The 105,907-nt window shown below is 48.2% G+C and carries 79 protein-coding genes; 51 read left to right on the plus strand and 28 right to left on the minus strand.

Annotated elements, in window-relative coordinates; translation table 11 throughout:
• Positions 1–176 precede the first annotated feature (176 nt).
• Positions 177–1,841 (plus strand): S41 family peptidase, encoded by a 1,665-nt coding sequence (locus V2I46_07955; GenBank protein ID MEE4177427.1) that lies wholly within the window; start codon positions 177–179, stop codon positions 1,839–1,841.
• Here the strand turns inward: V2I46_07955 and V2I46_07960 are convergent.
• Positions 1,838–2,395 (minus strand): HD domain-containing protein, encoded by a 558-nt coding sequence (locus V2I46_07960; GenBank protein MEE4177428.1) that lies wholly within the window; start codon positions 2,393–2,395, stop codon positions 1,838–1,840. The genes V2I46_07955 and V2I46_07960 overlap by 4 nt on opposite strands.
• A 326-nt stretch (positions 2,396–2,721) precedes the next feature.
• Here V2I46_07960 and V2I46_07965 point away from each other — a divergent pair, with 326 nt between their 5' ends.
• Genes V2I46_07965 through V2I46_07980 form a run of 4 tightly spaced genes read left to right on the plus strand, consistent with a single transcriptional unit; the run spans position 2,722 to position 6,765 of the window.
• On the plus strand, positions 2,722–3,609 hold the full coding sequence (locus tag V2I46_07965) for a prephenate dehydratase (protein MEE4177429.1): 888 nt from the start codon (positions 2,722–2,724) through the stop codon (positions 3,607–3,609).
• Positions 3,590–4,762: an aminotransferase class I/II-fold pyridoxal phosphate-dependent enzyme gene (locus V2I46_07970; GenBank protein ID MEE4177430.1), complete on the plus strand. Its 1,173-nt coding sequence runs from the start codon at positions 3,590–3,592 to the stop codon at positions 4,760–4,762. The genes V2I46_07965 and V2I46_07970 overlap by 20 nt, the downstream gene beginning before the upstream one ends.
• Positions 4,759–5,604 (plus strand): prephenate dehydrogenase, encoded by an 846-nt coding sequence (locus tag V2I46_07975; protein ID MEE4177431.1) that lies wholly within the window; start codon positions 4,759–4,761, stop codon positions 5,602–5,604. The genes V2I46_07970 and V2I46_07975 overlap by 4 nt, the downstream gene beginning before the upstream one ends.
• A gap of 12 nt (positions 5,605–5,616) precedes the next feature.
• Positions 5,617–6,765: a chorismate mutase gene (locus V2I46_07980; protein ID MEE4177432.1), complete on the plus strand. Its 1,149-nt coding sequence runs from the start codon at positions 5,617–5,619 to the stop codon at positions 6,763–6,765.
• Here V2I46_07980 and V2I46_07985 read toward each other — a convergent pair.
• Together V2I46_07985 and V2I46_07990 are read right to left on the minus strand one after the other, a co-directional pair.
• Positions 6,749–8,776, minus strand: a complete 2,028-nt coding sequence (locus V2I46_07985; protein MEE4177433.1) for a thioredoxin domain-containing protein — start codon at positions 8,774–8,776, stop codon at positions 6,749–6,751. The genes V2I46_07980 and V2I46_07985 overlap by 17 nt on opposite strands.
• 13 nt (positions 8,777–8,789) lie before the next feature.
• Positions 8,790–9,617: an SDR family oxidoreductase gene (locus tag V2I46_07990; GenBank protein MEE4177434.1), complete on the minus strand. Its 828-nt coding sequence runs from the start codon at positions 9,615–9,617 to the stop codon at positions 8,790–8,792.
• Between the two features lie 128 nt (positions 9,618–9,745).
• Between V2I46_07990 and V2I46_07995 the strand changes: the two genes are divergently transcribed.
• Positions 9,746–10,909: a metallophosphoesterase gene (locus V2I46_07995; GenBank protein MEE4177435.1), complete on the plus strand. Its 1,164-nt coding sequence runs from the start codon at positions 9,746–9,748 to the stop codon at positions 10,907–10,909.
• A gap of 5 nt (positions 10,910–10,914) precedes the next feature.
• On the opposite strand, the gene V2I46_08000 is transcribed toward V2I46_07995, so the two are convergent.
• From V2I46_08000 to V2I46_08010, 3 genes are read right to left on the minus strand one after another with little or no spacing between them, the layout of a single operon-like run.
• Entirely contained in the window at positions 10,915–11,181 is a 267-nt protein-coding gene (locus V2I46_08000) for a hypothetical protein (protein MEE4177436.1), read from the minus strand.
• 11 nt (positions 11,182–11,192) lie between these two features.
• Positions 11,193–11,564 (minus strand): hypothetical protein, encoded by a 372-nt coding sequence (locus V2I46_08005; protein MEE4177437.1) that lies wholly within the window; start codon positions 11,562–11,564, stop codon positions 11,193–11,195.
• A 27-nt stretch (positions 11,565–11,591) separates the two neighbouring features.
• Positions 11,592–11,846, minus strand: a complete 255-nt coding sequence (locus V2I46_08010) for a YtxH domain-containing protein (protein ID MEE4177438.1) — start codon at positions 11,844–11,846, stop codon at positions 11,592–11,594.
• A 322-nt stretch (positions 11,847–12,168) separates the two neighbouring features.
• On the opposite strand from V2I46_08010, the gene cdd reads away from it, so the two are divergent.
• Positions 12,169–12,669: a cytidine deaminase gene (cdd, locus tag V2I46_08015; protein MEE4177439.1), complete on the plus strand. Its 501-nt coding sequence runs from the start codon at positions 12,169–12,171 to the stop codon at positions 12,667–12,669.
• Positions 12,670–12,746: 77 nt separating this feature from the next.
• A complete protein-coding gene (locus tag V2I46_08020) occupies positions 12,747–13,613 on the plus strand; it encodes a ChaN family lipoprotein (GenBank protein ID MEE4177440.1) in 867 nt (288 codons plus the stop codon).
• Here V2I46_08020 and V2I46_08025 read toward each other — a convergent pair.
• A complete protein-coding gene (locus tag V2I46_08025; protein MEE4177441.1) occupies positions 13,610–14,722 on the minus strand; it encodes a glycosyltransferase in 1,113 nt (370 codons plus the stop codon). The two genes, V2I46_08020 and V2I46_08025, sit on opposite strands and share 4 nt — an antisense overlap.
• 125 nt (positions 14,723–14,847) lie before the next feature.
• Here V2I46_08025 and dprA point away from each other — a divergent pair, with 125 nt between their 5' ends.
• Complete coding sequence (dprA, locus tag V2I46_08030; GenBank protein ID MEE4177442.1) at positions 14,848–15,954, plus strand: DNA-processing protein DprA; 1,107 nt, start codon at positions 14,848–14,850, stop codon at positions 15,952–15,954.
• An 11-nt stretch (positions 15,955–15,965) separates the two neighbouring features.
• Here dprA and V2I46_08035 read toward each other — a convergent pair whose 3' ends face one another.
• Both V2I46_08035 and V2I46_08040 read right to left on the minus strand, forming a co-directional pair.
• Positions 15,966–16,643: an inorganic pyrophosphatase gene (locus tag V2I46_08035; GenBank protein MEE4177443.1), complete on the minus strand. Its 678-nt coding sequence runs from the start codon at positions 16,641–16,643 to the stop codon at positions 15,966–15,968.
• Between the two features lie 81 nt (positions 16,644–16,724).
• Positions 16,725–17,798 (minus strand): YncE family protein, encoded by a 1,074-nt coding sequence (locus V2I46_08040; GenBank protein MEE4177444.1) that lies wholly within the window; start codon positions 17,796–17,798, stop codon positions 16,725–16,727.
• 180 nt (positions 17,799–17,978) lie between these two features.
• Here V2I46_08040 and V2I46_08045 point away from each other — a divergent pair, with 180 nt between their 5' ends.
• From V2I46_08045 to V2I46_08070, 6 genes are all read left to right on the plus strand, one after another.
• Positions 17,979–18,860 (plus strand): permease-like cell division protein FtsX, encoded by an 882-nt coding sequence (locus V2I46_08045; GenBank protein MEE4177445.1) that lies wholly within the window; start codon positions 17,979–17,981, stop codon positions 18,858–18,860.
• A 58-nt stretch (positions 18,861–18,918) separates the two neighbouring features.
• Positions 18,919–19,230 carry a DUF3098 domain-containing protein gene (locus V2I46_08050; GenBank protein MEE4177446.1) on the plus strand — a complete coding sequence of 104 codons (312 nt, stop codon included), beginning with the start codon at positions 18,919–18,921 and terminating at the stop codon, positions 19,228–19,230.
• 18 nt (positions 19,231–19,248) lie between these two features.
• Positions 19,249–20,043, plus strand: coding sequence for an undecaprenyl-diphosphate phosphatase (locus V2I46_08055; protein ID MEE4177447.1), 795 nt, complete (start codon positions 19,249–19,251; stop codon positions 20,041–20,043).
• Positions 20,044–20,053: 10 nt separating this feature from the next.
• Positions 20,054–20,767: a tRNA pseudouridine(55) synthase TruB gene (gene truB / locus V2I46_08060; GenBank protein ID MEE4177448.1), complete on the plus strand. Its 714-nt coding sequence runs from the start codon at positions 20,054–20,056 to the stop codon at positions 20,765–20,767.
• A gap of 494 nt (positions 20,768–21,261) precedes the next feature.
• The gene (gene queA, locus V2I46_08065) at positions 21,262–22,311 is read left to right on the plus strand and encodes a tRNA preQ1(34) S-adenosylmethionine ribosyltransferase-isomerase QueA (protein MEE4177449.1); all 1,050 of its coding nucleotides are present in this window, start codon (positions 21,262–21,264) and stop codon (positions 22,309–22,311) included.
• A gap of 10 nt (positions 22,312–22,321) precedes the next feature.
• Positions 22,322–22,990: a 2-C-methyl-D-erythritol 4-phosphate cytidylyltransferase gene (locus tag V2I46_08070; protein ID MEE4177450.1), complete on the plus strand. Its 669-nt coding sequence runs from the start codon at positions 22,322–22,324 to the stop codon at positions 22,988–22,990.
• Between the two features lie 182 nt (positions 22,991–23,172).
• Here the strand turns inward: V2I46_08070 and miaB are convergent, their stop codons facing one another.
• Positions 23,173–24,516 (minus strand): tRNA (N6-isopentenyl adenosine(37)-C2)-methylthiotransferase MiaB, encoded by a 1,344-nt coding sequence (gene miaB / locus V2I46_08075; protein MEE4177451.1) that lies wholly within the window; start codon positions 24,514–24,516, stop codon positions 23,173–23,175.
• A 324-nt stretch (positions 24,517–24,840) separates the two neighbouring features.
• Between miaB and topA the strand changes: the two genes are divergently transcribed.
• The 7 genes from topA to gldN all read left to right on the plus strand — a co-directional run bounded on the left by topA (position 24,841) and on the right by gldN (position 34,714).
• Entirely contained in the window at positions 24,841–27,183 is a 2,343-nt protein-coding gene (topA, locus tag V2I46_08080) for a type I DNA topoisomerase (protein ID MEE4177452.1), read from the plus strand.
• 19 nt (positions 27,184–27,202) lie between these two features.
• Positions 27,203–28,390: a formimidoylglutamase gene (locus tag V2I46_08085; protein MEE4177453.1), complete on the plus strand. Its 1,188-nt coding sequence runs from the start codon at positions 27,203–27,205 to the stop codon at positions 28,388–28,390.
• 378 nt (positions 28,391–28,768) lie between these two features.
• Complete coding sequence (locus tag V2I46_08090) at positions 28,769–29,722, plus strand: type IX secretion system membrane protein PorP/SprF (GenBank protein MEE4177454.1); 954 nt, start codon at positions 28,769–28,771, stop codon at positions 29,720–29,722.
• Positions 29,723–29,799: 77 nt separating this feature from the next.
• Positions 29,800–31,098 (plus strand): SUMF1/EgtB/PvdO family nonheme iron enzyme, encoded by a 1,299-nt coding sequence (locus V2I46_08095; GenBank protein MEE4177455.1) that lies wholly within the window; start codon positions 29,800–29,802, stop codon positions 31,096–31,098.
• Between the two features lie 63 nt (positions 31,099–31,161).
• The gene (gene gldL / locus V2I46_08100; GenBank protein MEE4177456.1) at positions 31,162–32,196 is read left to right on the plus strand and encodes a gliding motility protein GldL; all 1,035 of its coding nucleotides are present in this window, start codon (positions 31,162–31,164) and stop codon (positions 32,194–32,196) included.
• A 48-nt stretch (positions 32,197–32,244) separates the two neighbouring features.
• The gene (gene gldM / locus V2I46_08105) at positions 32,245–33,837 is read left to right on the plus strand and encodes a gliding motility protein GldM (protein ID MEE4177457.1); all 1,593 of its coding nucleotides are present in this window, start codon (positions 32,245–32,247) and stop codon (positions 33,835–33,837) included.
• A 58-nt stretch (positions 33,838–33,895) separates the two neighbouring features.
• The gene (gldN, locus tag V2I46_08110; GenBank protein ID MEE4177458.1) at positions 33,896–34,714 is read left to right on the plus strand and encodes a gliding motility protein GldN; all 819 of its coding nucleotides are present in this window, start codon (positions 33,896–33,898) and stop codon (positions 34,712–34,714) included.
• Between the two features lie 65 nt (positions 34,715–34,779).
• Here gldN and fumC read toward each other — a convergent pair whose 3' ends face one another.
• Together fumC and V2I46_08120 are read right to left on the minus strand one after the other, a co-directional pair.
• Complete coding sequence (gene fumC / locus V2I46_08115) at positions 34,780–36,159, minus strand: class II fumarate hydratase (protein ID MEE4177459.1); 1,380 nt, start codon at positions 36,157–36,159, stop codon at positions 34,780–34,782.
• 112 nt (positions 36,160–36,271) lie between these two features.
• Entirely contained in the window at positions 36,272–37,888 is a 1,617-nt protein-coding gene (locus V2I46_08120) for a fumarate hydratase (protein ID MEE4177460.1), read from the minus strand.
• Positions 37,889–38,063: 175 nt separating this feature from the next.
• Between V2I46_08120 and V2I46_08125 the strand changes: the two genes are divergently transcribed.
• The 6 genes from V2I46_08125 to V2I46_08150 all read left to right on the plus strand — a co-directional run bounded on the left by V2I46_08125 (position 38,064) and on the right by V2I46_08150 (position 49,680).
• A complete protein-coding gene (locus V2I46_08125; protein MEE4177461.1) occupies positions 38,064–38,399 on the plus strand; it encodes a ribosome-binding factor A in 336 nt (111 codons plus the stop codon).
• 68 nt (positions 38,400–38,467) lie between these two features.
• The gene (locus V2I46_08130) at positions 38,468–39,232 is read left to right on the plus strand and encodes a class I SAM-dependent methyltransferase (GenBank protein ID MEE4177462.1); all 765 of its coding nucleotides are present in this window, start codon (positions 38,468–38,470) and stop codon (positions 39,230–39,232) included.
• Between the two features lie 35 nt (positions 39,233–39,267).
• Entirely contained in the window at positions 39,268–40,458 is a 1,191-nt protein-coding gene (locus V2I46_08135) for an FtsX-like permease family protein (GenBank protein ID MEE4177463.1), read from the plus strand.
• A 247-nt stretch (positions 40,459–40,705) separates the two neighbouring features.
• Positions 40,706–44,782: a C25 family cysteine peptidase gene (locus V2I46_08140; GenBank protein MEE4177464.1), complete on the plus strand. Its 4,077-nt coding sequence runs from the start codon at positions 40,706–40,708 to the stop codon at positions 44,780–44,782.
• Positions 44,783–44,851: 69 nt separating this feature from the next.
• The gene (locus tag V2I46_08145) at positions 44,852–48,847 is read left to right on the plus strand and encodes a C25 family cysteine peptidase (protein MEE4177465.1); all 3,996 of its coding nucleotides are present in this window, start codon (positions 44,852–44,854) and stop codon (positions 48,845–48,847) included.
• A 113-nt stretch (positions 48,848–48,960) separates the two neighbouring features.
• A complete protein-coding gene (locus V2I46_08150) occupies positions 48,961–49,680 on the plus strand; it encodes a hypothetical protein (GenBank protein MEE4177466.1) in 720 nt (239 codons plus the stop codon).
• A gap of 322 nt (positions 49,681–50,002) precedes the next feature.
• On the opposite strand, the gene pheT is transcribed toward V2I46_08150, so the two are convergent.
• The 3 genes from pheT to V2I46_08165 all read right to left on the minus strand — a co-directional run bounded on the left by pheT (position 50,003) and on the right by V2I46_08165 (position 54,608).
• Positions 50,003–52,468 (minus strand): phenylalanine--tRNA ligase subunit beta, encoded by a 2,466-nt coding sequence (pheT, locus tag V2I46_08155; protein ID MEE4177467.1) that lies wholly within the window; start codon positions 52,466–52,468, stop codon positions 50,003–50,005.
• Between the two features lie 199 nt (positions 52,469–52,667).
• Entirely contained in the window at positions 52,668–53,615 is a 948-nt protein-coding gene (locus V2I46_08160) for a hypothetical protein (protein ID MEE4177468.1), read from the minus strand.
• Positions 53,616–53,705: 90 nt separating this feature from the next.
• Positions 53,706–54,608: a hypothetical protein gene (locus tag V2I46_08165; GenBank protein ID MEE4177469.1), complete on the minus strand. Its 903-nt coding sequence runs from the start codon at positions 54,606–54,608 to the stop codon at positions 53,706–53,708.
• 281 nt (positions 54,609–54,889) lie between these two features.
• On the opposite strand from V2I46_08165, the gene V2I46_08170 reads away from it, so the two are divergent.
• Positions 54,890–55,585 carry a phosphoribosyltransferase family protein gene (locus tag V2I46_08170; GenBank protein MEE4177470.1) on the plus strand — a complete coding sequence of 232 codons (696 nt, stop codon included), beginning with the start codon at positions 54,890–54,892 and terminating at the stop codon, positions 55,583–55,585.
• A 77-nt stretch (positions 55,586–55,662) separates the two neighbouring features.
• On the opposite strand, the gene V2I46_08175 is transcribed toward V2I46_08170, so the two are convergent.
• Complete coding sequence (locus tag V2I46_08175; GenBank protein MEE4177471.1) at positions 55,663–58,269, minus strand: lamin tail domain-containing protein; 2,607 nt, start codon at positions 58,267–58,269, stop codon at positions 55,663–55,665.
• 94 nt (positions 58,270–58,363) lie between these two features.
• Between V2I46_08175 and V2I46_08180 the strand changes: the two genes are divergently transcribed.
• The 5 genes from V2I46_08180 to V2I46_08200 all read left to right on the plus strand — a co-directional run bounded on the left by V2I46_08180 (position 58,364) and on the right by V2I46_08200 (position 64,633).
• Complete coding sequence (locus V2I46_08180; GenBank protein ID MEE4177472.1) at positions 58,364–59,356, plus strand: aspartate-semialdehyde dehydrogenase; 993 nt, start codon at positions 58,364–58,366, stop codon at positions 59,354–59,356.
• Positions 59,357–59,477: 121 nt separating this feature from the next.
• On the plus strand, positions 59,478–60,434 hold the full coding sequence (locus tag V2I46_08185; protein MEE4177473.1) for a diacylglycerol kinase family protein: 957 nt from the start codon (positions 59,478–59,480) through the stop codon (positions 60,432–60,434).
• Between the two features lie 14 nt (positions 60,435–60,448).
• Positions 60,449–61,981, plus strand: coding sequence for a glycine--tRNA ligase (locus V2I46_08190; GenBank protein MEE4177474.1), 1,533 nt, complete (start codon positions 60,449–60,451; stop codon positions 61,979–61,981).
• 74 nt (positions 61,982–62,055) lie between these two features.
• The gene (locus tag V2I46_08195) at positions 62,056–63,027 is read left to right on the plus strand and encodes a polyprenyl synthetase family protein (GenBank protein MEE4177475.1); all 972 of its coding nucleotides are present in this window, start codon (positions 62,056–62,058) and stop codon (positions 63,025–63,027) included.
• Between the two features lie 73 nt (positions 63,028–63,100).
• Complete coding sequence (locus V2I46_08200; protein ID MEE4177476.1) at positions 63,101–64,633, plus strand: hypothetical protein; 1,533 nt, start codon at positions 63,101–63,103, stop codon at positions 64,631–64,633.
• 6 nt (positions 64,634–64,639) lie between these two features.
• Here the strand turns inward: V2I46_08200 and V2I46_08205 are convergent, their stop codons facing one another.
• Positions 64,640–65,350 (minus strand): mechanosensitive ion channel family protein, encoded by a 711-nt coding sequence (locus V2I46_08205; protein MEE4177477.1) that lies wholly within the window; start codon positions 65,348–65,350, stop codon positions 64,640–64,642.
• Complete coding sequence (locus tag V2I46_08210; protein ID MEE4177478.1) at positions 65,347–70,494, minus strand: hypothetical protein; 5,148 nt, start codon at positions 70,492–70,494, stop codon at positions 65,347–65,349. The genes V2I46_08205 and V2I46_08210 overlap by 4 nt, the downstream gene beginning before the upstream one ends.
• Positions 70,495–70,702: 208 nt before the next feature.
• Between V2I46_08210 and V2I46_08215 the strand changes: the two genes are divergently transcribed.
• On the plus strand, positions 70,703–71,935 hold the full coding sequence (locus V2I46_08215) for a cation:proton antiporter (GenBank protein MEE4177479.1): 1,233 nt from the start codon (positions 70,703–70,705) through the stop codon (positions 71,933–71,935).
• A gap of 154 nt (positions 71,936–72,089) precedes the next feature.
• On the plus strand, positions 72,090–73,748 hold the full coding sequence (locus V2I46_08220) for a mechanosensitive ion channel family protein (GenBank protein ID MEE4177480.1): 1,659 nt from the start codon (positions 72,090–72,092) through the stop codon (positions 73,746–73,748).
• Between the two features lie 356 nt (positions 73,749–74,104).
• On the opposite strand, the gene V2I46_08225 is transcribed toward V2I46_08220, so the two are convergent.
• Both V2I46_08225 and V2I46_08230 read right to left on the minus strand, forming a co-directional pair.
• The gene (locus tag V2I46_08225; GenBank protein MEE4177481.1) at positions 74,105–74,896 is read right to left on the minus strand and encodes a family 1 encapsulin nanocompartment shell protein; all 792 of its coding nucleotides are present in this window, start codon (positions 74,894–74,896) and stop codon (positions 74,105–74,107) included.
• A 14-nt stretch (positions 74,897–74,910) separates the two neighbouring features.
• A complete protein-coding gene (locus V2I46_08230) occupies positions 74,911–75,282 on the minus strand; it encodes a ferritin-like domain-containing protein (protein ID MEE4177482.1) in 372 nt (123 codons plus the stop codon).
• A 489-nt stretch (positions 75,283–75,771) separates the two neighbouring features.
• Here V2I46_08230 and V2I46_08235 point away from each other — a divergent pair, with 489 nt between their 5' ends.
• The 4 genes from V2I46_08235 (at position 75,772) to V2I46_08250 (ending at position 80,848) form a co-directional block, all read left to right on the plus strand.
• Positions 75,772–76,527 (plus strand): glycosyltransferase family 2 protein, encoded by a 756-nt coding sequence (locus tag V2I46_08235; protein MEE4177483.1) that lies wholly within the window; start codon positions 75,772–75,774, stop codon positions 76,525–76,527.
• Positions 76,511–78,172, plus strand: coding sequence for a hypothetical protein (locus tag V2I46_08240; protein ID MEE4177484.1), 1,662 nt, complete (start codon positions 76,511–76,513; stop codon positions 78,170–78,172). Before V2I46_08235 ends, V2I46_08240 begins: the two co-directional genes overlap by 17 nt.
• 15 nt (positions 78,173–78,187) lie before the next feature.
• Positions 78,188–78,730 carry a nitroreductase family protein gene (locus V2I46_08245; GenBank protein ID MEE4177485.1) on the plus strand — a complete coding sequence of 181 codons (543 nt, stop codon included), beginning with the start codon at positions 78,188–78,190 and terminating at the stop codon, positions 78,728–78,730.
• 69 nt (positions 78,731–78,799) lie between these two features.
• Entirely contained in the window at positions 78,800–80,848 is a 2,049-nt protein-coding gene (locus tag V2I46_08250) for a hypothetical protein (protein MEE4177486.1), read from the plus strand.
• 449 nt (positions 80,849–81,297) lie between these two features.
• Here the strand turns inward: V2I46_08250 and V2I46_08255 are convergent, their stop codons facing one another.
• On the minus strand, positions 81,298–81,891 hold the full coding sequence (locus V2I46_08255; GenBank protein MEE4177487.1) for a phosphoribosylglycinamide formyltransferase: 594 nt from the start codon (positions 81,889–81,891) through the stop codon (positions 81,298–81,300).
• Positions 81,892–82,127: 236 nt separating this feature from the next.
• Between V2I46_08255 and V2I46_08260 the strand changes: the two genes are divergently transcribed.
• From V2I46_08260 to V2I46_08275, 4 genes are all read left to right on the plus strand, one after another.
• On the plus strand, positions 82,128–82,361 hold the full coding sequence (locus tag V2I46_08260; GenBank protein ID MEE4177488.1) for an acyl carrier protein: 234 nt from the start codon (positions 82,128–82,130) through the stop codon (positions 82,359–82,361).
• Positions 82,362–82,382: 21 nt separating this feature from the next.
• The gene (gene fabF, locus V2I46_08265; protein MEE4177489.1) at positions 82,383–83,636 is read left to right on the plus strand and encodes a beta-ketoacyl-ACP synthase II; all 1,254 of its coding nucleotides are present in this window, start codon (positions 82,383–82,385) and stop codon (positions 83,634–83,636) included.
• 10 nt (positions 83,637–83,646) lie between these two features.
• Positions 83,647–84,390 carry a ribonuclease III gene (rnc, locus tag V2I46_08270; protein MEE4177490.1) on the plus strand — a complete coding sequence of 248 codons (744 nt, stop codon included), beginning with the start codon at positions 83,647–83,649 and terminating at the stop codon, positions 84,388–84,390.
• A gap of 68 nt (positions 84,391–84,458) precedes the next feature.
• Complete coding sequence (locus V2I46_08275) at positions 84,459–84,914, plus strand: IPExxxVDY family protein (GenBank protein MEE4177491.1); 456 nt, start codon at positions 84,459–84,461, stop codon at positions 84,912–84,914.
• A gap of 13 nt (positions 84,915–84,927) precedes the next feature.
• Here the strand turns inward: V2I46_08275 and V2I46_08280 are convergent, their stop codons facing one another.
• From V2I46_08280 to mazG, 4 genes are all read right to left on the minus strand, one after another.
• Positions 84,928–86,532: a choice-of-anchor Q domain-containing protein gene (locus V2I46_08280; GenBank protein ID MEE4177492.1), complete on the minus strand. Its 1,605-nt coding sequence runs from the start codon at positions 86,530–86,532 to the stop codon at positions 84,928–84,930.
• 94 nt (positions 86,533–86,626) lie between these two features.
• Positions 86,627–87,811 (minus strand): ABC transporter permease, encoded by a 1,185-nt coding sequence (locus V2I46_08285; protein ID MEE4177493.1) that lies wholly within the window; start codon positions 87,809–87,811, stop codon positions 86,627–86,629.
• A 36-nt stretch (positions 87,812–87,847) separates the two neighbouring features.
• Positions 87,848–88,612, minus strand: coding sequence for an ATP-binding cassette domain-containing protein (locus tag V2I46_08290; GenBank protein MEE4177494.1), 765 nt, complete (start codon positions 88,610–88,612; stop codon positions 87,848–87,850).
• 99 nt (positions 88,613–88,711) lie between these two features.
• Positions 88,712–89,482 (minus strand): nucleoside triphosphate pyrophosphohydrolase, encoded by a 771-nt coding sequence (gene mazG, locus V2I46_08295; GenBank protein MEE4177495.1) that lies wholly within the window; start codon positions 89,480–89,482, stop codon positions 88,712–88,714.
• 95 nt (positions 89,483–89,577) lie between these two features.
• On the opposite strand from mazG, the gene V2I46_08300 reads away from it, so the two are divergent.
• From V2I46_08300 to V2I46_08320, 5 genes are all read left to right on the plus strand, one after another.
• Entirely contained in the window at positions 89,578–90,681 is a 1,104-nt protein-coding gene (locus V2I46_08300) for an acyloxyacyl hydrolase (protein ID MEE4177496.1), read from the plus strand.
• A 275-nt stretch (positions 90,682–90,956) separates the two neighbouring features.
• Positions 90,957–92,207, plus strand: coding sequence for an HlyD family efflux transporter periplasmic adaptor subunit (locus V2I46_08305; protein MEE4177497.1), 1,251 nt, complete (start codon positions 90,957–90,959; stop codon positions 92,205–92,207).
• Positions 92,208–92,249: 42 nt separating this feature from the next.
• Complete coding sequence (locus V2I46_08310) at positions 92,250–92,954, plus strand: ABC transporter ATP-binding protein (protein MEE4177498.1); 705 nt, start codon at positions 92,250–92,252, stop codon at positions 92,952–92,954.
• 86 nt (positions 92,955–93,040) lie between these two features.
• Positions 93,041–95,452 (plus strand): FtsX-like permease family protein, encoded by a 2,412-nt coding sequence (locus V2I46_08315; protein MEE4177499.1) that lies wholly within the window; start codon positions 93,041–93,043, stop codon positions 95,450–95,452.
• An 81-nt stretch (positions 95,453–95,533) separates the two neighbouring features.
• Positions 95,534–96,805: an MFS transporter gene (locus V2I46_08320; GenBank protein MEE4177500.1), complete on the plus strand. Its 1,272-nt coding sequence runs from the start codon at positions 95,534–95,536 to the stop codon at positions 96,803–96,805.
• 5 nt (positions 96,806–96,810) lie between these two features.
• Here V2I46_08320 and V2I46_08325 read toward each other — a convergent pair whose 3' ends face one another.
• The 3 genes from V2I46_08325 to V2I46_08335 form a co-directional block, all read right to left on the minus strand.
• Complete coding sequence (locus tag V2I46_08325; GenBank protein ID MEE4177501.1) at positions 96,811–97,515, minus strand: tRNA/rRNA methyltransferase; 705 nt, start codon at positions 97,513–97,515, stop codon at positions 96,811–96,813.
• A 340-nt stretch (positions 97,516–97,855) separates the two neighbouring features.
• Positions 97,856–101,674 (minus strand): T9SS type A sorting domain-containing protein, encoded by a 3,819-nt coding sequence (locus tag V2I46_08330; GenBank protein MEE4177502.1) that lies wholly within the window; start codon positions 101,672–101,674, stop codon positions 97,856–97,858.
• A 114-nt stretch (positions 101,675–101,788) separates the two neighbouring features.
• Positions 101,789–102,529, minus strand: a complete 741-nt coding sequence (locus tag V2I46_08335; protein ID MEE4177503.1) for a hypothetical protein — start codon at positions 102,527–102,529, stop codon at positions 101,789–101,791.
• A 286-nt stretch (positions 102,530–102,815) separates the two neighbouring features.
• Here V2I46_08335 and V2I46_08340 point away from each other — a divergent pair, with 286 nt between their 5' ends.
• The gene (locus V2I46_08340) at positions 102,816–104,936 is read left to right on the plus strand and encodes a T9SS type A sorting domain-containing protein (GenBank protein ID MEE4177504.1); all 2,121 of its coding nucleotides are present in this window, start codon (positions 102,816–102,818) and stop codon (positions 104,934–104,936) included.
• 14 nt (positions 104,937–104,950) lie between these two features.
• On the plus strand, positions 104,951–105,907 hold a 957-nt coding region (locus tag V2I46_08345), incomplete at its 3' end, for a hypothetical protein (protein MEE4177505.1).

The following is a 105,907-nucleotide window of genomic DNA, read 5'->3' on the forward strand; positions in this document are numbered from 1 at the left end:
CAAGTGGTGACCATCGAATTGCTTGAAGGTTATTCCACCAGCGCCATCATTAAGAAGTTGCGCCCGGAAAACCAATAAGCCTGAAATGGCTGATTTTATGAAAAAATAACAAGGCTCAACCATGGGATTTGATTAATTTCGTTATATCCCTTTCGTCCTTATTCAGTAAGTAAATTATGGAAAATAATAAACCCCAATATTCCCGTTTTAAATTATACCTGCCGGTCATTATGGCTATGGTGCTTGTTGCCGGTTTTCTCCTTGGCCTGTATATCCGGCCAAAGGAAGCACAAACCGAACGCAAGTTCTTTTCCATTGGCTTTGACCGGAATAATCAGCTGAACAACATCATTAATTTCATTCAGGAAGCCTATGTTGATTCGGTGGACCGTGAAATCCTCACCGAGGATGCCATTCACAGTTTGTTGAAGAACCTGGACCCCCATTCAGCCTATATTCCTGCCAGGGATTTCCGGGAGATGAACGACCCCCTGATGGGCAGTTTCGAAGGCATTGGCATTGAGTTCAACATGATCAGCGATACCGTGGTGGTGATCAACCCCATTGCCGGGGGCCCCAGTGAAAAGGCAGGCATCATGCCGGGTGACCGTATCGTTAAGGTGGAAGATGAGGTGATTGCAGGGGTCAACATGTCAACCAATGACATCGTTAAACGCCTGAAGGGAGAAAAGGGCACTACCGTTAATGTTGAGGTTGTGCGGTCCGGGGTAAGCGAATTACTCCCGTTTTCCCTAATCCGCGACCAGATCCCGCAATACAGCCTTGATGTGGCATATATGGTGGATGAAGAAGTTGGATACATCCGCCTGAATAAGTTCTCGGCTACCACCCATCAGGAATTTATCCTGGCCATGGAGCGTTTAAAGCGTGAAGGGATGCAGAAAATGATCCTTGATCTCCGTGGCAACGGAGGAGGATTCCTGGAAGCCGCCATCAACCTGAGTGATGAGTTTTTGGATGCGCAGAAACTGATCGTATACACCGATGGGCGCAGCCGCCCGCGCCAGTACGCCCACGCCAGGCGCAACGGGGTTTTCGAGACGCAGCCGCTGGTGATCCTTATCGACGAATGGTCAGCATCAGCCAGTGAGATCGTAGCAGGGGCTGTTCAGGATAATGATCGTGGCCTGATCATTGGCCGGCGTTCCTTTGGAAAAGGTTTGGTTCAGGAACAGGTGCAGCTGGGCGATGGCTCAGCACTGCGCCTAACCGTTGCCAGGTATTATACTCCTACCGGCCGCAGCATCCAAAAACCCTATGAAGATGGCGAAGAGGAGTATTTCAACGAGTTTATGAACCGCCTGATGGAAGGCGAGCTCGAAAACCCCGACAGCATCAAGTTCAATGACTCCTTAAAATTTGAAACCCCGGCAGGAAGAGTGGTTTATGGCGGTGGTGGCATCATGCCCGACCTGTTCATTCCCATTGAATCGGGCGAGGAGTTTGTGTTCTATAATCAGGTAGCCAACCGGGGCTTGGTCTATCGCTTTGCGTTCAATTATGCTGACCGCAACCGCGAGGCCTTACATGCCTATGAAAATGAGGCAGCCTTTGTCAGGGACTTCTCAATTTCGCAGGCTATTTACCGGGATTTTATGGACTTTGCCCGTGAGGAAGGGGTTAGTATCCCTGCACAAATCAGTGCCGAGAGCCAGGATTTGATCCGCAGGAACCTGAAAGCATACATCGGACGCAATATATTTGGTGCAGAAGCCTTCTTCCCGGTGCTTCATGAAGATGATCAGGCTTTCCTGAAAGCTGTCGAAGTGCTGAAAAGCAATACCTACGAGTCAATGCTGCAACCCCCTGCGCTTCCCTAAAGGCCTATCCCGGGGGCAATCTCTTTCATGGCATTGAGTGAAAGTTCTGCAAACGCTGGCAGGGGAATGCCTATTTTTTCACATTCCATAATCGTTTCGCGCCTTACGCTGGCAGCAAATGCTTTTTCTTTCATGCGCTTCACGATGGATTTAGGTTTAACGCTTCCCACTTTTTTGTCGGGATAAACCAGTGCAGTTGCCGTAATGAGGCCTGTAATGGTTTCACCCGCAGCAAGAGCATGGTGGAATGTGGTGGAGCGGGGCCGGCCATGGGCTGCATCTTCGTTGTGGAGCATAATGGCTTCGACCACGTCTTCAGGGAGTCCTTTTTCCTTCAGTATTCTCGCGGTTTCCATAGCGTGGGTGTGCATGTCGCCCTCTGTAACTTCAACATCCAAATCGTGAAGCAAACCCGCTATTCCCCATTTATCAGGATCCTCGCCCAGGCGAAGGGCAAGAGCCCGGAGTACAGCCTCCGATGCCAGACAATGGGCGATCATTCGCGGGTTTTTTACATACTGATGCAGAAGTTCCAAAGCTTCTTCTCTTTGCATATCCTGTTTTTTTTGCGAATATAAATCAATTTCTTCTTATATAAAACACGAATCATTACAGCGTAATTCAACAAATGTATATATCTAAACATTTAATTAATTTTTTGTTAAAATTTGTTTTCTGTGTTGTGATAAAAAGAAAAAGTATTATCATTGCAGTGACAAACTAAGGCATGAACCAGAGTTTTACATATTTCGCCAACTATTTTTATTTCTTTTTCTACTATGGTGGGAAAGGGGTCTGGCGTTATGATGTTTGCTCTTGAGGAAATATGAGGAAATATGAACCAGGCCCCGCAAATGCGGGGCTTTTTTTTTGCGGGTTTATGGAAAAAATAGCAATACAAGGCATTAAAGGTTCTTTTCATGAAGAGGCGGCCATGCTATTCTATGGCAGGGAGTTCTCTCCATTGGAGTGCATGGATTTCAGAGGTCTGGTTAATCAGGTGGCCACCGGTAGGGCATCCTTTGGTGTAATGGCCGTTGAGAACTCCCTGGCGGGAGGCCTGTTGCCAAATTTCTCGCTGATCAGAAATGCTTCCCTTCAAGTCTTGGGTGAGGTTTACCTACGAATTTCTCAGCATTTAATGGGCCTGCCAGGCCAAAACCCAGGGGACCTGAGGGAGGTACGATCGCATCCAATGGCCCTGTCGCAGACCGAAGATTTTTTTCTGAAGTACCCTGGCATCAGGCTTGTGGAATCGTATGATACGGCCCTCAGCGCACGCGAAATCAGTGAAAAAGGACTTTGGGGCACGGGAGCTGTTGGCAGCAAGCAAGCGGCAGGTATTTATGGTTTGTCAATTTTGGCTTCATCCATCGAAACCAATAAGGAGAATTTCACCCGTTTCCTGGTTGTTGGAACCAAGGCAGCCCCCTTGGAAAAAAACCTTCCGGTGAAGGCAAGCCTGGCTTTTATTGCCCCCAATGTGCCAGGCGGGCTGGTAAAAGTATTAAATCCGCTGGCCAATGCCGGTGTAAATCTTAGTATGCTCCAGTCGCTGCCACTGATTGGTTCAACATGGGAGTATATCTTCCATGCGGATATGCTTTTTATCGATTCTGACCACGCTCATAAGACAATCAGCGATCTTGAAAAAAAGCTCCAAAAACTATGGGTTTTGGGGCTATACCACCCGGGGGCAAGGCCGCCTGCCAGCAATGGGGTTTCAAACTTATCAAAAGAAATGAACCATGTACATACCGGCCGCTGAAAGAATACATTCCATAACGGAATACTATTTTTCGCAAAAACTTAGGGAAATTGAGCAAATGCGAAAGGCAGGCATCGATGTGATCAATCTGGGCATCGGTAGCCCGGATCTTGCCCCGTCAGAAAAAACTATCGAAGCCCTGTTGAGCAACAGCCGCGACCGGAACAGCCATGGCTATCAGTCTTACAAGGGCATACCAGAATTGCGCCAGGCCTTTTCTAAATGGTATTCAGTGCATTTCGGCGTTAACCTTGATCCGGAAAGGGAGATCCTGCCCCTGATGGGTTCAAAAGAGGGCATCATGCACATAACCATGGCATTTGTTAATCCTGGGGATGAAGTACTGATCCCTGACCCGGGCTACCCTACTTATGGATCGGCAGCCTCCTTGCTGGGAGGAAAACTCAGGACTTACGCTGTTCTTGAAGAGTATGACTGCCTCCCCGACCTCGCCTTATTGGAAAATCAAGGGCTCGAAAAGGTAAAACTGATGTGGGTGAACTACCCGCACATGCCAACGGGTGCAAAGGCAAATCCGGCGTTTTTCAAAGAACTGGTTGATTTTGGGCTGCGAAATCAGATTTTGATATGCAATGACAACCCCTACAGTTTCATTCTGAACGACCAAAAGTTAAGCCTGTTTGCGGTGCCTGGTGCCAAAACCGTTTGCCTTGAACTGAACTCGCTCAGCAAATCACAAAACATGGCAGGCTGGCGCATCGGCATGCTGGCCGGGCAGGAAGACTACATACAGGCTGTGCTCAAGGTTAAAAGCAATATGGACTCAGGCATGTTCAGGCCTTTGCAAATGGCTGCGGCAGAAGCACTGGCTGCACCCGATGCATGGTATGAAGAAATGAACAGGGTGTACAGTGAGCGACAAATTATTGCAAGGGAGATATTAGATGCTATTGGCTGTGCTGTACGTCCAAACCAGGCTGGCATGTTCCTCTGGGGTAAGATCCCTGAAACCTATACCAGTGCCATTGAACTCAGCAACAAGCTTTTATTCCATGCCAGGGTATTCCTTACCCCGGGAATAATCTTCGGCAACAATGGTCGGAACCATATCAGGGTATCATTATGCAGCCCCGTTGAAACGCTCAAAGAAGCAAGGAAGAGAATTCAAGAATTTCTAAAAGATTCGAAATGAAAGTTTGTATTGTCGGAATGGGATTAATTGGGGGTTCTCTTGCCATTGACCTTCGAAAGCGGGGTTTTGCCAGCCGCATTATTGGCGTTGAAAGTGATCGGCAACATGCGGCCATTGCAAAACTTGGAGGTCTGGCCGATGAGACCGATACACTCGAAAACGCAGTGCAGTGTGCTGACCTGATCATTCTTGCCACCCCAGTCGATGCCATGGAAAGCTTGTTACCAAGGGTTCTGGACCAAGTAGGAGGGACACAAAAAACGGTTACTGACATGGGCTCGACCAAGGCGGGTTTGCTAAGGCTTGTAAAAAAACACCCGAACCGCAGGCATTATGTGGCCGCCCACCCTATGGCAGGGACCGAGTTTTCAGGTCCATTGGCTGCAGTAAGTAAGTTGTTCGATTACAAATGTGCCATAATATGCGACAAAGATCAAAGCGCTCCTTTTGCCCTGAGGACAGTTCGCAAAATGTTTAAAACAATTAATATGCGGCTGATATACATGAATGCGGAAGAACACGATATGAGCGCTGCCTATGTTTCGCACATTTCACACATCTCCTCCTTTGCCCTTTCGCTTTGTGTACTCGAAAAGGAAAAGGACAAAAAACGTATCCTCAGCTTGGCTGGCGGAGGCTTTGCATCCACTGTACGCCTTGCAAAAAGTTCAGCAGAAATGTGGGTGCCTGTTTTTCAGCAAAACAACAATTATGTCGTGGAGGTTCTCAATACCTATATTGAAAAGCTGGAACTTTTCCGAGAATATATCACGCAAAACAAAAAAGCGGAGATGACCGGACTTATCCGGGAGGCTAATAAAATTCAGAAAATTCTCAGTTAAAACCCCTAAGCTATGAAAGCAGTATTACAGGTTGAACCAATAACCAGCTGGAAGCAATACAAAAAACGGCCCCTGGTCATTTCGGGGCCTTGCAGCGCTGAGACCGAAATTCAGGTTTTACAAACCGCCCGCGAACTGGCAGCGAGCGGCAAGGTGGATATCTTCAGGGCAGGAATCTGGAAGCCGCGCACCCGTCCCGGCACTTTTGAAGGGATGGGGAGCATAGCCCTGCCCTGGCTCAAAAGGGTAAAGGAAGAAACTGGCATGGGTATAGCTACAGAAGTTGCAAATGCGAAGCATGTATATGAAGCGCTCAAATACGGTGTTGACCATATATGGATCGGGGCCAGAAGCACGGCCAATCCTTTTGTAGTTCAGGAAATCTCCGACGCACTGGAAGGTTCTGATGTTACCGTGCTGGTAAAAAACCCGATAAATCCTGAACTTGAATTGTGGTTTGGAGCCATTGAGCGCCTGAAAAAAGCCGGGATTACAAGGATTGGCGCCATACACCGGGGCTTTTCAAGCTACGAAAAAACGGCCTTCCGCAATACTCCGCACTGGCTGATCCCTGTTGAACTGAAACAACGGATAGAGAATCTGCCCCTGATTTGCGATCCGAGTCATATTTGCGGAAACCGCCACATGCTTCTGGAGGTTTCCCAAAAGGCTATGGATTTGAACTTTGACGGCTTGATGCTTGAATCGCATACCGATCCTTCGGTAGCCCTAAGTGATGCAGCACAACAAGTTACGCCACGCATGCTGACTTGCATTCTGGACAGGCTGGTAATGCGAAGCCCCGAATCGAACGACACCAATTTCCTGAACGTTCTGGAGGAACTCCGTGGAAAGATTGACATTTATGACGAACAGCTCATTGAAATCCTGGAAAGAAGAATGAATGTGGCCAAAAATATTGCACTTTACAAAAAGGAAAACAACATCACCATTCTTCAAAGCAGGCGCTGGGCCGAAGTGGTACGAAAAAACCTTGCCCTGGGTGAGAAAAAGGGCTTGAGCAACAGTTTTGTCAATGATATGCTCAGGCTGATTCATCAGGAATCAATCAATCAACAAAACCAGGTGATGAACGAAGGAAGTACAAGCAGCAAAGGACTTGAAGAAAAAGCGGAAAGCGAAATCAACTCAACTGGCTGAGTGCCTCCTCAAAGGTCCCGACAGGCAATTTACAGGCGCCCAACATACAGACGTAAAACATTGTTTTTGATGGGTTATGACGGTTTTTAAAAACCGGAAGCGCAGATTTTTCCTTTTCAGAAGCAGCCACAATCAGGTTGGGCAGGTATCCACTTAAGGCGGGAGTCAGCTGCTTGCCGGCTTCAGGTCCGGCAATCACCATTGTGTGAAAAGGATACACATGATGCAGCAGCAAAATACCCCAATTGGAATAGCTGCTGCTGTATTTGTTCAAGAGCCGCTGCATATCGCGCAGCATCTCCGAGCTGCGCTGGCCCAAGTCCGGTTTTTCAAAATAATGAGCCAGGTAAAACAGGTTTCTTGCCATCACACTGTTGGAGGAGGGAATTACATTATCGTGAAACTCGAAATACGGGACGGCGAGTTTATCTCCCTCCATCTGGGAGAACGTCAACAGACTCGTACCATCGGCATGAAAGGAAGTAATGGCATATTCAGCAAGCCTTAAAGCTTCCGATAAAAACCGCTCTTCGGCCGACACTTCGTATAGCCGGATCAATGCATTCGTCAGCCAGGCATAGTCTTCAAGAAAGGCAGGAATGGAAGGGCGCTCCCCTTTCAGGTTGCGATACAAACCACCATCTTCCCTTTTAGCAATCTCTAAGATTGTTTCGGAAGCATTGATCGCCCAATCCAGAAACGCCTGTTCTCCAAAGGCTGCATAGGCATCGGCCAGGCCCTTGATCATCATGGCGTTCCAGCTGACAAGTATCTTATCATCCAGACCGGGCCTGTTGCGCAAACTGCGGGCTTCAAGCAGACGGGCCTTTGCTTGATTAATCTTTTCATCCAATTCCTGCTTGTCGAGGGAATGCTTTGCTGCAAAAACCTCATCCGACTCATCCCTGATCAGGATATTCCTGCCATCCTCCCAAAGACCTTTTCCTCCCAAATGATAATACTGCTTCAAAAGGTCAGCATCTTGCCCAAGGATCCTATCAATCTCCGCTTCTGTCCATACATAGAATCTGCCCTCCTCACCTTCGCTGTCGGCATCCAGGGCTGAAAAAAATAGCCCAGTGGGGGAAGTGAGTTCCTGCTTAACAAAATCAATGGACTCATAAACCACCTGCCTGAACAATGGGTCAGGGTTTACCTTAAATGCGTTGGAATACAGGGAGATCAGCTGGGCATTATCGTAGAGCATTTTCTCAAAATGCGGGACTTTCCAATCCGTATCGGTAGCATAGCGGGCAAAACCACCCCCAAGCTGGTCATAAATACCTCCCATAGCCATCTTCCGCAGGGACAACAGCACCTGGTCAAGGGCTTCAGCATTCGCTGATTGGTAATGGTAATGCAATAAAAACTCATAATTATTGGGCAGTGGGAATTTGGGGGCTCCCTGGGTACCGCCTTTGTACCGGTCCATATATCCCATCAGGTTTTCAAACATCTCCCTGGCTTCATCCCTGCCAAAAGTTGCTCTGCCCTCATTGACCTTGATAAAACTGCTGTCGGCAATGCCCTGCGTGATCTGCTTAGCCTGTTCCTCAACCTCCTGATATTGGTTCATGAATAGTTCGGCCACCCGAATCAGGATATTTTTCCATTGTTCTTTCTGAAAATAGGTCCCACCCCAAAAAGGCTTACCGTCGGGAAGTGCAAAACAGTTCAGCGGCCAGCCACCCTGACCAGTGATCATTTGTACGGCATTCATGTAAAGATGGTCAATATCAGGGCGCTCTTCACGGTCCACTTTTATACAGACAAAATAATGATTCATCAGCCGTGCCACTTCCCTGTCTTCAAAACTCTCCTTCTCCATTACATGACACCAGTGACAGGCCGAATAGCCAATGCTGACCAGCAGGGGTTTGTTTTCCCGTCTCGCCAGGTCCAGGGCCTCTTCCCCCCAAGGATGCCAGTCCACCGGATTATACATATGCTGAATGAGATAGGGACTCGTCTGTCCCTTCAGGTGGTTTGGCTTTCGGGGGTCTTTTTCCATGTCTTAAGGGAGATTAAAGTCCGGTATATTGCTTGCTTACTTTCCAGAGTTTTTCTGCAACTTCCTTGTTATAGGTATATGCGCTGGTTTTCCGGATCTTCTTTTTTGCCAGGTACTCACCGCTGAAATGCTGTGCCTCTGGAGAGGTGGCAAGGTAAACGGATGTTTCAGCTCCTTTTTCAGGGGGTATCATCACCAGCTTCATGGGGCCATGCAATATTTTGGGCATTTTATCAAAGAGATGCGTGGCCACCACTCCCGGATGAAGGCAATTGGCCACGACCCCTGTGCCTTCCAGTTTTTTGGCCAGATGACGGGTAAAAAACAGATTGGCAAGCTTGCTCTGTGCATATGAGCCCATCCAGCTCCAGCTCCGTTTTCCTTCAAGGTCATCAAAGCGAATCTTCCCTCCCTTATGAGCCATACTCGAAATGGTAATAATCCGCGATGGGGCGCTTGCTTTCAATTTTTCCAGCAACAGATTGGTCATCAGAAAAGGTGCCAGGTGGTTGATGGCAAAGGTTTTCTCTATGCCTTCCTTCGACTCCCTGCGTTTCATCTCCCAAACCCCGGCATTATTGACCAATACATCCAACCGGTCATACTTTTCATTGAAATCTTTGGCAAAAGCACGGATTGAATCCATTGAGGACAAGTCGCATTCATGGAGCTCAACACTGCCATTGCCGGTAAGTTTATGAATCTCCTCACGTAAGGCCTCACCTTTAGACATATTCCTGACCGGAAGCACTAACTTCATACCTTCTATGGCTAAAGCTTTGGCTGTTTCTTTACCGATCCCTGAGGTGGCGCCTGTTATAATGGCTGTTTTTTCTTTCATTTCCTGATAAAACAAATTAGAGGGTTATTTTTATTACTCCAACCACCGGTAAAAGTAATTGTTCAATCCAGCTACCCATAAACATTTGTCATTCATTTCTGTTAGGATAATTAGTTAAATTAACTCCCATGCGTAAAATGGCCTTTATCCTGTTTTTTTCGATCGTAATACTCATTTACAGTTTAGTCAATTTTTACATTTTCAAGCGGGGCTTGCAGGTCCTTCCCCCCGGAAGTGGGATAAGAACAGCCTACATTGTAATGTTCTGGGCCCTTGCTGCTACGTTCATTGCCGGCCGTTTCCTCGAGCGCATCTGGCTGGGTCCTGTCAGTGACCTGTTGGTATGGACCGGCTCATTCTGGCTGGGTGCTATGCTGTATTTCTTCCTGATCGTATTCTTTTTTGATGTATTGCGGCTGGTCAATCACCTGATCCCCTTTTACCCCGGTTTTGTGCGCGACCATTACGGACAATTCAAGCAATACCTGATGGCAGGAAGTATAGCCCTGGTTGTACTGATCATTATTGCAGGATACATCAACGCCCGAAATCCAATTATCCGGACGGTTGAGGTCACCATTCCAAAAACAAGCCCGGGCATGCAACACCTCAACGCCGCTGTCATGTCCGACATCCATTTGGGAACCATCATTGGCAATGGAAAGCTGACGCGCATCGTCAACAAGGTCAATGCCTTAAATCCCGATATTATCCTGTTACCGGGCGACATCCTGGATGAAGACCTGGCCCCGGTGATCAGGCAAAATACAGGCGAAATATTAAAGCAGCTTAGGGCTCCCTTGGGCGTGTATGGTGTGATGGGCAACCACGAATACATCGGTGGCCCCGAACAGGCTTACAAATATCTTACGGAACACGGGGTCCATATGCTCCGCGATCAGGTCCTGAAAATTGACGATAGCTTTTATTTGGTTGGACGGGAAGATCTTCAGCGAAACCGTTTTGCAGGAAAGGAACGGCAACCCATTGAAGTATTAATTGAAAAAACCGACAAGGCGCTGCCTGTAATTGTCATGGATCACCAGCCCTATCATCCTGAAATCGCAGCCAGGGCAGGAGCCGACCTGATGTTGTCGGGGCATACCCATCACGGCCAGCTATGGCCGCTGAACTACATCGTCAACGCCATTTTTGAAATTGGCTATGGATTGGGGGAAATTGAAGGGATGAAAGTATATGTCTCCAATGGTATTGGCACCTGGGGGCCGCCTTTAAGAATAGGCAACCGCCCTGAGATTGTTAACCTGAAAATTCGTTTTGAAGCAGAATAAGCAATTTATTCGTTTGCGTCAGCATCTACTTTTGACGACTTCTTTCTCCTGAACCAGGAAAAAACGTTATTGAATTTTGAATAAACGTCCTGGGCAAAAAGAAACCCCGCTGATAAACGGGTAACAAGTCCATTCATCGTAAAGAGCCGCTGCACCCCCTCAAGGTTATCATGCAGGTTATTCTCTGCTGCAAGCATTTCATAACGGAGACGCGCCTTCTCAAGCTTGATGTCGTTGAGGGTCCTTATATTCTTAAATCGGGAAGTATTCATAAGGCTCAGGTTTAAGACTTGGTTTCCGTTTCATCATTTTGGAAGAAGACCTCACCAAGCGACTTGATGACATATCTGGAAAAAATCTTTTTCCGGAAGATAATGAAAACAATTCCGAGCAGGAGATAAAAGCCACCAACAATTAACAAACCCAATTCGTAGCTTTCCAGTAAATGGCCGAAATACAGCCCTGCGGCTCCTGAGAGAAATACCAACGCCAGCAGCATGATCAAAACAATGAGACTGTTTGTCACAAGACTGGTGATAACTTTTACAGCTTTCTCATAAGCCACAAGGCCATAATAGGAAACATTTGTTTCGAGATACTTCAGCAAATTGTCCCTCAGCCCGGAAATGTTTTCCAGAAATGATTTACCTTCCATTGATGTTTTTTTTGGTTAAGAAGAACGTCAGGCTTTCTTCTCTTCTGTGACCTTTTTTACCCTTGCCTTGGTTTCCTCGGTCACCTCATTGACAAATTCCTTGAGGTCATCAATTTTCTCTCCCACTTTGTGGGCCACTTCATCAGAATATTCCTTGGATTTCTTCTGAATCTTCTTGCGGGTTTCCTTTCCGCTGTTGGGCGCAAACAACATACCTGCTGCAACACCCATGGCTGCTCCGAAAATAAAACCTACGATTGCTTTTCCTGTTGACTTATCCATAGTTTTTTTCTTTTTTTGTTATACATCGGGTTTTTTAATAGAAAGGGTTTTGTTATATCACCAAACACCCTCATTTTACACACCTGAACAAATATAATGATTTTCTATACAATTTGCAAGGATCAGGCTGGAATAATTGTAGAATGGCCTGAAAAGGCGGAGATAAACAAAAGCCTTTATAAATGCAACGCGCCCGAATAGATTTTGTTTAATAGGCCGTTCAGGTTGTGAAATATATAAATTTTGAGGATTAAGGAATAGTCGTTAAATTTACCCATCCCAAAGCTGCCGGTTTTGGGGTGAACCTTCTAATGGATAATGCATGATCAAAAAACACCTGAGTTTCCATATTTATGAGGCTGACAGCCTTGAAGAACTGAGCCAGCAGGAACAGCAGCTGGTGGTTATGGCCAGGGAAATGACCGAAAAAGCCTATGCCCCCTATTCCGAGTTTTTTGTAGGCGCCGCCGTATTGCTTGAAAACGGGGAGATCATCACAGGCAGCAACCAGGAGAATGGGGCTTACCCCAGCGGTCTCTGTGCCGAACGGGTGGCCGTCTTTGCCGCTTCCGCCATGTTCCCGGGGGTCTCCATGAAAACAATCGCTGTGAGTGCAAAATCCACCCGGCTCAAACTCGACGAACCTGTGTCTCCCTGTGGGGCTTGCAGGCAAGTCCTGCTTGAATATGAGATCCTTCAGAATGCCCCCATAAAAGTCCTGCTGACCAAAGAAGACGGAAAAATACTCGTGGTGGAAAATGTACATGACCTGTTGCCCCTTTCCTTCTCGGGCAACGGCCTGAAAAAAAACGGACCCCGCTAAACCTGAACATATCACACGGCAAGTTGTTTTTTTGCAAGGCCTCTACAGCCTTTTGTGCAATCCTTAATCCATTTTCTATGAAAAGAACGCTCACATCCTTGACCTTAATCTTAGCCTTAACCTTTGTCCAGGCCCAGGAAAAACCCGCATACCGGATTTACAACCAAAACGGGCAGCCCGCCGACTTCGGACAATTGCTGGAAGCCGCAAGCAAAACCCAAGTCGTTTTATTCGGCGAACTTCATAACAACCCCATTGCACATTGGTTGCAACTCGAACTCTCCCTGGAACTTTTCAATAAGATTGGCAACAACCTGGTGCTGGGCGCCGAAATGTTTGAAGCCGACAACCAGTTGATCCTCGATGAGTACCTTTCGGACCTCATCAACGAGCGCAACTTCAAGGCTGAGGCAAAGCTCTGGAACAATTACAATAACGACTATCAGCCCCTGGTGATGCTTGCCCGCGAAAACAAGTTACCCTTCATTGCCACCAACATTCCCCGCCGATATGCCGCCCTGGTCAACCGACAAGGTTTTGAAGGCCTCGATTCACTGCCTGCAGAGGCCAAGCGTTACATCGCCCCCCTTCCCCCTGCCTATGACCCTGAACTGCCAGGTTATAAGGCCATGATGGAGATGAGTGGAATGCCTGGCCACGTCAGCGACAATTTCCCCAAGGCACAAGCCATCAAGGATGCTACCATGGCCCATTTCATTTACCAGAACCTGAACCGCAGCGGCGTTTTCGTCCATTACCACGGCGCCTACCATTCCAACAACTTTGAGGGAATATACTGGTATCTGCGCCAGCTGGATGAAAAGCTGAAAATGATCACCATCAGCACGGTGGAACAAGACGACACTACGAGCCTTGAGGAAGGAAACCACGGCCTGGCTGACTTCATCATCGTGGTTCCCTCCACTATGACCAAGACCTACTAAATCTTTTTCAGGAATTCGTCCAGGGCCTTTTCAAGCAACCCATCATGCCGGTCTATCTTCAGGATGCCGGAATAAAACATGGCCGGAGCAATATCCCTTTGCAGATCCAGCTGATCCTGCTTCACGCAATGGGCTTGCCCCTGCTCTTCAAGCAAACTGCCCAGGTATTCCTGCTCAGTCTGACCGGGCGTAGGGATCAGCAAAGCCTTTTTCCCGAATACTGCCAGATCCATAATACTCGAATAGCCCGACCGGCAAATCACCAGGCGGGCATTTTTGATTAAGAAGGCTAACTGCGGTGTTGCGAAATGATTAAAGATCAGCAGTTTTTCTTTTTGCTCTTTCTGTTCAACCCCCAGCTTGCCAAGCACAAAAACAACAGGCAGGCAAGTGGTCTCAAATTGCTTCTTCAGGATTTCTTCCAGCAAGCTGCGCTGGGGTTCAGGGCCCGATAGCAATACCAGGTAATACTCCTTTGGGAAGCCTTCCGGCAAGGGGTTTTCATAATCCTGTTCAGCGATTGCAGAAAACCTGCTGAGGGGCCCGATAAAATGAAGATTCTGAAGGCTCCTTCCATGCGATAGCCTGCCCGACAAATTTGGCTCAAAAGGAAAATCAGGAATCCAGCAATGGTCATAAGGCCGGATAAACCACCGGGTCAATCGCCAGAGCAATGGTTCAATCCATTTCCAGTACTCTGGAGCCTGGATAAACACCTGGTGGGTCATAAAGACCGAAAAAACCTTTTTATTCCACAGCCCGTAACGGTTGTCAGAAATCAAGAGGGTGGCCCCAGTATCGCGGATAAGTTTTTTCAGTTGCCGGTGTTCTTTTATCACGGAGAGCAAAAAAGCGGGCAATTGAAAAAGTATCTGAACCGCTAACCGCCCTTTTTCAGGATAACGGACGATCATCCCTGGAAACCTGTGATACGCAACCCGGGTCCCAAACTCTTGCTTAAGGAAATCAAGGGGTGCTCCATCAGCCGCCACCACCACTGCTCTGCCTCGCTTCAGTAGGGCCTGGATGATGGGGACGCAGCGCGTGGCGTGTCCAAGGCCCCACGCCAGGGGGCATACCAGCACTTTTTCCTGAGCCTTACCTTCCATGCCGCTAAATTTACCACTTTTCACCGAAGGAAAAAGGGAAAATACAATTTCAACTTGCTTGCATCCAAATTTCGTCTTACTTTTATTTCCGCTTTTCGAAGCATGTCCTATTTTCAGCTTTCAGGATGGATCAGCAACTCCTCTACCAGATATCCCTGAGTTTGATCCCGGGTGTGGGGGGCGTCACAGCCAAAAAGCTCATCAGCTATTGCGGCGGTGTAGAACCCATTTTCAGGGAAGGGAAAAACAACCTGCTCAAGATTCCCGGCATCGGCGAAAACCTGGCTAAGGCTGTTCTAAATCATCAGGTCTTCGATCGCGCGGAGAAGGAAATGCTGTTCATTGAGAAGCACCGGATCAAAACTTTTTTCTTTCTCGACAAGGACTACCCCGCACGCCTCAAGCACTGCGAAGACGGCCCGGTCATGCTCTTCGTAAAAGGCGACGCCTGGCTGAATGCGTCAAAGGTGATCAGCATTGTGGGTACGCGCAGCATGACTGAATACGGGCGGGATAAATGCAATGCCCTCGTGGAAGGCCTGGTGCCTCATAACGCCCTGGTGGTAAGCGGACTGGCCTATGGCGTGGATGCCTGCGCCCACAAGAAAGCACTTGATACTGGCCTGGAAACCATCGCCGTATTAGGTCATGGCCTCGACCGTATTTACCCGCCCCTGCATCAGCAACTGGCTAAGCGAATCGCAAAGCAAGGGGCCCTTGTCACCGAATTCCTTACCCAGACCCAGCCCGACCGCGAGAATTTCCCCAAACGAAACCGTATCATCGCAGGCCTCTGCGATGCGGTCATCGTCATTGAAGCAGCCGACAGTGGCGGCGCCCTCATCACTGCCAACATCGCTAACAGCTACAACCGCGACGTCTTTGCCCTGCCCGGAAGAACCACCGACCTCTACAGCAAGGGCTGCAACGTCCTGATCAAGACCAATAAGGCCAATCTGCTCGAAAGCGTGGCCGACCTCGAATATATCATGGGGTGGGATATCAAGAAAGATCCAAAGAAAGCCATTCAACCCGCCCTTTTTGCTGAGCTGGATGGCGATGAAGAGAAAATGGTCGATTTCCTGCGGGAAAATCCGGAAGCAAGCATCGACCTCCTAGTTTCCCAGGCAGGCTTTACCGTCAGCAAGATCTCTGCCTTGCTGTTAGGATTGGAATTCAAAGGCCTTGTGAAACCTCTTCCGGGGAAACGCTATAAGCTCCTGATCCCCTGAAAAACAATGGTCTATACTTCCACCTGCGATAAAAGGCTGTCAAAATCCTCAAACTTCATCCGGTAATCTTCCATCGAGCGGCGAATCACCTCTTTGGCTTCCTGAGCATCATAGGTATGGGTAATCTCCACATCGAGCTTGGTGTTGGGAAGATCCTTGTAGGTGAGGAAGTAATGCTTTAGCCTTTCAATGACCGGGGCAGGGCATTCGGCAATTTCGCGCATGGCACCATATACCGCATCATCCTTTAAAACGGCGATGATCTTATCGTCGGCCTGGTTGCGGTCAATGAGCCTGAACCCCCCGATGGGGATAGATTCTGCCAGAATGTTGCCGTGCGAAATGGACTTTTCCGTCAGGATGCAAATATCCAGCGGGTCATAGTCTCCCTTGATATCTTCGCGGCCGGTCTTTTCCATGGCCAGTTCGGCCACCTTCTTATGGCAAAGGGTCTGCGGAATAAAACCGTAGAGCGCTGGCAACACATTGCTGTATTTTTGGGGACGGTCAATCTTGAGGTAACCACTCACCTTATCCACCTCGTATTTCACCGTGTCGGTGGTAACCATCTCCACAAAGCAGGTGATCTGATCGGGGGCATTTTTCCCGATCTCCACCCCGTGCCAGGGGTGCGATTTATAGCGCAGTCCCATCAAACGTCCGATGGGATCCATAATGCGGTTTGCCATATGCTTGTTCTTTTGTTTCTCCAAAATTACGCAATCTTACCTTGTCTTTTGGAAATTATGACAAATAGCCTTCCTGCAGGATTATTTCCTGACCGCTGGCATCAAAGGCGAAAAGTTTATGCCATCAGGTTCTTTGCCGGCTGCAAAATGCTCAATGATCTCAAAGGTCTCCAGACTGATCACCGTGACAGCGTCCGAACGGGTGTTGGCCACATAGGCAAACTGATTATCAGGAACCACCAGGCCAATGGGAACCGAGGTTCCCTCAAAATCGGCGAAATACCTTTCGGGATCTTCTTCTTCAGGCACCGGCGGTGTCATTTTCACCTTAGCCAGCAGGCTTCTTTCATTGGCATCAAAAACGGCCACATCGCCCGAGCGGGCATTGCTCACCACAAACAAACTACCATCAGGCGAGAACTTACAACGGATGGGGAAGTCGCCGCAATCAATGGTGGCAAGGCGTTCCATGCTATTTGTGTCGAACACCGCCAAGGTATTCTCGCCCCGGTTGGTAACCCATACCTCGTGGCCCTGCGGGCTTACGGCAATCCCTTCTGCACCCACACCGCTGTAAAGCTGGGCAATCAACTCACCGCTCTCCAGGTCAAACACCGTCACATTACCCGTGCGTATGCTCGAAACAAAGGCGCGCTTATGATCAGGGGTTACCGCAACCATATGCGAAACTTCCTGCCCGGTGGACAAAGCCTGCAGCACTTCTCCCTTTCCCACATCCACCACCAGCAGGCTCTGGCTTCCCTCGGTAGTCACCAACATCATGTCTGTGCCATCCATCCAGTCCATCCCATGCGGGCGGGTATGTTCTCCCAGGTCAATGGTGCGGATCAGCTCAGCCTTCTCCACATCGTAAACTGACAGGGTGTTACCGGGGATCTCCCGGTTGCCATAATTGCAAATCACAACATAGCGTCCGTCATCCGACACCTCTACTTCGTGGGGCTCCACACCGGTAGGCAGCATGGCCAGAATTTCGCCGGTGACACGGTCAAGAAAATACACATCATCGCCGCTCTTATTGCCGATGATGATGGTTCCTGCAGGCTCATCACCAGCATCTTTAGCCTGCTGGTTGCAGGAGGGAAATAACACCACAGAGGCCAGCATAGTCATTGCAAATAAAATCCTTTTCATATTTTTCCTTTCCTGATTAACATAAACACTTAGCTGCTTCGTTTTCATTCAGTGAATAAATATAAGGCAAAACCACAAAACCACGTAAAAAATATTGTTTCGGGCTGGGTTAAAGAACCTTAAAAACCCCGTGCAGGCCCAATTTTTTATTACTTTTGCAGCCATAAAAAGCAGAGATCCATGGCCAAACAGGAAGAAGCCATTGTTGGCAGGCGGCTAAAAACATCCTATGTTTCAACGGTAGTGAGCATTACGCTGGTGTTGTTCGTACTGGGGCTGCTGGGGCTTGTGATGCTGCACGCCCGCAAGCTGTCCGATCACGTAAAGGAAAACCTGGGATTTTCCGTCATCCTTCACGACAATGCCAAACCGGCCGAGATCAGCCATTTGCAGAAAACCCTCGACGTAATGCCGGCGGTGAAATCCACTGAGTACGTGTCGAGCGAGATGGCAGCCGAAACCCTGATGGAAGAACTGGGTGAAGATTTTGTGGAATTCCTGGGTTACAACCCCTTGTTTCCCAGCATTGAGGTCAGGCTGGTAGCCAGTTACGCCAACCCCGACAGCCTGGTGCTATTTGAGGATGAGGTGATGATAAACCGGATCGTGCGCGAAGTCCACTACCAGAAAGACCTGGTCTCATCAGTAAACGACAATGTTCACAAAATCGGCCTGGGCTTGCTGCTGTTCAGCCTGCTGTTGCTGGCCATCGCCTTTGCCCTGATCAATAACACCATCCGTCTGAGCGTATTTTCGAAACGCTTTCTCATTAAAAGCATGCAGCTGGTGGGCGCCACCCAGTCGTTTATCCGCAAGCCCTTTGTCATTAAAGGAGTGGTCCAGGGCCTCATTGGCGCCTCCCTCGCCATCCTGCTATTGCTGGGCGTGCTCTATGCAGGCCAACGCCAAATCCCCGAGCTGATCACTTTCCAGGATACAAGGATGCTGCTCAGCCTTTTCGTGATGGTCATCCTGCTGGGGATACTCATCAGCTGGATCTCCACACACATGGCCGTAAAAAAATACCTGCGCATCAAAACCGATTCCCTTTACCTGTATTAATGTGCCGGGCTATATTGACTGAGCTGAAAACAGAAATACCGAAAAAACCAAAAACACCATGAGCAAAAACAAAGAACAACGTGTGCTCTTGTTTGATCGCACCAAATATTTCCTGATGATCGTGGGGCTGGTGATTATCGCCCTGGGCTTTGTTTTAATGATGGGGGGCGGAAGCGATGACCCCAATGCGTTCAGCTACGACCTGTTCAGTTTCCGCAGGATCACCCTGGCACCTTTTCTTGTCCTGCTGGGTTTTGGAGTTGAGTTCTATGCCATTATGAAAAGAACCACCAACGTGTCGGAAGCCGGTAGCCAGGGAGCACCTAAAAAACCTCACACCCCGGCGGAGCCAAAACCCTCGAAGCGGTAATATAATGTTCTTGTTTTTATGAGCTGGATTGAAGCCTTAATTTTAGGCCTTTTACAGGGCCTTACCGAATTTTTGCCTGTCAGCAGCAGCGGACACCTCGAATTGGGGGGCGCCGTTTTCGGGCTTCAAAATCCTGACACCTTCTTTACCTTCAACATCTTGGTCCACGGTGCTACCTTCATGAGCGTGGTGGTGGTCTTCAGGAAAGACATTCGCGATCTGATCGTGAACCTTTTCCGCTTCCGATGGAATGCCGAAACCCGTTTTGTCCTCCTGCTGGTGGCCTCTGCCATCCCGGTAGGCATTGTAGGCTTGCTTTTTGAAGAAAAAGTGGAGATGCTCTTCCAGGGCCGCATCGTCCTGGTGGGGGTGATGTTGCTGGTCACCGCAGTTGTTCTATTCCTTACGCGCTTTGCCCCGAAAAAAGAAAAAGAAGTCAACCTGAAAAGCGCCCTGCTCATCGGCCTGGCCCAGACCGTAGCCGTCATGCCCGGCATCAGCCGCAGCGGGGCAACCATCAGCACCGCCCTTTACCTGGGCATCGAACGTGGCAAGGCCATCCGCTTTTCTTTCCTGATGGTTTTGATTCCCATCTTTGGGGCTAACTTTCTGAAGATCCTAAAAATGTCAGATAACGCAAGCCTGGTTCCCACCGACACCCTACCCCTGGTCGTCGGCACCCTGGCTGCCTTCCTGGCCGGACTGGCTGCCTGCCGCTGGATGCTCAACATCGTGCGCAAGGGCAACATTGCCTGGTTCTCCATTTACTGCCTGATCATTGGGCTCGTGGCCATTGTGGCCGGCTTGTTTTAAATCCTGACAAATGGAGAAACCCGAACAAATTCAATCCTTTATTGACGGCGCCGTACTGACCTTCAACAAACCCCTCGGGTGGACATCCTTTGATGTGGTCAACAAGGTACGGTCGATGATGCGCTATGTGCTGGGCATCAAAAAACTCAAAACCGGCCACGCAGGAACCCTTGACCCCCTGGCAAGCGGACTGCTGATCATCTGCACCGGCAAGCAAACCAAAAGCATCGAAAGCTTCCAGGAAATGGAAAAGGAATATACCGGCACCATCTTCCTGGGAAAAACCACCCCTTCCTTCGATTTGGAAACCCAGGTGGATGAGCATTACCCCACCGGACACATTACCCACGAACTGGTTTTGCAGGCTGCCGCCAACCTCTCGGGCCACCAGGAGCAGATCCCGCCCCTTTTCTCTGCCAAGAAAATTGAAGGCGAAAGGGCTTACGAATTTGCCCGCCGCGGCGAACATACCGAGCTGAAATCACGCAAAGTCGTCATCAGCGAATTTGAGATCACCCGCTACGAATTGCCCGAAGTGGATTTCCGGGTGGTTTGCAGCAAGGGCACCTACATCCGCTCGCTGGCCCGCGACTTTGGCAAGGAACTGCACTCAGGCGCCCACCTCAAAAGCCTCCGCCGCACCCGCATCGGCAACTTCAAGGCCGATGGCGCCTGGACCATCCAGACCTTCGAACAACACCTACGGGAACTGGCCAGCACCTGAACGGGGTGCTCAAACCATTTCATTTAAAGTAAAGCCTGGGTTTGGATGCCCCAAATAAGCTTATCCAGGTCCTTCATCCCAAAACTGCCTGAAACTCCCCTTTAGATTGCTGTAACTGCGTTTCAGGCGAAGTAACCCCCTAACGAAGTCCAGGTATTTTCGGAGTTAATACGGAGTTAATACGGAGTTTATTCGGTTTAAACCGAATAAACTCCGTATTAACTATGACCCGGGTATGGCAGTGGTATGGTTTTTTTATTCAGGAAGAACCCTGTTTGTGTAATCAAAACCCAAAAAAATCATCAATTCAAAATCAACATTTATCAATCTTACAAGGTTTTGCTTCAATTATTTACAAAAAGGTATTGACAAGGGGGCTTTCAAGTATTATCTTTGCATTCCTTTCCCAAAAAAAATGCAAACCTTTTAGTAATAAACCCTTTCCGCTTTTGGCCCTTACTTTCAGAGGTGGATGAAAATAATATTGTTGTCAAATGAAATTATCGGATTTCAAATACAATCTTCCTCCGGAGCTCATTGCAGAGCATCCGACAGATAATCGTGATGAATCGCGATTAATGGTGGTCAATCGTGCGACCCAGACCATTGAGCATAAATCGTTCAAGGACCTTCTGGGTTACTTTGATGACGGGGATGTGATGGTGGTAAACAACACGAAGGTATTTCCGGCGCGGCTATACGGCACCAAGGAAAAGACGGGTGCCCAGATTGAGGTATTCCTTTTGCGCGAGCTGAACCGTGAGACCCGCTTGTGGGATGTCCTGGTTGATCCGGCACGCAAGATCCGCATTGGTAACAAATTGTATTTTGGTGAAGATGACAACCTGGTCGCCGAGGTGATTGACAATACCACTTCACGCGGGCGTACGCTGCGTTTTTTGTTTGATGGCACCTATGACGAATTCAAGCAAACCATTGAAATGCTGGGTGAAACGCCCTTACCCCGTCAAATCAGGCGTGCTGTGGAGCCCGAAGACCGCGAGCGATACCAGACAGTGTTTGCCAAACGCGAAGGGGCCGTAGCAGCCCCCACGGCGGGGATGCACTTCAGTCGCCAGCTCATTAAACGCCTGGAGCTAAAAGGCGTGGAGTTTACCGAGATCACCCTTCACGCTGGGTTGGGAAATTTTCGCAGTGTGGATGTGGAAGACCTGAGCAAGCACAAAATGGACAGCGAAGAGTTCCTGATCGAGGAAAAGGCAGCAAAGATCATTAACGCCGCCAAGATGAGGGAAAAAAGGGTGTGTGCCGTGGGAACCACCACCATGCGGGCCATGGAATCATCCGTATCTATCACGGGAATGGTAAAACCCTTTGAAGGATGGACCAACAAGTTTATTTACCCGCCCTTTGAATTCAATGTGGCCAACGCCATGATCTCAAACCTTCACCTGCCGCAGTCCACGCTGATGATGATGGTTTCGGCCTTTGCCGGCTTTGATCTGCTGATGAAAGCTTATAAGATTGCCGTGAAGGAAAAGTACCGCTTTTTCACCTATGGCGATGCCATGCTGATCATTTAAACCTCTTTTGATGCAAAGGTATGTGCTGATCACGGCTGGCGGGTCGGGCACACGGATGCAGTCTGACCTGCCCAAGCAGTTTCTCGAAATTGCCGGAATGCCTGTGCTGATGCAGACTTTCAGGGCCTTTTTTGATTTTGATCCCACCCTGGCCTTCGTGCTGGTTTTGCCCGAAAACCTCTGGAATTTCTGGGAGGAACTTTGCCAGAAGCACAACTTCCGGCAGCCGCACCAGCTGGCTATTAGCGGCCCAACGCGCTTTCATTCGGTCAAGAGCGGTCTGCGGCTGGTCCCCGACGATGCCTTGGTAGCCATTCACGACGGGGTGAGGCCCCTGGTTTCGGCACGGGTCATTGAACAGGTTTTTTATTCCGCTGAAAGATTCGGGAATGCCATCCCTGTGGTAAAGATCAGCGATTCATTGCGCCTGATAGACCACGCTCTTAGTCAGCCCTTGCAGCGTGAAATGGTACGCAGGGTGCAAACCCCTCAGTGCTTCCGGGCCGGCCTGATCAAGAAGGCTTATAACCGGAATTACTCAGAAGACTTTACTGATGACGCCACACTGCTGGAAGCCGATGGACACCGCCTCTTCCTGGTGGAAGGAGACCCCGAGAACATCAAGATTACTACCCCGGCCGATTTGAAGATCGCAGAAGCGCTGCTCTGGAAGGATTGAGAAATTTTTGATTTGATTTAAGAACAAGGATTAACGATTTTTGATTTAAGAAGTGGGGAGATCAGAGGCTGAACTCTTTTAAATAATGAACAAGGAATAAGGAATTTCCATTTTTTAAGTACCTCTATGGAATTTGCACAAAGCTAACCTTGAACCCTGAACTTTAAACCTTTAACCCTTTTTTACTCCTCCAGCCCTTCTCCCAGCAGGGTTGCCGCGGTGCAGGAATCAATTCTGACTTTTACATAGTCGCCGGGCTTGTAGCCCTTGTCGGGGAAAACCACCACTTTGTTGTGGCTGCTGCGGCCGGAGACATGCCTGTCTGAGCGTTTGGAAAGCCCCTCAACAAGCACCTCGACCACCGATCCCACATCTATTTTATTGCTTTTCAGCGAAAGCTTTTGCTGGAGTTTAATGATTTCCTGCAGTCGGCGGGTCTTTTCCTCTTCAGGAATATCGTCTTCGTATTTTTTGGCGGCAAGGGTGCCTTCGCGTTCGGAGTACTTAAACATAAAGGCAAAATCAAAACCTGCCCATTCCATCATATTGAGGGTTTCCTGGTGTTCTTCGGGGGTCTCGCCACAGAATCCCGCAATGATGTCGGTGGAAATGGCACATCCGGGAATGATCCGGCGAATGGCTTCAATGCGTTCCATATAATCCTTGCGGGTGTATTTGCGATTCATCCGTTTGAGGACGCTGCTGCTGCCCGACTGCATGGGCAGATGGATGGCATGGCAGATGTTAGGGTTTCGGGCAATGACAGCAAGCAGTTCATCCGACATATCCTTGGGGTGGGAGGTGGCAAACCTTACGCGCAACAGGGGGCTTATGCCGGCCACCATTTCCATTAATTCCGGGAAGCCTGTGGTGAGGTTCTTCTCCTCATCTTTCCAATGGAAGGAGTTGACGTTTTGGCCCAACAGGGTGATTTCGCGGAACCCTGTTTCAAACAGTTCCCGTGCTTCGATTACAATGGTTTGCGGATCGCGACTGCGTTCCTTTCCCCGGGTGAAGGGTACAACACAATAAGAGCAAAAATTCTGGCAACCCCGCATGATGGAGATAAAAGCGGAAACGCCATTGGAAGCATATCGCACGGGGGTAATGTCAGCATAAGTCTCCTCAGCCGAAAGGATGATATTGATGGCCTTGTGCCCGCCTTCGGCATCGAGCATCAGCTGGGGGAGGTCACGGTAGGCATCGGGGCCCACCACCATATCGACCCGCATGCCCAGTTCATTTTCTTCCAGCAGTGACTCCTTCAACCGTTCGGCCATGCAGCCCAGCACTCCAATGATCAAACCTGGTTTTTTACGCCGGAGGCTCTGCAGTTGTTTCAGGCGATTGAGCACTTTCTGTTCGGCATTGTCGCGAATAGAACAGGTGTTGAGGAAGATCACATCGGCTTCCTGCTGGTCCTGGGTAGCAGAATAATGATGATCGGTCATGACCGAGGCCACGATCTCGCTGTCGGAGAAATTCATCTGGCACCCGTAGGTCTCAATATATAGTTTTTTATTCACCCTTTGAATTTCAGTTAAATAAACCAATCAAGCTTTTGGTTAAGGATGGCAAAATTACTGAAAAAATACCTTTTTCGCGACAAAAAGCCAGCCTGTGATGGTGTCATCCGCAAGGAATTTCTTTTCTTTGCAGATTTTTTGACTGTCATTAAACTTTTGACCCCATTTTTTCCTTAAAGGAATAAAAACCAGACTTGCAGGCCGGGATCGCCCGTTCCGCCACAGGTTTTTCTTCCGGGGCTTAAAAACTTGTTTAACATTTTAACATCCCTTTCTTAATATTTATATTTGTTTTATTACTTTTGGGCGCGAAAATGCAAAGCTATGATAAAAAACCTGGTCATTGTTGAGTCACCTGCCAAAGCCAAAACCATTGAAGGCTTCCTTGGAAAAGATTTCAAGGTCAAGTCGAGTTTTGGCCACGTACGCGACCTTCCCACCAATAGCATAGGGATAGAGATCGATAAGAATTTCACCCCCCTTTATGAGGTACCTTCCGATAAGAAGTCCTTGCTTGCCGAATTAAAAAAGCAGGCAGACCAGGCGGAAACGGTATGGCTTGCCACTGATGAGGACCGTGAAGGTGAGGCCATCTCCTGGCATTTGGCCGAAAGCCTGAAACTGGATGAAGAACGCACCCGGCGTATTGTCTTCCATGAGATTACAAAGAAGGCCATACTGGATGCCATAGAGACTCCACGAAAAATTGACCGTAACCTGGTGAACGCCCAGCAGGCGCGGCGGGTGCTTGACCGGCTGGTGGGCTTTGAGCTCTCACCATTATTATGGCGCAAAGTAAAGCCGGCCTTATCGGCAGGGCGCGTGCAGTCGGTAGCTGTGCGGCTCATCGTGGAGCGCGAAAAGGAGATCCAGGCTTTTAAAGCTACGGCTTCTTTTAAAATCTCGGCGATATTTGAAGTGGAGCACAATGGGCAGGTGGTGATGGTTAAGTCAGAACTTCCCAAGCGATTCAACACCAAAAAGGAAGCTAATGCTTTCCTGGAGCAATGCACCGATGCCACCTTTACGGTTGAACAAATCGAAACCAAGCCGGGCAAAAAATCGCCGGCACCCCCGTTTACCACTTCGACGCTGCAGCAGGAGGCCAGCCGCAAGCTTGGCTTCTCGGTAGCCCGCACCATGACGGTGGCCCAGAAACTCTATGAGTCGGGGAAGATCACCTATATGCGTACCGACTCGGTAAATCTTTCGGGTACCGCCATTGCCATGGCCAAAAAAGAAATAGAAAAGAACTTTGGGCCTGAATATATCAAGGTCAGGAAGTATGCCACCAAAACCAAGGGTGCACAGGAAGCCCACGAAGCCATTCGCCCTGTGTATATGAACGTGATGAATGCAGGTGCCGACGCTTCTGAGCAGCGCCTCTACGAGCTGATCTGGAAACGGACCCTGGCATCGCAAATGGCGGATGCCCTCCTGGAAAAGACCAATGTCACCATCGGGATATCGACTAACAAAGAAAAGCTTGTTGCCACGGGCGAAGTGCTGAAGTTTGACGGTTTTCTGAAAGTGTACCTTGAGTCGACCGATGATGAGGACGAGGAAGCCGCAGAAGGGATCCTGCCGCCCTTCAAAGTAGGGCAGCTCCTTCCCCTGATGGAAATGGATGCCACGGAACGCTTTACGAAATCACCGCCTCGCTATACGGAAGCCAGCCTGGTAAAAAAACTGGAGGACCTGGGCATCGGGCGCCCATCGACTTATGCGCCCACCATCAGCACCATTCAAAAAAGGGAATATGTGGTGAAAGAAAACCGGGATGGCGAAAAACGACCATACGATTACCTGCTGCTGAAAAAGGGCAAGATCACCGAAAGCATTAAAACAGAAGTCGTTGGGCAGGAGAAGAACAAACTCTTCCCGACGGATATCGGAACCGTTGTGAACAGTTTCCTGCTGGAATATTTCAGGGATATCCTGGATTATAACTTCACGGCCAATGTGGAGAAAGAGTTTGATGAGATTGCCAGCGGACAAAAGGCCTGGAATCTTGTGATCAAAGAGTTTTACTGGCCCTTTCACAAGCAGGTAGAAGAGACTATGAAGACCTCGGAGAAGTTCAGCGGTGAGCGCCTGCTGGGCAAGGACCCCAAGACTGGAAGGAACGTTTATGCAAAGATCGGGCGGTTTGGACCGATGATCCAGATCGGGGATGCCGAAGAGGAGGAGAAGCCGCAGTTTTCGAGTATGCGTAAAGACCAGGGACTTGAGACCATCACCCTGGAACAGGCCCTTGAACTGTTTAAGCTGCCTCGCACTGTTGGGGAATATGAAGGTAAGGAGATGGTGGCGTCTGCAGGCCGTTTCGGACCTTATATCCGCCACGATGGGCAGTTCGTTTCCATCCCCAAGGAGGAGGATCCGCTGACCATTGAAACCGGACGGGCCATTGAGCTTATCGAAGAGAAACGCGAAGCAGACCGTCAGAAAGTGATTAAGGAATTCCCTGAGAACCCCGACATGAAGATCCTTAAAGGCCGATGGGGAGCTTATCTGTCGGCTGGCGGGAATAACTATAAACTTCCGAAAACCAAAAAGCCTGAAGAGTATTCAATGGAAGATTGCCTAAATATCATCAAAGAGGGAACCTCAACGAAAAAAACCCGTACAACCAAAAAAACGACAGCCCGAAAGAAGGGTAAATAAGAAGTGATTTTTGGCACGTATGGAAATCGTTGATTTTTTTGAACCGCTTGACCTGAAGAAGCTGCAGGGCAACCATAAGCAGCATCCCCTGGCCCTTGGCCGTATCATTAACAGTTATACCGCCGAAACCGGTTTTCCGGAGCTGGAAGGGGTTGACATTGCCATTCTGGGGGTAAAGGAAGACCGCAACGCCCTGAATAATGAAGGCTGCGGACTTGCCCCCGACTTTGTCCGCAAATATCTGTACCAGTTGTTTCAAGGGCCTTTTAAGGTAAAAATTGCCGACCTGGGAAACATCAGGGCTGGCGACCAGGTAAATGACACCTATTTTGCCGTTAAGACAACGGTGGCAGAACTGATTAGGAATAAGATCATCCCGGTCATTATCGGGGGGAGCCAGGACCTGACCTATGCGAATTACATGGCTTATGAAGCCCTGGGACAAATCATCAATATCGTATCCGTTGATTCGACATTTGATTTGGGCCTGCGGCGCAATGAAGAAATCAATCACCGGAATTTCCTGAGTACCATATTGACCCATCAGCCCAACTACCTGTTCAATTTTACGAACCTGGGCTACCAGACTTACCTGGTGGATCAGGATGCCATCGAGTTGATGGAAAAATTGTATTTTGATGTTTACCGGCTGGGGGTGGTCAGGAAAGACCTGGAAGAAGTAGAGCCGGTAGTCAGGAGTGCTGATATGATCTCATTCGACATTTCGAGCATCCGGCAGTCGGATGCCCCGGGTAATGTCAACGTTTCTCCAAATGGATTTTATGGGGAAGAGGCCTGCCAGATCGTTCGCTATGCAGGATTGAGCGACAAGCTTTCTTCCATCGGTTTTTACGAGATCAATCCTGCTTTTGACCATGGGGAGCAGACCGCCCACCTGGTAGCCCAGATGATCTGGTATTTCTTTGATGGCTATTATCACCGGAAAAACGACATGCCCGACCGTCAGCGCAAAGACTCGGGCGAATATATAAAGTATGTGGTATCGCTAAAGGAATTCAAAAACGAGATCATATTTTATAAAAGCAAGAAAAGTGACCGGTGGTGGATGGAAGTCCCTTGCCCTGTGGGGTTGCAGTTAAAATACGAAAGACAATTCCTTGTACCTTGTTCCTACAGGGAGTATCAGGCGGCGTGCCAGGATGAAATTCCCGAGAAGTGGTTGCAGGTGTACCAAAAATTTCTTTAAAAGGTAAGTTTTCTGAAAATAAAAGGTCAAAAATTAAGTATCTTTACGCCTTTTAATAGAACAAAACCACGTTACCGGTGATATTATCAAAAAAATCCAAAGAATTCCCTTGCAATAACCACGTATTATTACGGATAAAATTCATTGCTAGTCCTAATATTTTTGTTTGGTTGATTTTTGGCTCTGACAGATTTTAAGCCAGTAAGCTCTTTGACATGTTGATTCTGAAAAATTTCACTACGGTCCTGTACGAAGAAAATTCATGTTACTTTTAATTTTCATGGAAAACAGGCAATGAAGTGGTTTCAAATTTTCAGCTTTTTATCAATAATCCCTTTATTTTTGCGTTACAAAAATAATAAGGAGAAAACACCGACCATGAGATTTTGGGGTCTAGCCGTAATTGTTATCAGCATCCTGTACAGTCCGGCGGTTTTTGCACAGCAAGAACCCCAGTTTAGCCACAACATGTTTAACAACATGGGCATCAACCCGGGTTATGCGGGATTGCGCGGCGCCATATGCGCCACAGGCCTGGCAAGGCAACAATGGTTAGGGTTTAACGATGCTGAAGAGAACCGCCTCAACCCTGAGACCTACCTGCTGAATGTGGATGCCCCCCTTCCATTTTTAAAGGGAGGATTGGCGCTGGGTTTTATGCAGGACAAACTGGGATATGAAAACAGCGTGGGAGTCAAGATCTCTTATGCATACCATATTAAGATGTATGGCGGCAAACTGGGCATCGGAGCACAGTTAGGATTTTTGGACAAGCGCATTGATTTCAGCCAGTTTACCCCCATCTCGGAAGGAGACCCTGTTTTGACAGGCAGCGCTGAAGAGACGCATATGTTCACCGACTTTTCACTGGGCGCTTTCTTCCTTACCAACCAACGTTCGTGGGCCGGCCTTTCCTTCACCCAGTTAAGGCAAGCCAAAGGACAGATCGGGGAAAGCAACCATATACTGAAGCGCCATGCTTACCTGACAGGTGGTTATAACATGACACTTCCCAACAATCCGAGTTTTGAGCTGACCCCTTCCTTGCTGGTAAAAACAGACCTTGCATCGGTGCAATTGGACATAAACGCCATGGTCACATACAATAAAAGGTTTTGGGGTGGCGTTAGTTACAGGCTGCAAGATGCCGTAGTGTTTCTTTTCGGACTCAATATCGAGCAGATCAGCGTGGGGTATTCCTACGACTTTACGACCTCCCCCCTGGGAAGAAGAGGCCGCAGTTTTGGAAGCCACGAAATCATGCTCCAGTATTGCTTCGACCTGGATCTGGATAAAATCAGGGAAATACAAAGAAATGTACGTTTTCTCTGAGAGCCTTTCAGAAACAAAAAAAGCATTTAAACCAATAGATCAACATAATAAAAGTGGTCAATTAACTTGAAGTTACCATGAAAAAACTGATTTTTATTGCTGTGGCGACGGTTCTTTTTGCCAGCTGTGATCAATCAAGTCGCGGACACCTCACCGGGGTGCTTGACCGACCGGATTCATATTACGCCGATCCTCCCGGGATGGTATTTGTCCCTATGGGCAGTTTCATTATGGGGCCCTCGGATGAGGATGTAGCTTATTCGCACAACGCCATCTCAAAAACCATCTCCATGCCTGCATTTTACATGGATGAGACAGAGATCACCAATAACCAGTACCGTCAATTTGTGTTCTGGGTGCGTGACTCGCTCGCTCACAACCTGCTGGCAGCGTTGGACGAAAGCCACCTTATAGAGGAAGATGATTTTGGCAATTTGCTGGATCCTCCCCTGGTAAACTGGGAAACCCGGATCCGCTGGGATGGTGAAGAAGAGCGTGAAGTGCTGGCCGAACTCTATCTGCCCGAGCATGAGCGTTTTTTCAACCGCCGCGAAATCGACTCCCGTAAATTGATCTATCGGTATTATACAATCGACCTGACCAGGGCAGCCCGACGTTCGGAGCGAAACACACCCCGCAGCGAGTTAGTTTACGAATACCAGACACCGGTATATCCTGACACGCTGGCCTGGATCCACGACTTTACCTATTCGTATAACGAGCCCATGACGGAAAAATATTTCTGGCATCCCACCTATGATCACTACCCGGTGGTTGGAGTAAACTGGCTGCAAGCCCGTGCTTTCACCATCTGGAGGACCCAGTACCTGAACAGTTACCTGGCCAGCCGTGAACGTCCCTTTGCCATGGAGTTCTCGCTGCCCTCAGAAGCTCAATGGGAATATGCCGCCAGGGGTGGACTCGACCTAAACCCTTATCCGTGGGGAGGCCCTTACATCCGCAATCAGGACGGTTGCTTCCTGGCCAATTTCAAACCGCTCAGGGGTAACTACATTGACGATGGAGGCTATCAGACCGTTATCGTGGGTCACTATCCTCCCAATGACTTTGGCCTGTATGACATGTCGGGTAACGTGGCCGAATGGACCCGTAACGCTTATGATGAATCGTTTTATGTGTTTGGTCATGACATGAACCCCGACTACCAATACGAAGCCAAGCCCGATGATCCTGAAACGATGAAGCGCAAGGTGGTCCGCGGTGGTTCGTGGAAAGATGTCGGATACTTCCTCCAGGTAAGCACCCGTGCATACGAATACCAGGATACGGCGAAGTCATACATCGGTTTCCGTTGCATCCAGACTTATCCCGGACGTGACCGTAACGATGGGCGCGGAGCCTCCAATGTGTACTAAAATTCATTAAACCTTTTGTAAATCCATTTCTGTTCATTTATTAACCCTTTCAGAAAAAGCCTTATGAAATTCGTAAAAACCAAAGCATGGAAAGTCTTCATGTCCAGACTATATGGATGGGGCGCCTCAATTGTTATTCTTGGTGCGTTATTTAAAATTCAGCACTATCCTTTTGCCGGCGCTATGTTGATAGTAGGTATGGTAACTGAGGCCATTGTATTCTTCTTCTCCGCATTCGAGCCTATCCATGAAGAGCCCGACTGGAGCCTGGTGTATCCGGAACTTGCCGGCCTTGAAGATGTAGAACCCCGCAAGCAGAATGGCCACAGGCTGGTATCCCAGAATGTGACCCTGTCGAATACACTTGACAAATTGCTGGAAGACGCCAAAATCGGGCCTGAACTCATCGGCAACTTAAGCAAGGGGCTGCAGAACCTGAGTGATAATGCCGCTAAAATGGCTGATCTTTCCAATGCTGCCGTGGTAACCAATGGCTACATCCAGAATGTTGAGACAGCTTCAAGGTCTGTTGTGGAACTTAGCCAGTCCTATAAAAATGCGGCTGAATTCCTGAAGCATGATCTTAGCCTCTCGCAAGAATACGGCAACAGCCTCAAGAGTGCTGTAAGCTCAATGAATCAGTTGAGCGAAACGTATCAGAAGACTGCTACGACAGCCAAGGAAAGCCTGGACGTATCGTCTCAATTTAACAATAGCATTAAGAATGTTACCACATACACCGATCAGCTTGGGGAAAGTTACAGCAAGAATGCTGCCTTGCTGACCAAGGCTGTTGAGGCACTGGAAGGCAATGCCAACAGTGGGAAGACCTACAGTGAGCAACTTCAGAAAACTGCCAACAACCTGATGGCCCTGAATACTGCCTATGAGTTGCAGTTGCAGGCTGCCGGAAACCAGTCAGAATCCAGTGAGAAACTGCAGAAAGCTGTGGGCTCGCTCGTTGACAACATCAACGAATCGCTGACCAACACCAAGCAGTATAAGGAGGAAATTGAAAAGCTGAATGCTAACATTCGCGCTCTTAACAGCGTGTATGGCAACATGCTTTCAGCCATGAATTTCAATACCCCTCGCTAAGGATAAAACATTTGTTAAAGGTTATCTTACAAAGAAAGGATATAAATTATGGCAGCAGGTAAGCTAACACCCAGGCAAAGGATGATCAACCTTATGTACCTGGTCTTCCTGGCCCTGATGGCGCTCAACGTCTCGGTTGAGGTGCTGGACTCCTTCCCCCTGATTAACAAGGGGATCGAGCAAACTAACACCAACCTCGACCAGAAGATCCAGACCGTCATGAGTGACTTTGATCAGCAAAAAGCCATTAGTGCCGAAAAGGTCCAGCCTTATTATGATCAAGCACAGGAAGTCAGACAACTTTCCAATGAGCTGATCGAATACATCTCTGAAAGCAGGGCCTCTATGATCTCTGTCGTGGATGGCATTCCCCTTGAGCAAGCAGCGAATTTAAATTTGCTTGACCTGAGTAATAAGGATAATTACAGCGTATCATCCAGGTTCTGGCTCCAGGATAACAACCAGGATCCCTTGCAACCGGGCGGCCGGGGCACCCGTGCGTATGAACTTCACCAGAAACTGCTGGACTTCAGGACCGCGCTCGAAGGCATACTTGAAGAACATGAACTTCAGGATGCCGTCAACCTCGGGCTTGATCTGGAAGGGCCTTATTATCTTCCCAACAGTTCGGTAGAGATTAATTGGCAGCAGCATATGTTTGACAGAGTAATCCCCGTTGCTGTGGCCACCAACCTCACCCGTATCGTCACAGAAGTCCGCAATGCTGAATTTGACGTGGTGAACACCTTGTATGGTTCCATTTCGGCCGATGACTTTAAGTTTGACAATATTGCAGCCAGGGTTGTTCCCAACAGCCAGATCGTTCTGGCAGGCGAAAGCTATGAGGCTGACATCTTCGTGGCTGCTTACGACTCAAAACAGCAGCCTGAAATTATTGTGAACGGCCAGCGTATTCCGGCTGAAGGTGGTGTGGGTAAACTCCGCATCCCTGCTTCAGGAACGGGATCGAGGTCCTTCAGCGGGGTGATCAGGGTAACCAACCCTGCCGGTATCCCGCAGGAGTATCCCTTCCAGAGCAGTTTCATGGTTCAGCAGCCTTCGGTAACGGTTTCTGCTGATAAGATGAATCTGTTTTACATTGGGGTAGAAAACCCGGTATCTATTTCAGTTCCCGGTGTTCCCACTGAGAACATTCGTCCTTCCATTTCTTCGGGAGCAACACTCACCCCAAGAGGTGGCACCGGATATACTGTCAGAGTCAGCCCCGGCACGACTGAAGTGCGCATTACGGTTAATGCTGTGGTTGAAGGCAGCAGCCGTAGCATGGGTACCTCGGTATTCAGAGTCAGAAACGTTCCCGACCCGGTTGCATACATTGCCGGTCGTCGCGAAGGTCGTATATCACGCGAAGAACTTGCTTTGGCAGGAGCTATTATCCCACGCCTGGAGAACTTCGAATTCGACATGAACTTCGAAATCGCCAACTTCACCATGGCAACACAAATTGCAGGTGACTTCAGGACTTTCCAGGGCGCAGGAAACCGCTTCACACAGGAAATGATGCAGGTCATTAACAACGCTTCCCGTGGACAACGTGTGATCTTTGAAAACATCACAACCCGGCCAGGTCCTGATGGAAGAACCAGGACCCTGTCGCCCATAACTTTTACAATTAACTAATACCAGATTAAAATATTTGGAGGTTATTCCTATGGCTAAAAATGCAATAGTAATCACGATGCTGGGACTCTTATTCTCCCTGCAATCCATTGCCCAGGTTATTGAAACAACGCGCGACGGCTTCTATGACAAGGTAATGATAGAAGAAAAAGAACCCGCCGCCTTACCCTACGTTAGGGAAGCCGATGTATTCATGGCAAAAAGGGTATGGCAGGTCATTGATATGAGAGAGAAAATGAACCAGCCCCTGTATTTCCCCATCACACCCACCAACAGCCGCCGCAGTCTTATGCAGGTATTGGTCGATGGAATCAGGGAGGGATCCATAACCGCCTATAGTGTGGATAATGATGAGTTTACCATCCCCATGACGCCAGAACAACTGTTCTCGCAGCTTGAGCGGACACAGACCATTACCATGCAGCGGCCAGAACCTCCGTACCTGGAATTTGACACCACATTTAGTATTCCTTTTAATCCGGCTGACGTAATACGATTCAGGATCAAAGAAGAATGGTTCTTTGACAGCAAACGTTCTGTCCTTGATGTCAGGGTTCTTGGGATTTGCCCCGTTAGGGACAACATTGATCCCCTCACCGGCGAATCCCGTGGAGATGAACCCCTGTTCTGGGTCTATTATCCGGACGCCAGGAAAACCCTTGCGAATTCCGAGGTGTTTAACCGTCACAATGATGCACAGCGCATGTCCTACGATGATATGTTCCTGCGCAGATTCTTCAGTAGTTATGTATACAAGGAGTCGAATGTTCATGACCGCCGTATACAGGAATACTATTCAGGCCTGGATGCCCTGCTCGAATCAGAAAGGGTGAAAGAAGCCATACGTAATTTCGAACACGACCTATGGGAATATTAGTATTGCCCGGTATAATCAAAAAAGCTGCCACCTGAAGGTGAGCAGCTTTTTTGTTTTTTAAGGAATCATACCATTTTTGAAGGATCTACCCAACGATCGAAATCCATAGCGGTCACTAAACCAAGCTGAACTGCTGCTTCTTTCAGGCTCAGGTTTTCCTCAAAGGCTTTTTTTGCCACCCTGGCGGCATTATCATATCCAATATGCGGATTCAGTGCGGTAACCAGCATCAGTGAGTTATTCAGGTGGTGGCTGATCCGCTCATTGCTGGCCTCAATGCCAGCAACCGCATTATCGGTAAAGGAATGGCATACATCGGCAATCAGCTGTGCGGACTGCAGAAGGTTATAGATCATAAGAGGCTTGAACACATTCAACTGAAAATGACCATTCATCCCTCCTACTGCAATGGCAGCATCGTTTCCGATCACCTGGGCGGCTACCATAGTCACGGCTTCGGACTGGGTTGGGTTTACCTTACCCGGCATAATGGAACTTCCCGGCTCATTGGCCGGAAGGGTAATCTCACCGATGCCACAACGGGGTCCTGAAGCCAGCATACGGATATCATTGGCGATCTTCATCAGGCTTACGGCGATTGTTTTGAGGGCCCCACTGGTTGACACTATCGCATCATGAGCGGCAAGGGCTTCAAACTTATTGGGTGCCGTAACAAAAGGGTGGACTGTTAACTCGGCTATCTTCCCGGCAACTTTCTTGTCAAAACCTTTGGGGGCATTGATCCCCGTCCCCACAGCTGTACCCCCCAAGGCCAGTTCACTTAAATGATCCAAGGTATTCTTCAATGCCCGGATGCCATGTTCAATTTGCGAAGCAAACCCTGAAAATTCCTGACCAAGCGTCAGGGGTGTGGCATCCATAAAATGGGTCCGGCCGATCTTTACAATATCATTAAAGGCCTCTGCTTTCTGGTCAAGGGCGTGCTGAAGTTTTTTCAGGGCAGGGATGGTTTTCTCCACGATCATGGAATAGGCAGCAATATGCATGGCAGCCGGAAATGTATCATTGGAGGACTGAGACTTATTTACATGATCATTGGGATGCACCTTTTTCTCCCGTTCTCCCAGCTTGCCACCCATAATCTCGTGCGCACGGTTGGCAATGACCTCGTTGAGGTTCATATTGGTTTGTGTCCCACTGCCTGTTTGCCACACCACCAGGGGAAAGTTCCCTTCAAGCTGACCCTCGAGAATCTCATCACAAGCCTGAACAATGGGCCCCAGCAAGTCTTTTGAGAGAACGCCCATTTCGTGATTGACGATGGCAGCAGCCTTTTTCAATATGGCAAAAGCGCGGATCACCTCCCCTGGCATCAACTCCTCCCCTATTTTGAAGTTTTGAAGGGAACGCTGGGTTTGTGCACCCCAATAACGGTTATCGGGAACTTCTAATGATCCCATGGTATCATATTCCGTCCTGTACATATCTGTTCTGTTTTTTGGTCAACAAAAAACCATCCCGGGTCCTTCCCCGGGATGGTATAATCCCTGGAATGATCTTTAAACGAATGCCGGGCTGATGTTGTTCATCCAATTCTCAGGCCATCCTGTAAAAATCATTGCCTTTATCATCCACCAGAATGAATGCGGGGAAGTTCTCCACTTCAATGCGGTAAATGGCTTCCATTCCCAGTTCGGGATATTCGAGCAGTTCGACCTTGCGAATGTTTTCCTCAGCCAATACGGCAGCCGGGCCGCCAATGCTGCCCAAATAAAAACCGCCATATTTCTTACAGGCATCTGTCACCTGCTGGCTGCGGTTGCCTTTAGCGATCATAATCATACTTCCCCCGTGCTGCTGGAACAGGTCCACATAGGAATCCATCCTGCCAGCTGTAGTAGGACCGAAAGATCCTGAAGGCAAACCTTGTGGGGTTTTGGCCGGACCGGCATAATAAATGGGGTGGTCTTTCAGATACTGCGGAAGGCCTTCGCCACTATCCAAACGTTCTTTCAGTTTGGCATGGGCAATATCGCGACCAACGATAATTGTACCCGTAAGCGATAAGCGGGTGCCAACCGGATGGCTGGAAAGCAGGGCAAGAATATCCTTCATGGGCTGGTTGAGGTCGACTTTTACGCCTCCACCTTCTCCAGCCTGGCGATAAGCATCAGGGATAAAATGACCAGGATTATCTTCAAGTTTTTCTATCCAAAGGCCATCCTTATTGATCTTTGCTTTGATGTTCCGGTCAGCCGAACAGGAAACCCCCATGCCTACCGGACAGGAGGCACCGTGGCGGGGCAAACGTATGATGCGAATGTCAAGAGCAAAGTATTTCCCCCCGAATTGTGCACCAATACCCAGTTTTTGCGAAGCTTTCAACACTCTTTCTTCCAGCTCAAGATCACGAAAAGCCCTCCCGTGTTCATTGCCCGAACCAGGCAAATGGTCGTAATACCGAGCACTAGCCAGCTTAACTGTTTTCAGGCAGGCTTCAGCCGAAGTGCCTCCAATTACGAAAGCCACATGATAAGGAGGGCATGCCGCCGTTCCCAGCGAGCGAAGCTTCTCGACCAGGAAAGACTCCAGTTTTTCAGGGTTAAGCAGCGCCTTGGTTTCCTGAAACAGGGACGTTTTATTGGCCGAACCACCTCCTTTGGCAACAAAAAGAAACTCATATTCCATACCTTCGCTGGTCCGTAAGTCTATTTGGGCCGGTAAATTGGTGCCGGAGTTCTTTTCTTTATACATATCCAAGGGCACTGTTTGTGAATAACGAAGGTTCTCTTCGGTATAAACCTGATAAACCCCTTTTGAGATGGCTTCGTAATCATCTACTCCGGTCCACACCTGCTGCCCCTTATGGGCAAAAATAGTGGCAGTGCCAGTATCCTGGCAAAATGGTAGTACCCCTTTGGCGGAAATTTCAGCATTGCGCAACAGGGTTAGGGCAACATATTTATCATTGTCGCTGGCTTCAGGATCATCGAGAATAGCAGCCACCTGTTTCAGATGAATGGGGCGCAGCAAAAAAGAAGCATCGCGAAGGGCTGCCCGGGTAAGCATCGTCAGGGCTTCTGCAGAAATCTTCAGGATGGGCTTTCCTTCAAATTCCGTAAGACTCACATGATCGCCACTGAGTTTGTAATATTGGGTGTCGTCTGGACCTAATGGGTAAGGATCTTGATAAAAAAATGCGGGTGTTGCCATAGCTGATGGGTTTTTTTGTTTTGGGCATGAATTAAAATGGATGCCTAAAAATAGGGCAAAATTTCAAACTATCACAATATTTGAAACCATAAAAACCTGAAATCCATTTAAATTTGTCTTTGAGCCAAATGACCCAAAGGCTTCCGCGGCCTGATTTTTAACTATCTTTGCACCTATGGAAACAAACCGACAAAAAAGGATCTCCCGCCTGTTGCAAAAAGACCTGGGTGAGATCCTGCAACAAGAAGGGCGCGCCTGGTTTCCTGGCGCCCTGATTACCGTCACTAAGGTTCAAGTTACCAGTGATCTGGGACTTGCTAAAACCTATCTCAGCATCTTTGGAAAAGGAGCCCCGGAAACCTTAAAACTGGTTGAAACCCACACCAAAGAAATCCGTCACCAGCTGGGTCTGCGGGTAAAAAACCAACTCCGCCATATTCCCGATCTACGGTTTTATATTGACGACAGCCTAGATTATATCGAGAACATTGAACGTCTACTTAAAGAATAACTTTGGGCTTCATGAATTACGACCCCATAAAGAAAACCCTCGGCAGGCTGTTCAACCAATCCGCTTTTTTGCGGAAGGTTTTTTATCATTTGCTTGATATCCTTTTGTTACGAACCTGGCATGTGCATAAGGCATTGCGCATTTTTGCCAGAATTAAACCAACGGGAAGGGTGCAGGTATTGGACGCAGGAAGCGGGTTCGGGCAATACACTTATTACATGGCGCGAAAAAATCCTGAGTGGGATGTTTTAGCCCTTGATGTAAAAGCAGAAGAAATTGCGGCCTGCAGGGCTTTTTTCAAGAAGGCAGGCCTTAACAACGCTCAGTTCCGGGAAGGCGACCTTACCATTTACCGTCAGGAAAAGGCTTTTGACCTGATCCTCTCCGTGGATGTAATGGAGCACATTGAACCAGATGAGCAGGTATTTAGCAACTTCTTCTATTCTTTAAGGGAAGGAGGTATGTTGCTGATCAGCACTCCTTCTGATCAGGGTGGAAGCGACGTGCACGATCCAGAGGAGGAATCCTTCATCGGAGAACATGTTCGCGATGGATACGGAAAGCAGGAAATAGAAGAAAAACTCAAAGGGGCTGGATTTTCTAAAGTGGAAACCCAATATACTTATGGAATTCCGGGCAAGATATCATGGAAATTCTCCATGAAATACCCCATCCTTCTTTTGGGCGTTTCAAAATGGTTTCTAATAACTCTTCCAGTTTATTTTCTTTTGGTCATGCCTTTTGCCCTGTTGCTTAATGCCCTCGATGTGCAAAAAAGTCACAAAACAGGTACGGGATTATTGGTCAAAGCTTATAAACTCAATCAAAAATAACATTGAAGTTCCCCTTTTTCATAGCACGGCGGTATTTGTTTGCGAAAAAGTCGCACAATGCCATTAATATTATCACCCTGGTTTCCATGATCGGGGTGGCTGTGGGCACTATGGCGCTGGTCGTGGTGCTTTCGGTTTTCAACGGCTTTGAAAAACTCATCCTTTCTTTGTTTAATGCTTTCAATCCCGACATGGAGATCCGGCTGACGGAAGGAAAGGTGTTTTCTTTGGAAGACATCCCCCTCGAAGACTTGAAAAACATTCAGGGCGTTGCCCTTTACAGTGAGATCCTTGAAGAAACCGCCCTGATCACCTACCGCGACAAGCAGCACCTGGTCACCATGCGTGGGGTCAATGAGACCTATATAAAAATCACCGGGATAGACACGATGCTGGTTGCTGGCCAGTTGATTCTGGAGGACGGCGATGCCGATTACCTGATATTGGGGCAAGGGGTTGAGTATGTGCTTGGGGCCAACATCAATGACTTTCTCAACCCCCTCAATCTTTATGTTCCCCGGCGGGGAAGGAGTACGGGTTTGCAGCCCTCACAGGCCTTTCATGCTTCCAGCAACTATGCCAGCGGGGTTTTCGGGATTCAAGCCGAGTTCGATATGGAATATATCCTGGTACCCTTGCGCCTTGCCCGCAGCCTCCTAGACTATGATACGGAGGTTACCTCCCTGGTCGTTGGCATCGAAGCCAATGCCAGCCTTTCCCGGGTTCAAAGGGAAGTTGAGGATCTGCTGGGACCCTCTTTCCAGGTGAGGAATCGTCTGCAGCAGCAAGACTTTCTTTACAAAGTGATGCGTTCTGAGAAATGGGCTATCTTCCTCATCCTTTCCTTTATCCTCATCATTGCTTCCTTCAATGTGATCGGTTCACTGACTATGCTGGTGATCGAAAAAACACATGACATCCGCATCCTCCACAACATGGGGGCATCCAAAAAAGTAATCAGGCAAATTTTCCTCATGGAAGGCGTTCTTATCAGCCTGGGTGGCGCTCTGGCTGGCATTGTCCTTGGCGGGATTGTCAGCTGGCTCCAAATGCGTTTTGGCATAATATCCATTCAAGCGGAGGGCACTTTTATCATCGATGCCTATCCCGTCCAAATCAAAGCAATCGACTTTCTCCTGGTTGCCATTACCGTTTTTGGCATCGGCTGGCTTGCCTCTGTATTGCCCGTTCGCAACATTTCCCTTCTGCTCGATAAAAAAGATTAGTGCTGGAAGCATGCCATCTCTTTCCTTTAGCATTCTGCATAAGCGAAACAGTCTTAATATTCAATTCAATCCAATTGATTTAAGGGGGTTTTAACTTTCTCTTTTTTGAAAGCCCGCTCTTTATTCTGTTTTTAAATAAGCAGGCCAAGGAAAACGCTGAAAAATACGGTTGGATATTCAGATCAATTTTCGTACTTTTAGCGCGCCAACAAACACAATTTTTTAATTTCCAATTAATTAATTAATCATGAAGAGATTTCTACCCCTTTTGCCAGTTGCAAAGGTTCTATTGCTGCTGGTTATGGTTATTGGATGGCAGCATGTCAATGCACAGGCTGCCCGCATTGACTTCAGGAGTGATGTCAGCGCCGCTGAAGTCAAAGCAAATGATTTTCAAAGGACCAAAATTGATTTTAAATTTCAGGGTGTAAGTGCCATTGATGTTAAAACTGAGCAGGGAACCTTTTCCGAGCTAATGCTCGATCAGGGCTATTCCATTGGAGATCTGGGCACTCCTAAACTCCCAGCCGACAAGCGCCTGATTGAAGTTCCATTCGGAGCAGATGTAGAAGTGGAAGTGGTAAAATACACTACGACCGAGTATCGCCTGTCTGATTTCGGGATCAATAACCCGCTGATGCCTGTTCAGCCCTCCCTGCGTAAAGACCAGGAAGCCAGCCAGGTTCCTTTCGAGTTCAAAGCGGAAAGTTTCAATAAAAACCAGTTTACTGAAAACCCCATTGCAAAGGTGGAGATCCTAGGTGTGATGCGCGGTGTTCGTATCGCACGCCTTACCATTGCTCCCGTGAGCTACAACCCCGTACAGGGAACCATTAAGGTTTACAACAACATTGAGGTTGAAGTCAGATATCCTGGCGCTGATATGGCACTCACAAGCCACATTAAGACCTCTACTTTTTCCCCATATTTCGATGTCGTTTACGGAAAAGTGCTGAATCCTTATGGCCTTAAAGATGTTTACGACGATCACCCCGACCTTACCAAAAACCCTGTGAAGATGGTCGTGGTTGCTAACCGTATGTTTGAAGAAACACTCCAGCCTTACCTTGACTGGAAAACCCAGCAGGGCTTCTTCCTCACTGTAGCTTATACAGATGAAATCGGTACCAACGCCACTGCCATTAAAAACTATATTCACGCGCAGTATAATGCAGCTACACCGGATGACCCGGCCCCGACATTCCTTGTTTTAGTCGGCGACCGCGCCCGTATGCCTGAATCAGCAATGGGTAGTTCCTCTGCCAAAGTAACTGACCTTTATTATGCCTCGGTTGATGGCGACTACTTCCCCGAAATGTACTACGGTCGTCTTTCGGCAGGAACAGTAGAACAACTCCAAAACCAGATCGACAAAATTTTGTATTATGAAAAATACGAGTTTACCGATCCCACCTACCTGAACGATGTTACCCTGATTGCAGGAGCAGATGGAACCTGGAACCCTGCCGTTGGTCAACCCACCATTCATTATGGAACCCAGAACTATTTTAACGCCGCCCACGGCTTTACCAACGTCAACGCCTATCTTACAAATTATACCGGTTGTTACGACAACGAAAGAATTTCGGTAAGTTTGATTAATTACACGGCTCACTGTAGTGAAACTTCCTGGGGCACGCCTAACTTGACAGTTTCAGGAGTTCATAACATGACCAATACAGCCAAATATCCCCTGGCCGTTGGTAACTGCTGCCTGAGCAGTAACTTTGGTTATGGTTCGGAGAGTATTGGTGAAGCTTGGGTAAGAGCAGCCAACAAGGGGGGTATAGCTTATGTAGGCTCAGCACCTAGCACCTATTGGTTTGAAGACTTTTACTGGGCCGTTGGCGCATTTCCAATTACCGGAAACAACAGCGGATATGTACCTACCGCCATTGAAACCACCCTTGGTGTTTACGATGCCCCCTTCATGTCTGATTACGTTGCAGTAGCTGCCTTGAAGTTCGTGGGTAACCTCGCTGTTACCGAAGTAGATATTCAGAATTATCCCAGTCACTCCAGCCCTCTTTATTACTGGCAAGCTTATCACACTTTCGGCGATCCCTCCACATTCATTTACCTGACAGAAGGAGAAGAAAACCAGGTAAGCCATATGCCCATACTGCCCATTGGCCTTGACACCTATACTGTCACCGCCCTCCCCGGCTCTTATGTGGCCATCTCGAAAGATGGCGTACTTCACGGTGCTTCATTCGTAGACGATAGTGGCGAAGTGGAAGTTCCCATTGAACCTGTTTTGGACGGTGGCGATGTCCGCATTGTGGTCACCAAATACCAGCATATCCCCTATGTTGCTGATATCCCGGCCGCAGCGCTCGAAGGTCCCTTTATTGTCCTTGACAGCTATATCGTAAACGATGATGAAGGCAATGCCAACGAAATGGCCGATTACGGCGAGGCGTTCAGCCTCCACCTAACCCTTAAAAACGTTGGCGCAGATCCTGTTGAGGATGTATCTGTCACTCTCCTGGGCGAAGACTCCTACTTTAGCCTGATGAATGCAGGTGAAACCGTAACTTTTGCGGGTATGCAGGCAGGCGAAGAAGACAATACCTCTACCGTTGAGAATGCCTTCTCGATGGCTGTTGACCCCAGCGTTCCCAATCAGCACAAGGCTACTTTCCAGGTGAAGGTTGTAAATGGTGATGATGAATGGATCTCCAACCTTCGCATCACCGCATTTGCTCCCCAGTTCTCCATTGACCCCGCTTTTATTGTGGATGATAGCGAAACCGGCGACAATAACAACCGTCTTGATCCTGGTGAAACCGGGAACCTGGTATTCAGCCTCACCAACAATGGTGATGCAACGGCCAACCTTCCCGTGATTGAAATCCAGGGCGACTCCCCTTATCTTAACATTACACAGGGTATCCTCGAACTGGCTCCCCTGGCTGCTGGTGAAACCGTCGAGGTACCTTTTGAGGTAGCCGCACATCCCTCTGTAATCGATGGCACTTTCGTAAACCTTGACGTGGAAGTGGAAGATGGTGACTTTTTTGGTGTGGAACCAGTACTGGTCATTGGCCAGGTTCCCGAAGCTGAAATAGGTGAAGGAAACGCACAATCTGCCCAGTATCCTTTCTACAATTACTACAAGGCCAACCGCACCCAGATGCTTTACAGGGCCAGTGATTTGGGCGCAGGTGAAAAAGTAATCACCGAACTTGGATTCAATATTGTTCAGGTTGCAAACAATTATCGCGATCTTCCCAACTTCAAGATCCTTATCAAGCCCACTACCCTTACCAGCATGCCCAGCGGGTCATTCCAGGATATGAGCGGTGCTGTCGAGGTATTCTCTGCTGCCGCATACAGCATGCCCGATGCTACCGGATGGCATGCCTGGGACATCCAGGACTTTACTTATGATGGCGAATCCAACCTCATTATTGAAGTAGTCTGGGGTCAACTTCCCAACTGGACTTCAACTTATTACAAAGTGGCTTGTACTACCTATCCCGAAAACCTGGTAGCCTATGGTTACAGCGACACCCAGATCGTACCCAGCTACAATGGGGTTACCGGGAACAGGCCCAACTTGTTCCTGGCATTTGCTGCTGAGCAGACCGAAGAAGCCCAGGAAGTGGTCTTTGTTGCCAAAGCCGGCGATGAATTCCTGGAAGATGCAGCCGTGAAAATTGGTTCTTCAGAACAGCATACCAGTAACGAAGGAACCACTACCTTTAACCTGATGCCCGGAACCTATGCCTATACCGCAACGGCTGGCATCATGGATCCCATTAGCGGTTCCATTGAAATAACAGACCAGGCAGAGGAAATCATCCTTAATTTCATTCCCCTGTACAATGTGGTTTTCAGCATTGACGACACCTGGGGCAACGTGGTAGATGATGCCGTGATTATGGTAGATGATGAGACCCACAATGCCGGTGTATATGATATCGTGGGCATGCCTGCAGGAATCCATAACTACACAATTTCCCGCGAAAGTTATTTTGATTATACCGGTACCTTTGAAATTATGGATGAAAACCTCGAAATGGATATTACCCTGACTCCTGACGGAACTACGATCACCGAACTCAATGAAGGATTGACCTTAGATGTATATCCCAACCCAACCCGCGGGCCCATCAGCCTGCTAGTGAATGCTGGCGGTGAAGGTGCAATGGTCAGCCTTACGAATTACCAGGGACAAACCCTCAGCCAGGAATTGCTTACTCCCCACTTTGGAGAAACCCAACTTGATTTAAATCTGCGTGGATATGCCAGCGGAATATACTACATAAAAGTGGTGGCCGGTGATCATACCCTGATCCAGAAAATCATCCTTCAATAATTCAAAATCTTTTCGGCACTGGGCTTAATGAGCCCGGTGCTTCTTTTTCTTACCCAAGAAACCAGTACAATGAAGAAATCCATTTTCCCCTTTTGTCTTGTCTTGTTGGGCCTGGTAGGTGTCCTTTCTGCACAGTCTTCCTGGGTGGGCATTGGACAATCCCATCCCCAGCCTGCTGACATTACCTTGATCAACAGTAATATCCAGACCACACAAATTCAGTTCTCGGTCGATGGGTTCTTATCCACTGACATCAGGACTCCCCAAGGCATCCAGCAACTTATCAGCCTGGAGAATGGAGTTCAGATCATAGAAAAGGGAGCTCCCGATCTGGCCAAACTCTATACCTCTATTATCATCCCGGATACTGAGGAGATGGAAGTAAGGGTGGTGCGCTCAAGCTACGAGGATTTCGAAAACATCGAAGTCCTTCCCTCCAAGGGCCATTTTACCCGCGATATCAACCCCGATGATGTTCCCTACACCTATAGCGAGGTATATCAAAACGATGCATTCTGGCCCGGCATTCTGGCCCAGTTGGAAGACCCCTTCATCATCCGCGATTTCAGGGGCCAGACTGTAACCATTTTCCCATTCCAGTACAACCCCGTGACGAAAACCCTCAGGGTATATACCGATATTGTCGTTGAAGTGACCAGTACCGGCAGGCCCGGCGAAAACATCCTGGCACGTTCCAAGGACCTGTCGCAACTGGAAAGCGAATTTCGCCAGATCTATAACCATATGTTCCTCAATATGGAATATTATGAAACTGGGAAATACATTATTGATGAAGAAGGCAGCATGCTGATCATCGTATTCGACGATTTTGCGGAAGCCATGCAACCCTTTGTAAACTGGAAGCGTACCATCGGTCGCAAAACCGAAATGGTCCTCAAATCTGAAGCAGGCTCTACGGCAGCTGCCATCAAGACATTCGTACAAAATTACTACACCGAAAACGAGGACTTTACTTATCTGCTCCTGGTGGGCGACGCACCGCAAATCCCCGCCAATAGTACCTCTAACGGTGCTTCCGATAATGCCTACGGATATCTTGTAGGGACCGACTCCTACAATGAGATTTTTGTCGGCCGCTTTTCAGCCGAAAACATCGGCAATGTTGAAACCCAGGTCGAACGTATGATCCATTACGAAAGGGACATCAACGAAACCGACACCTGGCTGAACACCGGCATGGGTGTTGCACGTAATGAAGGGGCCGGACAAGGTCACAATGGCGAAGCTGACTATCAGCATATGGACCTAATCCGCGACACGCTTCTGAACTTCACTTATGATGTAGTTTACAGGGAATATGACGGAAACGTTCCTGGCGTTACCAATACCACTGCAGCCCAAATCTCTGCAGGGATCAACAACGGGGTTTCCATCATCAATTATATCAACCACGGTTCAATCGATGGCTGGAGCGTTGCCAACTACAACATCGCACATGTCAATCAGCTAACCAACATCAACAAGCTCCCCTTTATTTGGTCAGTAGCCTGTGTCAACGGTTCTTTCGTCAGCAACTTTTGCTTTGCTGAAGCCTGGATGCGAGCAACCCACGAAGGTCAGCCAACCGGAGCCATTGGTACGCTTATGTCCACGATCAATCAGGCCTGGACACCCCCGATGACCGGGCAGGATGAAATGGTAACGATCATGGCAGAAAAACGTGACCACATCAAGCGCACCTATGGCGGCCTTTCTATCAACGGAAGTATGATTATGATTGCCTCGCATGGAAGCAGCGGAATCGAAACTCACGACACCTGGAACCTCTTTGGCGACCCAAGCCTCCAAGTACGTACCGATGTTCCTATACCCATTATGGCTACCTATAACCCAGTGATCCTGATCGGCCTTTCAGAGTTTGAAATTTCTGTAGAAAATGCTGATGGCGCTACAGTTGCCCTTTCACGCTACAACGAAATAGATGATGTCATTGAAATCATTGGAACAGCAGTAGTTGAAAACGGCACTGCCACTGTTACCTTTGCAGAACCCCTTACTGAGCCCGGAACCCTTACCCTGGCAGTAACAGGTTTCAATAAGGTCACCCTGATTGACGAGGAAATCCAGGTGATTCCTCCCGATGGTCCTTATGTGATCTTCAATCAGCTCCTTGTCGAAGATGAATTGTGGAATGACAATAACCAGGCTGACTATGGAGAAACCCTTAACCTGAACGTTGCCCTGAAGAACGTTGGCATAGACCCCGCACAGGAAGTGCAAGCCACACTGACCACCGAAAGCCCTTATGTAACAATCCTTCAGGATGAACAAGCCTATGGTCTGATTGAGGAAGACGGAATCGAAATGGTGGAAGGAGCTTTCATGGTGAAAATTGCCCAAGTGATTCCCGACAATCATTCCGTGTTGTTTACCCTTAACATCATTGATGCTGAAGAGAACACCTGGTCATCCAACTTCATCATGCGGATCTATTCGCCCATGTTTACCATTGGCGAACTGGCCGTTGCCGATGGGGAAGGCGATGGTAACAACCGTCTCGATCCCGGTGAAACGGCCGACCTGGTCGTGCGTTATACGAACAACGGGGGAGCTCCTGCCATGTCACCCATTGCCCTGTTCCTGGCCGAAAACCCCTACTTCACCGTTCACGAGTATGAAACCGAACTCCCTGTCATCCCTGCTGGCGAATTTCTTGATGTCCCTTATACCGTCACCGCCCACCAGGCCGTAGTCGAAGGAACCATGCTCCCCGTGCTATTTTCCATTGAAGACGGACACCTGTTTGAATCACAGCAGGATCTCATCATCGGGCAAGTACCCGAAACAACCCTTGGAACCGGAAATGCCACTTCTGCTCAATACCCATTCTATAATTATTACAAAGCCAACCGCAGCCAGATGATCTACTTGTCCAGCGAAATGGGTGAAGGCGAGAAAACCATCCTTGAACTGGGCTTCAACATTGTCCAGGTAGCCAATCAGTACAACAACCTGCCCAACTTCAACATCCGGATCAAGCATATTGAACAGGAAGCCTTCACCACGAACGCTTACATTGATATGAGCGATGCCGAGGTGGTTTTCACCGCAGATGCTTATCAGATGCCCACCGTCACCGGTTGGCACACCTGGGAAATCGAGCCTTTTGCTTATGATGGCCAAAGCAACCTGGTAGTTGAGATTACCTGGGGCTTGCTTCCAAACTGGACATCAACCTATTATAAGGTTGCGACGACTAACCAGTCTGCCAATTTGGTGGCATACGGATACAGTGACACCAACCCCCTCCCCGCCATTAACGGAACCACCGCCAACAGACCCAATCTGTGGCTTGCCTTTGCTGCCGATGATCCCGCCGATGAACAGCTAATCACCTTCGTGATAAACAACCAAATGGGTGAAATCCTCGAAGGCGCTCAAATTGCTGTGGGAAGCCTCAGCCAGCTCACCAACGCAGAAGGGCAGACTGAGTTTACCCTGATGACCAGCCCCGATTTTTACAGGTACACGGCTACGGCTGAAAATCACCGGCCCATCATTGGCCAGCAATTCAACGTGGAAGAAGAGGCCAAGACCATTGAGGTAACCCTCGACAGGGTCTTTAATTTGGCCTTCTCTGTGATCGACGAATGGGATAACGTCCTGACCAATGCCACAATACAAGTTGGTGATCAGACTTTTGAAGCAGGCAAATACCTGGTTGACGACCTGTTGCCCGGCACTTACGACATTGTGGTTGAACACGAATACTACTTCCCCTATGAAGGCACTGTTGAAATTGTGGATATTGACCAAGAGGTTCAAATCACTCTGTATGCCGATGGCACTGGCGTGGAAGAAAGCCTTGCCGGACAGACCCGGGTATATCCCAATCCAGCCCGCGATCAATTCACCCTTGAATTGCCTGCCGACAAAACGGCTGATGTTTACCTGGTGAACACGCTGGGTCAGACACTGGAAAGCTTCAATGATCTCAGTGGAAGCACTAACATCAGCACGCGTTCACTGAAAACCGGATACTATTTCATCCGAATTGTGGACCAGGATGGTATTATAGTTAAGAAACTCAGCATTGTTGAGTAGTCTGACCACTATACTCTTAAAGAGGCTGTGTCTGAAGGCACAGCCTCTTTTTTATCCAAAAACTTCGGCTTTTCGCGTTTTTTTGCTATTTTGCATGTAAATGACATAAAATCATGAAAAAATTCTTTCCCGTATTTCTGATCTGCTTGCTGATGCTCTCCCAAGAGTCGCTGGCCCAGAAATCGCAGAGCATACGCCTGGTAGGTGGGCAGGTGGCCGTTGAAGAAGTAGCTGATTCGTCCCTGATATTCCTGTTTCCCGCCATGCAGGAGGCCGAAATTACCCATACCAATGGAAGCACGTATACCGCAAGCGTAAATTACAACATCCTGGGCGATGTGATAGAAATCCAAACCCGACGCGGCATTCAAATCATAGATCCCACCGAGTTCAGCAAAATGAAGGTAAAGGGCTCTACCTTTATTCACCTGCCTGATGTGGGGTACCTTGAAGTCTTGTCGGAAGGGAAACTTCCCCTTTATCAGAAACGCAGCATCAACGTATCGGCCAGGCCAGTAGTCCGTGGAGCCTACGGAACCATTGACAACACCTCCTCCATCGATCAGGCCACCTATATTCATACCGGCCCCAGCGGTGAGTTTTACCTGCTCAACAGTTCGAACCAGGAAATTGAAATCACCCTCAGGTACAACGAAAAATTCATGATAGGGAAAGACAAAACCCTTGTCGAAGTAAAAAACCAGCGACAATTACTGCGCGATTTTCCTGAATTCAGAAAGGAACTTCGCGACTTCATCCAAAAGAAGAATACAGATTTTTCCAACCCCAGCCACTTGACCGAACTGGTCATGTTTTTGGAACAACTTCCATAGCTCAGCACCAAAAAACCTAAGCTTTTCTCATCATCCCTTTCTCCTGCTTTTTGCAGACAAAGCAATCGGGGCAACCACTAACCCACCAACGACCTACCATGGTCGTGTGTACACAAACCTTATCTGAAGACGGTAGGACCATTACACGAGCATGGTACGACCATGGTGTGGCAGGTTATGATTTTTTTTACCTGAATGTGTATGTTTTTAAGACTAAAAACAAAATGAGACACAAATACAAACAAATGATTATCAATCAGTTCGTTTGTTTCAAAAAAAATGAATAAAACCAACTGGGGTTGATCACCTGTTGAATGGAAATCTATTTCCTGATTTCGGCGCCGAGTTCCTTTTCGAAGTTCCAGGCAAGTTTTTGCATGATCTTATCGATCTCTTTATCGGTAAGGGTCTTGCGCTCATCGAGCAGGATAAAACTCACGGCATACGATTTTTTGTGCTGTCCCAGGCGTTCGTCCTGGTACACATCGAAGAGGCGAACGGCTTTCAGCATTTTACGTTCGGTATGGAAAGCCAGTTTCTCGATTTGCGCGAATTTCACCGAACGGTCGATGAGCAGGGCCAGGTCGCGGCGCACTTCAGGGAACTTAGAGATCTCGGCGTAGAGCACTTGCTGCCGGTCGGCATGCTTCATCAGGGATTCCCACTCGATGGTGGCATAATACACATCCTGTTTGATGTCGAAGTTTTTCAACAGCTTTCTTCCGACCTTGCCCAGGGAGGTCACCTCTTTGTTATTGAGAGAATAAACGAGGCCATATTCAAATACCGGGTTAAGGTTTTCGTCGGTTGCCTGCAACATCTGTTCAGGAACGCCCATGCGGGTGAACACGCTGTGAACGGCTGCTTTCAGATCGAAGAAATCAACCTCAGCCTCTTTCACACGCCAGGTTTCGGGTTGCTGCTGCCCGGTAATGAAAAGACTGAGCAGCATCTTTTCGCCGAAAGGCGCCAGGGCATTACCGGTAGCATCCTTCTCTGGGTCTTTCCAGTATATGTTGCCAAACTCGTAGAGCTTCATATCGGTGACCTTGCGGTTCTGGTTGTAGGCTATGGTTTCAAGGCCTCCAAACAGCAGGGTCTGGCGCATCACGTTAAGGTCCTGACTCAGGGGGTTAAGGATCTGCACCGAACGGCGGGGATCAAAACCATCGGCTTCGAAATAAGAACCCTTGGTCAGCGAGTTGTTCATGATCTCGTTAAAGCCGCGGGCGGTAAGCATATCGGAAATGGTATTCTGCAGTTTCTCCTTGTCGGGCCTGGGCGTAAGTACCATGGAGGAATACAGGCGTTCGGGCAGTTCAACGTTGTTATAACCGTAAATGCGTAATAATTCTTCAATCACATCTGCTTCACGGGTCACATCAACCCTATAGGTGGGAATGGACAGCCTGAGCACATCGCCCTGATTGTCCAACACCCGGATATCCAGACTTTCAAGGATACCGATCACTTCCTGGCGTGGGATGTCCTTGCCAATCAGCACGGCGGCGCGTTCAAGATTAAGGTGAACAACAGCGGGTTCAATCCTTTTTGGATATTCATCCACAATCTCAGAGGAGATCTGACCGCCGGCCACTTCCTTGATCAGCAATGCGGCGCGCTTGAGGGCCTCGAGGGTGATAGAGGGATCGGCTCCACGTTCAAAACGGAAGGAGGCATCAGTCTTGAGACCATGGGCTTTTGAGGTCTTGCGTATGCTGACAGGGTTGAAAAAAGCACTTTCGAGAAAGACACAAGTGGTGTTTTGAGTCACGCCTGAATGAACACCGCCCATCACACCACCTATACACATGGGAGTTGTGGCGCTGCAAATCATCAGATCCTCACCGGTGAGCTTGCGTTCTTCCTGGTCGAGGGTCACAAACAGGGTGTCTTTCTCAGGTTTCCTGACCACTACTTTCTGCCCTTCGATCTTGTCGGCATCAAAAGCATGGAGGGGATGGCCCATTTCCTGCAAAACGAAATTGGTAACATCGACCACGTTGTTGATGGGTTTATGTCCAATGGCCATCAATTTTTCCTTCAACCAGGCGGGCGATTCGCCAACCCGTACCCCAGAAATGGTCAGGGCGCTGTAACGCGGACAGGCCTCAGGGTCATCGATGATGACCGGGATATGGCGGTCGTCGTTGTCCACCTTGAAATGTTCTGTGGAAGGCTTTTTTAAGCTCAGGGCGCCTTTGCCCTGACGGTGGTTGATGACAGCCACCACGTCACGTGCCACGCCAAAATGGCTGGCTGCATCGATGCGGTTCGGGGTGAGTCCAATCTCAAAGACGTGATCGGTTTTAACCTCAAGATATTGGGCAGCAGGAATCCCGACAGGGGCATCGGGGGGTAGTTCAATGATGCCCTCGTGGTCGTCGCCCAGACCCAGTTCATCTTCAGCACAAATCATACCCTCAGAAAACTCGCCGCGGATCTTCACTTTTTTTAGCTCCAGCTCGCCCTTGGGGGTATAGAGTGTGGTGCCAACGGTTGCAACAAACACCTTCTGACCTGCAGCCACATTGGGCGCTCCGCAAACAATGGGCAGCAGCGAGCCCGTGCCAATATCAACAGTGGTCACCGAAAGCCGGTCGGCATCAGGGTGCGGATGGCAGGTTTTCACCTCACCGACAAATACGCCCTGCAGGCCTCCCTTCAAGGTTTCATATTTCTCCAGTGCTTCCACTTCCAGTCCGCAATCCGTCAGGATTACACCCAATGCTTCAGGGCTCTCCCGGAAATCAGCATAGTCTTTCAGCCAGTTATAGGAAATTTTCATTCCAGATCTTTTTCAATTTAATCTTCGTAAACAACAGGAACCGGTGCGCGCGCCAAGAGGGGATTTAACCGGATCGGGTGTCCCTTCATTGGAGCCAAATGCAAAAGTAATCATTTTGCAAAAAGGATTTGGTCAAGGTTGGACCTGACTTAAACAAAAAAACCGGCCCAGGCCGGTTTTTTTCTAAAGGAAAGATATTCTAATTCAATTCAAACAACTGTGTTCCCAATTCGCGCTTTTCGCCATAAATGGTCACGCGGTAGATTCCCTTTTCCAGGTCGGCCTGGGGGAGGAAATTCATGCAGGCCACCAGTTGCTGGTTCTGATAATCAAATACCTTGGAAACGGTATAAGGCACCTGGCTTTCGATCAACTGAAAGGTTTCGGCCTGGCCATTGGAAAGCAGTTCACCTCCGGGACCGGTTATCCGGATATAGAAGGTTCGGTTACCAGGTGCGGAAAGAATGTTCTCGAGGATGGTGAAGCAAGTCTGTATCTTTTCCACGCGGCCGGCACGCGAGGTTTCGCGTTCACCCCTTCGGGCAGAGCGGGTGGTAATCACTTCAATATTCATGATTTGCAACCCGCTGGCACTTTCAATCTGGTTGGTAAGGCTTTGGTTCTTCAACTCCAGTTCAATGATCTGTTCTTCGGTGAGGGCAAGAGTATTTTTCACCCGTTGATTTTCACTGGAGAGCTGGGTGTTTTCTTCCGAAAGGATCTGTGCTTTTTCCTGGTACTCGGCAAGTTGCGTTTCCAGTTCTTCCACATGGGCTTTGACTTCGGCGATAGTCTGATTACCAGCAAGCTGAAGAATCTGACCTTTAAGGCGGTTGATTTCGATTCGTTGCTGGTTGGCCAGGTTTTCCATTTCGGAATGCTCTCGGCTAAGACTTTGGAAGGCGGCATCCAGTTCATTGAGTTTTACCATCAGGCTATCGGCACGAGCCTGGCATTCATTGCGCTCCACAGCGGTTGCAACAGCCAGTTCGCGGGCCTCAAAAAACTGGCGCAACACCAAAGCGACAGAAATGGCCAACACCAGGGCGATGACCGAAAGAAAGACTATAGGCGCTATGTTTGCAGAACTGGAAGTACGAGAAAACCCTTTTCGCTGGGAAGTGTCAGATAGTCTCTGTTTACCCATATAGATTTTGTTTTGATTACTCAAAAGTAAGGAATTGAGCAAACCAAACTACAAAAAAGGCAGAAAAAATAGCAAAAAAGGGCCTAAAACCTACTTCAGGGTAATGGCTGCTTCGCCGAGACGAAAATCATCGGTAAACAGAGAGATGAGATAAAGTCCGGGTTCAAATTCTTCTATTCGCTGCCAGTAAAGGCAGGCATCGGTAACCTGGTTCTGGTAGTCGACTACCGTTTTGGAAGAATACTGAAGCGTATCACCCTCTATTACAAATGAATAAGCTTCGTCGTCGCTAACGCGCAGAATAGATCCATCGGGTTTTGCAATTCGCAGATAGACATTATGTTCCCCGGTACGTGCAACGGGGTTATCGGGGAGAGTAAAGCAAACTTTGATCTGTTCGGCGCGGCTGGCCCGGTCGGTAGCTTCCTCCCGGCCACGACTCCGGATGCGAATGGCTTCGGCACTGATTTGGTAGGCGCGCAGTGCAGAAGCAACCTCAACCTTGGATGTAAGTTCATCCTTATCCTGTTCCAGTTCGGTGGTACGGATAGTTGCCCGTTGTATTTCTTCCTGGAAGGCAATGTTTTCATCCTTCAGCACTTGGTTGAGGGTCACCAGGCTATCAATATCGCGAACATAATTCTGGGTGACCTCCTGCAGCAGGTTCAGTTGGCGGCGAATACGGTAGTAATCAGCCTGTGATGAAATAAGCTTTTGAATCTCTTCGGCATTGGCCATGATGATGCTGTCCTTGTCCACCAGGACGCTGTCGTATTCCAGTTTAACCAAATTGTATTCTGCCATCAGCGAATCGAGTTCTTCCTGTAGTTCCGTGTTGACCACAGTGGCGGCTTCCCTTTCTACCTTGAAAGACTGTCGGCTGGTAAAAAGCATAACGGCCAGTACGCCAATAATCAGCAAAAGAACAACAATGGTTCCTTTGTAGATTTTTTCATTTCTTTTGTCCGAACCAGGTTGGCTTTGGTTTTCCATGTCAGCTTGTTTTTTAGTTTATTCTTTCGTTGGTTATTTTGTCTGGTTGATTATTTCCGGGTCTAAAACGCAAAAAGGCTTAACCGAATTGCGAATATAAAGCGGTTTTGGCAAGTTATTATATACGAGCGATTATTTAATTTTGATTTTTGTTGAAAAAAAGTCAAATTTGATTGAACCAAAATGACCACTTGACAAAATAGCGGTTTTTATTATGTTTTTGCCTGAGCCTTAAGTTTTTGCAAATTTAACTATTTTTAGGGAGAAATACGGCAACAAGCATGAAAGCGGGTATTTATCTAAAGGAATTTTTCAGTTTGTTTTTTCCGCGCATCTGCCCGGCATGCAGCGAGAGCCTGGTAGCTAAGGGAAGTTTACTTTGCACCGCTTGCCAGGCACAGCTGCCATTTGCTCATTTGGCAAAGGAAAAGGAAAACCTCATGACGCAACTATTCTGGGGAAGGGTTCCGATTGAAACTGGTGCCCCCTTGTTTTATTTCAGCAAAGGCAGCAAGGTACAACACTTGATTCACCGGTTTAAATACCAGGGCTATCGTGAGATAGGCCCTTATCTTGGCCGCCTGCATGGGCAGGAACTGAAACGTTCACCGCATTACCAAGAGTTGGATATGGTGGTGCCAGTGCCACTGCACCCACGAAAAGAACGCCGGAGAGGCTACAACCAAAGCGTACTTTTTGGACTGGGCCTAGCCGAGAGCCTGGAGATCCCATTGGTTGAAAACCGCCTCCTGCGCATCGTTCCCACGGCTTCCCAAACCCGCAAGACCCGATTCAGGCGCTGGGAGAATGTGGAGTCAGTCTTTCATATTCCTGATTTGTCGGTTTTTGAAAATAAACACGTTTTACTGGTGGACGACGTGGTTACTACAGGCTCAACTCTGGAAGCCTGTTGCCAGAAACTTCAGGAAGCCCGGGGCGTAAAGATATACCTGGCCACCATTGCTCTGGCACAATAACAAAGGGGAAATGAAAAAATATAATTAAGCAGAATATTGCGGACTGGCAAGATCCTAAAGAAACTATATACTCCAGCTTACAACTTCCCTCCCAAAACAGCCGTCCTTCGAATCCTCTTTACATTCCCCTCCAGGTCCATGATCTCCAGATGAATAAGATACATGCCAATGGGAGCCTTTAGGTGTTTATCGGTGGTACCGTCCCAGGTAAAGATGCCTTCAGCGGCAAGCAATTCGGCCTGCACAAGGCGTCGAATCAGGCGGCCGCGGCTGTCGAACACCAGAAGGCTTGCCACATAACCCGGTTTCTCAAAACGGTAATGGATGCCTAACAAATCCTCGTGGCCATCGTTATCCGGAGAAAAGATCTCTGGGCTTACTACGACCTCCCCTTCAACGGGTTCCAGAGTGGCATGGTATTGTGAATTCTGATAGCCGGGAGTTCCAAAGCCAACACTTTGGGCTGCCGAGTGCCAGTTGGAACGGTCCTGAGTAGGCTGATGATAGTTGACCCTTTCGAGGGCTACCCCTTTCAAGGTGGTAAGTAAGGCAAAATGCATGTCTTCGTGACAGGTAAGCAGGTCGATTTCTTCAAGATTTGTCCTTGCCAGGGCCAACACTCCGCCGGTGTTGGTCATGGAAGGAAGGGCTGCCAGTTTAATAAAGGCGTTGGGGCGGTTGGTCATAAACGTCTTTCTTACGGCTTCCGGGTCAGTGGTCAGCACAGTGAAGTCGCCCGGGAACAACAGGCTGCTTTCCGGGTTGATGGGGCACAGATGGGTCAAAAAACCCTGTATCGTGTCCTTCGAGGCAAGGATCAGGTCTTTGAGGTCAATGACTTTTTCTGAGCGATTATACAGCTCAATAAATCGGCTGCCTCCTTCTGGTGGATTGAACAACACCTCGTTGATCACGACGTCAAAGGCTTGCGCCTGTTTAGGAACAGCCACTTTTGCTGTTTTTCCTTCCAATGGGTTTCCAGCGCAGTCGGTAAGGAAAGCAGGCAAGTCAATTTCATAAATATTGCCCGGGATCAGTGGGCTTTCCAAAACAAGCAATGCTGAGGAAAAATCGGGCAGCTGGGGGCACACTGACAACACATTCCCCGCTCCGAAATCACCCGATTGTGACAGGGACAAAAGCCCGGCTTCATCCATGGATTCACTGAAATACAATTTAATGGAGTCTTCTGCAAGGTATCCTGTTCTTAGTAATACGGGAGGTGTAACATCAGGATTGGGGGCCAAAACAGTATTTGGACCAGCCGGGGTACCTCCCAGAGGATCGTTGGAAGCGGTCCAGTTGTTTGGACCCTCACAAAAATTCAGGGGGTCAATTTTTTCGATAGACCAGCCACCCTGGCTTTTTGCTGGCTGACCATACCAGCCTTCGCTGTAGTTTACAAAAGCCACCAGGCGTTCTTCAGGATCGAATAATAGCAGGCTGTTACCCGCGTTGGTCAGGGCATTGGCCGGCAAGCCAGGAACGCTGGCGACAGGTCCAAAAGATTGGAGCGAAGGAAAGGCATCTTCACAGGCGAGTAAAAGATACCCCCCAGACTCAATAAATATGAATGGAAGCGTTCGCCTGCTATCGCCATGCTGCAGAATCCATCCATTGAGATTGACGTTAAAACCGGAAGTGTTGAATAATTCAATGTATTCGTGAGGAGGCAGGCCAACCTGGGGCGTGGGGTCAACCAGCAATTCATTAAAAACCACATCGAAACGCTGGGGCACGTAAAAAACGAAAGGAAGGAAAGTGGTTTCCATTGCATTTCCGGCAAGATCTTCAACAAGGCTAATCTGGAGGGCATATTGGATGTTCTCCTGGAAGTTCTGCGCAAAGACCAGGCTAACAAGATTGGGTTGCTGGGGGTCGCGGCTGGCGATCATAGGGGCTCCGACTCCCTGGCTAACCTGATAGTTTCCGGTAGTTTCAGCAGAAATAGGCTCCACCGGTTCGCTGAAATGCAGTATAAGCTGATTGGCCGATGCTAATTCTAAAAGTGTCACGGCTGGTGGCTCAACATCAGGGACCAGTTCCTGCACAATAAAATCGTCAAAATAAAAGCGATTGCAATTGGAAACGGTGTAATTGCAAACCAGTCCAAACCATCCCGAGGTGTTATAGGTCATATCGACAGCACTTCCCTGTTGCACGAAGAGTTGGCCTCCTGTGGCATCGGCAGCCACCTCCCACAAACCCTGATTGTTACGGGTGACACGAATCCGAATTATATTATTGGTTAAAGCGGCCAGGTTCTGTGTTCCAGCCAGGATTTCAAGGGTTTCCTCTCCATCCTGACGAACCAGGAAAAGTTTTTTGTTTTCGCCCCCATTTTTGCCAATCTGGATAAAATATCCGTGCAGCGGTCCTTTCAAATCGGGAGCATCGCTGGCGAGATAAATTTTGGGATGGTTATTGTCGGTAGGCGTAAAGGCAAGCCTGACCCAAAACTCCCACTGAACCTCAAGGGCAAGGGTGCTGGCGGTGGCAAGACAAGCCTGTCCGGCCTCCTGGTCGGTAAGGCGAAGTAACCCTTCCTGTACAGCAAAAACGTTACTATCGCCTACCCATTCAGGGTTGGAGGTAAAGTTCCCATCACTGAAGTCGTCAGAAAGCTGGGCTTTAACCACCACAGGAAGAAAAAGTACCAGCAAGAGGATTTCCCGCCTGATCATCATTAATCTTTTTTCTGGGCATTAAATATAGTAATTTTGCAGGAATTTGTTTTTGTGCACTCCCAAAAAAACGAACCCTAAAACACTGAGTCTTATGAAGATTGCACTGGTAGGAGCCACCGGCCTTGTGGGCACTGTCATGATAAAGGTGCTGGAAGAAATGAATTTCCCCTGTACGGAATTTATCCCGGCCGCCTCCGAACGGTCAGTAGGAAAAACGGTGACATTCAGGGGAAAGGAGCATACCATCGTCAGCCTTCAGAATGCTGTGGATGCCCGACCAGCCCTGGCCATCTTCTCTGCAGGAGGCTCAGTATCGAAACAATGGGCCGAAAAGTTCGCTGCCAATGGCACATACGTGGTTGACAACTCTTCAGCCTGGCGAATGGACGAGCACGTTCCCCTTGTGGTCCCGGAGGTGAATGCCCACGCCCTGAAGAAAGATACGCTCATCATTGCCAATCCCAACTGCAGCACCATTCAAATGGTCCTTGCACTGGCTCCCCTGCATAAGGCCTACGGCATCAGGCGGCTGGTGGTGTCAACCTACCAGTCGGTGACGGGTACCGGAATGAAAGCGGTGAAGCAAATGGAAGATGAGCGTGCAGGTATTGAAGGTGAAAAAGCTTATCCCCACCCCATTGATCTGAACTGCTTCCCTCATGGAGGAGATTTTTCTGACAATGGCTACACCACCGAAGAGCTGAAACTACTGAATGAAACCCGGAAGATCCTGGATGCCCCTGAGTTAAAGGTAACGGCCACCGTAGTCCGTATTCCGGTTGTTGGAGGGCATTCAGAAGCAATTAATGTCGAGTTTGAAAGAGATTTTGATCTGGGTGAGGTTCGTAAACTGCTGGAAGACATGCCGGGTATTGTTGTAAAGGATGATCCCGCCAGCAACCTTTATCCCATGCCGCTTACTGCTCAAGAAAAGAATGAAGTGTTTGTGGGACGTCTGAGGCGGGACACTACTATTCCCTATGGGCTGGATCTCTGGGTCGTAGCTGATAATCTACGCAAAGGAGCCGCCACAAATGCAATCCAGATTGCCTTTAAACTGCTTGAAAAAAGGTTCATCCAATAGGGTATAAGGATTCTTTCTTTTGGATTTTTCGCAATAGACTGAGGTTGACCTAATTTTCGTATTTTTGCACTCTGCAAAAAACGGAGGTCATCCTGTTTGGCTATAACACAAAAAGCCTCATATGATTAATTCACAATTAAAAGAATGGCTGGTAGTGGTCAATCCCAATGCCGGCATAGGTAGGGGGAAAAAGGACTGGGGAAAAATCAGTCAGCTCCTGGATGAAAATGGGTTTGACTATCATCCGGTCTTTACCGAAAGGAAGCTTCACGCCATTGAGCTGGTCATCCAAAACATTGTAACGGGATACCGGAAAATCATTGTTGTGGGTGGCGACGGGACCATGAATGAGGTGGTCAACGGAATCTTTTCCCAACAGGAAGTACCAACCACGGCGATCACCCTGGGAATGATTTCTATAGGCACCGGCAATGACTGGGTGCGAACCTATAACATTCCACTCGATTACCAGCAAGCCATCGAGATCATAAAAAGGGAAAACACCCTGGAGCAGGATGCCGGAATCGTTCAGTATTCAACCGGAAACGGAACAGCCAAACGTTATTTTGCCAATATGGCCGGCCTTGGATTTGATGGACTGGTTGCCAAAAAAACCAATGCCGATAAGGAAAGGGGAAGCATCTTGCCTATGCTTTTCCTGGTTAATCTGGTGAGTTCCATGTTCTCTTACAACTCATCAAATATCCGGATTAACATTGACGGGCGCGAGATCAAGGCCAGGGTCTTTAGCATTGGCGTTGGTATTGGCCAATACAACGGGGGCGGAATGATGCAGGCACCGGATGCCTTGCCCAATGATGGCCTGCTCGACTTGACCATCATAAAACACATATCTGTTTTGTCGATCCTCGCAAATATCCGCAGGCTCTACGACGGAAAAATTCGTAAGGTAAAACAAGTCGTTTTGCTGACCGGAAAAAACATTCGCATTGAATCTGATGTGCCCATCCCACTGGAAACAGACGGGGAATTCCTGGGGAATTCTCCTTTCGAGTTCAACATCGTTCCCAAAAGCATTAAAATCATAATGAATCACCTGGGCAAAACTGCCCAATAAAGACTTGAATCTGCATGACCAAAGGAGAAGAAACTTTCAAGAAGATCATTTCGCATTGTAAGGAATACGGGTTTATCTTTCCCTCCAGTGAGATTTATGACGGGTTGAGTGCCGTATACGATTACGGCCAGAACGGTGCTATCCTGAAAAATAATATCAAGGATTACTGGTGGCGTTCCATGGTACAGTACCATGAAAACATTGTTGGCATTGACGCGGCTATCTTTATGCACCCAACGGTATGGAAAGCTTCGGGGCACGTAGATGCTTTCAATGATCCTCTCATTGACAACAAGGACTCGAAAAAACGCTACCGCGCTGACGTCCTCATTGAGGATTATCTTGAAAAACTTAACCAGAAGATCGAAAAAGAGGTAGATAAGGCCGCCAAGCGTTTTGGTGACAGTTTTGACGAGGCGATGTTCCGGAAGACCAACCCGCGGGTACAGGAGAACCAGGAAAAGATAGAAACCATAAATCGCCGCTTTGTATCTGCACTGGAAGAAAACCGCCTGGGCGACGTCAAAGCCCTTATTGAGGAATTAGGCATCGTTTGCCCCATCTCTGGATCACGCAATTGGACCGATGTCAGACAGTTTAACCTGATGTTCAGCACCCAAATGGGCTCTGTCAGCGAGGATACCAACCAGATATTCCTGCGTCCTGAAACCGCCCAGGGGATCTTTGTAAACTACCTCAACGTGCAGAAAACCGGCCGGATGAAACTTCCCTTTGGCATTGCCCAAATCGGCAAGGCTTTCCGCAATGAAATCGTGGCCCGACAGTTCATTTTCCGTATGCGGGAATTTGAACAGATGGAGATGCAGTTTTTTGTGAAACCCGGGCAGGAAAGGGAATGGTATGATTACTGGAAACAGGAACGGCTACGCTGGCACCTGGCACTGGGCATCCCTTCAGAAAAATATCGTTTCCACGATCATGAAAAGCTTGCCCATTATGCCAATGCGGCTGCAGACATTGAATTTGAGTTCCCGTTCGGGTTTAAGGAACTGGAAGACATTCACTCGCGCACCGACTATGATCTGGGTGCCCATCAGCAATACAGCGGCAAGAAACTTCAGTATTTTGACCCGGAAACGAATGAGAGCTATGTGCCTTATGTCGTTGAAACTTCCATAGGGCTCGACCGCACCTTCCTTGCCGTGCTTTCGTATGCCTACCGTGAAGAGAAACTTGAGGATGGTTCTGAGCGTGTGGTGCTAAGCATTCCTCCGGTACTGGCTCCCATCAAGGTGGCCGTATTGCCCCTGGTGAAAAAGGATGGCATGCCTGAAAAGGCACGCGAGATCTTCGACAGGTTGAAATATGATTATATGTGCCAGTACGATGAAAAGGATGCCATCGGGCGCCGTTACCGCAGGCAGGACGCCATTGGAACCCCCTATTGCATCACCGTTGACCATCAGACTCTGCAAGACAATACCGTGACCATCCGTGAACGCGATAGCATGAAACAGGACCGTATTGCCATTGATGAGATTGCACAGGTGGTGGCACGCCGTACTGACATCCGTCCGCTTTCATAATTAAGCGAACTTTATGCAACATTATTTGTTGTGTTTAATATAATTTTATATCGCGCAAACCGAGGTTCCGGATTATGACCCTGAATGAAATCAAAGCGCCTGTTGAGGAACACCTGAAAGCTTTTGAGGCTCTTTTCAGGGAATCCATCAAAAGCAATATTCCACTGCTAAACATCATCATGCGTTACATCGTAAAACGCAAGGGTAAGCAGATGCGGCCGCTTTTTGTATTTTTCTCTGCAGGGCTTTTTTCTGAAATAAACGACAGAACCCTCCGGGCTGCTACCCTCATTGAAATGCTTCACACCGCAACGCTTATTCACGATGATGTGGTGGACGATAGCAACGAACGCCGAGGTTTCTTTTCGCTCAATGCCCTGTGGAAAAACAAAATCTCCGTTTTGGTTGGTGACTTTCTCCTCTCGCGAGGCTTACTTTTGGCCCTTGACCATGATGATTTCGACCTGCTCAAAATCGTTTCCAATTCTGTAAGGGAAATGAGTGAAGGCGAGTTGCTGCAGATCGAAAAAGCCCGAACCCTTGACATCGAGGAGTCGGTATATTTTGAGATCATCCGCAAAAAAACAGCCTCCCTGATCGCATCCTGTCTCGCGAGTGGCACGGCAGCAACAGGAGCAGACCCAGAAGACATTGAAAAGATGCGGCAGATTGGCGAGAAAATTGGCATCGCCTTCCAGATCAAAGACGACATCCTTGACTTTGATCTCAGTGCCGACAAGGGAAAACCCTCTGGAGTGGATATCAAGGAACGGAAAATGACCCTGCCACTGATTTACATTCTCAATAAATCAAGTAATTTGCAAAAACGGAAGATCATCAACATTGTCAAGAATCATAATAACAACCGGGAAAAGGTAGATTGGCTCATGCAGGAGGTGTTGGAGGGCGGTGGTATTGATTATGCCGTGGAAAAGATGACCCAATACCGGAACGAGGCTCTTGAGATGCTTGAGCATATGCCCGATACACCCGCAAGGGAATCCCTCAGGCAGCTCATTGACTTTACCATCCAGCGAAAAAGCTGATCTTTTTTCTCGCCCTGATAAATATTTCGTCTGCGATTTGTTGAAAAAAGGCAGAAACCAAAGATTAAACCCCATGATGAAAAACCCGTTTTCTTTTTTTCTTAAGAAAAGCCTGTTGACTTTTTGCATCTTTTTATTCACCAGCCTCATTATGCAGGCCCAGGACCTTCCCGAGATCAAAAAGCATGATCCCTCACTGATTGGCAAAGGAACCACCCTTGACGGAATTAAACAAGGCTTGTGGAATTACTTTAATGAGGAAGGAATCCTGCTTGAAAGCGGCCATTATGCTGGTGAAGAACGCACAGGCCTTTGGATCTTTTTTGACGAGCAGCAACAAAAGGCAGCACAAATAGATTATGACAGTTTATACTATCGCGAATTCTTCCCCAACGGCGATATTGCAGGACAAGGCGCTTTGACAGACAAGCTGGAGAAAACCGGCTTGTGGACCTATTATCACCTGAGCGAAAAGATCTGGGCACAGGGACAATACCGCGACGGAAAACAAACCGGAGAATGGTTATTCTGGTATGCGGAGGGCAATAAAAACGCCGAAGTCGCCATGGACAATGGCATCACAACCTGGTGGTATCCCGATGGAACGGTCGAAATGACCGGGCCAGTGAAAGCAGGACAACTCGATGGTGAATGGTCATACTATTATACATCGGGCACACTTCGCGAAAAAAGTGTATTTAAGGAAGGTAAAAAAGAAGGTGCCTCACGCTTATATTATGAAAACGGCAATCCTGAATTTGAAGGCAATTTTAAGGAAGGCCTGCTTAATGGATTCTCAATGTGGTATTATGAAGACGGGCAACTTGAATCGGCAGGGAAGTCAGTTATGGATGTGCAGGATAGTACCTGGACCTATTATTTTCAGAACGGGAACACTTCCTCTGAAGGAGATTTTGTGAATGGCAAAGAAAATGGTGTCTGGACCTTTTTATACACTACTGGTGAGAAACTGCGCCAGGGTCCAATGGTTGACGGCCAGCGGCACGGCGAATGGACCACCTGGTATCCCGGGGGAGAAATAAGCCACCAGGGTCCTTTTGTGAATGACCAGGAATACGGAACATGGACCAGTTGGTATGATAATGGCCAGATGCAGGATCGTGGCACCTTCACCCGGGGAAAAATGGATGAGCTCTGGGAGGGCTGGTTTGCAAACGGGACAAAACGTTATGAGGTCCGGTATGTGAATGGCGAACGCCACGGCTTGTCAAGCCATTGGTACGAAAACGGTAAGGCCCGCCAGTCAGCAAATTACGAAAATGGCCTCAACCATGGCATCTGGATTCGCTGGCAAGATAATGGCAACATGCTTGAAGAAGGCCAGTTTACCCAGGGTGAGCGCTCAGGGTTATGGGTTTACTATGATGGCAGCGGCACCAAATACCGCGAGCAGGAATACAGTGCGAGCAAAGCCCATGGCCACTTCACCACCTTTTACCCCGACGGCAGCAAAGAACAGGAAGGCTATTTTGTAGAAGGCCAGCGTCACGGAAACTGGACCTACTGGGACCCGGAAGGAAAGGTGATACGTACCATGCAGTTTGATAGAGGGAAAATGGTCAACCAAAAGGACTACAACAGGTAATCTTCCCTATTCCTCTTTTTTTTCAAGAAATGCCTTGAGCTTCTGCTCAATCAGAAGGGCATGTTCTTCATTGATTGCCGAAAATTTTATTTCAAGGCAAGGCTGATTGTTGGCGTCTTTAACAAGGTTTATCAGGGGCTCATTTTCCAGAATGATCCAGGGCATGTTAAAAAGCTCCTGTTTCACTTCTTCCGTCAAACCCGGTCTATCCTGCCCCTGCTTCAGGCAAAGCTTCAGCATCTGGCTATGGCCATGGCCTTTCTCAGGTGGGCTGGAAATAATGGCGTCACCAAGCTTCGAAAAGGGAACACGCACCTTCTCCCCTTTTTCGGTTTCAAGATGTAGGGTTCGGTAACCTACCCTGAACACTTTGCCCGAAACCATCGGTGACTTAATAATTTGCCCCTTTTTAAACTCACTTTCAGTTTTAAGTAAAATACCACTGAGAAAATCCCTGAGGACATACCAGCCCATGGCCAGTACCAGCACCAGGGCCATTGCGCTTTCCACCACGCCTCGATAAGGCAATCCAGAAAAAACAATACGAGCGGCCCAAAATGCAAAGGCAAGCCATACCACAAATTCCACGAGGGGCAAAGAACGGAGCAAAAGGCTCCGCCAACGACTCTCTCCTGGAATGAGCAGGGCCAGGCGATTAATCAGCTGCAGGGCAAAAAACAGCGCAAAACCCAGAATTACAATATACAGCAGATTCATAACAGGTTTTTCTTTTTTAATTGTTCCACCAGGTAAATATCAAGGGCCGGATTAATGGCATATACCCCTTCAAATTTCTCAATAATCAATGCGGCGCGAAGCAGATCATTCACCTGATCTTTAACGATTGACTCAGAAATCTGCAGGCTCAAGGCAAGGCTGCTCACTGAAAAACGCCGATGCATGATAAACTGCAAGATATAAAACAACTGCTCCTGGGTAAGCATTTCAAAAACACTATCCGGAGGCACCTGGATAGGTTCCATATAAATGGTTCTTGCCGTAATCTTTTTGATGGAACTCAGCCAAAGAGAAATCTGCAGCCCCGGATTACCAAATGACTGGTCAAAATAACGGTTAAACATCCTGGCATAATCCCAGGCAGTCATTTTACTCTCTTCTTTCTTGTTATACACAAACTTTAGCCCGCCAGCATGGTGCCTGAGCAGGATAATGTCCTGAAGTTCACGGGCATCGAAGGGCTTACATACCACCGCAGCCAGTGAATAGTTCAATATTCCCGTTGACTTATCAACGATCTTGAGCGAATGCTCATTGATATTTATAATAAACAAGAATTTTCTTCCATACAAGTCAATGATCTCCTTGATCCATTCAATCACCTGCAACCCCCCCGGTTTTCTTTCCCACCAAAGCTCAAGATCGTGTATGATAAAGACTTTCCCTGCCGGCAGGGCGCTCATTACATCCACAAGCTTATCGGGCTGCACATGTAAGGTTTGGGCAATAGCTTCCTTGAAGGCTCCCAGATCAGCCTCGCAGGATTTCGGAGCCCGGATACTGTGGATATGCTCCTGGGCAAAATGTTTTCTGGCCAGGTATTTTGAAAGACTTGACTTGCCAGAACTGCGCTCGCCGGTAATAACCAATATTCCGGGAATCCCCACCTTGAAGCGTGCAATGGCTTGGGTACCCTCGGCAATCTGCTCATTCATGCCTACCCAGAAGTCATCGCTGGTGCCTGACAAACCCGAGAAAAGCGTGGCATAATAATAGGGTAGCTCCTTCATAATTTGAGCACGCGGGGTAACAGCCTCAACAAATGAGAGCAAGTCGCGGTTAGCCAGTTTTCCTGTCTGGCTTTTCTCAAAACGATTAGCCCAGACTATCCCTTCGCTTTTGCTATAGAGGAGGTTCACCAGGTTTTTCTGACCGAATTCCCTGAACTGTTCTGCCTGATGGTTGACCCACCTTGAGAATCGGCCATTCCCCTTCTCACGCATTTTCTTCTTCAGATCTATATTGGTCTGGTTGATCACAGCAGATGACAAAGGCTCAAAAGATTGACGCAGACCTTCCTCAAAAGTCTTGAAAAACCCACTCAGGAATGTCCTGACCTTGTTTTCTTCCTCTTTAAGTCTGCTTGAAAAGTCCTTTAGCAGTTTTGCCGTTTCATCAGGGTAACTTTCTTTTTCTTCCCCTTCCGTCTGCTCAACGTCCATTTGCAAACTGAAATTAATCAGGCGCAGCAGATCCTTGATCCGGTTAACGCTTAACTGAAACTGGTATTCCGTATCCTGACCCTGCCCCTTAACCTTGTCAATTAGCAGGCTGCTAAGATAAAACCCGGATAACTTCCTGACTTTTACCACCACGGGATCAGGTTCGGGTAAAGCCCCTTTTTCAATTGCATCGGTAAAATTCTGCCCACTGATTTCAATTTCTTCCGGCATCTCCCCCAGAAGCTCCTTGACTTCCTCGAAGAATCCGGCATATAACTTAAGCACTTGGGGCGTATTCAAGAGACTGTGATCCAATTGTTTTTCAACGGGTTCTCCTTTTTCGCTTGCTTCAAGAGCCTGAAGCAAATCAGCCTGGTAGGCTTTCAGCGGCCTGAGCATATTGGTTTCGATAAGCTGGCTGAAGTCCAGGTTATACTTCCTGATCTTCGAGTGGATGCGGCTGCGCAATGAAAGGAACATGAAGTCGAGGACACCCTTATTGATGAACAGGTTCATGCTTTTCTCCCAAAGGGCTGGCAATTCCAGGAAAGTGACCTCCTGCTCCTGTTTTTTTTCAATCAGGGCCTTGAGGAATTTCTTCATGCGCGGATTCGTGCCAGCATTGTCCAGGTAATTGCTGAACTGCTGAAGGTCGTCAAGCAGACTATCAAACAATTTGTTGCCTGCTTCAATACGGAAAGCGCGGGCTTCCGACTCCAGCAAAGACAGCTGGGCTTTTATTCTGTCCTTCTCAAGGTTAAGCTTTTCAAGGGCTTTGTCCTTGTCGCCAGCTTCAATCCGGGTCATTTCAATGACCTCGTGCAGGCTGGTAAAGATCTTACGCAGTGCAACAACGTCGCCAAATGCATCAATGGCATAATCATTCATCAGCTCGCCAGCTACTTCCATTCGCCGCAGGTAAAGAAAATAACGGGCCACTTCCGATACCCTGATTTTTTTCGTGATTTGCTTTCCCCTTAGCTTGACCCGGAAACGCTGGAATGATTTATACGTACTGGTCCAAAACTTGTCGCGGCTTACGGTCTCAAAATCTTCCTTTTTTAATTGGATGCGCAGATACTCTGGCAGCGACTCCAGCATTAGTTTACTGTCTCTTACGTATACCTTATTGGCCGTTTCAAGGTGCTGTTCCTGGGTATGGACAATGATGCCTTTCAAAAAATCGATGCGTTTCCTGGCCTGGAAAGAGAAATCGTTCAGGATACGCAGAAATGCCTTGGGCTGTGCAGTGGGTTCAACAGTCTTGATTACCTTTCTCAACTGTTCAATTATTTTCCCCACATAGTTGCCCAAATCAGAATAAAAGGAAAATACATCGCCTGAAACCGCTTCATAAGCTTCTGAGTAATATCGCGAGGTCATGTCCTCAAGGGTCTCTCCTAAGTTGAAAACTTCTTTGGCCACAATATGCCTTGAAGGAGAAGTCAGTTTGGCCAATACATTAGGAGTGTGTTTTTCCATGGTTTCAGGATCTTTCTCCTTAATGGTTCTGCCAGGACTAAGGTTAATCTCATCAAAAAAGGTGGAGGCCCGAACCAAAAGGCAGGTTTTTAGGTCTTTCACCAAATCATTGGTTTTTTCATTGATTGAGACTCCTTTCTTGCTGGGTTCGGGCAATTCCAGGATTGTGAGGTCGGTGGCAGTAGATTCGGACAGGATGATTTCATTTTCAGGCAGTTGTTCAACCCCGTTATTGATCACTTTTACCGAGGCCTGCAAGCGGCTCTGATCCAGCAACTGCTGAACCAGGTGGTAAAGGCTTTCAGTCTTCGAACTGTCCTGGTTGATTACCAGAATACGAAGACTAGCGTTCATCCATTCCTTGCTGGAAGTAATGAACCGAAGTAATGTAAGAGCCAGCGAAAGGTTACGCCCGCTTCCGGTCCACCAGAAATCAATTTGTTTATAATTCCCAAAGCCTGCATCAGAATTATAATTCAGAAATACCGTGTTGTAATCCTGTTTTTTGAAGTTTTCCAGCAGTTGCGCAAATTTTTGGGGGTCCCGGGTTTTCCGGCCCCAGCCCATGAATATGGTGTTGGGCTCAAAACCTGAAAAACCATATACCCTGGAAATCAAATCGATCCCTTCATAAAAATCCCGGCAATGATGACGACGGGTAAAAACCCCTTCCTTGCGTAAAACCGGGGCGTTAAAGGTATTTTTATCATGCTCACGGAAAATAGCATCCGAATTAGGGTCTTCCACCAGCTCAAAGTTGGTAAAGATGCCCAGTTTACCCACAAGCGATTTCCCCATTTCGATCAGGTGGGGCCGGCTTAGTTCGCCACCGCTGAACAGGATCACATTGGGCCTCCAGTTGCGCGACTCGCGGCTGCTCGCCGTGAGTTTCTCCAGCCCGGTTTTCACCACCGAGGTCCATACACTGTTCCAGGTGTCTCCCGTCTGAAGGGTCAACTCTTTGCGCTTCAGAAAAAGGAAAAGGGCCATGAGAACTACTGAGGCTACCAACAGGGCGATAATATCCAGCTGAATCATCACCACAATACATGCCAGGGCGCCAATGATACTAACAAAACGGGGAATTTTGAATGAAGGTCTAAAATCACTGCTGGCCCAGCTTTCAACTGCATAGGTAATGTTCAGGAAACCATACGTGATGATAAAGAAAATGGTAACCACGCGGGCTATCACATTTAATTCCCCGATCAGGATCCCTGCCTGAGCAATTACGTATGTAATCATCAGGGCATTCCGCGGCTCATTCGACGGACCATAACCTTTGCCTAAGAAACGGGGAATAATGCGATCGATAGCCACTGCCTGAAGGATCCTTGGTGCCCCGAGAATGCTCCCCAAAGCAGAAGAAAGCGTGGCGCCAAGGATACCTGCAATGACCAGTTGCGGAATCCAGGAAATGTTAAACAAGACATTGGGATCATTGACCAGCAAGTCGCGTTCAACGGTATGGGAAAAGAAAAACGCCAAACCAATATATACTACCAAACCCACCAAAATAGCAGAAATGGTACCTAATGGGATATCCTTTCGGGCATTTTTCAGGTCACCTGACATGGAAACCCCTGCCTCAAATCCGGTCACCGCAGGAAAATAAATGGCGAACAAGGCGATCCAGGGAAGGGCACCTCTCATACCCTGAAAAAGGGGTTCTGCGGGAACAAAATCATGACGTCCAAAAAATACAGACACCAAAGAAAGCACCATGGCAGTCATTATCAGGTACTGGGTCTTGATCGCCAGTGAAGTACTGATAAAGGTAACTAAGGCCACTAAAAACAAAATGATCGACCCGGCAATACGAATGGTGAAAAGGCTAACTTCAAACCCAAAATAGGAAAGAAATGTCTCAGCAAAACCAATCAAATAAAGGCTTACGCTAAAGGAAAGTCCCACAAAAAGGGCCAAACCCAATGTCCCCCCAATAGAAAGGCCGAGGCTGCGCGAAATAATGTAATAACTCCCCCCTGTTTCCACTTGTTTATCGGTGGCCACCGAGGCTACGCTCAATCCTGTACTTAAGGAAATGATATGAGCCACCAGGATAATCCCCAGGGTCGCCCAAAGACCCGCCTGTCCAATGATCCAGGGCAAACGTAAATACATGATTACACCCAGAATAGTCAATATGGAAGGGGTAAATACCCCGCCAAATGCACCGAACTTCTTTGCTTTTACCACTTTGGTTTTATTATTGGTTTCTTCTATTCAAAGATAAAATAAATTAAACGGTTTATATTTCCATTCGTCCTTTTAATTGTCAGTTTAAACCTTTGGGGCTTAAAAACAATGGAGATAAATTTATTAATTTTGTTTGACTTGAATGAAAAACAGAATCAGGCAAAAGAAGAACAATCAGGAAAAACCTTAGACTGAAAAAAATCACCCTATGGACATTCAAACCACATTAATCATTGTTTTTGTCGGGGTGTTGGTTTTTCTTGCCCATCTTTTTGCCGAATTTTTTCGCAGCCAGAAAATTCCTGATGTCCTTTTGCTGATCATTATCGGATTGGTGCTGGGGCCCTTTACCGGACTTGTTGACCCACAGTTTTTTGGAGGCATCGGGAGTGTCTTTACCAATATCACCCTGGTGGTTATCCTCTTTGAAGGAGGCACCAACCTGCGGTTCGATGTCTTGAGAAATGTCATCAAAGGTACAGCCAGCCTCACCACCGTTAACTTTATTATCAGCAGCATACTGGTTGGGCTGGTTTCACTGGTCGTATTCGATTTTGATCCTGCCATGTCGTTTATGCTGGGCGCCTTTATTGGCGGAACAGCCTCGTCCATCGTAATCCCCATGGTGGCACAATTAAAGATTAACCAGGAATCCAAAACCATCCTCATCCTTGAATCTGCTGTCGGCAATGTCCTTAGCCTGGTCGTGGGTCTTACCTTTTTTGAGGCCCTAAAGTTGGGCCAGGTGAATTTTGGATTGATGCTCGGAAGCATTATGGCAGGTTTTCTGTTCTCCAGTGTCATTGGCGTGGTGGGCGGCATCGTCTGGTCTTTCCTGATCGACCATATGCGCAACCTGCAAAACTCCATATTCACCACCCCGGCTTTTGTGTTCATCATCTATGGCATTGCCGAATTGCTTGGCTTCAGCGGAGCCATTGCTGCCCTAATGTTTGGTATCACCCTGGCAAATACCGATATGGTGCCACAACCCGTGGTGCAACGTTATACAAGCATTATTCCAAAGTCGCTGAACGAAATTGAGCGCGTGTTTTTTGCTGAGGTGGTTTTTTTACTCAAAACTTTTTTCTTTGTTTACATTGGGGTTTCCATCATGCTCACCGATTTCTTCTCCATTGCCGTAGGGACCATCCTGACCCTCCTGCTTTTCGCTTTCCGCATCCCTATTGTGAAAATGTCGGTAAAACCTTCTATCCCACTCGATGACCGGGTCGTTATGTCGATGATGGTACCCAAAGGGCTTGCTTCGGCGGTGCTGGCTTCCCTACCAGCCCAGGCCGGAATGCCCGGAGGCGAATTGATTCAGAACATCACCTATTCGACCGTCCTGATCAGCATTGTCCTCAATTCAACCCTCATCATGCTCAACAACCGATTCCCCATGATCGGAAAATCCTATGGCTACCTGTTAAAACCTTAAACGGGTCATTCTTGGATTTTTAGTTAAAAGCGACGGAAAAAATGATTGCGTGGGATAGTCAGTAAGCCCGGGTGGTTTTGCCCTTTGCCCATCTTTCTGTACTTTTGTAATCATTCATCCGAACCCAGCGTTTCGTTTCGATAAATCCAATGGCATGCGTTTTAAAAACTCCTTTCCCGCGTTTGGTCTCATTCTGTTTTTTCTTGGGTTAATTTTTTTTCCTTTTCTTGATGGATTTGGGCAGGAGCCTTCTCTGCCTGAGGCAAACCAGGAAGCCAGCGTCAATCTGAGTAGTCCTTACCACAGCATTCGCACCCACCTCGATTTCCTGGAAGCCGAAAATTATTATCCCGACTCTGCTGCCCGGGCTTTTATGTATCCCGGCGTGAAACCAGAGCAGGCCCGCGAAGCTGCCATCAAGCTGAAGCAGATCCTCGACGGGCGCGGTTACCTCATCGACCCCGAGCAAATTCCCCAAAACACGCACTATACCGATACAGTCACAGGGAACATGGTATTTGCTCCTCTTACCCAGTTTCCCGACATTTACCTGATCAAAAGGGAAGGGAAATGGACCTACAGCCTCCATAGCATCAAAGAAATCGAAAAATTACACAACGAGGTATTTCCCTTTGGCATCGACCGCTTCCTCGAAGTGCTGCCCCACTCAGGCACCAGGCAATTTATCGGTTTGTATTTCTGGCAGTACCTGGGCATCCTGATCATTATTCTCCTGAGTTTTCTGCTGCATAAACTGCTGACCTGGGTGTTCAGCAGGCTGCTCTATCGCGGTGCCTCCCAGCTGGGATACGACCGCCTGGTAAGGCCCTATCTGCTGCCCGTGGCCAAACCCCTGAGCCTGTTTATGGTGTTTGTGTTCATTGGTATCGTATTCCCGGTATTGCAGCTTCCCGTGGAGGTCTCAAAATATTTCATTTTCGCTTTCAAAGCCATCCTGCCTTTCTTTGCCACTTTTGTGGTATACCGATTGGTGGATGTGTTTTCGCTTTACCTTGAAAGGCTTTCAGGAAAAAGCGACTCTAACCTTGAAAACCACGTGGTTCCTCTTATCAGGAAGGTACTCAGGGTGTTTGTGATCATTATAGGCGGGCTCGTCATCTTGCAGAGCATCGGCGTGAACATCACCGCCTTGCTGGCAGGGATATCCATCGGGGGCCTGGCCCTGGCCCTGGCCGCCCAGGACACCCTCAAAAACCTGTTCGGCTCATTTATGATCTTTCTCGACAAGCCCTTCTCTGTAGGACACTGGATCACCAGCGGCGACATCGACGGTACGGTAGAGGAAGTGGGGTTTCGTTCCACCCGCGTGCGAACCTTCCGCAACTCGCTGACCTATGTCCCCAACGGCAAATTGGCCGATGCCACCATCGACAATCACGGCCTGCGACAGTACCGCCGTTTTTATATGCACATTGCCATAACCTACGATACCCCACCCGACCTGATCGAAGTATTTGTTGAAGGACTGCGCAAAATCGTGGATCGCAGCCCCAAAACCCGTAAAGACTTTTACATCATCGAGTTCAACGAAATGGGCGACTTCGCCCTGAAGATCATGTTTTACATCTTCTTTACGGTGCCCACCTGGCCCGAAGAACTAAAGGCCCGTCACGAAATCCTCATTGAAATCGTCCGGCTGGCCGAAAAATTGGGCATCCGCTTTGCATTCCCCACCCAAACCCTGCACATGGAAAACTTCCCTGAAAAACGTTCGCAAACCCCACAGTACGACATGGATATGAACGAATTCAGGAAGGTAATGGAAGACTATTTCAAAGAAAGTCAGCCATAAGCTTTCAATCATTCACTGTCAGCAAAAATTCCTGAAACGCCCCTGTCAATGATATGAAAACCGGGATTATTATACCCTTATTGAAGGGTTTTCTCCCCTTTTAAAGTCATATCTGGCCCATAGTTAATACGGAGTTAATACGGAGTTTATACGGTTTAAACCGTATAAACTCCGTATTAACTCCGACTCAGATAATAAGCTGGTAAGCGGCATAAAAGCCCCATATTGGACTTTATGATCTGAAAATCAATAAAATAAGAAGAAATGGCTATTGCATAAAAAGAAGCATAAAAAGAGAGGCCGTCGGCAGATCAGTTTCTGCGACGGCCTCTTAGGCTTAGCCGATTGAAAGCGCTTTACTTGATCACAATGATGGCTGCGGAATCGATCACCTGGAAGGTAAACGATTCGGTAAAGTAAAGCTGAACGGATTTATTGTTATGCGACTCGTAACCAATGGAGAGGTCTTGTCCGATCACCATTTTGAAATCGCCTCCTCTTTCAGATACCAAATAGGCATCCTTAATGAAAGGGGCCAGGATGATGGAACCGCCCAGCAGATTTTCGATCTGTTTGCGCAGGGGGTAGCCGCGCATAAAGCTGTTCACCATTTGCCATTTTTCGCTGTTGAGCACCAGGGTATAGGGGCCTTCGATGGCATTGGCGTTGAATTTTGCCAGGGCCTGGGTAATGACACCCATAATTTCCTCAGCAGTTTCGGGGAAAGTCAATGCATCGTAATCTGAGCTGTTTTTAAGCCCCGTGATGTTGCCGGGCTTAAAACCATCGTAAATGGCTTTTTCCTCAAATTGTGCAATCTTACGGGCGGCTTCTTCCATGGGGCCAAGGTCAATGTCTTCGGCACCGCGCGCCACATTGTCCAGTTCCCAAACGTTCAACTCAAAGGGAATGCGAGCCTCTACCAGGGGAAGAACCTGGTGAATGCCATATTTGACAGCATCCTTTTGGTTGGCAGGTACCTGGATGCGGCCGGTGGAAAGGGCGGCAAAATCCAGGCCTTTGGGGCCTTCAACATCTACAAATTTGCGGGCAGAGAGCGCTGCCGTGAGCACTTCTTTCGCGGTATCATTAATTTCGTCCCAAGCTTTTTGCGAAATGGGCGCCAGTGATTTTCTTAAAATATCCATTGTTTTCCTCCTTTTTATTTTTTGATTTTTCCTAATCCTAATGAATCGTCGTCAGCTTTGGGGGCATCGTCATGGTCGTGGTCATCGTGCTCGTGGTCATCGCCATGCGCGCCCATGATATCCCCTTCCTTGAACAACCAGTTGCGCAACTCCTCATCCCAGCCGGGCATATTGCGCCGCAGCCATTCGAGGGTCATGCAGGCATGTTCAATTTCTTCATCGCGGTTGTGGGCCATAATATCGGCCAAGTCCTTATCGTTGGTAGTGACCACACGCTGATGGTACCAGTCAACGGCTTCAATTTCTTCTTTCAGGCTGTTTAATGCACGCGAAAAATTACGCGCTTCCTGAGTTAACTCTTCGGTGGGTTCGTGATAGTTCGACATATTAAATCTGATTTTGGTGAATATTTTGAATGAAAATAATTTTTACACAAGGTCTTTGGCCTTCAGGAAATAACCAAAAAATGCAATAAATACAAATTTAATCTTTTCAGGAGTTATCAAAAAATCTGTAACCGTTTTTTGCCTGAGAATGAATTTTGCGAATATTATTGCAAGCATGCTATATGATAAACAACAATATGCCCTTTTTGTTGAAATTTATCCTGATTATTTCACTATGTAGTGCCTTTAAAATTTTCTATTATAGCAGTTTTTTGACCCGATAAATACAGACAAATGTTCTGATGCTTTTTAAAAATTGGTGCTTCTTCAAATGCCTTTTCAATTATCATGAGCGATGGGTTGGAAATTCTGAAAAACCTTTCAAAAGGAAAACATACCACTATTCAAAAAGCAAACCAGATTTTCCAGGCCTTAGCATGGCCGCCCCATCCGAATTCTTTATACTTTTATGGTCAAAAAAAAGGGCCAATGATCAATGGCAAAAAGGTTGTGGTGGTGCTTCCGGCCTATAATGCAGGGAAGACGCTGGAGGCGACCTACAATGAGATAGATTTTTCGGTAGTGGATGAGGTGATCCTGGTGGATGACCTGAGCAAGGATGATACGCTGGAAGTGGCGCGGCGGCTGGGCATCCGCCATATTGTTGAGCACGCGCGCAACAAGGGCTACGGGGGTAACCAGAAATCCTGCTATAACAAAGCCCTGCAGATCGGGGGGGATATTGTGATCATGCTTCATCCCGATTATCAGTATACGCCAAAGCTGATTCCTGCCATGGCCCACCTGATCGCCTCGGGTCTTTATCACGTGGTCCTTGGTTCGCGAATTCTGGGCAAAGGAGCCCTGGCAGGGGGCATGCCCATGATCAAGTATTTAGCCAACCGGGGGCTGACCTTTATTCAGAACCTCCTGATGAATGCCAAATTATCGGAGTACCATACGGGTTACAGGGCTTTCTCGCGCGAGGTGCTGGAAAGGGTTAATTTCATGGCCAATTCCGATAATTTCGTTTTCGACAACCAGATGCTTGCCCAGATCTGGTATGCGGGCTACGAAATTGCCGAGATCACCTGCCCGACCAAATATTTTGACGATGCCTCAAGTATCAATTTGAAGAACAGTTCCATATACGGGCTAGGGGTGTTGAAAACCTCGCTGCAATACCGCCTTCAGAAATGGGGCTGGATGAAATTCAAAATATTTGACCATGAAGCGGTTCATTGAAAAACTTCCCGCGGCACGGGTGGCCCTGCTGTTGATCTTTCCCCTGCTGTACATTGTGTTTGCAGCCTATTTTCGTCACCTGCTCGGCAACCTTTCCCTGCGCTCAAGCGATCCTGAGTATATTTATTTTATGAGCGGGCTCACCCTATCGGAGGGAACCCTGAAGCTGGCCCACGTAGATAATCCCGGAACCCCCCTGCAGCTTCTCGTAGCCCTGGTGTTTCGCCTGACCTGGCTGGTAAGGGGCCTGCCAAAACCTTATGTGGAGGATGTTTTCCTGCATCCCGACCTCTACCTTTCCGTGACCAGCCTTTTCATTGCTGCCCTTACTGCCGGACTGCTCTGGTATGCCGGAAAGAAAACCCTCCAGTATACAAACTCTGTTTTTTATGCCTTGCTGGTTCAAACGGCCCCCTTCCTGCCAGTCATCTGGTATGACCTGATTGGCAGGGTAGCCCCTGAACTGATGATGCCATTTCCGCTGGTGTTGCTGACGGTGCTGTTGATCAAGGTGCAGTACCAGGAAAAACCGGTTGACAATACCCAGCTTTTTCTGTTTGCCCTGCTTTCAGCCTTCGGGCTTTCCATCAAGCTCACCTTTCTGCCGGTATGGATCATTCCTTTCCTGTTCATCGAAGGATGGAAAAGAAAACTGTGTTATGTCGGCCTGTCGCTTTTGCTGTTTTTCATCATCGCTTTTCCGGTGACTCTGCGCCTGAATGTCTTCTGGGGATGGATCAAGGCTTTGTTTATGCACAGCGGTCAGTATGGCGGGGGCGAATCAAACATTATCGACCTGGCTTCGCTGAGGGGAAACCTGAGGGAACTGATCGGACTGGAGAAACGTTTCTTTTACCTCTTCCTGGTGCTGACCGCCTCCCTTGCAGCTTTCCTGGCCTGGTTCAGGAAGCAAGCCGACCGGCGCATCCTCATCCTGGGGCTGGCAGTAGTTTTGTCCGTCGGTCTGCAGGTCCTGATGGTAGGGAAACACTATGCCCACCGCTATTTCATCCCGGTATTGCTGCTTTCCCCCCTGATGGCCATTATCATTGCAGAACTCGTTAAAAAAAGCTTTCCCCGCAAGGGAGCCATCCTGTTCATCAACCTGGCCATACTTTTCCTGTTTGCGATCAACATCAGGCACCACGCCCAATGGCTGCCCATCAAAACCCAGGCCATGGAGAGCGACATTGAGATTCGCATACCCACCTGGCATTTTGCCCAATTGCTTGAGAACGACAGCTACCGCATCATCACCTCGCAAAACTATGGCTCGCCTTTTATTGAATACACCCTGACTTACAGCCACGTCTGGGGAACCGGTAAAAAACGTGCGGAATACGCCCCAATACTCGATAAACTTTATCCCAACACCTATAATTACTTCACTTGGGACAACACCCTGAAATATTGGGTTAAGCCTTTTGACGCAAGGGAAATCATCGATTCGGGAAAACCTGTCTATCTTTACCTGGAACGAGATGAGCAGGAGCTTTACGATAAGACCCTTGCCAAGCTGCAGGAGGAAAGCACCACGGCATTTAGTGCCAGCAAAGAATTGCTGTTTCACAACCCTGCAACGGGGGAAGTGATTTACAAGCTGTTGCTCAGCTTCCGCGAAAGCGAAGAATTGCCAAAAGAATAAAGTAAAATAAAAACTATGAATTTTGACCAACTGGTAATCGAGCGGGAGAGCACTCGTCGCTATGCTGACCGCCCCGTGGAAGCTGAAAAGATCGAAGCCATCCTTGAGGCATGCCGGCTGGCGCCTTCAGCCTGCAACAGCCAGCCCTGGAAGTTTGTGATGGTCACCGATCGGGCACTAAGCCTTGAGGTAGCCAAGGCCACCTTCAGCCCGATGCTTCAGTTCAATCGTTTCGCGGTACTGGCCCCGGTGATGGCAGTATTGGTGATGGAACCGGCAAAAATGCTTTCAAAAATTGGCAGCACCGTGAAAGACAAGGACCTGTCAATGATCGACACTGGCATCGTGGCCTCTCACTTTTGCCTGCAAGCGGCCGAACTGGGCCTGGGAACCTGTATGCTGGGCTGGTTCGACGAGAAAAAGGTGCGCAAGCTGCTGAACATTCCCAGGACAAAACGAATCCCCCTGATCATTACCCTGGGCTACCCGGTTGACGAGAAAAAGCGCCGGAAGATCAGAAAAAGACCGGACGAAATGGCCTCTTTCAACCAATATTGAAGTAATTTTAACCATTGAAATCAAGTTTATAAACCAATACATAATCATCCCAATCAAAAGAACCCCGCAATGAAAAAATTAATGCTGACCTGCGGCATCCTGATGGCCTTGTTTTTTACGGCCTGCAAACAGGAGGCTCCCCGCGAAAAAAATGAAGACATGGGCGTAATTACAGAAACGACTGTTCAGTCGGTGATTGACCAGCTGACGGAAAAATACGGTGCAGATCGTAATGATCTTATCCAGCGTGGCGTGAGCCAGGTGGCTGCCCTCTGGAAAGAAGAGGATGGCAAGGCTGAAGATTTTGAAGCCTTTTGCCTGGAAAACTATCAGGGCAATGAAGAAGCCCGCAAAACGCTGTTCGATAGGTTGTCGAGAAATTATGAGCTGATCTGGGGCCACATGAACCAAATGAGCCTGGAACTGAATAAGCCCCTGCACCTCGACTGGGGGCCCATCGAACCGGTGGACGTGATGTTTGGCAGCTATTCGCCTTCGGCCCACCTGGACGACGACTTCTTCGGCAATAAACTTGCTTTCATGACCATCCTCAACTTTCCCTTTTACAAACTGGAGGAAAAAGCTGAACTGGGTCCGGACTGGAACAGGCTTGAGTGGGCCTATGCCCGGATGGGCGACATTTACAATTCGCGCGTGCCTTCACACATCAACCAGGAAGCTTCCAGGATCAGTACCGAATCGGACAATTACATCTCGGAGTACAACATCATCATGGATAAGCTGGTGAACGATGAGGGCGAAGCCCTGTTCCCGGAAAACCTGCACCTGATCACTCACTGGGGCTTGCGCGACGAGATCAAGAGCAACTACGCCCTTGCCGAAGGCCTCGAAAAGCAGGAGATGATCTACCAGGTGATGCAACGCATCATTGCCCAGGACATCCCCGAAATGGTGATCAACAATCCTGAAGTACTGTGGAATCCTTACACCAACGAGGTTTTCAAAGATGGCCAGGCCGTGGAAACCACCCCGGAGCCCGACACCCGCTACCAATACCTGCTCAGCAACTTCCAGGCAGCAAAAGAGGCTGACCCCTATTCACCCAATTACCCTACGGCCATCGACCGGGCCTTTAATGCAGGCCTTGAGCTGACGCAACAGGAGGTGGAAGAACTGTTTGTACAGCTGGTCAGTTCGCCCCAGGCCAAGGCGGTCGGTGAACTCATCAGCCAAAGGCTGGGACGCTCGCTGAAGCCCTTCGACATCTGGTATGATGGCTTCAAATCGCGCAGCAGCATATCAGAACAACTTAACGAAATCGTTGGGGCAAAATACCCCACACGGGAAGCCTTCGAAGCCGATCTGCCCAATATCCTGGTAAAGCTGGGCTGGAGTGCCGATCGTGCCAAATCCATTGCATCCAAGGTGAAGGTTGAAAGTTCGCGCGGTGCTGGCCACGCCTGGGGAGCCCAGATGCGCGAGCAGAATTCATATCTGCGCACCCGCATCGGGGAAAATGGCATGGACTATAAAGGCTATAACATTGCCGTTCACGAATTTGGCCACAACCTTGAGCAGACCATCACCCTGCATGATGTGGATTATTTCATGATGAGCGGAGTACCCAATACGGCTTTTACTGAGACCACCGCATTCCTTTTCCAGATGCGTGACCTGAAGCTGCTGGGCATCGACACCGACGACCCCAATGCAGATCATATGCGTGCCCTCGACAACTTCTGGAGTTGCTATGAGATTATGGGCGTTTCGCTGGTGGATATGGCGGTGTGGCAATGGATGTATGAGAACCCCGAAGCAACACCTGCCCAGCTGAAAGAGAAAACCATGGAGATCGCCATCGATACCTGGAACAAATATTACGCACCGGTGTTCGGCCTGGAAGACTCGCCCATCCTGGCCATTTACTCGCATATGATCAGCTATCCCCTTTACCTGAGCGCTTATCCCCTAGGGCACCTCATCGAGTTCCAGGTCGAAAGCCAGCTGAAAGGCAAAAACCTGGCCAGTGAAATCGACAGGATGTATACCGTTGGGCGACTGATCCCTCAGGAATGGATGAAACTGGCCGTGGGTGAACCCATCTCAAGCCAGCCCATCCTCAATGCTGTTGAAGAGGCCCTGAAACACATACAATAAGTCTGGAAGACCTGTATTAAAGGGCGCTGCATCACTTTCAAGCCCCCTTTGCAAATCCTTGAATGACCCTCTTGGGGCTCATACAAGATGAAGCAAAGGGGGTTTTAATGCCCGGTAGCTTTTTTTCCAAAAGCTTTCTTTCGATTTTTTTCAATCCTTTCAGGGTCCTTGCATATTCATACCACGGTCGTAGTTTATACGGGTTTCAGTCGGTTTTTAGTCGTTTTAAAACGGCTAAAACCCGACTGAACTATGAATGAAACAGGATGCAAGTCTTGATCCGATCAGGGGTTAATCGCAGGATCATAAGAAGGGGTGGCCGGAAAAACGAGAGAGACCCGGGTAAAATAAACTTTCAGGCATCTCCCGAAAACAATAAGAGATGCGGATATAAAAGGAGGAATCCCGGGCTTAAAATTTTACTTTTATCCGATTCGTAATGGGCCAGCTTATACAATGATTTTCCGGACCAGTTCTTCCACCACGCGGGGATAATGCTTATATTCAAGCTGGTGGGTTTTTAAAGCGATGGTTTCAGGGGTATCATCGGGCTCAATATCGAAACCGGCCTGGAAGATGATCTCTCCCTCGTCGTAACGTTCGTTGACATAGTGAATGGAAATTCCTGTCTGATATTCACCCTGGCGGATCACTTCCTCGTGAACACGCATACCGTACATCCCCTTGCCGCCAAATTTGGGCAATAGTGCGGGATGAATATTCACAATCCTTCCGGGAAACTCCAGGATGAGATAGGAAGGGACAAGGGAAAGGAAGCCAGCCAGTACGACAAAATCGATCTGGGCCTGCCGGAAAAGACCCATCACCAGCTCCTGATCCTTCCATTGCTCCTTATGAACCACTACATGCGGCACCTGCGTTTTGGCTGCACGCTTCAGTACCATGGCATCAGGATTATCGGACACCACCAGGGCCACTTCTATAATATCATGCAGGCGGAAATACTCGATAAAATTGGCTACATTCGTACCACTGCCTGAAGCCAGCATGGCAAGCCTTATTTTAGCACCTTTATGCAGCATTATTGATAAACATTTTTTAAATATTTGACAAATTTGGCCAAAAATTGTCAGAAAATACAATAAAAACCCATGATTTTTTAAAGAATTTTGCTTTTAAACTAAGGTTTTAGTTATATGCAAAATTGTGTAAAACAATATATTACAGCGATTTAGTGAAATTAGGGATGGAAAAAGTTGGTTAATTTCAATTAAATAATTTTCTTTGCATCCTGTTTTAAACAAAAAAAGGAGAAACCATGTCAGACATTTCAACAAGAGTAAAAGCTATCATCGTTGATAAGCTTGGTGTAGATGAGAAAGAAGTTACCCCTGAAGCAAGCTTCACCAATGATTTGGGAGCAGATTCACTGGATACTGTTGAGCTCATCATGGAATTTGAAAAAGAATTCAACCTTGCCATTCCTGACGATCAAGCTGAGAAGATCAGCACTGTAGGTGATGCTATTGCATATATTGAAAAAAATCAATAAGTAGAACCTAAAGCGCTTTAGATGAACCTCAGAAGAGTAGTAGTTACAGGATTAGGCGCTCTTACTCCTATAGGCAATACCGTTCCAGAATTCTGGAACGGTTTGCTTAATGGTGTCAGTGGGGCAGCTCCAATAACCCGATTTGACGCTTCGAAATTTAAGACCCGGTTTGCCTGCGAAATCAAAGGTTTTGATACGACAGCCTATTTTGACCGGAAAGAGATCCGGAAATACGATCCCTATGCCCAGTATGCCCTCATTGCTGCAGATGAAGCAATAAAGGATGCGGGCATTGATCCTGAAAAGGTCAATGCTGACCGGGTCGGGATTATCTGGGGCAGTGGCATTGGCGGGCTTCAGACTTTTCTGGAGGCCATTACCGAATTTGCTCAGGGCGATGGAACCCCGCGTTTCAGTCCCTTCTTTATTCCCAAAATGATTTCGGATATCGCCGCCGGACATATTTCTATAAAATATGGATTCAGGGGCCCCAACTATACCACCACCTCTGCGTGTGCTTCGGCCGCCAATGCGCTGGTTGATAGTTTCAACCTGATTCGAATGGGAAAAGCGGATATCATTTTTAGCGGTGGCTCAGAGGCCGCCATTAATGAAGCTGGTGTTGGTGGATTTGGCGCCATGAAGGCCATCAGCGAGCGCAATGATGATCCTGCTACTGGTTCAAGACCTTTCGACAAGGACCGTGATGGTTTTGTGATCGGTGAGGGTGCCGGTTGTATCATCCTTGAAGAATTGGATCATGCATTGGCTAGGGGTGCAAAGATCTATGCAGAAATGGTTGGAGGTGGCCTTTCGGCCGATGCTTACCACATGACCAGTCCCCATCCCGATGGACTGGGTGCCTTTAATGTTATGAAATATACCCTCGAAGATGGTGGCCTGAAACGCGAAGATGTGGATCACATCAACACCCATGGGACTTCAACCCCTTTGGGCGACATTTCCGAACCCAGGGCCATCGTAAATCTTTTTGGGGAACACGCATACAAAATCAGCATTAACTCCACCAAGTCGATGACGGGGCATTTATTGGGGGCGGCAGGGGCCATTGAAGCCATTGCCACCATCCTGGCCATGAAATACAGCATCGTTCCCCCCACCATCAACCAGTTCAACCTTGACCCGGAAATTGACCCGAAGCTTGATTTCACCTTTCACAAACCAGTGAAACGGGAGATTAATGTAGCTTTGAGCAATACGTTTGGGTTTGGTGGACACAATGCTTGCGTAGCCTTCAGAAAATTTCTGCAATAGGAATACGGTTTTGCGCTTTTTTCATTCCATTCTAAGAAAAACCCACGCTTCTGACAAAGCGCTGGGAGATGCCTTAAAGAACATTTTAGGTTATTATCCCGGTAACCTGGCCTTGTATAAGCTGGCCCTGAGACACCGTTCAGCAGCCACCCCTCTGACCAATGGATTCAAGCATAGCAATGAGCGGCTTGAATATTTGGGCGATGCTGTATTAGGCTCCATCATTGCTGATTTTCTTTTTAAAAAGTTTCCCTATAAGGATGAGGGGTTTCTGACAGAAATGCGCTCGCGCATCGTGAGTCGCTCCAATCTTAATGCCCTCTCAAAAAAACTGGGCCTGAACCGACTGATTGAAACAAGTATTGATGGAAAGATTGCCGGATCATCCATCCCTGGCGATGCCTTTGAAGCACTGGTGGGAGCCATATACCTTGACAAGGGTTACAGGTTTACGCAAAAGATCCTGATCCACCAGATCATTGCCTGCCACCTCGACATGGAAGAGCTTGTCAGCAAGGAAATCAACTTCAAAAGCAAGATCATTGAATGGAGCCAGAAGGAAAGGAAAACGGCAGATTTTGTCCTGGTGGAAGAAATTGAAAACGGGAAGAAGAACCGCCTTTATTTGGTGAACCTTTTAGTGGATGGACAAGTTGCAGGCAGCGGCCAGGATTATTCTATCAAAAAAGCAGAACAAAAAGCTGCGGCAGAGGCCTGGGAAAAACTTGTGAATAATGGCGATCAGGGGGAATGATTTCTTTTCCATAAGGTAATCTTCCTTACTTTTGCAAGAAAGCCATTCAGCCAAAGGCCATCTGATTTATGCCGAAAAAAATTGCTTTAAAGCTTGGTTACGAATCCCCTTTTACGGTTTTCTCGGTGTTTACCACCCAGAAGGATTACCGCCTGGCCTGGCTTATGAACCAGCAGCTGAGTATTGAACTCAAGCGAATCGGCGATTACACCCATTCCTTTTCGGAAAGCCAGAAAGCCGGTTTCCCTTTATACCATTTTCATTACCGGCAATACCGCATGCCTATATTCCTGCTGGGCAACAAAAGCACCGAGGGGGCCATCGTTACCGACACGCCCGTCCCTGACTTCCTGGTTCTTTTCTGTAATGTGAGTGAGTTTTTCGACTTGAAACAATTCCAGAAGGAAATGCGTAAGATCAAGCAGGTGCAGACCCTGGCGCCCCTTGATGAGAAAGCGCGTAATAAATACGAAGATTTCTTTTACGATCTGGAGTATTTTTTAACTGAACAGCACGTAATCTGAGGCTCGGCATCGATTATCGTGAAAAAACCAGAAGCCTGGCAGAGGCCTTTCCCTCTTTTGATTTTGCTACAATATAATAAACGCCTTTACGCAGGCCTGAAGCCGGCAGATCGAGTTTGAACTCATAACTCCCGGGCTCCAGTAAACCATCGTAAACCCTGCCTGCCAGTTGGCCCCTGGTATCGAATACCAGCACTTGAACTGGCCCGGGAATGGCATTATGAAGGCGGATGGAAGTATGATCCAAAGCCGGGTTAGGGAAAACCTGGATGTCAAGGACCTTTGTTTCAATAATGGGTACAGCAGTGTGCAGGATACTATCGGCTTCAAAGGCACCCATATCAATGCGCCCCAGTTGAATGCGGGGAGTCCCTGAAAGGTCAAATTCGGGAAGCATCAAGAAGCCAGGATCTTCACTGCCTGCATTAATGGCGGGCGACTGCGGTTCAAGCTGCCATGGCCATTGACCTTCTCCTGAAAAGACCGGATCTGTGCTGATATTCCCAATAAACTCACCCTGAAAGGCTGCTCCATCAAAAAGTTCCTGGCCCCCGTCAATGGTGCAATTATAAAAATTAGGGATGGAGTTGGAATCCCAAATAAAGACCGAACCACCGGTAGTACTGTTGGCCCAGTTGCCCCACAGGATGGTGTTGTACACCTTGACGAATGCCTCAGCATTAAAATACAGTCCGCCCCCATAACCTCCATAATTCCCGACAATGGTATTGTTTGAAATATTGGCGCGGGTGTTGATCAGCGCCATACCGCCGCCAAAGAACATGGCGGTATTGTGGAGGACCAAATTGTTGGAGATAGTACCTGAAACCTGGGAGCGCAGGATGCCTAATCCTCCGCCGAGTGGGCTGCCGTTGGCTTCAAAAATATTGTGCTCAATGATGGGGTCACCTTCGTCAATACTCATCCCCCCGCCAATTCCTGTGGAAGCATTTCCAGTGAAGACATTTCCCCGGATGACCGCTTTGGTGTTCAGGCCGCAAAGCCCGCCCCCATAACCATATTGTTCTTCCAGGGGAGGGGTATGACCAGCCTGATTTTCCGAAAAGATACACCGTTCGACCCTTGGAGAGGTGCTGTTAAAATACATCCCCGCCCCGCTCAAATAGGTCCGGTTTTGGGCGAAGGAGCAGTTCAAAAAAGTGGCTTCCACCGGCCCGGACATATAGATGGCACCCCCGTGATGCAAAGTATCGCCCTGCCAGGCCTTGGCATATTCAAAATGGGCGTATTCAAAATAGGCATTAACCCAATTCTTTTCAGGTGTGGCCATCAGGGAAATGCCATTCCAGCCCCCGGCTGGCGTATTCAGTTCATACAAACCCGTGGTATCGCTGACGGTGAACAATACGGGGTTATCAGGAACCCCAAGTACCTGGATATCGCCAAGAACAAGCAAGTTGAAATAACCCTGAAACTGCACCACCACACCTGAGCCAATCATCAGTGTGGATCCCTCGGCTATGTGAATATCGCCGGTCACTTTTACGGTATCATAATTCCACAAACCCATCACTTCACCCTCAACAGTGATGGTCTGGCCTGAAGAAGCCTGGGTAGCCAGAAAAAGGCTACAAAATGCAAGAATATAAATACGCACTAAACAGCTTTTTTCATTATAATTATTAAAGACTTATTCCACAACATTCCCCGAAAGAAGCTTCAGGGAATCATGGGAATCCTTCAGGGCTCATTTACCTTAATATATGTGTTTCCTTGCCAAACCATCTTACACAGAACAAAACAGAAATGGTAGCATAGGTGATAAGCGATACAATGGTAATCAACAACAGGGGCGTTTGAATGGTTCCTGCAAGGATTTCCTTGGTAGCCAGCGAAATATTGACAATGGGGATGAGGGCCGTAACCGTGGTTAACTCAATACCGGGCATTAAGCCAATGACGGCAGGAAAAATCACAAAGAAGGTCATTGGTGACAAGATGCTTTGGGCTTCCTTGAACGTTTTGGCATAAATGGTGAGCGGCACCATGACCCCTGCAAAGAAAATGGTAAGGGGCACGAGCATGGCCAGAAGCAGTAATACAAATTTAACAGACAACATCCCTGAAATCATTCCGGCAAAGATGTCGGGCATACCGACAGTGGTGCGAACGGCGACAAAAAGACCGACGATGGCAAGCACTGCTGACAGCAGGCCACTACTGACGACTACTGCCATTTTGCCCACCAAAATCTCAAGGCGGGAAACCGGCGAGGTGAGCAATGTTTCAAGGGTTTTGCGTTCCTTTTCACCCGTGAACAGGTCGATGGCGGGATACATGGACCCCATAAAACAAAAGATCACAAACAGGTAGGGCAAAAATCCCCCGGCCAGCTTTCCGATGACTTCCTGCTCGGAGGCTACGTTGATATATTCGGTTTTGACCGGTTCGATGAAACTTTCTTCAAGGCCCTGGGAAGCAATCCGGTCTTTGAGGATCTGTGAGACATACACATTCAGAAGGCCGGAAAAGCGCTCCCTGATGGTTAGTTTGGTTTCAGAATACAGAACGTTTACTTTGGCGCTTTTTAGGTTGACAAGATTCTCGGTAAAGCCTTCTTCAATGATAACACCAATCTGCAAGCTGTCCTTGCGAATCAGTTGTTCCAGCTGGGCCTGATCCTGAACAGAGACAATGGTGAGTGCTTCATGACCTTTTAGAAATTTCTCCAGGCCATTCTCCTGATCAAGGTTAATGACTCCTGTGACCAGCGAGCTTCGTTGTTCTTTATTAATGACGTTTTGCTGTAGTTTAGTGATCAACGAAAAAATTAAAGGGAAGATCAGAATGGGGATAATGACCATCATGATCAGGGTGCGCTTGTCGCGCAGGGTATCCAGAAATTCTTTGGAGGCTATGGTAATGATATTTTTCATTTTTAAGAGACTTTTTTGGTGATGCTTAAACCCGGATTAATTGCTTTCTGCGACCACACGGATGAATTCTTCAGTGATATTGTCGGTTTTCATTTCCTTACGGAAAAGTTCCATGGTGTCGTTAAACAGAATGCGCCCCTGGTGGATAATGGCCAGATCATCGCAGAGCAGGTCAACCTCACTCATAATATGCGAGGAGAAGATCACCGTATTGTTTTTGTTTTTGCAATCGCGTATCAGCTCGATGATGTTTTTAGCTGCGATCACATCGAGTCCTGCGGTAGGTTCATCAAACACAATCACTTCGGGGTCGTGAATCATGGTACGGGCAATGCTCACCTTTTGTTTCATCCCGGTGGAAAGCTTCCCAATGCGTTTTTTGGCAAAATCGTGCATGCCCAGCAGCGTGTACAATTCTTCTCTGCGCTTTTCATAAACCGGCTTTTCAATGCCATTGAGTTTTGCAAAGTACGCGATGAGTTCGTCAGGGGTCAGCCTTTCGTAAAGGCCGGTGGTTCCGGTAAGAAAGCCAATAAGACTTCTGACCTTTGAGCCGTCCCTGCTTGGGTCGTAGCCGCAGACCTTTACAGAGCCACCGCTTGGAGCAAGGATGGTGGAGATGATCCGCAGGGTGGTGGTTTTACCTGCTCCATTGGGTCCCAGCAGGCTAAAAATGCGGCCGGGTTTGCATTCAAAGCTAATATTATCCAAAACCCGAAGGCTGGAGGTTTGTGCACCTGCCTCAGCCATTTGTTTTTTGGATAAGGAAAATTCCTTAGTTAATTGTTCTACTTTAATCATGGTTGTAAAATTTGTTGCCAAAGATATTGTTTTACAAAATACTTGTTGAAAAAAAACAAAAAAAAGGGCTTTAAAGGCCCTTCAGAAGAAAAAGAATCATTATTCATAATCCTTTGCTTCGTTCCAGAAGACATCCATCTCTGATAGACTCATTTTTTTCAATTCCTTGCCGGATTTTGCGGCTTTCTCCTCAAGGTAGGAAAAACGGTGGATAAACTTTTTGTTGGTACGCTCGAGGGCACTCTCAGGGTTCACATGAATAAAACGGGAGTAGTTAATGAGAGCGAAAAGCAGGTCACCAAATTCTTCTTCAATTTTTTGATGGCTGGTACCTTTCTCGATCTCTTCGCGCAATTCATTAAGCTCCTCCTGTACTTTTTCCCACACCTGTCCTGGATGTTCCCAGTCAAAGCCAATACCACGAGCCTTATCCTGTATCCGGTAAGCCTTCACCATCGCAGGCAGCGAGTTGGGAACCCCCGACAAGACCCTCTTTTTTCCTTCCTTCAGCTTGATCTTTTCCCAGTTTTCCTTTACCTGTTCATCGGTATTGGCTTCGACATCGCCATAAATATGGGGATGGCGCCGTATCAACTTCTCATTGATGCCTTCGAGCACATCGGCAATATCGAAGGCTCCTTTTTCACTTCCAATCTTGGCATAAAAAACAATGTGAAGCATCAGGTCGCCAAGCTCTTTCTTTATTTCTTCCAGGTCATTCTCAAGGATGGCATCAGCCAGTTCATACGTTTCCTCAATGGTTAAATGGCGGAGGCTTTCCAGGGTTTGTATTTTATCCCAGGGACATTTTGCCCGCAGGTCATCCATGATTTGGAGCAGTTCTGCAAACTTGCTTAATCGTTTATCCATCATCAAATTTTTTGACAAAGGTAGCAACAAATATATACAAGGCTTGTGGGACAAAAGGAATATATTTGTATGAGGGGGATTGATAATCAAGGTGCATGAAGCGGTTTTATTATTTCTGGATATTCATTTGGGGATTAAGCCTTGCCGGGACTGAGCCCGCCAGATCGCAAGGTGCTTCGGATTTTCATTTCTCAAGGATAGAGACGGCAGGCTATCTTGCATGGGTTTGGCCCCATGCTCCCGGTATGGATCCACTTAAAACTGGTGTTTTCCCCATGATCCACCTGGGTGTTTCGGGTTTCCCCAGCGGACTGAAATCCTGGCATCACAACTATCAATCGCCCGAACTGGGCTTTACCTTCCTGTATGCCGATTTGGGTTATCCTGAGGTTTTAGGACATGCCTGGGGTTTGTTCCCCCATATCAGCATCCCGCTGGTCAGAAAAAACCAGCTTTCCCTTAATCTACGCTATGGACTGGGGGCGGCATGGCTCACCAATTATTACACCGAGCCGGAGAATGAGTTGAATATCGCCATTAGCAACCCGCTGAATATCCTGATGAACACAAGTCTCGAACTGCAATTTCCATTGCCTGGGAATTGGATCATGCGCGCCGGGTATGGCATGACGCACTTCAGCAATGGCAAGACACGCACGCCCAACAAAGGGCTGAACATTCCCGCCCTCAAACTTGTCCTGGCGTATGAATTTATTCCTCCTGCCCCAATGCAACAGGCCCCAATGGAAAAACGGGAAAATTATTCCTTACGGGTATTCGGGGCCACTGGTTATACCCGCCTGTATCCTCCCGGAGGACCTGCCTATATGGAGTTTACGCTCAGCACAACCTTCAGCCGGAACCTTTCTGAAAAGGTGAGTCTGGGTTTGGGAGCCGACCTGTTCTGGGGTTTTTCTGACAGAGAAGTACTGAGGCGAAAGGACCAGTTGCCTGCCTCCCCCGCCGGGCTCCTGAAACCGGGACTTCATTTTTCTTATGAACAGTGGTTCGGAAAAACAGCTTTCATCATACACCAGGGTTTCTATTTATATGCCGCCAACACCAAAGACGGGCCAGGGTATAACCGGATAGGCTTTCGACATCACCTGACCGAAAAATGGCTCATCAACCTGAGCCTGAAGTCGCACCTTTTCAGAGCTGATTATTTTGAATTGGGGGTGGGATACCGTTTCATTTAAAGGAGTTTAATAACAGATCATCTATGATTGAAAAGCAAGCAGGAAAATCAGCGGATTTAATTCCTTTCGAAAGAGCCTTATAGGCATTTCTTATAACTTTATATGTCATTTTGTTGTTCGTTCTGATACAGACCATGCACGAAAACGTACACTTTTTTGAAATATTCTACAATTAAATTTTATTATATTTTTGAAAAACAATATTTTACACCTAATGGCATGGTATTGGATTACTCTTATGCGAAATTTTTCTCTTTCATTCTTAGACGATATTTATGGACAGGGTTATTGAAAAAAAGAAATGGACGCCAAAAAAGATTGCCCTCATTGCAGGAGCAGTCCTTTTCGGGCTCTTTATCATTTACCTTTTGTTCTTCCGCGACAAATCCAGCCGACTCTATGTCGAAAAGGATAAACTGACCATCGCCAGTGTTGAACAAGGTCGTTTCCAGGAGTTTATTCCGGTCGACGGGGTGGTTCAGCCTTTGGTGACCATTTACGTCGATGCCGTTTTTGGCGGCCGCGTCGAAGAGATCTATATTCGTGATGGCGCTGTGGTCAATGAAGGGGACAAAATTCTCCGTCTGTCGAACCTAAGCATGGAAATGCAATACATCCAGCAGGAAAACCATGCCCTGGAGGTGCTCAACAATTACCAGAACACACAGTTAAGCCTCGAACAAAACAAATTCGCCCTCGAGCGTCAGCTGGCCGACCTGGATTATCAGCTTGATTTTGCCCGCAAGGACTTTGAACGCAAGAAACAGTTTTACGAGGAAGGGGTAATCTCCCTGGAAGAATATGAAAACGCTGAACGTGACTTCAACTATGCCATGCGCCGTTACGACATTGCTGTCCGCACCATGCGTCACGATTCCCTTTATACGGCAACCCAGCTCAAAAGCATCATGGAGTCCATAACCCGGATGCAGGAAAACATCAGGATGCTGAACCGGAACCTGGATAACCTCATTGTTCGTGCACCCATCAGCGGTCAACTCTCCTCTTTTGATTCAGAGGTGGGGGAAACCAAAAATGCAGGCGAAAACCTTGGACAGATCGACCAGACTGATGGCTATAAACTAAGGGCACGCATTGATGAACGTTATGTAAGCCGGACCCACATTGGCCAAAACGCCGAATTTGAATATGGCGGCAAGACTTACCGGCTGGAGATATCCAAGATTTACAGCAATATTACCGGGGGTGCCTTTGAAGTCGACCTGCATTTTCTCGAAGAAGCGCCTGAATCCCTGCGACGGGGACAGACCATCCAGTTGCGCCTGCAATTCAGCGGGGTGAGCGAAGCTCTCATCATTCCCCGCGGTGGATTTTATCAGGAAACCGGTGGTAACTGGATCTATGTGCTTGATGCTTCGGGATCGCAAGCCGTAAAACGCAACATAAGCATAGGTCGCCAAAACATACACCATTACGAAGTAATTGAAGGCCTCGAACCCGGTGAAAAGGTAATCGTTTCCTCATACGATGGCTTTGGCGGCAAAGACAGGCTGATCTTCAGATAAACCCTTAAAAGATTATTCAACACCCTATTAAACACTACAACCATGATCAAAACTGTTGACTTAACGAAAGTATTCCGCACAGAAGAAGTGGAAACCACTGCCCTGAACCAGGTCTCCTTTGAAATCAAGGAAGGCGAGTTTGTTGCCATCATGGGACCTTCCGGATGCGGAAAATCGACCCTGTTGAACATCCTTGGGCTCCTGGACAACCCAACAGGCGGGCAATACAATTTCCTCGACCAGGAAGTCTCCAGGTTCAGCGAGAAGCAGCGCGCCAACCTCCGCAAAAAGAACATTGGTTTTGTATTCCAGAACTTTAACCTGATCGATGAACTAAGCGTATTTGAGAACGTCGAACTCCCCCTCATTTACCTGGGCTATAGCTCTTCTGAAAGGAAAAAGCGGGTGGAGGAAGTGCTTGAGCAAATGCAGATCATGCACCGCCGGAATCACTTCCCCCTGCAACTCTCAGGAGGCCAGCAGCAAAGGGTGGCCGTTTGCCGTGCCGTTGTAGCCAAACCGCATATTATCCTGGCTGACGAACCTACCGGTAACCTCGACTCAACCCATGGTGATGAGGTGATGAACCTCCTTGAGAGCCTGAACAAAAACGGTACCACCATCATCATGGTTACTCACTCACAACGCGACGCATCCTATTCGCAGCGCATCATCAGGCTGTTCGACGGCCAGATCGTCACCGAAGATAAAACAACCGAGTTTGTGCTAACTACTACACCCGGTTGATTTTTTTGCTCCTTGTGCTTTTTGTTGGTTTTTAGGGGCAAAGGAACCTTTGCCCCTTTTTCAAAACCCTTAAATTCTTTCTGGTCATGTTAAAAAACTTCCTGATAAGTGCCTGGAGAAATATGGTGCGCTCCAAGCTATATACCCTTATCAACATCTTTTGTCTTTCGGTAGGGATTACAGGTGCAACGCTCATCATCCTGTATCTGAACCACGAGCTTTCATATGATACCTTCCATGAGAAATTTGAGCGAATTTACCGCCTGGACGGAAAGTATCAGGTTGGAGGAAGTTTTAATCATTTAGCCATCACCCCTTTCCCCTTGGGTCCGGCCCTTAAGCTTGAATTCAGCCAGGTGGAAGAATACTGCCGGATATTCGGCCAGGAGGATGTCCTGGTAAAAGTTGAAGACCGGGAATTCCTAGAGGATGATTTTGCACTGGTCGATACCACATTCTTTGAGGTGTTTACCCATAGGTTTATTCACGGCCAGGCGGAAGGCGCTCTCACAGAGCCCAATACCCTGGTGTTGACCGAATCCCTGAGTAAAAAGTATTTTGGTCAGGAAAACCCTGTCGGGAAGCAACTGTTAATCAATCAGCGGAATTTCCAGGTAACAGGAGTTATTGAAGACTTTCCTGACAATGCAACAGTGAAATTGAATGCCCTGCTGACCATCAATCAGTCTGAACATCAGCGATTTTATTCCTTGGATTCTGATCTTTGGTGGAGCATCAATGGCAATTTTACTTATATCCTCCTTCATCCCGGAAATAGTATTGAATCCATTTTGGGGAATATGGAAGCTTTCAACAAGAAATACGTTGAACCAGCAGGCAGCCAATTTGGGGCCAGCGCCGAATTTGTAGCCGTTCCTTTGCGTGAAACCCATTTGACACAGGTGACCTATGCCCCTGACCCCGTCAGTAAAACTACTCTGCTGATCTTTTCAATTGTAGCGCTTTTCCTGATTGTCATTGCAGCTGTGAATTATACCAATTTGGCCACAGCTCGTGCCTCGCAGCGCGCAAGGGAAATCGCTATGCGAAAGGTAACCGGGGCAACCCGCCAACAAATGATCGTTCAGTTTCTTTCCGAATCTTTATTGGTGGCTCTTATTTCATTGATTCTTTCCCTGTTATTGGTAGAGATTTTGCTCTCGGGATTCAATACTTTGGCCGACAAGTCCTTCACCCTGGGAAATGTCTTCCAGGGTAAGATCATCCTCCAGATCCTCCTTATCACCTTTTTAACAGGAATCCTTTCCGGGATTTATCCTGCTTTTTTCTTAAGCAGCATGGAACCCGTGACCATTCTGAAAAGCATAAACTTTAAAAAAGGGGGTTCAGGACTATTCCGAAAGATTCTGGTCATATTCCAGTTCGCCATTTCCATCATCCTGGTGGCTGGGACACTGACCGTCAGAAAACAATTGGATTACCTTCAGGAAAAACCTTTGGGTTTCAACCCCAACAACAAACTGGTAATAACACTTCAAAGTGCAGAACAGCGGCAAGGAGTTGAAACCCTTGAAGCGCTCATCAGGCAAAATCCGAATATTACCGGGACGACCAAGTTGGCGTTTGCACCTGCACAGGGGCATAATGTTAACGCCGTGAAGGTCCAGTCGGGAACGGAAATGACAGAAACCGTCATAGGAACGAACTTTATTGATCACGAGTTTCTCGACCTGATGAAGGTCCAGCTAAAGCAAGGACGGGGCTTTGAAAAGGAACTGCGGGCGGACGCCCAAAACTCAGTGATTATCAATGAAGCTGCCGTCAAAACGTTTGGATGGCATGAAGAACCCTTGGGGAAAGCCATTGAATGGCAATTTGGTGCTTCGGACTCCTTAAGTTCCAGGTTCACCGTGGTGGGGGTTTTTGAAGATTTCCATAGTGTAACCCTCGACCGGCCCATTGAACCACTGATGCTTTTATTGCCGCCCGAACCAGTTTATTACCGCTGTTTGATCGTTGAGCATTTAACCGGGAAAGAGGAGGAAACCATGGACTTTCTCGAAACGACCCTAAGAGAATTCGATTCCTCACGTTTGCCCAACATATTCCCCCTCACACAAGGGTTTAGCCAACAATTCAGTGCTGAAAAAAGACAAGGGATTATCTTCGGTATCTTTGCCCTGGTATGTATTTTTATCTCGTTTCTGGGCTTGTTTGGGCTTTCTTCCTACCTCACCGAACAGCGCAAAAAGGAAGTTGGTATTCGCAAAGTGCTTGGTTCATCAGGGAAAAGCATCCTCCTGTTGTTTTACAGGGAGTTCCTGGTATTGGTTCTCATTTCCTCCATCCTATCAGCGCCCTTGATTTGGTTCCTTATGGATAAATGGCTTCAAGGCTTTCCTTACAGAACGACCATGAACCTTTGGCCAATCCTTTATGCCACGATTTTGGCCCTGATTGTTGCCATTCTCACAGTAAGCTATCACACCCTTAGGGCAGCCAGGCAGAATCCTGTAGATGCCATCAGGGCTGAATAATAATTTGCTCAGGGAGGTTTTTGCATCACCGTTCTTTGGTCTATTTTTGTAAGTTTGCCAAACGTTGCAAACGCCTCCGCCATGCAATTTTTTCGCGGTATTCACCGGATCAGCCCCAACTCCCTGAAAAATATGTTCAGGGGGCTAAAGTACCGCAATTACCGTTATTATTTTTTCGGACAAAGTATCTCGCTCATAGGCACCTGGGTCCAGAACATTGCCATGAGCTGGCTGGTGTATCGCCTGACGGGCTCAGCCCTGCTGCTGGGAACGGTGGTTTTTGCCCAGCAAATCCCCTCCCTGTTTATCACACCCTTTGCCGGGGTGCTGGCCGATCGCTGGGACCGGAAGCGGGTTATCATTTTCATGCAAGTCCTGGCCATGATAACTGCATTTTTCCTGGCCTGGATGGTGCTGACCGACCGCATTACTGTTCCCTGGATCCTCGCCATTGCCGCCCTTAACGGCATCATCCTGGCTTTCGACTCGCCCTTCCGCCACGCCTTTGTCCCCGATATCATTACCCAACCCCAAGACCTCGGCAATGCCATTGCCCTGAATTCCTCCCTTTACAACCTTGCCCGCTTCATTGGCCCTCCCATCGGAGGCCTCCTCATTACCCTGGTGGGCGAAGGCTGGTGTTTCATGATTAACGGGTTAACCTTTTCAGGCGTCATTGCAGGTTTGCTTGCCGTCAAAATTGAAAAGGTAAGGAAGCGACAACATTCGGGTTCTATCCTCTTTCAGCTGGTGGAGGGGTTACGCTATGCCTGGCACTTGCGTTCGCTTCGTTATCTGTTGATATTGCTAATGTTCAGCAGTTTTTTCGGGCTGCCTTTCCAGGCGCTGATGCCTGTATTTGCGGCTGAGATCCTGAAGGGTGACGCCCAGATGCTGGGATTCCTTACCGGTTCATTGGGTGCAGGAGCCCTCTCAGGCGCACTCTTCCTGGCTTCGCGAAAGGCTATGATGAAGATTCCCGCCCTCACCTTTTATACCTCCGTCATTTTCTCCTTAGGGCTGGCAGTCTTCGCCCTTTCCCCTTTCCGGCTGCTTTCCATGCTGGCCCTGGTGGTCACTGGCTTTGGCATGATAGTGCACTTCAACGGAACCAATACCCTCCTCCAAAGCATTGCTGAAGAGGATAAACGCGGCCGTATTGTTTCCCTTTACAGCCTCACTTTCCTGGGCATCACCCCCTTGGGAAGCCTTGCCGCCGGTGCCATTGCCGATTACCTGAGTGTGCCGGCCACCGTATTCGCCTTCTCGCTGATATGCCTGGCTTCAGCCTTACTGTTCGGACGAAGGGTCAGGCTTATCATGATCAGCCTGGGGAAGAAGATCCTTTCGTAAGAGACCTATTTCAGCCGGTTGTGGTATTTCTTTAAATAGAATTTACAGAACGAATGAAACAGGTTCAGGTCGTCCTTGCCCATTAGCATCAAACGCTCCATGATACGGGGATAAATATTGCCTTCGGGATCCATGCCCACATCGCCAAGCACTTGCATGGCCTTTTGCTTCACCACCTGCAGTTCTGTGTCGCCAGCGCTGCGGCTTTTTTTGCGGGCATAGTCCAGGCTGAGTTTCGAGAGGTAAGTGGCATACACCATCACGGCCTGCCCCAGGTTGAGCGAAGGGTATTTGCGTTTCATCGGGATGGTAGAAAGCAGATCGCACAGGGCCAGTTCATCGTTGGTAAGACCTGACTCCTCGCGCCCGAAGACGATGCCCACCAGCTTCACCAGTTCGCCTTTCTGAAGAATGATCTCCGGCAAGTCTTCCACCCGATGATAGTCTTCTGCCACGTTACGTTTCTTGGCGGCTGAGCCAATTAAAAGCGATAGGTCAGCACGGGCCTCAGCAAGGGTTTCAAAGACCTGCCCCTGCTCGAGGACATCGTTCGAGCCGTGGGCCGTGGCACGTGCCCGCGCTCCCAGGTGATCGCATTGCGGAGCCACCAGCCGCAACCGCTCAAATCCCATTGTCTTCAGCGCACGTGCCGACGCCCCGATATTCTCTTCACGGACCGGAGCCACCAATATGAAAACGATTTCAGCCATAAAGTAAAATGCTTTTCTATTGCCTTTTTCTGCGAAATAAAATTACACTTTTCAGCTAAAGAAATGGGCAGGCACCGCTATTATAACTTGTATTATGATTGGTAGCATAGAGAAAACATCCCAATTGCACAGTAATAACATAGAATAAGTTGAATCGTAGTTCAGGCAGGTTTCAGCCGTTTTAAAGCGGCTGAAACCTGCCTGAACTACGATTCAATTCCAATTCAAAATTGATTATGAACAGCACTTGGTTTCACTGCTTCTTTGCCATAAACCCTGAAAAAAAAAGAAGGCTGCCCTGCAAAAGCAAGGCAGCCTTTAAAACCTTTCAGAAAAAAACTTACTGGATCACGATCTTACGGACAAAAGCATTACCCTGGCTGGTGATCCTGAGCAGGTAAAAGCCCTTCTTCAAGGCGCTGACATCGAGGGTTGTCTGATGCTGGCCTTGCTGAACAGCCTCTTCGCTTACGAAAAGGATTCGCTGGCCTCCCAGGTTGTAGATTTCAATGGCAGCGGGACCGGCTTGGCGGCTCCATTCAACGATCAACTGATCGCGTGCCGGCTGTGGATAAACCCTGAACCCGTCTTCATTTGTCAGGTCATTGGTCGATACAGACTCCAGGAAGAAAGCGGTGGCGGTGATGTCGTCGGTCATCACGATATCAATTTCACGATCGGTAATGATGGTTCCGTTGACGTTCCATTCCACGAAATGCCAGCCGGCATTTGCCACAGCGGTGACGCCAACCGTAGCATTGAGGCTATGGGTATAGGTTCCGGGTCCTGGATAGGTGGTACCCATCCCGTCAACCGCAAGCACAAGGGTTTTGGCGGTGGATTCAAGGACAGCCTTCAGGCTCCTGTCTTCGAATACCTCAAAACTATAGGGGTTATTGGTTGAAACAATATCACCGTTTTCCTGCCAGCCGACAAACTGGAATCCGGCATAGATGGCCGATGAGACGGTAGCCGTAGAACCATAGGGATAGGTACCAGCACCGGTGGTTACCCCTGAGCCCTGGGGGGTGATGGACAGGCTGATCTGGTAGGTGCGAATGTTGAACCGGGCCACCAGGTCAAGGTCCTCTTCCACCGTGAAGGTGTAACTGAGCTGATTCGACACCAATTGTCCGTCAACACGCCAGCCGCCAAAATCATGGCCTTCGGCCGGTTCGGCTGTTACGGTGATCTCGGTACCGAAATCAAAGGTACCGCCTCCGCTTACCAGGCCGCCTTCTTCGGGATCGGCCGCCAGGGTCACCTCATACTGGTTCACCTCAAAATATGCCGTGAATTCGCGGTCAGTGGTAATAATGGCCTCAAATGAGGGGTTGGTTGAATAAATCGTATTGCCTTCTTTCCAGTGAACGAAGGTATATCCGTAAGGCTGTGTGGTGTTGATGCTGGCCACCTGCCCGTGTTCATAAGTACCTGCACCCGTTTGAACGCCTATGCCTTCAGGCACTGACATCAGACCGACCTGGTATTGGTTGAGGTCAAAGACAGCGGTTATGGTTCGGTTGGCATTCATGGTAATGGTGAATACCTCCTGGTCGGAAATGAGTTCACCATCCTCGATCCATTGGACGAAATGGTTATTGGGGGCAGCGGTAGCGGACAGGATCACCTGGCTGCCTTCATTATAGGTATGAGAGCCCAGGGCAGGATTGGTGTTTCCGTTGCCCTGGATGATGATGACCAGTTGATACTGGATGGCCGCTGGTTCAACGGTCACATCTGCCGGGTTGGATGGCATTGATTCACCACTGGGGTCCTGATACAGGGCAGTCACCTCGTAAACATAAGTTCCGACAGAAAGACCAGGGTCGATAAAGCTCAGTTGGGCAGCGTCAAACAGGGATGCCACCGGGCTGCCATCGCGGTAAATGCGGTAGCCCTGAAGGGTGGCGCTTGCTTCGGTCAGGGTGGGGGCTTCCCACAGCAAGGCCGCATCGCTTTCATTGCTAACGGTAGCCGTCAGGTTTGCAGGGGCGGGAAATTCTGCATCATAATAGCCGGCTATTTTCACCAGGTCAAGGGCTATACCCTGGCCTCCTGTAACCTTTCCTTCAAAGGCAATCTGCAGGCTGGCCGACAACTCAGGTAATTCAATTACTGCCTGGGTCCATTCCGAGACATCATCGAAATACGAAGCCAGCAAGATCCAATCCGCTTCAGGGTTGAGCCTGTATAGCACATGCAGGGTGTCCTGTAGTTCTTCGTTTGCAGCATTGGCATAGAAAAAGCTAAGTTCGCCCAATTCCAGATCAGCAAAGTTGATGGTTGGGGTGACCAGGTGAGTGATGTTTCCATAATCACCGGCTGCTGTAGCTTTAATAAAAGCATTTTCACTGCCTTCATAGGCTGCGAGGGGCATTCCCGATCCGTTACCTAAACCGGTTTGCCAGGCAAGGGTTCCTTCCACAAAAAGCTGTTCCCAGCAAACAGGCATTTCGCCATCATTGAATCCTTCCGTGAAAGGCAGCTCATCGATTAGAGGACAAAGCGTGGCCGTTTCGGCGCTTATCCCATCAGAATATTTTCCGGTTTCGCTGCGCGACCAGATTTTATAAAAATAGATTGTTCCAAAATCAAGGTTATCGTGCAGGAAAGCTTCGGCCTCGCCAATAAAAAGGATGGTACCACCGCCGGGCATTTCCTGTCCCACAAAATATTCTCCATTGGGCAGGCCAAAGTCGTCGCTGGTGTTGTAAGCCAGCAGGACAGGATTCTGATTTTCATTCAGGATCCAGTTAAGCTGAACGGCATCGGTGTCAACGCCAACCGCATTAAAGTCGGTCACTTCGGGAACCACTTCTCCGAAAGGGTCGTAGCCATCAATGGCTGTGGCATTGGTGCCGAGTGGGTCGAGCCAGTCACTGAGCCTTGTAGTTGCCGATCCGCCGCCAGTCCAAGACACGCCCAGGCGTCCGTACCAATCGGGCTGGGTGTTTCCGCAAGCTGCATACCCGCCATGAAGTTGGCCAATGATGCGTCCTCCAGCATCAAATATGGGGGAACCTGAAGAGCCACCCTCGGTGGTTGTACCACCACTCCAGGTAATTCTCCAGTGCGTGGTTCCCGAACCGGGTGATCCCAGGTATGAAGAGGCCTGAACGCCACCCTCAGCATAACTGAATTTCTTAATGTCGCCACTGGGGTGATGAATGCCGATAATGGTTTCATCGATGGTCGAGGAAAGGTCGCGATTCCATCCGGAAAAAAAAGGATTGACAGATTCAGGGATAGGGTTGCTAAACTCGAGGAGCCAGAAGTCGGAGGCGGAGTTCCTTGCGCGATGTACCAGGTTACCTACAGCATCGTAAGGGGGTGGCGTGGGAGGGTTGGCGCAAGTGGCGCTCTGCCAGTTGAACCAGAACACAAGGCTGCCGGGGTTCTGATAACAATGGTTGGCGGTAAGCATCAGTGGGGTTCCATCGTTTGAGGTATTGTTGATCAGGGCCCCTGTACACCAGGCAGAACCACTGACCAGCATCAAAGCCACAGAGCGGATCTGCTCTTCCCAGCCTTCGGATTCAGGACAGGCCACATTGAGGTTACACCAGCCCGATTGCCCAAAGGCTTTCACATAGGTTAAAGGATCACGATAGGCATGATTTACGCTTTCGATCTTAAGCTCACCCGGGAAAGCCACGCCATGCGGTTCGAAATATTCAACTATCAGTTCATCGCCCTCAATAAGGGTAGTGGCAAAATAATGGTCGTCCTGGTTGTTGTAATCGGTAAAGGCCCCGGTCACTCTTGAACGATCAGTATTGTAGACATATAATTCAGTACCTTCAGGCAGGATATAACGGTCGAAGATTAGGGTGAGAGCATAGGCTCCCGCAGATTTGATCCCCAGGCGCCAGACCCTGTCACCATTCTCGTAAACATACCATGATCCTGAATTATCGAGGCTCATATCGGTATATATGGGTGTGCCGAAACGCCAGGGTATATCTTTAATGGTGTCGAAGATCAGGTCTTCTTCGAGCAGTTTGGCAGCATTCACAGGTGCCATGGTTTCAAAGGTGAGTTCCTGGCGCTCGCTGGGCCAGGAAAAACTGGGAGGGACTCCTGGTTTACTCTCCTGGGCCTGAGCCGTTAAGATGCCCAGCAGGCATATCAGCATTAAACAAGTAAATTTTTTCATGCCGTTTTCCAATTTATTAAACCAAATTAAAAAAATCCAGGGGCAAATGCCCCTAAAGGAGTAAAAATAAAAAAAGCCGTTCAGACAAACGGCCTTTTCTTTCGTTTTTTTATTCTAGCGGCTTACCACCAATTTTTTTGTAAGAATAACCTGGTCGTTGACTACAAATGAGTAAAGGAAAATGCCATTGCTCAAATCATTGGTTTCGATACGCAACCGGCTTCCTGAGGGGTCAAGGGAAATGTCCATTACCACTGATCCGGTAAGGTTACGAACGATAAGTTTGGCGTTGCGGGTGTCGGGAGGCAGTTGGTAATCGAACAGGGTAAAATCGCGAGCCGGGTTGGGACGGGGATCGGAGATACGGGTTTGGCGCAACATGGGGCCGGAGGCGCTGGTGGCATCAGCCGTGTAATGAACCGTAACGCTGACCGTCTCGAATGCTTCACTACGACTGAAGAATTCATATTCAATGATAGTGGTTCCGGAATAACCTTCAGGGAAATACTGCCCGTAAAAATCGCTTGCAACAGAAGTAGCACCGGCATCGAGGGTCAAAGCCCCCTGTGACTCAAAAACAGAGTTGTCGTAGCAAAAGTCAGACCAGCAAAAGGTATTGAAGGTGCTGGGAATCACCTCTTCTTCAATTTTTCTGGCCCAGATTTCCAAACTGGATTCCGTATCATTATGGAGGAAAACCTGCCCCCTGATGTAATTGGCGCTGGGGCTCCCGTGGACCGTAAGGGTCCCGTTGGTGATGTCGTTGCCATCGGCATCCTTTAACACCAAGCCCTCCGAAAACCCTGAAGAGACAAGACCAACAAACAGGAAAAAGAATAGTAATATGTGCTTCATAAGAACTCCTTATCTTCTGGAACTTTGATTTACAATACAAAAATAGTCATAATTGCCTTGGCAGGCAATGGTGTTTTCCGACGTTTATTGCAAAAATCATACCGTAGAAAACACCTGTTTTTATAAAAAAACAAATTTATCAGGCTTAAGGGCAAGTTTTTGGAAATCCTTTGAGCGAGCATAAACAAAATTACCTTTTTATATATTTTAATCCGGCCAGAATGGTTATCACCCCAAAAAAATTAATTATTTTCGGCCCACTAATCCCAAACCAAATTCCTTAATCATGAAGAAATTCTTTACCCTATGTTTTGTTTTCATGCTGGCATTGGGTGTTCAGGCCCAAAGTGTATTATTCAGTCAGGATTTTAGCGGCACTTTCCCCCCGGAGGGATGGACAATAAGTGCACAGGCAGGCAATTGGTCGGCTGTTAATACCACCAATGCCGGAGGGACTGCCCCTGAGGTCCGATTAAACTGGTCTCCCCAATTTAACGGAGAAACGCGCCTGACCACCCAAACCATTGATGTGTCGGCAAGTGCAGCTACCATGATGGTTTTATCGTTCAAGCAGATGGTCGACAATTACAGCGGCAATTACCAAATCGGGTTAGCCGCCCGCACCAAGAATGGAGCCTGGTCAGTGCTTTGGTCGCAAACGGTTAGCGGCAGCATTCCGGCCCAAACCAAGGCCATCCAGATCACCGATGGGGAAATGCTTGGTGCCAACGACCTGCAGTTCTCGTTCTTTTTCTCAGGCAATAGTTATAACATCAACTATTGGTATATCGACGATGTTCAGCTGATCGTCCCCGATGATTTCGATCTGGGTATTACTAAGCTCAGCGTTCCCACTCATTTTATGGGGGCAACCGCTGTAACAGGCACGGTTACCGGCCTGGGGCTCGAGGAAATCACTTCCTTCGACCTGAACTGGAAGGTGGATGATGGCCCCGTTGAAACGCAAAGCTATACGGATCTTTCGCTGGAATACAACGAAAGCATAAATTTTGAAAGCACCAGTATGATGGATCTGGAATCGGGAACACACACCCTCACCGTAACCCTTTCGAATATCAATGGTGAAACATTGGACGATAATGTAATAAACAATGAATATTCGATGCTTGTACACGTGGCTCACCAGGAAGTCCAGCGTCTGCCACTGTTCGAATCTTTCACCAGCTCTACTTGCGGACCCTGCGCCAGCTTTAATGGCAGCTTTTTCAACAACTTTACCCAGCAAAATCAGGGTGAGCTCGCCCTGATCAAATATCAGATGAGCTGGCCATCACCCGGAGACCCCTATTATACCGAGGAAGGGGGCGTGAGGCGGGCATACTACGGGGTGAATGCCGTACCTTACCTGATCATCGAGGGAAAACAGGTCAGCACTTCTTCCACGGCAGTAAATACGGCATTCCAGAATGCCAAAACCCTGCCAGCCTACATGGCCATTGAAGGTTATCACGCGGTGGAATTAGACAACATCATGGTGGAAGCTACCATTTTGCCCTATGCTGATTTTCCCAATATCACCATTCACGTGGTAGTCATTGAGGGTACTACAACCGGAAACGCGGGAAGCAATGGTGAAACGTCCTTTAAGCACGTGATGATGAAAATGCTGCCCGATGCCAGCGGAACCACCGCCAACCTGAACGAGCTGGAGCCTTATACTATTTCGCACGATTTCGATATGTCAGTCACCCATGTTGAGCAAATGGAAGATCTGAAAGTGGTGATCTTTGTGCAAAACCATAGCACCAAAGAAATCTACCAGGCCGGAAACACGGTAATGCCTACCCATCCCCAGGTAATGGTTAACCTGGAAGAAGGAGAAACCAACGTTTCTCTTGAACCCGAAATTATCATTTCATTTGACCAGCCTGTTCATCACACAGATGGAAGCGAGATCACCGCTGAAAACATTTCTGATATCCTTCATTTGAATGAAACGGATGCCAACGGAGCAACCGTTGAATTCACCGCCATCATCAATGAAGAAAAAACCGAGATTAGCCTCCAGCCAAATGATCCGCTTTCAGAAGAACAACTGTATTATGTTAAAGTAAATCCTGTGAGCGAGTATTCTCCCTTTATGTTTTTAAGTGAACCTGTTGAAATCACTTTCACCACCCTTTCAACAGTGGATGTTGATAACCCTGCTTTGAAAGATTTCGTAGTTTATCCAAACCCTGCAAGTGAGTATCTCCAGGTACGTTTCCCGGTGGAAGGCCACACGGAACTGCGTCTGCTGGATATGCGCGGAAACCTTATCGTGGAAAAAACCGGCACAAGCTCACAGTTCCGAATGGATGTTTCTTCATTGCCGGTTGGGGTATATTTCCTTGAGATCCGAAGCAATGAGGGCCGGATGATGAAGAAGATCTCCATCGTTCGTTAACCAAAACCTGAATAATGCGAATTCGTTCATTCAGAATATTCTTCATCATTCTCTTTTCTACCATCTACCTGGCGGGCCATTCGGGCCCGTCCAGGGAGCTTCTTATCCGCCAGGACCGTTTTTTCGGCGGACCATACAGCGTCACGGGACATCCTTACCTCATCAGGGGACAGGTGGCATACACAGGTCAGGACGTTTTCCTGTCGGCATTTTTGCATTACCAGGTGGGCGACGGAGAAGTGCATACCACATTTTTTGAGGAGATCGGACTGAATCCCCACATCCCCTTTTATTACCAGGCTGAAACTCACTGGTTGCCTGAAGTTACGGGAGATTATTCCATTAAGGTTTGGTTTACCGGGTTGAATGGTGCGCCCGAAGAAGAGGCCTCCAGTGATACCCTGACCCGTGAAATCACCATTTACGAATCTCTGCCTGCACGTCAACTGGCCCTGCTCGAAAGTTTTTCAAGCATTAACTGCGGTAGTTGCGCACTTGTGGCACCAGTTTTGCTGGAGATCGTAGAAGGTCAGCCTGAGGAATATGTCATGATCTATTATCACCCGCTGGCCTATGAAGGCAGCCCACTGTATGCGTTTAATCCCAAGGACCAAACCACTCGCAAAATGTTGTATGGCGTCAGCTATACCCCAGTGGCGGCCATTGGGAGTACTTTTTTCGGGGGCAGTTTCGAGGTAAGTCACGAACTGATGGCGCTGGAAAAGGACAAATTCGCAGCCTTTGAAATGGAAGGCAGCTATTCTGTTGAAAACGATGTACTGCACGCCAGCGTCAGCCTGGAAGCCTTTGCGAGCTTCCCAGAAAACAATGCAAACACATTGCTGGTAACAATAACTGAGGATCTGGTGCAATTTGACACACCTCCGGGATCCAATGGTGAGAAAGATTTTCATCACGTGATGCGCAGCTTTTTGCCCGATGCCAACGGAACGGTCCTTTCACCAATCACC

Origin of the sequence: Bacteroides sp., assembly GCA_036351255.1 — a bacterium.
Taxonomy (GTDB): domain Bacteria; phylum Bacteroidota; class Bacteroidia; order Bacteroidales; family UBA7960; genus UBA7960.

What these genes read in the sequence shown, in the direction of transcription:
- V2I46_07955 (MEE4177427.1), top strand. Translation starts at nt 177, where the DNA reads ATGGAAAATAATAAACCCCAATATTCCCGTTTTAAATTATACCTGCCG.
- V2I46_07960 (MEE4177428.1), bottom strand. Translation starts at nt 2,395, where the DNA reads ATGCAAAGAGAAGAAGCTTTGGAACTTCTGCATCAGTATGTAAAAAAC.
- V2I46_07965 (MEE4177429.1), top strand. Translation starts at nt 2,722, where the DNA reads ATGGAAAAAATAGCAATACAAGGCATTAAAGGTTCTTTTCATGAAGAG.
- V2I46_07970 (MEE4177430.1), top strand. Translation starts at nt 3,590, where the DNA reads ATGTACATACCGGCCGCTGAAAGAATACATTCCATAACGGAATACTAT.
- V2I46_07975 (MEE4177431.1), top strand. Translation starts at nt 4,759, where the DNA reads ATGAAAGTTTGTATTGTCGGAATGGGATTAATTGGGGGTTCTCTTGCC.
- V2I46_07980 (MEE4177432.1), top strand. Translation starts at nt 5,617, where the DNA reads ATGAAAGCAGTATTACAGGTTGAACCAATAACCAGCTGGAAGCAATAC.
- V2I46_07985 (MEE4177433.1), bottom strand. Translation starts at nt 8,776, where the DNA reads ATGGAAAAAGACCCCCGAAAGCCAAACCACCTGAAGGGACAGACGAGT.
- V2I46_07990 (MEE4177434.1), bottom strand. Translation starts at nt 9,617, where the DNA reads ATGAAAGAAAAAACAGCCATTATAACAGGCGCCACCTCAGGGATCGGT.
- V2I46_07995 (MEE4177435.1), top strand. Translation starts at nt 9,746, where the DNA reads ATGCGTAAAATGGCCTTTATCCTGTTTTTTTCGATCGTAATACTCATT.
- V2I46_08000 (MEE4177436.1), bottom strand. Translation starts at nt 11,181, where the DNA reads ATGAATACTTCCCGATTTAAGAATATAAGGACCCTCAACGACATCAAG.
- V2I46_08005 (MEE4177437.1), bottom strand. Translation starts at nt 11,564, where the DNA reads ATGGAAGGTAAATCATTTCTGGAAAACATTTCCGGGCTGAGGGACAAT.
- V2I46_08010 (MEE4177438.1), bottom strand. Translation starts at nt 11,846, where the DNA reads ATGGATAAGTCAACAGGAAAAGCAATCGTAGGTTTTATTTTCGGAGCA.
- cdd (MEE4177439.1), top strand. Translation starts at nt 12,169, where the DNA reads ATGATCAAAAAACACCTGAGTTTCCATATTTATGAGGCTGACAGCCTT.
- V2I46_08020 (MEE4177440.1), top strand. Translation starts at nt 12,747, where the DNA reads ATGAAAAGAACGCTCACATCCTTGACCTTAATCTTAGCCTTAACCTTT.
- V2I46_08025 (MEE4177441.1), bottom strand. Translation starts at nt 14,722, where the DNA reads ATGGAAGGTAAGGCTCAGGAAAAAGTGCTGGTATGCCCCCTGGCGTGG.
- dprA (MEE4177442.1), top strand. Translation starts at nt 14,848, where the DNA reads ATGGATCAGCAACTCCTCTACCAGATATCCCTGAGTTTGATCCCGGGT.
- V2I46_08035 (MEE4177443.1), bottom strand. Translation starts at nt 16,643, where the DNA reads ATGGCAAACCGCATTATGGATCCCATCGGACGTTTGATGGGACTGCGC.
- V2I46_08040 (MEE4177444.1), bottom strand. Translation starts at nt 17,798, where the DNA reads ATGAAAAGGATTTTATTTGCAATGACTATGCTGGCCTCTGTGGTGTTA.
- V2I46_08045 (MEE4177445.1), top strand. Translation starts at nt 17,979, where the DNA reads ATGGCCAAACAGGAAGAAGCCATTGTTGGCAGGCGGCTAAAAACATCC.
- V2I46_08050 (MEE4177446.1), top strand. Translation starts at nt 18,919, where the DNA reads ATGAGCAAAAACAAAGAACAACGTGTGCTCTTGTTTGATCGCACCAAA.
- V2I46_08055 (MEE4177447.1), top strand. Translation starts at nt 19,249, where the DNA reads ATGAGCTGGATTGAAGCCTTAATTTTAGGCCTTTTACAGGGCCTTACC.
- truB (MEE4177448.1), top strand. Translation starts at nt 20,054, where the DNA reads ATGGAGAAACCCGAACAAATTCAATCCTTTATTGACGGCGCCGTACTG.
- queA (MEE4177449.1), top strand. Translation starts at nt 21,262, where the DNA reads ATGAAATTATCGGATTTCAAATACAATCTTCCTCCGGAGCTCATTGCA.
- V2I46_08070 (MEE4177450.1), top strand. Translation starts at nt 22,322, where the DNA reads ATGCAAAGGTATGTGCTGATCACGGCTGGCGGGTCGGGCACACGGATG.
- topA (MEE4177452.1), top strand. Translation starts at nt 24,841, where the DNA reads ATGATAAAAAACCTGGTCATTGTTGAGTCACCTGCCAAAGCCAAAACC.
- V2I46_08085 (MEE4177453.1), top strand. Translation starts at nt 27,203, where the DNA reads ATGGAAATCGTTGATTTTTTTGAACCGCTTGACCTGAAGAAGCTGCAG.
- V2I46_08090 (MEE4177454.1), top strand. Translation starts at nt 28,769, where the DNA reads ATGAGATTTTGGGGTCTAGCCGTAATTGTTATCAGCATCCTGTACAGT.
- V2I46_08095 (MEE4177455.1), top strand. Translation starts at nt 29,800, where the DNA reads ATGAAAAAACTGATTTTTATTGCTGTGGCGACGGTTCTTTTTGCCAGC.
- gldL (MEE4177456.1), top strand. Translation starts at nt 31,162, where the DNA reads ATGAAATTCGTAAAAACCAAAGCATGGAAAGTCTTCATGTCCAGACTA.
- gldM (MEE4177457.1), top strand. Translation starts at nt 32,245, where the DNA reads ATGGCAGCAGGTAAGCTAACACCCAGGCAAAGGATGATCAACCTTATG.
- gldN (MEE4177458.1), top strand. Translation starts at nt 33,896, where the DNA reads ATGCTGGGACTCTTATTCTCCCTGCAATCCATTGCCCAGGTTATTGAA.
- fumC (MEE4177459.1), bottom strand. Translation starts at nt 36,159, where the DNA reads ATGTACAGGACGGAATATGATACCATGGGATCATTAGAAGTTCCCGAT.
- V2I46_08120 (MEE4177460.1), bottom strand. Translation starts at nt 37,888, where the DNA reads ATGGCAACACCCGCATTTTTTTATCAAGATCCTTACCCATTAGGTCCA.
- V2I46_08125 (MEE4177461.1), top strand. Translation starts at nt 38,064, where the DNA reads ATGGAAACAAACCGACAAAAAAGGATCTCCCGCCTGTTGCAAAAAGAC.
- V2I46_08140 (MEE4177464.1), top strand. Translation starts at nt 40,706, where the DNA reads ATGAAGAGATTTCTACCCCTTTTGCCAGTTGCAAAGGTTCTATTGCTG.
- V2I46_08145 (MEE4177465.1), top strand. Translation starts at nt 44,852, where the DNA reads ATGAAGAAATCCATTTTCCCCTTTTGTCTTGTCTTGTTGGGCCTGGTA.
- V2I46_08150 (MEE4177466.1), top strand. Translation starts at nt 48,961, where the DNA reads ATGAAAAAATTCTTTCCCGTATTTCTGATCTGCTTGCTGATGCTCTCC.
- pheT (MEE4177467.1), bottom strand. Translation starts at nt 52,468, where the DNA reads ATGAAAATTTCCTATAACTGGCTGAAAGACTATGCTGATTTCCGGGAG.
- V2I46_08160 (MEE4177468.1), bottom strand. Translation starts at nt 53,615, where the DNA reads ATGGGTAAACAGAGACTATCTGACACTTCCCAGCGAAAAGGGTTTTCT.
- V2I46_08165 (MEE4177469.1), bottom strand. Translation starts at nt 54,608, where the DNA reads ATGGAAAACCAAAGCCAACCTGGTTCGGACAAAAGAAATGAAAAAATC.
- V2I46_08170 (MEE4177470.1), top strand. Translation starts at nt 54,890, where the DNA reads ATGAAAGCGGGTATTTATCTAAAGGAATTTTTCAGTTTGTTTTTTCCG.
- V2I46_08175 (MEE4177471.1), bottom strand. Translation starts at nt 58,269, where the DNA reads ATGATCAGGCGGGAAATCCTCTTGCTGGTACTTTTTCTTCCTGTGGTG.
- V2I46_08180 (MEE4177472.1), top strand. Translation starts at nt 58,364, where the DNA reads ATGAAGATTGCACTGGTAGGAGCCACCGGCCTTGTGGGCACTGTCATG.
- V2I46_08185 (MEE4177473.1), top strand. Translation starts at nt 59,478, where the DNA reads ATGATTAATTCACAATTAAAAGAATGGCTGGTAGTGGTCAATCCCAAT.
- V2I46_08190 (MEE4177474.1), top strand. Translation starts at nt 60,449, where the DNA reads ATGACCAAAGGAGAAGAAACTTTCAAGAAGATCATTTCGCATTGTAAG.
- V2I46_08195 (MEE4177475.1), top strand. Translation starts at nt 62,056, where the DNA reads ATGACCCTGAATGAAATCAAAGCGCCTGTTGAGGAACACCTGAAAGCT.
- V2I46_08200 (MEE4177476.1), top strand. Translation starts at nt 63,101, where the DNA reads ATGATGAAAAACCCGTTTTCTTTTTTTCTTAAGAAAAGCCTGTTGACT.
- V2I46_08205 (MEE4177477.1), bottom strand. Translation starts at nt 65,350, where the DNA reads ATGAATCTGCTGTATATTGTAATTCTGGGTTTTGCGCTGTTTTTTGCC.
- V2I46_08215 (MEE4177479.1), top strand. Translation starts at nt 70,703, where the DNA reads ATGGACATTCAAACCACATTAATCATTGTTTTTGTCGGGGTGTTGGTT.
- V2I46_08220 (MEE4177480.1), top strand. Translation starts at nt 72,090, where the DNA reads ATGCGTTTTAAAAACTCCTTTCCCGCGTTTGGTCTCATTCTGTTTTTT.
- V2I46_08225 (MEE4177481.1), bottom strand. Translation starts at nt 74,896, where the DNA reads ATGGATATTTTAAGAAAATCACTGGCGCCCATTTCGCAAAAAGCTTGG.
- V2I46_08230 (MEE4177482.1), bottom strand. Translation starts at nt 75,282, where the DNA reads ATGTCGAACTATCACGAACCCACCGAAGAGTTAACTCAGGAAGCGCGT.
- V2I46_08235 (MEE4177483.1), top strand. Translation starts at nt 75,772, where the DNA reads ATGATCAATGGCAAAAAGGTTGTGGTGGTGCTTCCGGCCTATAATGCA.
- V2I46_08240 (MEE4177484.1), top strand. Translation starts at nt 76,511, where the DNA reads ATGAAGCGGTTCATTGAAAAACTTCCCGCGGCACGGGTGGCCCTGCTG.
- V2I46_08245 (MEE4177485.1), top strand. Translation starts at nt 78,188, where the DNA reads ATGAATTTTGACCAACTGGTAATCGAGCGGGAGAGCACTCGTCGCTAT.
- V2I46_08250 (MEE4177486.1), top strand. Translation starts at nt 78,800, where the DNA reads ATGAAAAAATTAATGCTGACCTGCGGCATCCTGATGGCCTTGTTTTTT.
- V2I46_08255 (MEE4177487.1), bottom strand. Translation starts at nt 81,891, where the DNA reads ATGCTGCATAAAGGTGCTAAAATAAGGCTTGCCATGCTGGCTTCAGGC.
- V2I46_08260 (MEE4177488.1), top strand. Translation starts at nt 82,128, where the DNA reads ATGTCAGACATTTCAACAAGAGTAAAAGCTATCATCGTTGATAAGCTT.
- fabF (MEE4177489.1), top strand. Translation starts at nt 82,383, where the DNA reads ATGAACCTCAGAAGAGTAGTAGTTACAGGATTAGGCGCTCTTACTCCT.
- V2I46_08275 (MEE4177491.1), top strand. Translation starts at nt 84,459, where the DNA reads ATGCCGAAAAAAATTGCTTTAAAGCTTGGTTACGAATCCCCTTTTACG.
- V2I46_08285 (MEE4177493.1), bottom strand. Translation starts at nt 87,811, where the DNA reads ATGAAAAATATCATTACCATAGCCTCCAAAGAATTTCTGGATACCCTG.
- V2I46_08290 (MEE4177494.1), bottom strand. Translation starts at nt 88,612, where the DNA reads ATGATTAAAGTAGAACAATTAACTAAGGAATTTTCCTTATCCAAAAAA.
- mazG (MEE4177495.1), bottom strand. Translation starts at nt 89,482, where the DNA reads ATGGATAAACGATTAAGCAAGTTTGCAGAACTGCTCCAAATCATGGAT.
- V2I46_08300 (MEE4177496.1), top strand. Translation starts at nt 89,578, where the DNA reads ATGAAGCGGTTTTATTATTTCTGGATATTCATTTGGGGATTAAGCCTT.
- V2I46_08305 (MEE4177497.1), top strand. Translation starts at nt 90,957, where the DNA reads ATGGACAGGGTTATTGAAAAAAAGAAATGGACGCCAAAAAAGATTGCC.
- V2I46_08310 (MEE4177498.1), top strand. Translation starts at nt 92,250, where the DNA reads ATGATCAAAACTGTTGACTTAACGAAAGTATTCCGCACAGAAGAAGTG.
- V2I46_08315 (MEE4177499.1), top strand. Translation starts at nt 93,041, where the DNA reads ATGTTAAAAAACTTCCTGATAAGTGCCTGGAGAAATATGGTGCGCTCC.
- V2I46_08320 (MEE4177500.1), top strand. Translation starts at nt 95,534, where the DNA reads ATGCAATTTTTTCGCGGTATTCACCGGATCAGCCCCAACTCCCTGAAA.
- V2I46_08325 (MEE4177501.1), bottom strand. Translation starts at nt 97,515, where the DNA reads ATGGCTGAAATCGTTTTCATATTGGTGGCTCCGGTCCGTGAAGAGAAT.
- V2I46_08330 (MEE4177502.1), bottom strand. Translation starts at nt 101,674, where the DNA reads ATGAAAAAATTTACTTGTTTAATGCTGATATGCCTGCTGGGCATCTTA.
- V2I46_08335 (MEE4177503.1), bottom strand. Translation starts at nt 102,529, where the DNA reads ATGAAGCACATATTACTATTCTTTTTCCTGTTTGTTGGTCTTGTCTCT.
- V2I46_08340 (MEE4177504.1), top strand. Translation starts at nt 102,816, where the DNA reads ATGAAGAAATTCTTTACCCTATGTTTTGTTTTCATGCTGGCATTGGGT.